87 protein-coding genes, 1 tRNA gene and 1 pseudogene (1 of these 89 only partly in view) are annotated in these 92,051 nt (G+C 57.4%); 51 read left to right on the forward strand and 38 right to left on the reverse strand.

Features of this window, described 5'->3' with window-relative positions:
• Window positions 1–65 carry the start of an HTH-type transcriptional regulator UlaR gene (ulaR, locus tag N6P30_RS12805; protein WP_023293445.1) on the reverse strand. It extends 691 nt beyond the left edge of the window, so only the first 65 of its 756 coding nucleotides appear in the window; it begins with the start codon at window positions 63–65; its stop codon lies off the left edge, out of view.
• Between the two features lie 109 nt (window positions 66–174).
• On the reverse strand, window positions 175–1,239 hold the full coding sequence (ulaG, locus tag N6P30_RS12810) for an L-ascorbate 6-phosphate lactonase (RefSeq protein WP_006810379.1): 1,065 nt from the start codon (window positions 1,237–1,239) through the stop codon (window positions 175–177).
• A 359-nt stretch (window positions 1,240–1,598) separates the two neighbouring features.
• Here ulaG and ulaA point away from each other — a divergent pair, with 359 nt between their 5' ends.
• The 6 genes from ulaA to N6P30_RS12840 are packed head-to-tail and all read left to right on the forward strand — an operon-like array spanning window position 1,599 to window position 6,006.
• Complete coding sequence (gene ulaA, locus N6P30_RS12815; protein ID WP_023293444.1) at window positions 1,599–2,999, forward strand: PTS ascorbate transporter subunit IIC; 1,401 nt, start codon at window positions 1,599–1,601, stop codon at window positions 2,997–2,999.
• A 12-nt stretch (window positions 3,000–3,011) separates the two neighbouring features.
• Window positions 3,012–3,317: a PTS ascorbate transporter subunit IIB gene (gene ulaB, locus N6P30_RS12820; RefSeq protein ID WP_003856022.1), complete on the forward strand. Its 306-nt coding sequence runs from the start codon at window positions 3,012–3,014 to the stop codon at window positions 3,315–3,317.
• A 9-nt stretch (window positions 3,318–3,326) separates the two neighbouring features.
• Window positions 3,327–3,794, forward strand: a complete 468-nt coding sequence (gene ulaC / locus N6P30_RS12825; protein WP_003856024.1) for a PTS ascorbate transporter subunit IIA — start codon at window positions 3,327–3,329, stop codon at window positions 3,792–3,794.
• Between the two features lie 12 nt (window positions 3,795–3,806).
• Window positions 3,807–4,457: a 3-keto-L-gulonate-6-phosphate decarboxylase UlaD gene (gene ulaD / locus N6P30_RS12830; protein WP_008502901.1), complete on the forward strand. Its 651-nt coding sequence runs from the start codon at window positions 3,807–3,809 to the stop codon at window positions 4,455–4,457.
• A 9-nt stretch (window positions 4,458–4,466) separates the two neighbouring features.
• Window positions 4,467–5,327, forward strand: coding sequence for an L-ribulose-5-phosphate 3-epimerase (locus N6P30_RS12835; RefSeq protein WP_023293443.1), 861 nt, complete (start codon window positions 4,467–4,469; stop codon window positions 5,325–5,327).
• A complete protein-coding gene (locus N6P30_RS12840) occupies window positions 5,320–6,006 on the forward strand; it encodes an L-ribulose-5-phosphate 4-epimerase (protein ID WP_008502899.1) in 687 nt (228 codons plus the stop codon). The genes N6P30_RS12835 and N6P30_RS12840 overlap by 8 nt, the downstream gene beginning before the upstream one ends.
• Before the next feature lie 140 nt (window positions 6,007–6,146).
• Here N6P30_RS12840 and yjfY read toward each other — a convergent pair whose 3' ends face one another.
• The gene (gene yjfY, locus N6P30_RS12845; RefSeq protein WP_008502898.1) at window positions 6,147–6,422 is read right to left on the reverse strand and encodes a DUF1471 family protein YjfY; all 276 of its coding nucleotides are present in this window, start codon (window positions 6,420–6,422) and stop codon (window positions 6,147–6,149) included.
• Between the two features lie 340 nt (window positions 6,423–6,762).
• Here yjfY and rpsF point away from each other — a divergent pair, with 340 nt between their 5' ends.
• The 4 genes from rpsF to rplI are packed head-to-tail and all read left to right on the forward strand — an operon-like array spanning window position 6,763 to window position 8,202.
• Entirely contained in the window at window positions 6,763–7,158 is a 396-nt protein-coding gene (rpsF, locus tag N6P30_RS12850) for a 30S ribosomal protein S6 (RefSeq protein ID WP_008502896.1), read from the forward strand.
• A gap of 6 nt (window positions 7,159–7,164) precedes the next feature.
• Complete coding sequence (gene priB, locus N6P30_RS12855) at window positions 7,165–7,479, forward strand: primosomal replication protein N (RefSeq protein ID WP_008502895.1); 315 nt, start codon at window positions 7,165–7,167, stop codon at window positions 7,477–7,479.
• A 4-nt stretch (window positions 7,480–7,483) separates the two neighbouring features.
• The gene (gene rpsR / locus N6P30_RS12860) at window positions 7,484–7,711 is read left to right on the forward strand and encodes a 30S ribosomal protein S18 (protein WP_000135199.1); all 228 of its coding nucleotides are present in this window, start codon (window positions 7,484–7,486) and stop codon (window positions 7,709–7,711) included.
• Between the two features lie 41 nt (window positions 7,712–7,752).
• Window positions 7,753–8,202 carry a 50S ribosomal protein L9 gene (gene rplI, locus N6P30_RS12865; protein ID WP_008502894.1) on the forward strand — a complete coding sequence of 150 codons (450 nt, stop codon included), beginning with the start codon at window positions 7,753–7,755 and terminating at the stop codon, window positions 8,200–8,202.
• 68 nt (window positions 8,203–8,270) lie between these two features.
• Here the strand turns inward: rplI and N6P30_RS12870 are convergent, their stop codons facing one another.
• Entirely contained in the window at window positions 8,271–8,915 is a 645-nt protein-coding gene (locus N6P30_RS12870; RefSeq protein WP_008502893.1) for an OapA family protein, read from the reverse strand.
• A gap of 233 nt (window positions 8,916–9,148) precedes the next feature.
• Here N6P30_RS12870 and fklB point away from each other — a divergent pair, with 233 nt between their 5' ends.
• Together fklB and cycA are read left to right on the forward strand one after the other, a co-directional pair.
• A complete protein-coding gene (gene fklB / locus N6P30_RS12875) occupies window positions 9,149–9,769 on the forward strand; it encodes an FKBP-type peptidyl-prolyl cis-trans isomerase (protein ID WP_008502892.1) in 621 nt (206 codons plus the stop codon).
• Between the two features lie 312 nt (window positions 9,770–10,081).
• Complete coding sequence (gene cycA, locus N6P30_RS12880; RefSeq protein ID WP_008502891.1) at window positions 10,082–11,491, forward strand: D-serine/D-alanine/glycine transporter; 1,410 nt, start codon at window positions 10,082–10,084, stop codon at window positions 11,489–11,491.
• An 86-nt stretch (window positions 11,492–11,577) separates the two neighbouring features.
• On the opposite strand, the gene ytfE is transcribed toward cycA, so the two are convergent.
• Window positions 11,578–12,240: an iron-sulfur cluster repair protein YtfE gene (gene ytfE, locus N6P30_RS12885; RefSeq protein WP_008502890.1), complete on the reverse strand. Its 663-nt coding sequence runs from the start codon at window positions 12,238–12,240 to the stop codon at window positions 11,578–11,580.
• Window positions 12,241–12,484: 244 nt separating this feature from the next.
• Here ytfE and N6P30_RS12890 point away from each other — a divergent pair, with 244 nt between their 5' ends.
• Window positions 12,485–14,134: a methyl-accepting chemotaxis protein gene (locus tag N6P30_RS12890; protein WP_023293442.1), complete on the forward strand. Its 1,650-nt coding sequence runs from the start codon at window positions 12,485–12,487 to the stop codon at window positions 14,132–14,134.
• 87 nt (window positions 14,135–14,221) lie between these two features.
• Here the strand turns inward: N6P30_RS12890 and N6P30_RS12895 are convergent, their stop codons facing one another.
• From N6P30_RS12895 to N6P30_RS12905, 3 genes are all read right to left on the reverse strand, one after another.
• Window positions 14,222–15,187: a DMT family transporter gene (locus N6P30_RS12895; RefSeq protein ID WP_260629948.1), complete on the reverse strand. Its 966-nt coding sequence runs from the start codon at window positions 15,185–15,187 to the stop codon at window positions 14,222–14,224.
• 75 nt (window positions 15,188–15,262) lie between these two features.
• Window positions 15,263–16,087 carry an AraC family transcriptional regulator gene (locus N6P30_RS12900; RefSeq protein ID WP_023293440.1) on the reverse strand — a complete coding sequence of 275 codons (825 nt, stop codon included), beginning with the start codon at window positions 16,085–16,087 and terminating at the stop codon, window positions 15,263–15,265.
• Between the two features lie 81 nt (window positions 16,088–16,168).
• Window positions 16,169–17,017: an SDR family oxidoreductase gene (locus tag N6P30_RS12905; RefSeq protein ID WP_023293439.1), complete on the reverse strand. Its 849-nt coding sequence runs from the start codon at window positions 17,015–17,017 to the stop codon at window positions 16,169–16,171.
• 84 nt (window positions 17,018–17,101) lie between these two features.
• Here N6P30_RS12905 and N6P30_RS12910 point away from each other — a divergent pair, with 84 nt between their 5' ends.
• Window positions 17,102–17,488, forward strand: coding sequence for a winged helix-turn-helix transcriptional regulator (locus tag N6P30_RS12910; protein ID WP_008502885.1), 387 nt, complete (start codon window positions 17,102–17,104; stop codon window positions 17,486–17,488).
• 91 nt (window positions 17,489–17,579) lie between these two features.
• On the opposite strand, the gene N6P30_RS12915 is transcribed toward N6P30_RS12910, so the two are convergent.
• Entirely contained in the window at window positions 17,580–19,523 is a 1,944-nt protein-coding gene (locus N6P30_RS12915; protein ID WP_023293438.1) for a bifunctional 2',3'-cyclic-nucleotide 2'-phosphodiesterase/3'-nucleotidase, read from the reverse strand.
• Between the two features lie 190 nt (window positions 19,524–19,713).
• Between N6P30_RS12915 and cysQ the strand changes: the two genes are divergently transcribed.
• Window positions 19,714–20,454: a 3'(2'),5'-bisphosphate nucleotidase CysQ gene (cysQ, locus tag N6P30_RS12920; protein WP_008501432.1), complete on the forward strand. Its 741-nt coding sequence runs from the start codon at window positions 19,714–19,716 to the stop codon at window positions 20,452–20,454.
• On the opposite strand, the gene N6P30_RS12925 is transcribed toward cysQ, so the two are convergent.
• Window positions 20,448–21,005, reverse strand: coding sequence for a YtfJ family protein (locus tag N6P30_RS12925; RefSeq protein ID WP_023293437.1), 558 nt, complete (start codon window positions 21,003–21,005; stop codon window positions 20,448–20,450). The two genes, cysQ and N6P30_RS12925, sit on opposite strands and share 7 nt — an antisense overlap.
• A 324-nt stretch (window positions 21,006–21,329) precedes the next feature.
• On the opposite strand from N6P30_RS12925, the gene N6P30_RS12930 reads away from it, so the two are divergent.
• A complete protein-coding gene (locus N6P30_RS12930; protein WP_008501430.1) occupies window positions 21,330–21,536 on the forward strand; it encodes a DUF1107 domain-containing protein in 207 nt (68 codons plus the stop codon).
• 70 nt (window positions 21,537–21,606) lie between these two features.
• On the opposite strand, the gene N6P30_RS12935 is transcribed toward N6P30_RS12930, so the two are convergent.
• Window positions 21,607–22,944, reverse strand: a complete 1,338-nt coding sequence (locus tag N6P30_RS12935) for a hemolysin family protein (RefSeq protein WP_008501429.1) — start codon at window positions 22,942–22,944, stop codon at window positions 21,607–21,609.
• A 211-nt stretch (window positions 22,945–23,155) separates the two neighbouring features.
• Window positions 23,156–23,797: a peptide-methionine (S)-S-oxide reductase MsrA gene (gene msrA / locus N6P30_RS12940; protein WP_008501428.1), complete on the reverse strand. Its 642-nt coding sequence runs from the start codon at window positions 23,795–23,797 to the stop codon at window positions 23,156–23,158.
• A gap of 224 nt (window positions 23,798–24,021) precedes the next feature.
• On the opposite strand from msrA, the gene tamA reads away from it, so the two are divergent.
• The 3 genes from tamA to N6P30_RS12955 are packed head-to-tail and all read left to right on the forward strand — an operon-like array spanning window position 24,022 to window position 29,875.
• Window positions 24,022–25,755 carry an autotransporter assembly complex protein TamA gene (tamA, locus tag N6P30_RS12945; protein WP_023293436.1) on the forward strand — a complete coding sequence of 578 codons (1,734 nt, stop codon included), beginning with the start codon at window positions 24,022–24,024 and terminating at the stop codon, window positions 25,753–25,755.
• Window positions 25,752–29,528: an autotransporter assembly complex protein TamB gene (gene tamB, locus N6P30_RS12950; RefSeq protein WP_023293435.1), complete on the forward strand. Its 3,777-nt coding sequence runs from the start codon at window positions 25,752–25,754 to the stop codon at window positions 29,526–29,528. The genes tamA and tamB overlap by 4 nt, the downstream gene beginning before the upstream one ends.
• A 2-nt stretch (window positions 29,529–29,530) precedes the next feature.
• The gene (locus tag N6P30_RS12955) at window positions 29,531–29,875 is read left to right on the forward strand and encodes a gamma-glutamylcyclotransferase (RefSeq protein WP_008501424.1); all 345 of its coding nucleotides are present in this window, start codon (window positions 29,531–29,533) and stop codon (window positions 29,873–29,875) included.
• Between the two features lie 54 nt (window positions 29,876–29,929).
• Here N6P30_RS12955 and ppa read toward each other — a convergent pair whose 3' ends face one another.
• Window positions 29,930–30,460 carry an inorganic diphosphatase gene (gene ppa, locus N6P30_RS12960; RefSeq protein ID WP_008501423.1) on the reverse strand — a complete coding sequence of 177 codons (531 nt, stop codon included), beginning with the start codon at window positions 30,458–30,460 and terminating at the stop codon, window positions 29,930–29,932.
• Between the two features lie 309 nt (window positions 30,461–30,769).
• Here ppa and ytfQ point away from each other — a divergent pair, with 309 nt between their 5' ends.
• The 5 genes from ytfQ to N6P30_RS12985 all read left to right on the forward strand — a co-directional run bounded on the left by ytfQ (window position 30,770) and on the right by N6P30_RS12985 (window position 37,014).
• Entirely contained in the window at window positions 30,770–31,726 is a 957-nt protein-coding gene (ytfQ, locus tag N6P30_RS12965) for a galactofuranose ABC transporter substrate-binding protein YtfQ (RefSeq protein WP_021240696.1), read from the forward strand.
• A 105-nt stretch (window positions 31,727–31,831) separates the two neighbouring features.
• Window positions 31,832–33,334: a galactofuranose ABC transporter, ATP-binding protein YtfR gene (gene ytfR, locus N6P30_RS12970; RefSeq protein WP_008501421.1), complete on the forward strand. Its 1,503-nt coding sequence runs from the start codon at window positions 31,832–31,834 to the stop codon at window positions 33,332–33,334.
• Window positions 33,335–33,344: 10 nt separating this feature from the next.
• Window positions 33,345–34,370 carry a galactofuranose ABC transporter, ATP-binding protein YtfT gene (gene ytfT, locus N6P30_RS12975; protein ID WP_021240695.1) on the forward strand — a complete coding sequence of 342 codons (1,026 nt, stop codon included), beginning with the start codon at window positions 33,345–33,347 and terminating at the stop codon, window positions 34,368–34,370.
• Complete coding sequence (gene yjfF / locus N6P30_RS12980) at window positions 34,357–35,358, forward strand: galactofuranose ABC transporter, permease protein YjfF (protein WP_023293434.1); 1,002 nt, start codon at window positions 34,357–34,359, stop codon at window positions 35,356–35,358. The genes ytfT and yjfF overlap by 14 nt, the downstream gene beginning before the upstream one ends.
• A gap of 84 nt (window positions 35,359–35,442) precedes the next feature.
• Window positions 35,443–37,014: a methyl-accepting chemotaxis protein gene (locus N6P30_RS12985; protein ID WP_021240693.1), complete on the forward strand. Its 1,572-nt coding sequence runs from the start codon at window positions 35,443–35,445 to the stop codon at window positions 37,012–37,014.
• On the opposite strand, the gene N6P30_RS12990 is transcribed toward N6P30_RS12985, so the two are convergent.
• Window positions 36,986–37,342: a LysR family transcriptional regulator gene (locus N6P30_RS12990; protein ID WP_008501417.1), complete on the reverse strand. Its 357-nt coding sequence runs from the start codon at window positions 37,340–37,342 to the stop codon at window positions 36,986–36,988. The two genes, N6P30_RS12985 and N6P30_RS12990, sit on opposite strands and share 29 nt — an antisense overlap.
• A gap of 150 nt (window positions 37,343–37,492) precedes the next feature.
• Window positions 37,493–38,491: a class 1 fructose-bisphosphatase gene (gene fbp, locus N6P30_RS12995; protein WP_008501416.1), complete on the reverse strand. Its 999-nt coding sequence runs from the start codon at window positions 38,489–38,491 to the stop codon at window positions 37,493–37,495.
• Window positions 38,492–38,688: 197 nt separating this feature from the next.
• Between fbp and mpl the strand changes: the two genes are divergently transcribed.
• On the forward strand, window positions 38,689–40,068 hold the full coding sequence (gene mpl, locus N6P30_RS13000) for a UDP-N-acetylmuramate:L-alanyl-gamma-D-glutamyl-meso-diaminopimelate ligase (RefSeq protein WP_023293433.1): 1,380 nt from the start codon (window positions 38,689–38,691) through the stop codon (window positions 40,066–40,068).
• Between the two features lie 77 nt (window positions 40,069–40,145).
• Here the strand turns inward: mpl and yjgA are convergent, their stop codons facing one another.
• A complete protein-coding gene (gene yjgA / locus N6P30_RS13005) occupies window positions 40,146–40,697 on the reverse strand; it encodes a ribosome biogenesis factor YjgA (protein WP_008501414.1) in 552 nt (183 codons plus the stop codon).
• 95 nt (window positions 40,698–40,792) lie between these two features.
• Here yjgA and pmbA point away from each other — a divergent pair, with 95 nt between their 5' ends.
• The 13 genes from pmbA to N6P30_RS13070 all read left to right on the forward strand — a co-directional run bounded on the left by pmbA (window position 40,793) and on the right by N6P30_RS13070 (window position 51,782).
• Window positions 40,793–42,145: a metalloprotease PmbA gene (gene pmbA / locus N6P30_RS13010; protein WP_008501413.1), complete on the forward strand. Its 1,353-nt coding sequence runs from the start codon at window positions 40,793–40,795 to the stop codon at window positions 42,143–42,145.
• 38 nt (window positions 42,146–42,183) lie between these two features.
• Window positions 42,184–42,570 carry a cytochrome b562 gene (cybC, locus tag N6P30_RS13015; RefSeq protein WP_008501412.1) on the forward strand — a complete coding sequence of 129 codons (387 nt, stop codon included), beginning with the start codon at window positions 42,184–42,186 and terminating at the stop codon, window positions 42,568–42,570.
• Window positions 42,571–42,887: 317 nt separating this feature from the next.
• On the forward strand, window positions 42,888–43,226 hold the full coding sequence (locus tag N6P30_RS13020) for a glycine dehydrogenase (RefSeq protein WP_102000678.1): 339 nt from the start codon (window positions 42,888–42,890) through the stop codon (window positions 43,224–43,226).
• Window positions 43,227–43,236: 10 nt separating this feature from the next.
• Window positions 43,237–43,599: an SFCGS family glycine-rich protein gene (locus N6P30_RS13025; protein WP_023293430.1), complete on the forward strand. Its 363-nt coding sequence runs from the start codon at window positions 43,237–43,239 to the stop codon at window positions 43,597–43,599.
• Window positions 43,600–43,601: 2 nt separating this feature from the next.
• Window positions 43,602–43,901, forward strand: coding sequence for a DUF4312 family protein (locus tag N6P30_RS13030; protein WP_006810338.1), 300 nt, complete (start codon window positions 43,602–43,604; stop codon window positions 43,899–43,901).
• Window positions 43,902–43,923: 22 nt separating this feature from the next.
• The gene (locus N6P30_RS13035; RefSeq protein WP_008501408.1) at window positions 43,924–44,700 is read left to right on the forward strand and encodes a DUF4311 domain-containing protein; all 777 of its coding nucleotides are present in this window, start codon (window positions 43,924–43,926) and stop codon (window positions 44,698–44,700) included.
• Window positions 44,701–44,713: 13 nt separating this feature from the next.
• The gene (locus N6P30_RS13040; RefSeq protein WP_008501407.1) at window positions 44,714–45,355 is read left to right on the forward strand and encodes a DUF4310 family protein; all 642 of its coding nucleotides are present in this window, start codon (window positions 44,714–44,716) and stop codon (window positions 45,353–45,355) included.
• 42 nt (window positions 45,356–45,397) lie between these two features.
• The gene (locus tag N6P30_RS13045; RefSeq protein ID WP_023293428.1) at window positions 45,398–46,531 is read left to right on the forward strand and encodes an amidohydrolase/deacetylase family metallohydrolase; all 1,134 of its coding nucleotides are present in this window, start codon (window positions 45,398–45,400) and stop codon (window positions 46,529–46,531) included.
• Window positions 46,515–47,633: a DgaE family pyridoxal phosphate-dependent ammonia lyase gene (locus N6P30_RS13050; RefSeq protein WP_023293427.1), complete on the forward strand. Its 1,119-nt coding sequence runs from the start codon at window positions 46,515–46,517 to the stop codon at window positions 47,631–47,633. Before N6P30_RS13045 ends, N6P30_RS13050 begins: the two co-directional genes overlap by 17 nt.
• Complete coding sequence (gene dagF / locus N6P30_RS13055; RefSeq protein ID WP_023293426.1) at window positions 47,630–48,370, forward strand: 2-dehydro-3-deoxy-phosphogluconate aldolase; 741 nt, start codon at window positions 47,630–47,632, stop codon at window positions 48,368–48,370. The genes N6P30_RS13050 and dagF overlap by 4 nt, the downstream gene beginning before the upstream one ends.
• 25 nt (window positions 48,371–48,395) lie before the next feature.
• Window positions 48,396–49,532 carry a lactonase family protein gene (locus tag N6P30_RS13060; protein ID WP_023293425.1) on the forward strand — a complete coding sequence of 379 codons (1,137 nt, stop codon included), beginning with the start codon at window positions 48,396–48,398 and terminating at the stop codon, window positions 49,530–49,532.
• 19 nt (window positions 49,533–49,551) lie between these two features.
• The gene (locus N6P30_RS13065) at window positions 49,552–51,462 is read left to right on the forward strand and encodes a BglG family transcription antiterminator (protein ID WP_023293424.1); all 1,911 of its coding nucleotides are present in this window, start codon (window positions 49,552–49,554) and stop codon (window positions 51,460–51,462) included.
• A gap of 77 nt (window positions 51,463–51,539) precedes the next feature.
• Window positions 51,540–51,782, forward strand: coding sequence for a type II toxin-antitoxin system RelB/DinJ family antitoxin (locus N6P30_RS13070; RefSeq protein WP_008501400.1), 243 nt, complete (start codon window positions 51,540–51,542; stop codon window positions 51,780–51,782).
• Window positions 51,783–51,879: 97 nt separating this feature from the next.
• Here N6P30_RS13070 and nrdG read toward each other — a convergent pair whose 3' ends face one another.
• The 5 genes from nrdG to N6P30_RS13095 form a co-directional block, all read right to left on the reverse strand.
• Window positions 51,880–52,344, reverse strand: a complete 465-nt coding sequence (gene nrdG / locus N6P30_RS13075; RefSeq protein WP_023293423.1) for an anaerobic ribonucleoside-triphosphate reductase-activating protein — start codon at window positions 52,342–52,344, stop codon at window positions 51,880–51,882.
• 105 nt (window positions 52,345–52,449) lie between these two features.
• Entirely contained in the window at window positions 52,450–54,588 is a 2,139-nt protein-coding gene (gene nrdD, locus N6P30_RS13080; protein WP_023293422.1) for an anaerobic ribonucleoside-triphosphate reductase, read from the reverse strand.
• 369 nt (window positions 54,589–54,957) lie between these two features.
• On the reverse strand, window positions 54,958–55,530 hold the full coding sequence (locus tag N6P30_RS13085; RefSeq protein ID WP_023293421.1) for a fructose PTS transporter subunit IIA: 573 nt from the start codon (window positions 55,528–55,530) through the stop codon (window positions 54,958–54,960).
• 1 nt (window position 55,531) lies between these two features.
• On the reverse strand, window positions 55,532–58,129 hold the full coding sequence (locus tag N6P30_RS13090; protein ID WP_023293420.1) for a glycoside hydrolase family 38 C-terminal domain-containing protein: 2,598 nt from the start codon (window positions 58,127–58,129) through the stop codon (window positions 55,532–55,534).
• A 10-nt stretch (window positions 58,130–58,139) separates the two neighbouring features.
• The gene (locus tag N6P30_RS13095; protein ID WP_071788870.1) at window positions 58,140–59,537 is read right to left on the reverse strand and encodes a PTS fructose transporter subunit IIC; all 1,398 of its coding nucleotides are present in this window, start codon (window positions 59,535–59,537) and stop codon (window positions 58,140–58,142) included.
• 179 nt (window positions 59,538–59,716) lie between these two features.
• Here N6P30_RS13095 and N6P30_RS13100 point away from each other — a divergent pair, with 179 nt between their 5' ends.
• Window positions 59,717–60,376 (forward strand): MurR/RpiR family transcriptional regulator, encoded by a 660-nt coding sequence (locus N6P30_RS13100; RefSeq protein WP_023293418.1) that lies wholly within the window; start codon window positions 59,717–59,719, stop codon window positions 60,374–60,376.
• Between the two features lie 8 nt (window positions 60,377–60,384).
• Here the strand turns inward: N6P30_RS13100 and N6P30_RS13105 are convergent, their stop codons facing one another.
• The 4 genes from N6P30_RS13105 to treR form a co-directional block, all read right to left on the reverse strand.
• Entirely contained in the window at window positions 60,385–61,131 is a 747-nt protein-coding gene (locus tag N6P30_RS13105; protein ID WP_023293417.1) for an oligogalacturonate-specific porin KdgM family protein, read from the reverse strand.
• A 135-nt stretch (window positions 61,132–61,266) separates the two neighbouring features.
• Complete coding sequence (gene treC / locus N6P30_RS13110) at window positions 61,267–62,922, reverse strand: alpha,alpha-phosphotrehalase (protein ID WP_023293416.1); 1,656 nt, start codon at window positions 62,920–62,922, stop codon at window positions 61,267–61,269.
• Window positions 62,923–62,973: 51 nt separating this feature from the next.
• Window positions 62,974–64,392, reverse strand: coding sequence for a PTS trehalose transporter subunit IIBC (gene treB, locus N6P30_RS13115; RefSeq protein ID WP_023293415.1), 1,419 nt, complete (start codon window positions 64,390–64,392; stop codon window positions 62,974–62,976).
• Window positions 64,393–64,521: 129 nt separating this feature from the next.
• Window positions 64,522–65,469 carry a trehalose operon repressor TreR gene (gene treR / locus N6P30_RS13120; protein WP_021240675.1) on the reverse strand — a complete coding sequence of 316 codons (948 nt, stop codon included), beginning with the start codon at window positions 65,467–65,469 and terminating at the stop codon, window positions 64,522–64,524.
• A gap of 391 nt (window positions 65,470–65,860) precedes the next feature.
• Here treR and mgtA point away from each other — a divergent pair, with 391 nt between their 5' ends.
• On the forward strand, window positions 65,861–68,569 hold the full coding sequence (gene mgtA / locus N6P30_RS13125; RefSeq protein WP_023293414.1) for a magnesium-translocating P-type ATPase: 2,709 nt from the start codon (window positions 65,861–65,863) through the stop codon (window positions 68,567–68,569).
• 202 nt (window positions 68,570–68,771) lie between these two features.
• Window positions 68,772–71,156, forward strand: a complete 2,385-nt coding sequence (locus N6P30_RS13130; protein WP_023293413.1) for a beta-N-acetylhexosaminidase — start codon at window positions 68,772–68,774, stop codon at window positions 71,154–71,156.
• Between the two features lie 51 nt (window positions 71,157–71,207).
• Here the strand turns inward: N6P30_RS13130 and ridA are convergent, their stop codons facing one another.
• From ridA to N6P30_RS13150, 4 genes are all read right to left on the reverse strand, one after another.
• Window positions 71,208–71,594 carry a 2-iminobutanoate/2-iminopropanoate deaminase gene (ridA, locus tag N6P30_RS13135; protein ID WP_008501391.1) on the reverse strand — a complete coding sequence of 129 codons (387 nt, stop codon included), beginning with the start codon at window positions 71,592–71,594 and terminating at the stop codon, window positions 71,208–71,210.
• Window positions 71,595–71,667: 73 nt separating this feature from the next.
• A complete protein-coding gene (pyrI, locus tag N6P30_RS13140; RefSeq protein ID WP_023293412.1) occupies window positions 71,668–72,129 on the reverse strand; it encodes an aspartate carbamoyltransferase regulatory subunit in 462 nt (153 codons plus the stop codon).
• 12 nt (window positions 72,130–72,141) lie between these two features.
• The gene (gene pyrB, locus N6P30_RS13145) at window positions 72,142–73,074 is read right to left on the reverse strand and encodes an aspartate carbamoyltransferase (RefSeq protein WP_008501389.1); all 933 of its coding nucleotides are present in this window, start codon (window positions 73,072–73,074) and stop codon (window positions 72,142–72,144) included.
• Window positions 73,075–73,108: 34 nt separating this feature from the next.
• On the reverse strand, window positions 73,109–73,213 hold the full coding sequence (locus N6P30_RS13150) for a pyrBI operon leader peptide (protein WP_022646880.1): 105 nt from the start codon (window positions 73,211–73,213) through the stop codon (window positions 73,109–73,111).
• Between N6P30_RS13150 and N6P30_RS13155 the strand changes: the two are divergent.
• Window positions 73,193–73,310, forward strand: a pseudogene (locus N6P30_RS13155) (hypothetical protein). The gene N6P30_RS13150 and the pseudogene N6P30_RS13155 sit on opposite strands and share 21 nt — an antisense overlap.
• A 3-nt stretch (window positions 73,311–73,313) precedes the next feature.
• Here N6P30_RS13155 and N6P30_RS13160 read toward each other — a convergent pair.
• The 5 genes from N6P30_RS13160 to arcA all read right to left on the reverse strand — a co-directional run bounded on the left by N6P30_RS13160 (window position 73,314) and on the right by arcA (window position 78,498).
• Window positions 73,314–73,793, reverse strand: coding sequence for an arginine repressor (locus N6P30_RS13160; protein WP_025912003.1), 480 nt, complete (start codon window positions 73,791–73,793; stop codon window positions 73,314–73,316).
• 80 nt (window positions 73,794–73,873) lie between these two features.
• The gene (locus N6P30_RS13165) at window positions 73,874–75,277 is read right to left on the reverse strand and encodes a YfcC family protein (protein WP_023293411.1); all 1,404 of its coding nucleotides are present in this window, start codon (window positions 75,275–75,277) and stop codon (window positions 73,874–73,876) included.
• 47 nt (window positions 75,278–75,324) lie between these two features.
• Window positions 75,325–76,329, reverse strand: a complete 1,005-nt coding sequence (argF, locus tag N6P30_RS13170) for an ornithine carbamoyltransferase (protein WP_008501386.1) — start codon at window positions 76,327–76,329, stop codon at window positions 75,325–75,327.
• Between the two features lie 26 nt (window positions 76,330–76,355).
• On the reverse strand, window positions 76,356–77,267 hold the full coding sequence (gene arcC, locus N6P30_RS13175; protein ID WP_023293410.1) for a carbamate kinase: 912 nt from the start codon (window positions 77,265–77,267) through the stop codon (window positions 76,356–76,358).
• Window positions 77,268–77,277: 10 nt separating this feature from the next.
• On the reverse strand, window positions 77,278–78,498 hold the full coding sequence (gene arcA / locus N6P30_RS13180; RefSeq protein ID WP_023293409.1) for an arginine deiminase: 1,221 nt from the start codon (window positions 78,496–78,498) through the stop codon (window positions 77,278–77,280).
• A gap of 675 nt (window positions 78,499–79,173) precedes the next feature.
• Here arcA and N6P30_RS13185 point away from each other — a divergent pair.
• From N6P30_RS13185 to N6P30_RS13205, 5 genes are all read left to right on the forward strand, one after another.
• Window positions 79,174–79,626, forward strand: a complete 453-nt coding sequence (locus N6P30_RS13185) for a YhcH/YjgK/YiaL family protein (RefSeq protein ID WP_023293408.1) — start codon at window positions 79,174–79,176, stop codon at window positions 79,624–79,626.
• 244 nt (window positions 79,627–79,870) lie between these two features.
• Window positions 79,871–80,779 (forward strand): 2-keto-3-deoxygluconate aldolase, encoded by a 909-nt coding sequence (gene yagE, locus N6P30_RS13190; protein ID WP_023293407.1) that lies wholly within the window; start codon window positions 79,871–79,873, stop codon window positions 80,777–80,779.
• Between the two features lie 14 nt (window positions 80,780–80,793).
• Window positions 80,794–82,761: a xylonate dehydratase YagF gene (gene yagF / locus N6P30_RS13195; protein ID WP_023293406.1), complete on the forward strand. Its 1,968-nt coding sequence runs from the start codon at window positions 80,794–80,796 to the stop codon at window positions 82,759–82,761.
• Window positions 82,762–82,987: 226 nt separating this feature from the next.
• Complete coding sequence (locus N6P30_RS13200) at window positions 82,988–84,370, forward strand: MFS transporter (protein ID WP_023293405.1); 1,383 nt, start codon at window positions 82,988–82,990, stop codon at window positions 84,368–84,370.
• Between the two features lie 11 nt (window positions 84,371–84,381).
• Window positions 84,382–85,992: a glycoside hydrolase family 43 protein gene (locus tag N6P30_RS13205; RefSeq protein WP_023293404.1), complete on the forward strand. Its 1,611-nt coding sequence runs from the start codon at window positions 84,382–84,384 to the stop codon at window positions 85,990–85,992.
• Between the two features lie 4 nt (window positions 85,993–85,996).
• On the opposite strand, the gene xynR is transcribed toward N6P30_RS13205, so the two are convergent.
• From xynR to argL, 3 genes are all read right to left on the reverse strand, one after another.
• Window positions 85,997–86,755 carry a DNA-binding transcriptional repressor XynR gene (gene xynR / locus N6P30_RS13210; RefSeq protein WP_023293403.1) on the reverse strand — a complete coding sequence of 253 codons (759 nt, stop codon included), beginning with the start codon at window positions 86,753–86,755 and terminating at the stop codon, window positions 85,997–85,999.
• Window positions 86,756–86,946: 191 nt separating this feature from the next.
• Window positions 86,947–87,951, reverse strand: coding sequence for an ornithine carbamoyltransferase (gene argF / locus N6P30_RS13215; RefSeq protein ID WP_023293402.1), 1,005 nt, complete (start codon window positions 87,949–87,951; stop codon window positions 86,947–86,949).
• The gene (gene argL, locus N6P30_RS13220; RefSeq protein WP_213014347.1) at window positions 87,921–88,016 is read right to left on the reverse strand and encodes a putative translational regulatory protein ArgL; all 96 of its coding nucleotides are present in this window, start codon (window positions 88,014–88,016) and stop codon (window positions 87,921–87,923) included. The genes argF (N6P30_RS13215) and argL overlap by 31 nt, the downstream gene beginning before the upstream one ends.
• Window positions 88,017–88,115: 99 nt before the next feature.
• Between argL and rraB the strand changes: the two genes are divergently transcribed.
• From rraB to N6P30_RS13240, 4 genes are all read left to right on the forward strand, one after another.
• Window positions 88,116–88,541, forward strand: coding sequence for a ribonuclease E inhibitor RraB (rraB, locus tag N6P30_RS13225; protein ID WP_008501374.1), 426 nt, complete (start codon window positions 88,116–88,118; stop codon window positions 88,539–88,541).
• 46 nt (window positions 88,542–88,587) lie between these two features.
• Window positions 88,588–89,346 (forward strand): tRNA isopentenyl-2-thiomethyl-A-37 hydroxylase MiaE, encoded by a 759-nt coding sequence (gene miaE, locus N6P30_RS13230; protein WP_023293401.1) that lies wholly within the window; start codon window positions 88,588–88,590, stop codon window positions 89,344–89,346.
• A gap of 30 nt (window positions 89,347–89,376) precedes the next feature.
• Entirely contained in the window at window positions 89,377–90,099 is a 723-nt protein-coding gene (locus tag N6P30_RS13235) for a hypothetical protein (RefSeq protein WP_023293400.1), read from the forward strand.
• Window positions 90,100–90,205: 106 nt separating this feature from the next.
• A tRNA-Leu gene (locus tag N6P30_RS13240) sits at window positions 90,206–90,290 on the forward strand.
• A 513-nt stretch (window positions 90,291–90,803) separates the two neighbouring features.
• Here N6P30_RS13240 and N6P30_RS13245 read toward each other — a convergent pair.
• On the reverse strand, window positions 90,804–91,718 hold the full coding sequence (locus N6P30_RS13245) for a hypothetical protein (RefSeq protein ID WP_058673240.1): 915 nt from the start codon (window positions 91,716–91,718) through the stop codon (window positions 90,804–90,806).
• Window positions 91,719–92,051: the final 333 nt, after the last annotated feature.

Below are 92,051 nucleotides of genomic sequence, written 5' to 3' on the forward strand. Positions count from 1 at the left end.
ACGGTGATAAACCCTGTTTGCGCCAGGAGTTCCAGTAAAATTTGATGCCGTTGCGCTTCCGTCATGAGCTATTCCGATAAGAATTGATTTGAAAAGATGATATTTGAAATAGCGTGAAATTACTAAAATAAATATGAAATCGCCAGACACAAGTCTGGCGATGTGGCCTCGGAATCAGAGGAAGGACTTAAACGGCAGGTCAGGCTCAATGGTGAAGCAATCATCGAAACCACGCGGGTAGTGGTACTCAAGATTGTCTTTGTCCAGCGGCCAGGTGAACTTGCCGCCTACCTGCCAGATAAATGGCTTGAAGCCGTACTTCAGGCGGTCTTTTTTCATCTCCCACAACACGCGAATTTCCTGCGGATCGGCCTGGAAGTTTGACCAGATATCGTGGTGGAACGGAATAACGACTTTGGTGTTCAGCGCTTCCGCCATGCGCAGCATGTCGGCGCTGGTCATTTTATCCGTAATACCGCGCGGGTTCTCGCCGTAGGAGCCCAGGGCCACGTCAATCTGATGCTCGTTACCGTGCTTAGCGTAGTAGTTGGAGTAGTGGGAGTCACCGCTGTGATACAGGGAGCCGCCCGGCGTTTTGAACAGGTAGTTCACCGCACGCTCGTCCATGCCGTCTGGCAGTACACCTGCCGCTTTTTGATCGGCCGGCAGCGTAATCAGAGCGGTACGGTCAAAGGCATCAAGAGCATGGATTTCAATGTCTTTGATTTTCACCACGTCGCCCGGTTTCATCACGATGCAGCGCTCTTTCGGCACACCCCAGCCAATCCAGAGATCCACGCAGGTCTGCGGCCCGATAAACGGCACATCGTCCGCGCAGTTTTGCATCACCGCTGCCGCCACGTTTACATCAATATGGTCGTTGTGATCGTGGGTAGAGAGTACGGCATCGATCTGACGAATGGCAAAAGGATCAAGCACAAACGGTGTAGTACGCAGGTTCGGCTGGAGTTTTTCAACGCCGGCCATACGCTGCATCTGGTGGCCTTTTTTCATCAGCGGGTTACCGTGGCTCTGTTTGCCGGTGCCGCACCAGAAATCGACGCAGATATTGGCGCCACCTTCTGATTTCAGCCAGATCCCGGTGCAGCCCAGCCACCACATTGCAAACGTGCCAGGAGCAACCTGTTCCTGTTCGATTTCTTCGTTCAGCCAGCTACCCCACTCCGGAAAGGTGCTCAGAATCCATGATTCACGGGTGATGGTTTTCACTTTACTCATCGTTTTGACTCCTGGTTTTAATCAAAAGTAATCACATTGTGATTCGTTGTGATTAATGCTGGCACCATTTTACGCGCTTTGCAATAGCGAAAATGCGGAATTTTATCTGCTCAACGTCACAGACTCTCTGCTTGTTACTTGTTAGATTATCGCATGATAAACATTAATTTCATGAATTATAAGGACTAATTTATTTCATTTGTGCGGTAGTGAAAATCATTACTAACTGAAGGGAAATAAATTGCGTGATGCGTCACAAATAATCAAATTCAATCTTGTGGTGATTATTTGTGATTAATAGAGTGATGGCACCAACCGCACAGGGATTGCCCCTCGTGTTCTCATTTCTGGAGAGAGTTATGGAGATCCTCTACAACGTCTTTACCGTTTTCTTTAATCAGGTAATGACCAACGCCCCGCTGTTGCTGGGTATCGTGACGTGCCTGGGATATATCCTGCTGCGTAAAAGCGTCAGCGTGATTATTAAAGGCACCATCAAAACCATTATCGGTTTCATGCTGTTGCAGGCGGGGTCGGGCATACTGACCAGCACGTTTAAGCCAGTCGTTGCCAAAATGTCGGAAGTGTATGGCATTAATGGGGCTATCTCTGATACCTACGCCTCAATGATGACGACCATCGATCGTATGGGCGATGCCTATAGCTGGGTAGGTTACGCCGTTCTGCTCGCGCTGGCGCTGAACATTATCTATGTTCTGCTGCGCCGCATTACCGGTATTCGCACCATCATGCTCACCGGGCACATTATGTTCCAGCAGGCGGGGCTGATTGCGGTTTCTCTCTACATCTTCGGTTACCCAATGTGGACCACGATTATCTGCACCGCGGTGCTGGTCTCGCTCTACTGGGGTATCACCTCCAACATGATGTACAAGCCAACCCAGATAGTGACCGACGGTTGCGGTTTTTCCATCGGTCACCAGCAACAGTTTGCTGCCTGGATTGCTTACAAAGTTGCGCCGTACCTGGGTAAAAAAGAAGAGAGTGTTGAAGACCTTAAGCTGCCTGGCTGGCTGAATATCTTCCATGACAACATCGTGTCGACCGCGATTGTGATGACCCTCTTTTTCGGCGCCATTCTGCTCTCCTTCGGTATTGATGTGGTGCAGGCGATGGCGGGGAAAACCCACTGGACGGTTTACATCCTGCAGACCGGTTTCTCTTTCGCCGTGGCTATTTTCATCATTACTCAGGGCGTGCGTATGTTCGTCGCCGAACTGTCTGAAGCTTTCAACGGTATCTCTCAGCGCCTGATTCCTGGCGCGGTACTGGCCATCGACTGTGCCGCTATCTATAGCTTCGCGCCAAACGCGGTGGTCTGGGGCTTTATGTGGGGCACCATCGGCCAGCTGATTGCGGTGGGCATCCTGGTCGGCTGCGGCTCCTCAATCCTGATTATTCCGGGCTTTATCCCGATGTTCTTCTCCAACGCCACCATCGGCGTATTCGCTAACCACTTCGGCGGCTGGCGCGCGGCGCTCAAGATCTGCCTGGTAATGGGCATGGTTGAAATCTTTGGCTGCGTGTGGGCGGTCAAGCTCACCGGTATGAGCGCCTGGATGGGCATGGCGGACTGGTCAATTCTGGCACCGCCGATGATGCAGGGTTTTGCCTCCATCGGACTGATCTTTATGGCCATCATCATCCTGATTGCTCTGGCTTATATGTTCTTCGCTGGCCGTTCGCTGCGAGCTGAAGAAGATGCGGAAAAACAAACAGCAGAAGTGTCTGCTCATTAAGGAGTTTCGATTATGACCGTACGTATCCTGGCTGTGTGTGGTAATGGGCAAGGCAGCTCCATGATCATGAAGATGAAAGTGGACCAGTTTTTAACCCAGTCCAACATCGACCACACGGTGAACAGCTGCGCAGTGGGTGAATACAAAAGTGAGCTGAACGGCGCGGACATCATCATCGCCTCTACTCATATCGCCGGCGAAATTAGTGTGTCGGGTAATAAATATGTGGTGGGCGTACGCAACATGCTGTCGCCTGCGGATTTCGGACCAAAACTGCTGGAAGTGATCAAAGAACACTTCCCACAAGACGTGAAGTAAGGACGCCATATGAAACTACGTGATTCGCTGGCAGAGAATAACTCCATCCTTTTACAGGCCGAAGCCAGTACCTGGCAGGAAGCGGTGAAGCTGAGTGTGGATCTGCTGGTTAAGGCTGACGTTGTCGAGCCGCGTTACTACCAGGCGATTCTGGATGGCGTGGCGCAGCATGGCCCTTACTTTGTGATTGCGCCAGGCCTGGCGATGCCGCATGGCCGCCCGGAAGAGGGCGTCAAGAAAACCGGCTTCGCGCTGGTGACGCTGAAAACGCCGCTGGTGTTTAACCACGAAGATAACGACCCGGTCGACATCCTTATCACTATGGCGGCTGTCGATGCCAATACCCACCAGGAGGTGGGCATCATGCAGATCGTCAATCTGTTTGATGACGAAGCCAATTTTGACCGTTTACGCGCCTGCCGCACCGCGCAGGACGTGCTGGATTTAATTGATAACGCCACTGCGGCGGCCGTTTAAGAGGAATTGAATATGTCATTACCCATGTTGCAAGTTGCGCTGGATAACCAAACGCTGTCTCACGCTTACGAAACCACCCGCCTGATTGCGGAAGAAGTGGACATCATTGAAGTGGGCACCATTCTGTGCGTGGGCGAAGGCGTTCGTGCGGTTCGTGACCTGAAAGCGCTCTATCCGCATAAAATCGTGCTGGCGGATGCCAAAATCGCCGACGCAGGCAAAATCCTCTCCCGCATGTGCTTCGAAGCCAACGCCGACTGGGTCACCGTGATCTGCTGTGCGGATATCAACACCGCCAAAGGCGCGCTGGACGTGGCAAAAGAGTTTAATGGCGACGTGCAGATTGAGCTGACCGGCTTCTGGACCTGGGAGCAGGCGCAAGAATGGCGTGACGCAGGCATTCAGCAGGTGGTGTATCACCGCAGCCGTGATGCGCAGGCCGCAGGTGTGGCGTGGGGCGAGGCGGATATCAGCGCCATCAAACGTCTGGCCGATATGGGCTTCAAAGTGACCGTCACTGGCGGTCTGGCGCTGGAAGATCTGCCGCTGTTCAAGGGCATTCCGATTCACGTCTTTATTGCCGGTCGCAGCATTCGTGATGCGGCGTCCCCGGTGGAAGCGGCGCGTCAGTTCAAACGCTCAATCGCTCAGCTTTGGGGCTAAGGAGCGGGTATGTTGTCAAAACAGGTCCCGCTTGGCATCTATGAAAAGGCACTCCCTGCGGGGGAGTGCTGGCAGGAGCGGTTACAGCTGGCGAAGCAGCTGGGTTTCGATTTTGTCGAAATGTCGGTGGATGAGACGGACGAGCGTCTTGCTCGCCTCGACTGGAGCCGCGAACAGCGCCTGGCACTGGTAAGCGCCATCGCGGAAACGGGCGTGCGCGTGCCGTCCATGTGCCTGAGCGCTCACCGTCGTTTTCCGCTCGGCAGCGAAGATGATGCCGTGCGCGCGCAGGGGCTGGAGATCATGCGTAAAGCCATCCGCTTTGCGCAGGACGTCGGTATCCGCGTGATCCAGCTGGCGGGTTATGACGTTTACTATCAGGAAGCCAACGATGAAACGCGCCGTCGTTTCCGTGATGGTCTGAAAGAGAGCGTTGAGATGGCCAGCCGTGCGCAGGTCACGCTGGCAATGGAGATCATGGATTACCCGCTGATGAACTCCATCAGTAAGGCGCTGGGCTACGCGCACTATCTGAACAACCCGTGGTTCCAGCTTTATCCCGATATCGGCAACCTGTCGGCATGGGATAACGACGTGCAGATGGAGCTGCAGGCAGGCATAGGGCATATCGTGGCGGTGCACGTCAAAGATACCCGTCCTGGCGTGTTTAAAAACGTACCGTTCGGCACCGGGGTGGTGGATTTCGAACGGTGCTTCGAGACGCTCAAGCAGACAGGCTATTGCGGGCCTTACCTGATTGAGATGTGGAGCGAAACGTCGGACAACCCTGCTGCGGAAGTAGCAAAGGCGCGGGACTGGGTGCGCGAGCGTATGGCGCGCGCGGGATTACTGGAGGCTGAACATGCTTAAGCTGAAACAGCAGGTCTTTGAAGCCAACATGGATCTGCCCCGCTATGGCCTGGTCACCTTCACCTGGGGTAACGTCAGCGCTATCGATCGCGAGCAGGGGCTGATCGTGATTAAGCCGAGCGGTGTGGCGTATGACACCATGAAAGCTGACGATATGGTGGTGGTCGATCTTGAAGGAAACGTCGTTGACGGTAAATGGCGTCCTTCTTCGGACACTGCGACCCATCTGGCGCTGTATCGGCGTTATCCGTCCCTTGGCGGTGTGGTGCATACTCACTCCACGCACGCGACCGCCTGGGCACAGGCGGGGCTGGCGATTCCGGCGCTGGGCACGACACATGCGGACTACTTCTTTGGCGACATCCCCTGCACGCGCGCATTAACGCAGGATGAAGTGGAAGGAGAGTACGAGCTCAACACCGGAAAGGTGATTATCGACACGCTGGGAGAATGCGAGCCGCTGCATACGCCGGGGATTGTGGTGTATCAGCACGGCCCGTTCGCCTGGGGAAAAGATGCCCACGACGCCGTCCATAATGCGGTCGTCATGGAGGAAGTGGCACGTATGGCGTGGATTGCCCGCGGCATTAACCCACGGCTTCAGGGCATTGATGATTACCTGATGAACAAGCATTTCATGCGCAAGCATGGCCCGAATGCCTATTACGGGCAGAAGTGAATAAGTGCTCTGGAATACCGAAAAACAGTTGTAACCGGTGGTATTCCGGAGCCATTCACAAAAAAAGCCCCCGGGCAGGGGGCAACGTCAACTATGGCTATGTTCTCGTTGTTGGCTTTCCTGGTGCTAGCGTTAAGGCGTTATCGGTAAATATCTGCACTGGCGTGCATATTGCCGTTGCTGCCGGGCTCACGGATTAACATCACGTGGTAATAAGTTGCGCCCTGGGCGTCGGTCTCTTCATTTAGTGCCTGATCTGCTTCGCTTTCGGTGGCGAAATTATGATTAATATAGATTACGCCTAAGCTGTGCACATCATCCATGTTTCTGGCCTGTCGGCTGTCTATCTTGATGGCTGCCATCGCGTTTGCACTGAGCAAAAGCGCCGCCATTATGGCTAATGCGATTTTTTTCATGATATGCGCTCCACGACTGCGTGCTGTGAGAGGGGGATGCTCCTTCTTCTGTTTCGGTTATCTCTGATTAAAGTGTAATCACTCCTCCGGCGGGGATGCGTGACCATTTCTGATGCAGTTGTTCAAAAAAACACCGCTTACGGATGTGAGTAATTTTAAATCACCCACTTAGACCCGCTTCGCGCTTTGTGCGAATTATTTGTGCAATCAGCTTGAGTTTCCAGGGGCGCGCAAGTATTATGACGCGTCAATTTTTCAGCCGACCTTTAACACGTTCCTTGCCTCCCCGGGCCTCGGCTGACCCAGACAGGAGGCTGAATAATCCGTAAGGAGCAATTCGATGCGTCATTACGAAATCGTTTTTATGGTCCATCCTGACCAGAGCGAACAGGTTCCGGGTATGATCGAGCGCTACACTGGTGCAATCACTGCAGCAGCGGGCACGATCCACCGTCTGGAAGACTGGGGCCGCCGTCAGCTGGCTTATCCGATCAACAAACTGCACAAAGCACACTACGTTCTGATGAACGTTGAAGCACCGCAGGAAGTGATCGATGAGCTGGAAACTAACTTCCGCTTCAACGATGCCGTTATCCGCAGCATGGTTATGCGTACCAAAAACGCAGTGACCGAAGCATCTCCGATGGTTAAAGCGAAAGACGAGCGCCGTGAGCGTCGCGATGATTTCGCAAACGAAACCGCAGATGATTCTGATGCTGGGGATTCTGAAGAGTAATTTCTGATGACCAACCGTCTGGCGTTGTCCGGCATCGTATGCAGGGCTCCCCTTCGAAAGGTCAGTCCATCAGGAATTCCGCATTGCCAGTTCGTGCTTGAGCATCGTTCTGTGCAAGAGGAAGCCGGGTTTCACCGGCAGGCGTGGTGCCAAATGCCCGTTATTATTAGCGGACACGAAAACCAGGCCATTACTCACAGTTTAACGGTCGGTAGTGCAGTAATCGTTCAGGGGTTCATCTCTTGCCACAAGGCAAAGAACGGTCTGAGCAAAATGGTTCTGCATGCCGAGCAGATTGATTTGATAGATTCTGGAGACTAGCCATATGGCACGTTATTTCCGTCGTCGCAAGTTCTGCCGTTTCACCGCGGAAGGCGTTCAAGAGATCGACTATAAAGATATCGCAACGCTGAAAAACTACATCACCGAAAGCGGTAAGATTGTCCCAAGCCGTATCACCGGTACTCGTGCAAAATATCAGCGTCAGCTGGCTCGCGCTATCAAACGCGCTCGCTACCTGTCCCTGCTGCCGTACACTGATCGTCATCAGTAATCGGGCACGGTCCATTAATACGACTTTAAGAGGATAAGGTAATGCAAGTTATTCTGCTTGATAAAGTAGCAAACCTGGGCAGCCTGGGTGATCAGGTAAACGTTAAAGCGGGTTACGCTCGTAACTTCCTGGTTCCACAGGGTAAAGCTGTTCCAGCTACCAAGAAAAACGTAGAGTTTTTCGAAGCACGTCGCGCTGAACTGGAAGCCAAACTGGCTGACGTTCTGGCGGCTGCTAACGCTCGCGCTGAAGCAATCAACGCACTGGGCACCGTTACCATCGCGTCCAAAGCTGGCGACGAAGGTAAACTGTTCGGTTCCATCGGTACCCGCGATATCGCTGATGCAGTTTCTGCAGCAGGCGTTAAAGTGGCTAAGAGCGAAGTTCGTCTGCCGAACGGCGTTCTGCGTACCACTGGTGAGCACGAAGTTGACTTCCAGGTTCACAGCGAAGTGTTCGCTAAACTGGTTGTTAACGTTGTAGCTGAGTAATTTTTTACTCTGCTCACGTTGAAACGCCGGCCTTGTGCCGGCGTTTTGCTTTTTACAGAACCCCGCCCTTAACGTACCCTGATAAAGCTGCCGTCTGTCTGGCGGGTAAACAGCACCTGTTGTCCATTTCCGGTATCAATCGTTAATCCTGTCACCACCCCGCTGGCATTCTGGCGAATTTGCACCATCTGGCCATTCTGCAGGTTACTGAGCGGTTTACCCGCGCCTTCCACCTTCGCCATGGCATACACGTCTGTCGGCGGCAGGTTGTGGTCACGGAACAGCTGCGCCAGCGTTTTACCCGGCTCTACGCGATAGGAACGCCACTGTTGCTCAATGCCGGTGGGCTGTTGGGTCTGAGGCTGAGACGGGGCGGCGGCCTGTTCCTGTGGCTGTTCGTCCTGAATCGGCTCTGGCTCAACCGGCGCGACCTGACCCGGATCGTTAGACGGGGTAACGAGCTGCGTCTGCATCGGCTGTGCGTCAGGCTGCGGTCGCGTTTGCGACTGAAGGTCCAGCTGAGCATTGCGGGTGACGGGGGCAGTATCAACATCATCGCCACCGGAAGGAAGCAGGAAGCCCACAATCACCATCAGCGCACCAATGATGATCCCTCTGCGATGCAGAGGAGGCAGCGGATCCATGATGCGAAAATTGTCCGGCGCCTGCCAGATTTTCGCCAGGGTAGGTTTCAGTTCAAATCGCCCGGGCATGGCACTCCTCCTGCTCCGCGTATTTTTTATCCTGTGCCCCGAAGTATAGTTTGCTAACTGCCTGAACGGCGTAGTAAACCCGACATCCGTGACATCAGTTCGGGATTAATCCTGGTTCTCTCTATTGTTTCTGTTTCGTCGCGGTTTGTCACCTTAACTTCAGACAAAGTTTTACCCATAAGGGCATGGCTGATATGCTGCCCGCTACTTTAAATGTGATGGAAGGAAAACCCATGACCACCCCGACTTTTGACACTATCGAAGCGCAGGCAAGTTACGGTATCGGCTTGCAGGTAGGACAGCAGCTGAGCGAATCCGGCCTGGAAGGTCTGTTACCTGAAGCGCTGGTGGCGGGTATCGCTGACGCGCTGGAAGGCAAACAGCCTGCCGTTCCGGTTGACGTTGTGCACCGTGCGCTGCGTGAAATCCACGAGCGTGCTGACGCCGTGCGTCGCGCGCGCTTTGAAGAGATGGCCGCCGAAGGTGTGAAATATCTGGAAGAGAACCGTGAGCGTGAAGGCGTGAACAGCACCGAGTCTGGTCTGCAGTTCCGCGTGATCAATCAGGGCGATGGCGCAATCCCGGCGCGTACCGACCACGTTCGCGTACACTACACCGGTAAGCTGATCGACGGTACCGTCTTCGACAGCTCCGTCGCGCGCGGCGAACCGGCTGAGTTCCCGGTGAATGGCGTTATCGCGGGCTGGATCGAAGCGCTGACCCTGATGCCAGTCGGTTCCAAATGGGAACTGACTATCCCGCACAACCTGGCTTACGGCGAGCGCGGCGCTGGCGCGTCCATCCCGCCATTCAGCACTCTGGTCTTTGAAGTCGAGCTGCTGGAAATTCTGTAATCGACTTTTCTTATTTCCTCTCCCCGGTTGGGGAGGGGAAAATAGCGTGAAAACCTATAGTTAAGTCGGAATCAATATTTTATCTTGCAAACGAAACTGTTGCGTGTATTTTTGTGAGCTGTTTCGCGCTGCATGAGTGATATGACACTCACTTTCAACATATTATTAACATAATATCTAAATCATAGTATTCATCCCGCCGATTCTTACCTAATATCGATTAGCCCTAACAAGGGAACGTCATTTTTTTGACGTATTTAAAGGCCAGAAGAGCCTTAACAACACAGACAGGCATAAACAGGAAAATATCACATGGTAGATCAGGTCAAAGTCGTCGCCGACGAAGAGGCGTCGTCTGAACAGTCGCTACGGCGCAATCTCACAAACCGTCATATTCAGCTCATTGCTATTGGGGGTGCCATCGGTACCGGGCTGTTTATGGGGTCAGGCAAAACCATCAGTCTCGCCGGACCGTCAATCATATTCGTTTATATGATTATCGGTTTTATGCTGTTCTTCGTGATGCGTGCAATGGGTGAACTGCTGCTCTCGAACCTCGAATACAAATCCTTCAGCGACTTCGCTTCAGACCTGCTCGGGCCATGGGCGGGCTATTTCACCGGCTGGACCTACTGGTTCTGCTGGGTCGTGACCGGTATGGCGGACGTCGTGGCGATAACCGCCTATGCGCAGTTCTGGTTCCCCGGGCTGTCGGACTGGGTGGCCTCGCTGGCGGTTATTGTTCTGCTGCTGAGCCTGAACCTCGCCACCGTTAAAATGTTCGGTGAGATGGAGTTCTGGTTCGCGATGATCAAAATCGTGGCCATCGTTGGGCTCATCGTGGTGGGCCTGGTGATGGTGCTCACCCACTTCCAGTCACCAACCGGCGTTCAGGCGTCGTTTACCCATCTGTGGAATGATGGAGGCTGGTTCCCGAAAGGTATCAGCGGCTTCTTTGCCGGCTTCCAGATTGCGGTGTTCGCGTTTGTAGGGATTGAGCTTGTCGGAACGACCGCTGCGGAAACCAAAGATCCGGAGAAGTCTCTCCCGCGCGCCATCAACTCCATTCCGGTGCGTATCATCATGTTCTACGTCTTCGCGCTGATCATCATTATGTCCGTGACGCCGTGGAGCTCGGTGGTGCCAAGCAAGAGCCCGTTCGTTGAGCTGTTCGTGCTGGTGGGGCTGCCTGCGGCGGCGAGCCTGATTAACTTCGTGGTGCTGACCTCAGCGGCGTCTTCCGCGAACAGCGGCGTGTTCTCAACCAGCCGTATGCTGTTTGGTCTGGCGCAGGAAGGCGTGGCGCCGAGCGCGTTCGCCAAGCTGTCTAAGCGTGCGGTACCTGCGAAAGGGCTGACCTTCTCCTGCATGTGCCTGCTGGGCGGCGTGGTGATGCTCTACGTAAACCCAAGCGTGATTGGCGCGTTCACCATGATCACCACGGTCTCAGCGATCCTGTTTATGTTCGTCTGGACCATCATCCTCTGTTCCTATCTGGTGTACCGCAAACAGCGCCCACACCTGCATGAAAAATCGATCTACAAGATGCCGCTGGGCAAGCTGATGTGCTGGGTGTGCATGGCGTTCTTCGTCTTCGTGCTGGTTCTGCTGACGCTGGAAGATGATACCCGTCAGGCGCTGATCGTCACGCCGCTGTGGTTTATCGCGCTGGGGCTGGGCTGGATGTTTATCGGTAAGAAACGGATGGCTGGCATGCGTTAAGCATGTTGCCGGGTGGCGCTGACGCTTACCCGGCCTACGTTCGAGGACGTTGCAGGCCCGGTAAGCGCTAGCGCCACCGGGCTTTTTTATTCCCCCGCTAATGCCCGCGGGAACAGAACGTTGTTCTCAAGGCTGATGTGTTCCATCAGGTCGTCAATCATCTCGTTAATGCCGTTGTACATCGCTTTCCACGTTGTGCACGCTTCTGGCGGCGGCGTGACGTTGTGGGTGGTGTGTTTGATCACTTCCAGCAGTTCGCCCGCGTCATCATGCTCGCTTTCCATCACGCTGATGGGCCCCATCGCCTGGCTTCCCATTCCCTGTTTAATCATCGGGAAGAGGATCTGCTCTTCTTTCATCATGTGGCTGGAAAGCTCTTCGTGCAGCAGGGTCAGGTATTTCGCCAGACCGCGCGGTACGGAAGGTTTGTCGGCATGAACGCGCTCGACTTTGGTCGCCTGCAGGATCAACTCCGGCAGCTGTTCACGGTGACGGTCATGGTAACGCACGATGATGTGGTCGATGATTTCTGCGAGCGGAGCGGTTCGCCAGTCTTTGTCGACGGGCTGCTCGGCCAGCTTCGCCAGCTCGGCTTCAATCACCTCAACGTTCAGCTCTTTGCGTAAGGCCGCCCGTGCCAGGGTTTGCTTACCGCCGCAGCAGTAGTCCATATCGTATTTGCGAAACAGCGCAGAAGCGCGAGGAATGGAGAGCGCCAGCTCGCCCAGGGGTTGGTCGCGAAAGGCCATAGCAGTTACCTCATCATCAATAATATAAGATGCATATTAAATGCATCTTATAGGCGACGCTATAACCCTTTAGAGGAACGGGTAAAAGTGAGATGCAGATCACAAAAAAATATCCGATTTAACTCTCTGAATGGGTTCAGGAAAGTGGTTTCGAAACTTTTTAAAGGTGGAGAAACAGTAAACAACCCGCTGCACCTGCCGATATATCCACGTCAGACAAACCTGCATATAACAAAGGCAACGCATGTTTAAACGTATAAAAGTCATTACCCTTCTGATTTCGGTGCTGCTTGTGCTCGGCATCATGCAAGTGATTTCCGCCGGTATCTTTATCAACGCCCTGAATAACGATAAAGACAACTTTACCGTGTCGCAGCTCTCCAGCAAGAACGTGGCGGAGTTTACCGATGCGTGGATCAGTCTGAACCAGGCGCGCGTCACCCTGAACCGCGGGATGCTGCGCCTGCAAAGCAGCATGGCCTCGCAAATTAACGGCGGTCAGCTGAATGAGCTGGTGACCACGGCGAAAAATCTGCTGACTGAAGCCCAGGTTCATTACGATAAATACTATGCCTTGCCGAATACGCCAGGCCTGGATGAGAACCTGACCAACCAACTCGAAGAGCAGTACCGCATTTACTCTGCAACGCTGACGCAAATGAATGTTCTGCTGAGCCAGGGCAATCTGGAAGATATGTTCAAGCAGAATGCTGAACAAAAACAGAATGCGATGCAGACGGTTTATCGTGAATGGCGTGAAGCGCAGGCCGCGCTCACGGATAAAGGCATTCAGGATAACGAAAGTGATTACAAACGCATCCTGTGGATCCTCTCTGCGGTCATGCTGCTGGTGATCGTGGTGATTATCTCCAGCTGGATTGCGATGCGCCGCGTGCTGCTGCTGCCGCTGGAAGAGGTGATCAACCATATTCGCGCCATTGCGGCAGGCGATCTCACCCAGCCGATTCAGGCCGACGGTAAAAATGAAATGGCCATCCTGGCGCGTAACGTGCAGGAGATGCAAACTTCGCTGGCGAACACCGTGGGCGTGGTGCGTGAAGGCGCAGATACCATTTATACCGGTGCAGGCGAAATCTCCGCTGGCAGTAACGACCTCTCTTCCCGTACCGAGCAGCAGGCCGCGTCTCTGGAAGAGACGGCAGCCAGCATGGAACAGCTGACGGCGACCGTGAAGCAGAACGCCGATAACGCGCGTCAGGCTTCCCGTCTGGCGCTGGATGCCTCCTCCACGGCGAAGAAGGGCGGTAACGTGGTGGAAGGCGTCGTGCGGACGATGGACGAAATCGCCACCAGTTCCAGCAAAATCGCGCAAATTACCAACGTGATCGACGGGATTGCCTTCCAGACGAATATTCTGGCGCTGAACGCGGCGGTGGAAGCGGCCCGTGCAGGCGAGCAGGGCCGTGGTTTTGCGGTGGTGGCAGGGGAAGTGCGTACCCTTGCCCAGCGCAGCGCTCAGGCGGCGAAAGAGATCAAAGCGCTGATCGATGACTCCGGCGAACGCGTGAACGCGGGCTCGCAGCTGGTTAACGAAGCCGGGGCCACGATGGCAGAGATCGTCAATGCGGTCACCCGCGTCACCGACATTATGGGCGAAATTGCCTCGGCCTCTGACGAGCAGAGCCGCGGTATCGACCAGGTGGGCCAGGCGGTAGCCGAGATGGACCGCGTGACCCAGCAGAACGCCTCACTGGTGGAGGAGTCTGCGGCCGCGGCGGCGGCGCTGGAAGATCAGGCTGCACGCCTGAACGAAGCGGTGGCGGTGTTCAAAATTACCCGCAACCAGGCGGTCAAAGCGGCGCCGGTAAAAACCTATGTGCCAAAAGCGCAGCCTGTCGCGGCGGCGTCTGAAGCAAACTGGGAAACGTTTTAACATCATGCCGGGTGGCGCTGGCGCTTACCCGGCCTACGAAACGGCTCCTTGTAGGCCGGGTAAGGCGGAGCCGCCACCCGGCAAATATCACACCTCCGACGCCGGAACGACCCTCGGTTTTTCCGGCTTCGCTCTCACCGCCATCACTACCCCCACAACCAGCAGAACGATCCCGCAGGCTGTGAACAGCGGCGGCACGCTCTGGCGCATGAGGAATGTATAAAGCAGTCCGGCCAGGGTTTCGAAGACAATCAGCGGCCCTAAGATCACCGTCGGCAGCTTCTGGCTGGCAATGTTCCAGCACAGCGCGCCCACCCATGAGCACAGCACCGCGATCGCAACCATCAGGCCAATGAACACCCACGGTCTTGGCCCGAAGGGCTGGGCGAAGTCCGGCTGCTGATGGCCCAGCCAGAGGCATGCGCCGAGATACCCCACGACGGATACGGGCAGCGTGACCAGCGCCTGCGCCGTCGCCCACATCATCGGGTGCTTGTCCGGGTTCTCACGCAGCCAGCGCGCGTTGCGCAGGGCATACCATGCCCAGCACGCCACGGAAATGAACGCCAGCAGAATGCCAGAACCGTACCGCCACAGGTCAACGTCCACCTGCCCATGACGCAGCTCGGCAATATTGACGCATATCAGCCCCAGGGCGGTGCATACCAGCGCCGGGGCCATTTTTGACCACGCCAGTTTACCATCGCGCTGGCTGTAGAGCAGGTTAGCAAAGACGGGGATGACGACCGGCAGCGTGCCGATAATCATGGTCGATACCGGCGCACCGGTACGCTGAATGGCACTCGCGAGGCAAACGTAATAGATAAGATTGCCCATCATGGTCAGCGCCAGTGCGGTCCCCCAGTCCTGACGGCTGAGCTGGCGCAAGCGCGCGCGTCCCAGCCACGCCAGGGGCAGGACAATCAGCCCCAGCGCCAGATAACGTCCGGTCGACTGTAATATTGCCGGATACTCGGGCACGATCAGCGGGCCGACAAAAATCAGTCCCCACATCATCCCGGCCAGCAGGGCATACAACACTCCACTAATCATTTTTCCATCCACAGGTATTTACGCTGTCGTCAGTGTAGGAGGGGCGAATGCGCGCGTATTGTATGAGATTGCGCATTAGCGCCGGGTGACCTGCTTCTGGTAGCGCACGGGCGTAATGCCGTAGCGGTGGGTAAACGCGCGGGTCAGATGTGACTGATCGGTCAGCCCGGTTGCGGCGGCAACCTCTGCGGCGGGCATGCCGTGGGTGAGAAACGCTTTGGCGCGCCAGAGTCGAATGGCCATCAGCATCTGATGCGGCGTCACGTGAAAATGGGCTTTGAACTGGCGCTGGAAATGATACGGGCTGAGCGAGACGACGCTGGCCAGCTCGTCCAGCGTCAGAGCGCGCATATAGTTGTCGTGCAGGTACTCGCGTACCCGTTCGAAGCGGTGCGCGCCTTCCTGGAGCCGTGGCGCGTGGTGGGCAAACGGCTGGAAGGTCTCAATCAGATCCAGCAGTAAACCTTTTTGCGCAAGCGGATCGTCCGTGTGCCACAAGCCGTAAATAAGCCTGCCGATTTGCTGTGAGCGTAACGGATCATGACGGGTCACGTCGCTGAACCACCAGTGTCGGAGGCCGGTCACCTCTTCCAGCAGATCGGGTTCGATATAGACCATCCGGTAGCGCCAGCCGCCCTCGGTGGCGGATTCGCCGGTGTGGATCTCGTCCGGGTTCATGGTAACGACGGATTTCTCCGCCGCGAGATGCTGGCTGCCGCGATAGCGAAAGCGTTCGGCACCGGTTTCAATCGTGCCGATGCCGAAGGCTTCATGGGTGTGAGGCTCAAAGGCGTAGTCAGAAATATGCGCGTGATACAGCTCCAGGCCCGGCAGCTGCGCCAGATGGCGAAAGCGCGCGCTGTCTCTTTCATCATTAAACTGTTCCGGTACGCCTTGCACGGTGAGCCTCCTCGTGGGTCATCTTTTCATTATCAAAGATGACCCGAGGGGATGCCACAAAAAATAACCAGCCCGTAACCATTACAGGATGGCTTTGATGCTCTCCGCCAGCGTAGTGGTTGGGCGCCCGATCAGTTTGCTCAGCGTATGGCTGTCGTCAAAGAGCCCGCCTTTGGAGGCCCCGATATCGGAGTCCGCCAGCATATCGGCCAGCCCGGCAGGCAGGCCGACGCTCTTCAGCGCGGCAGCAAACTCCGCTTCGCTGAGATTCTGGTAGGTGACCGGCTTTCCGCTCTGTTTGCTCAGTTCAGCCGCCAGTTCGCTCAGCGTCCAGCCGTGGTCGCCCGCCAGTTCATACACCTTGCCCGCATGGCCCTCTTCAGCAATCACTTTCGCTGCCGCCGCGGCATAGTCTGCGCGGGTGGCAGAGGCAATTTTGCCTTCGCCTGCCGCACCAATAAACACGCCGTGTTCCAGCGCAGGCGGCGCGCTCGCCAGATAGTTTTCGGTATACCAGCCGTTGCGCAGCAGGGCATAAGGAATGCCTGACGCCGCCAGCGCTTTTTCAGTGGCAACGTGTTCAACGTGCAGACCGAGCGGCGAGGTATCCGCATGCAGCAGGCTGGTGTAGGCGATAAATTTCACCCCTGCCGCTTTGGCGGCGTTAATCACGTTCTGGTGCTGGGCCGCGCGCTGGCCGACTTCGCTGGACGAGATCAGCAGCAGCTTATCCACGCCGTTCAGCGCGGCGGTGAATGCGGCTTCATCCGTGTAGTCCGCCTGACGAACCACAATTCCCTGCTGGCTTAAGGCTTCAGCTTTTGCCGGGTTACGTACGATAGCCACAATCTGGTTAGCCGGTACGGTGTTCAACAGCTGTTCGATAACGAGATGGCCAAGCTGGCCGGTGGCGCCGGTAATCGCGATCATGATGAATCTCCTTCGTGTTTGTCTGGTGTTGTGGCACACTAGCACCATAGCTAACTTTTAGTAAGTACGTACAAAAAGGTAAGTATGAAAACAACGATACCGACGCTCAGCGAACAATTGCGCGATGGCAATCTCTTCGCGGAACAGTGCCCTTCACGAGAGGTGCTCAAACACGTTACCAGCCGCTGGGGGGTACTGATTCTGCTGGCGCTGCGCCAGGGAACGCATCGCTTTAGCGATCTGCGCCGTAAAATGGGCGGGGTGAGCGAAAAGATGCTGTCCCAGTCGCTTCAGGCGCTGGAGCAGGACGGGTTTGTCGATCGCGTATCGTACCCGGTTGTGCCGCCGCACGTAGAGTATAGCCTGACCCCGATGGGGATCGAGGTCAGCGAGAAAGTCGCCGCGCTGGCGGACTGGATTGAGGTGAATACGCCGAAGGTGATGGCGAATCGGGACGATCGCGCGGCGTAAAAGCCGGGTGGCGGCTTCGCCTTACCCGGCCTACCCATAATCTTCCATCCCGTAGGCCGGGTAAGCGAAGCGCCACCCGGCACAATCGCCGCTACTTACTTAAATCCAGGTGATAAATCGCGAACCCAATATCATCCGTCGCGACCTGTTTCATCGGATACTGCGCCTTCTCCTTAATAAACGCGGCTGCCTTCTCGGACGGTGACGTTTCAAAGCGGATATCCAGCGGCGTATCGCTGTGGATCGGCGCCAGACGCCAGTTGTTATCCACCGCCGGATGAATTTCGCCGGCCTTTTTCGACTCGGCGCTGATCCACGCCGCCAGCACAGAGCGGTTCTCGTCCGGCGAGGCAAAGGCGATGTGTCCATCTCCCGTACCGGCAAACTTACCGCCGTAGGCACGGTAGTTATTGGTCACCACCAGGAAAGTGGCATTCGGGTCGATCGCCTTGCCGTTGAAGGTCAGGTTTTTAATGCGCTCCGCCTGCGGGTTGATCGCCTGACACTCGCCGTCATATTTCGCCGGCTGGGTGACGTCAATCTGGTAGTTCACGCCGTCGATCACGTCGAAGTTGTAGGTGCGGAAGCCGTCCCAGTTAATCAGCGACTGCGGCTTGCTGCTGTGTGGGTCAATCTGGTTAAACTGTCCGGCAGAACACTCCAGCCACTCTTTTACCTCTTTCCCGGTGGCTTTAACCACCACCAGCGTATTCGGGTAGAGATAGAGATCGGCGGCATTACGGAAGGTGAGCTGGCCCTTTTCGACCTCCACATAGCTTGCCGGGTCATTCTTACGTCCGCCCACTTTGAATGGCGCTGCGGCGGAGAGTACCGGCAGTTTCGCCAGATCCGGATCGCCCTGCACAAAATGTTCGGCATAGGCTTTCTGCGCCATGTTGACGACCTGAACGGTCGGATCGTCCTGCACCAGCGCCAGGAAGCTGTACATGCTGTCGGCGGATTTGCCGATCGGCTTGCTGACGAATTCGCGCGTGGCGTCGTGATCGTGCTTCAGCACGTCGACCAGTTTTTTATCTTCCGCCGCCAGCGATTTTTTCGCCGCCGCGTCGTAAATTGGGCGCGCTTCGGCTTTTGACTGCGTGACCTTCCAGCGGCCGCCGTCGTTATTCAGCACCAGATCCACCACGCCAAGATGGTCGCCCCACATGCCCGGCATCACCGACGGCACGCCGTTAAGCGTCCCTTTCTCAATATCCGCCCCTTTAATGCTGGCAAAGTCTTTGCCCGGGAAGACCGCGTGGGCGTGGCCGAACAGGATTGCATCAACGCCCGGAATCTCACTCAGGTAGTAAACGGAGTTTTCTGCCATGGCCTGGTATGGATCGGCGGAGAGGCCGGAATGGGCGACAACGACCACCAGATCGGCGCCTTTCTCACGCATTTCCGGCACGTATTTACGCGCGGTTTCGGTGATGTCGTTAACGGTCACCTTACCGTCGAGGTTGGCCTTATCCCACGTCATGATCTGCGGCGGGACAAAACCGATATAGCCGATTTTCAGCGTCTGTTTTTTCCCGTCCTGATCGACAACCTCAGTCTCTTTAATCAGGTAAGGCGTAAAAAGCGGCTTTTGGGTCTTAACGTCGATGATATTGGCGTTAACGTACGGGAATTTTGCACCTGCCAGGGCATCATGCAGGTATGTCAGACCGTAGTTGAATTCATGGTTGCCGAGGTTACCGACGGTATAGTCCAGGGTGTTCATCGCTTTATAAACAGGATGGATCTCGCCTTTTTTCAGCCCCCTGGTCGCCATGTAGTCCCCGAGAGGACTGCCCTGAATCAGATCGCCGTTATCGACCAGCACGCTATTTTTCACTTCGCCGCGTGCGGCATTGATCAAACTCGCCGTGCGTACCAGTCCGAATTTTTCCGTCGGGGTATCTTTGTAGTAATCGAAATCCATCATGTTGCTGTGCAGATCGGTCGTTTCCAGAATACGTAAATCGACCGTCGCTGCCTGCACGCTCGCCGCAATCAGCGTCGCCAGGAGCGTTGCGCTAAACTTAATCATCAGAAGAGTCCTTTTTTCGATCCAGGCCACAAAAGAGTATGTATCTATAACGTGTTGCTTACATAAATGTGAATCCTGACAGAAAAAAGCAACCTGAAACCGGAATTGCTTCACAGATAGCGGAATTGTTCACATTACGATATAACTAAAACAAAGAGTTAACCTCACTGCGTTAACAAAGAGGTGGAAAATGCTAGATAAAATTTGTCAGCTCGCACGGGATGCGGGGGATGCCATCATGCAGGTGTATGACGGTAGTAAACCCATGGAGGTTGTCAGCAAAGCGGACGACTCTCCGGTCACGGCGGCAGATATCGCGGCGCATAAGGTGATCCTGAAAGGGTTACAGGCCTTAACGCCGGACATCCCCGTCCTGTCAGAAGAAGCGCCGCAAAGCTGGGAAGAGCGCCAGCACTGGCAGCGCTACTGGCTGGTGGACCCCCTGGACGGGACAAAAGAGTTCATCAAGCGCAACGGTGAATTCACCGTCAATATCGCCCTGATTGAGAAGGGTAAAGCGGTGCTGGGCGTGGTCTACGCGCCGGTGATGAAGGTGATGTACAGCGCTGCGGAAGGGAAGGCGTGGAAAGAAGAGTGCGGCGTGCGCAAGCAGATCCAGGTGCGCGACGCGCGTCCGCCGCTGGTGGTGATTAGCCGCTCGCACAGCGACAGCGAGCTGCAGGAGTATCTGCAGCAGCTGGGTGAACACCAGACCACCTCGATTGGCTCATCGCTGAAATTCTGCCTGGTGGCGGAAGGACAGGCGCAGCTCTATCCCCGCTTTGGGCCGACGAACGTCTGGGATACCGCCGCCGGGCATGCCGTTGCCGCGGCCGCCGGGGCGCACGTTCATGACTGGCAGGGCAAGCCGCTGGACTACACCCCGCGCGAATCCTTCCTCAATCCCGGCTTCCGCGTCTCTCTTTATTGAGCCAGCAGCTTATGCAGCAGGTCGACAACCTGCTGCACCTCTTCCTGGGTCAGCGCCCCGTCTTTCACCCACTGTACGCGGCCGTTCTTATCCAGCACGACAATCGCAGAGCTCTCTTCCTCCAGCTGCCAGGCCTTACGGGTGACGCCGTTGCTGTCGACGATAAACTGCGACCACGGATAGAGCTTTTTATTGCTCTCAAGGCTTGAGCGCACAAACATCCCGGAGCCCGGAATGGCGTCATCGGTATTCACGATCGTGGTGGTCTGGTAACGATCGTGTGGGAATTTTGCCGCCTTGATCGCCTCCACCAGGTTGGCATTTTTCTCTTTTGCAGATGTACGACCGGCAATATGTTGTACAACTCTCACTTTGCCCGCGAGCTGCGCGCTATTCCAGGCTTTATAGCTAAACTTATCATTGTCGAGAATCAATTCTCCCCGGTCAGCAACGCCGACTGGCGGTACACGTTGTCCTTTTTCAATGTTGTGAGCACTCGCCCACAGGGGCAGCAGCAGGCAGGCTGCTGCAAGGATATTACGTAGGGTCATGGCGTTTCCTTATTGTTTGCAGGTGATCCGACCACTTGGTCATGCATTTTTAATGATAAGTGCGATCAATGTGGTTTTCCCGCAATCCTGATGCCACTTTGCGGGTGAACGCACATATCCATGAAAAAACGACGGCTTATACTGCGCTCAGTCACGCTTTGCAAAGATTATTCTGAATAATTGTAATCAAACGGTAAATAAACTTATGCACACTGGGTAACACCGTAGTTCTGGTCTATAGTCATTGGGCATTAAAATTTGCGCTCAGGACAGTCGGGCCGATTGTGGCACCGCAAGAGCGTATGATTCGCAGGAGATACAAGAATGAAAATTTTCCAACGCTACAACCCGCTTCAGGTGGCGAAGTACGTGAAGATCCTGTTCCGTGGACGGTTGTATATCAAGGATGTTGGCGCTTTTGAGTTTGATAAGGGCAAAATCCTTGTCCCAAAAGTGAAGGACAAACAGCACCTGTCTGTGATGTCCGAAGTCAACCGTCAGGTTATGCGTCTGCAAACTGAGATGGCTTAACCAACGTGCTATGCAGCAGTAAAAAAACGGCTCCCGATGGGAGCCGTTGATGTTTGTGGGGGCAGGAACCTTACGCCGACACCTTCTCTTCCGCATCCGGCAGCTTCGGCACCAGTACGGTCGGTTTGTTGTCGATGCGCGTCACCAGCAGCTGGTCGATGCGGTAGTTATCAATATCCACCACCTCAAACTTGTAGCCGGAGAACTTCACCGAGTCGGTACGTTTCGGGATCTTACGCAGCATAAACATCATAAAGCCGCCGATGGTCTCGTAGTTTCCGGACTGCGGGAACTCGTCGATATCCAGCACGCGCATCACGTCTTCAATTGGCGTGCCGCCATCAATCAGCCATGAATTATCGTCACGCTGAACAATCTGCTCTTCCAGCCCCTGGCCTACCAGGTCGCCCATCAGCGTGGTCATGACGTCGTTGAGGGTGATAATACCCACCACCAGCGCGTATTCGTTCATGATCACCGCGAAGTCTTCCCCGGCGGTTTTGAAGCTTTCCAGCGCTTCGGAGAGCGTCAGGGTGTCCGGCACAATCAGGGTATTGCGGATTTGCACGCCGCTGTTCAGCGCCAGGCTCTGGTTCGCCAGCACGCGGTTCAGCAGGTCTTTGGAGTCGACGTAACCGATGATGTGGTCAATATCTTCATTACAGACCAGGAACTTGGAGTGCGGATGCTGCGCCACTTTGTTCTTCAGGCTCTGCTCATCTTCGTGTAAATCGAACCAGATAATGCTTTCACGGCCCGTCATGGAAGAGGGCACGGTACGGGATTCCAGTTCGAATACGTTCTCAATCAGCTCGTGTTCCTGCTTGCGCAGCACCCCGGCCAGCGCGCCGGCTTCCACGACCGCATAAATGTCGTCAGAGGTGATGTCGTCTTTACGCACCATCGGCAGCTTAAAGATGCGGAAAATGACGTTTGCCAGGCCGTTGAAGAACCACACCAGCGGGCGGAACACAAACAGGCAGAAGCGCATCGGGTTGATGATACGCAAAGCCACGGCTTCTGGCGCAATCATACCGATGCGTTTCGGGGTCAGGTCGGCGAAGAGGATGAACAGCCCGGTCACCAGCGAGAAGGAGAGGATAAAGCTCAGCTGTTCGGCCAGTTCGGCGGACATGTACTGCGCAAAGAGGCTATAAAACGCCGGGGAAAATGCCGCATCGCCCACGATACCGCCCAGGATAGCCACCGCGTTCAGACCAATTTGCACCACGGTAAAGAACGTACCGGGGTTTTCCTGCATTTTGAGAATGCGAGAGGCGTTGATGTTGCCCTCGTCGGCGAGCAGCTTCAGTTTGATTTTACGGGACGCGGCCAGCGAGATCTCGGATATCGAGAAAAATGCACTGACGGCAATCAGACAAAGTATTACTAAAATACTGTTTAACATAGTTTATCCGGCTTCTCGCCAGATCCTCAGAAGGGGAGTTGATACCATTTGTGTGGAAACACATTGAACATCAGCTCGTAGCGTTGAGCCGATTATTTCAGCGGCTAGTATAGCGTAAAGAGATGTAAATCTGCCAGAGGTCACATTTTTACATAAAACAGACCGGACAGCGGGTGCTGTCCGGTACGGGCGACGATCTAACGGCTGATAATCAGGCCAGCTGTGGCGGCAGGCAGACGCCGATACCTCCGATTCCGCAGTAGCCGTACGGGTTTTTATGCAGATACTGCTGGTGATCGTCCTCGGCGTAGTAGAACGGTTTCGCGGTGGTGATTTCCGTCGTCACCTCGCGCGTATCGCCCGCTTCACGCATGGCCTGCTGGAAACGCTCAAGGCTGGCGCGCGCGGCGGCATCCTGCTCAGGGGTGAGCGGATAGATAGCCGAGCGGTACTGCGTGCCGTGGTCGTTGCCCTGACGCATGCCCTGCGCCGGGTCGTGGTTTTCCCAGAAGACCTGAAGGAGCTGTTCGTAGCTGATTACCGTCGGGTCGTACACTACGCGTACCGCTTCCGCATGGCCGGTTTCGCCGGAGCAGACTTCGCGGTAGGTTGGATTCGGCGTGTAACCGCCCGTGTAGCCGGCTGCCGTGCTGTAAACGCCAGGCAGCTGCCAGAAGAGGCGCTCAACGCCCCAGAAGCAGCCCATAGCGAACAGGGCGATTTCCATGCCATCAGGAACGTTAGTCATGGAATGGCCATTGACGGCGTGTAAAGTCGCCACAGGCATAGGGGTGTTGCGTCCCGGTAATGCATCAGCTTGTGAAACCAGATGCTTTTTGTCGAATAAACTCACGGTGGGGCCTCCCGGGGTGCGATGTTTCGGTTAAGGTTGTCACGGCGCGTTTAATTGAACACAATAAATGCGCTGAATGAGTCTAGATTTAATCATAAGAAATATTTGGGTGTTACACCCATTTTCAACCCGATATTCGGGTTTTTGGCCAACAGGCCGTATTTTGCCGCGGAGCGGCACTTCATTTGCTTCCAGGGTGGAAACAGGGATATTCAGGAGAAAACGTGACAAAAATCCGCCAGTTATGTTTAGTCAGTCTGTTGCTGACAAGCGGGATTGCCAGCGCGGCGAATGTCCGTTTGCAGGTTGAGGGGTTATCCGGGGCGCTACAAAAAAACGTGCGTGCGCAGCTATCGACCATCCAGAGTGATGAGGTGACGCCGGACCGGCGTTTCCGCGCGCGCGTCGATGATGCCATCCGTGAAGGACTAAAAGCGCTGGGGTATTACGAACCCACCATTGATTTCGATCTCCGCCCGCCCCCAAAGAAGGGGCGCCAGGTGCTTATTGCCCGCGTTTCGCCGGGCGAGCCGGTGCTGATTGGCGGCACCAACGTCATCCTGCGCGGCGGGGCGCGTACCGACCGGGATTACCTGGACCTGCTCAGCACGCGGCCGAAAATCGGCACCGTGCTCAACCACGGTGACTACGACCACTTCCAAAAAGAGCTGACCAGCGTTTCCCTGCGTAAGGGCTACTTTGACAGCCAGTTCAATAAAAGCCAGCTGGGCATTGCGCTGGCGCGACGTCAGGCCTTCTGGGATATCGACTACGACAGCGGAGAACGCTACCGCTTTGGCGACGTGACGTTCGAAGGGTCGCAAATTCGTGAAGAGTACCTGCAAAACCTCGTGCCCTTTAAAAAAGGGGATTACTACCAGTCGAGCGACCTGGGAGAGCTGAACCGACGGCTCTCAGCCACCGGCTGGTTTAACTCCGTGGTTGTCGCCCCTGAATTTGATAAGTCTCGCAAAACCAAGGTGTTGCCGCTGCACGGCGTTGTTTCGCCGCGCACCGAGAACACCATAGAAACCGGTGTGGGCTATTCGACGGACGTTGGCCCGCGCGTGAAGGCCACCTGGAAAAAGCCGTGGATGAACTCCTACGGCCATAGCCTGACCACCAGCGCCAGCATTTCCGCCCCGGAACAGCAGCTCGATTTCAGCTATAAAATGCCGCTGCTGAAAAATCCGCTTGAGCAATATTACCTGGTTCAGGGGGGCTTTAAGCGCACCGACCTGAACGATACCGAGTCCGATTCCACCACGCTTGCCGTGTCGCGTTACTGGGATCTCTCCAGCGGCTGGCAGCGCGCCATCAACCTGCGCTGGAGCCTGGATCACTTTACCCAGGCCAACGTCACCAACACCACCATGCTGCTCTATCCTGGGGTGATGATCAGCCGCACCCGCTCGCGCGGCGGCCTGATGCCGACCTGGGGCGATTCCCAGCGTTACTCTATCGATTACTCCAACACCATGTGGGGTTCCGACGTGGATTTCTCGGTGATTCAGGCGCAGAACGTCTGGATCCGCACGCTGTATGACAAACACCGCTTTGTGGTGCGCGGCAACCTCGGCTGGATTGAAACCGGCGACTTCGACAAGGTCCCGCCGGACCTGCGCTTCTTCGCCGGGGGCGATCGCAGCATCCGTGGCTATAAATACAAATCCATCGCGCCTAAGGACGATGACGGCAAGCTGATCGGTGCCTCTAAGCTGGCTACCGGCTCGCTGGAGTACCAGTACAACGTAAGCGGAAAATGGTGGGGCGCCATGTTCGTCGACGGCGGCGAAGCGGTGAGCGATATCCGCCGCAGCGATTTTAAAACCGGCGCGGGCGTCGGCGTACGCTGGCAGTCACCCGTCGGGCCCATCAAGCTCGATTTCGCCGTGCCGGTGGGCGACAAAGAAGAACACGGATTACAGTTTTACATCGGTCTGGGGCCTGAATTATGAGTTTATGGAAGAAGATAAGCCTCGGGGTGCTGATTTTTATCGTGCTGCTGCTCGGTACGGTGGCGTTTCTGGTAGGAACGACGACCGGGCTGCATCTGCTGTTTAACGCCGCGAACCGCTGGGTGCCGGGGCTGGAGATTGGCCAGGTGACGGGCGGCTGGCGCGACCTGCGCCTGAAGAACATCCGCTATGAGCAGCCGGGCGTGGCGGTGAACGCCGGGGAGTTTCACCTGGCGGTGAAGCTGGGCTGTCTGCGTGACAGCAAGCTCTGCGTCAACGATTTGTCGCTAAAAGACGTCAACGTGGCGATAGATTCGAAGAAAATGCCGAAGTCTGCGCCGGTAGAGGAAGAGGACAGCGGTCCGCTGAATCTCTCCACGCCGTACCCGATCGCGCTTTATCGGGTGGCGCTTGATAACGTCAATGTCAAAATCGACGACACCACCGTGTCCGTGATGGATTTCAGCTCTGGCCTGCGCTGGCAGGAGAAAAACCTCACCCTGACGCCAACCACCCTGCAGGGCTTGCTGATCGCGCTGCCGAAAGTGGCCGACGTGGCGCAGGAAGAGATCGTCGAGCCGAAGATCCAGAACCCGCAGCCGGAAGAGAAGCCGCTGGGCGAAACGCTGAAAGACCTCTTCTCGAAGCCTGTCCTGCCGGAAATGACCGATGTGCATCTGCCGCTGAACCTCAATATTGAAGAGTTCAAAGGCGAGCAGCTGCGCCTGACCGGCGATACCGACCTGACGGTCTATAACATGCTGCTGAAAGTCAGCAGCATTGACGGCAATATGAAGCTCGACGCGCTGGATATCGACACCAATCAGGGCTCGGTGAACGCGTCAGGCAACGCCCTGCTGCGCGACAACTGGCCGGTGGATATCACGCTGAATAGCGCCCTGAACATTGACCCGCTCAAAGGCGAGAAGGTGAAGGTCAAAGTGGGCGGGGCGCTGCGCGAGAAGCTGGATGTCGGGGTCAATCTCTCCGGCCCGGTAGACATGGTCCTGCGTGCGCAAACCCAGCTGGCGGAAGCCGGGCTGCCGCTCAATCTTGAGGTGGTCAGCAAGCAGCTTTACTGGCCATTCACCGGCGAAAAACAGTACCAGGCCGATGACCTGAAGCTGAAGCTGAGCGGCAAGATGACCGACTATACGCTCTCGTTCCGCACCGCAGTGAAGGGGCAGGGCGTGCCGCCCGCGAACATCACCCTGGATGCGAAGGGCAACGAACAGCAGGTTAACCTCGACAAGCTGACCGTCGCGGCGCTGGAAGGCAAAACCGAGTTGACCGCGCTGCTCGACTGGCAGCAGGCGATCAGCTGGCGCGGCGAGCTGAAGCTGACGGGCATTAACACCGCCAAAGAGGTGCCGGACTGGCCGTCGAAGCTGGATGGCCTGATCAAAACCCGCGGCAGCCTGTACGGCGGCACGTGGCAGATGGACGTGCCGGAGATCAAGCTCACCGGGAACGTGAAGCAGAACAAGGTAAACGTTGAAGGCTCGGTGAAAGGCAACAGCTACCTGCAGTGGGTAATCCCGGGTCTGCACGTGGCGCTGGGCCGCAACACGGCGGATATCAAAGGCGAGCTGGGGGTGAAAGATCTCAATCTGGACGCCACCATCGACGCGCCGAATCTGGATAACGCCCTGCCGGGCCTGGGCGGTACGGCGAAGGGGCTCCTGAAGGTGCGCGGCACGGTAGACGCGCCGCAGCTGCTGGCGGACATTACCGCCAATAACCTGCGCTTGCAGGCGCTGAGCGTTGCCCGCGTTCGCGTGGAAGGGGATGTGAAATCCACTGACCAGATCGGCGGAAACCTGAATCTGCGCGTGGAGCGCATTTCTCAGCCGGACGTCAACATTAACCTGGTGACCCTGGACGCCAAAGGGAACGAAAAGCAGCACGATCTCCAGCTGCGCGTGCAGGGCGAGCCGGTCTCCGGCCAGCTTCACCTGACCGGCAGTTTCGACCGCAAAGAGGAGCGCTGGAAAGGGACGCTGGATAACACCCGTTTCAACACGCCGGTCGGGCCGCTGGCGCTGTCGCGCGCCATCGCGCTGGACTACCGCAACGCCGAGCAGAAGATCAGCATTGGGCCGCACTGCTGGACCAACCCGAATGCGGAACTGTGCGTGCCGCAGACCATCGACGCGGGCGCGGAAGGACGCGCGCAGATCAACCTCAACCGCTTCGATCTGGCGATGCTGAAACCGTTTATGCCGGATACTACCCAGGCCAGCGGCGTCTTCAGCGGAAAAGCCGATTTCGCCTGGGACACCACCAAAGAGGGGCTGCCGCAGGGTAGCGTCACGCTGTCCGGGCGTAACGTGAAGGTGACGCAGGAGGTGAATGACGCGCCGCTGCCGGTGGCCTTCGACACCCTGAACCTGAGCGCAGATCTGCATAACAACCGTGCGGAGCTGGGCTGGCTGATTCGTCTCACCAATAACGGTCAGTTTGACGGCAAGGTTCAAATTACCGACCCACAGGGACGGCGAAATCTGGGCGGCAACGTCACTATCCGCAACTTCAACCTGGCGATGGTGAACCCGATTTTCGCACGCGGGGAAAAAGCCGAGGGCATGGTAAATGCCAACCTGCGCCTGGCGGGCAATGCGCAAAGCCCACAGCTGTTCGGCCAGCTGCGCCTCAGCGGCGTGGATATTGACGGCAACTTTATGCCGTTTGACATGCAGCCCAGCCAGATCGCGATGAGCTTCAACGGCATGAGCTCGACGCTGAGCGGATCGGTACTGACGCAGCAGGGGCAAATCAATCTGAGCGGCGACGCGGACTGGAGCCAGCTCGACAACTGGCGCGCCCGTATTGCCGCGAAGGGCAGTAAGGTGCGCATCACCGTACCGCCGATGGTGCGACTGGACGTCTCGCCTGATGTGGTCTTTGAAGCCACGCCAAGCCTCTTCACGCTTGACGGTCGCGTCGACGTGCCGTGGGCGCGCATCGTGGTTCACGACGTGCCGGAAAGTGCGGTTGGCGTCTCAAGTGATGAAGTTATGCTCAATGAAAATCTGAAACCGGTCGAACAGAAGAGCGCGGGCATACCGATTAATAGTAACCTTATCGTGCACGTGGGGAATAACGTGCGGTTGGATGCGTTTGGGCTGAAGGCGAGGCTTACGGGCGACCTGAAGGTGGCGCAGGATAAACAAGGGCTTGGCCTGAACGGGCAGATCAATATCCCTGAAGGGCGATTCCACGCCTATGGTCAGGATCTGATTGTCCGTAAAGGCGAGCTGCTGTTCTCCGGTCCACCGGATCAACCCTTGCTGAACATTGAAGCGATTCGTAACCCGGAAGCGACGGAAAACGACGTCATTGCCGGGGTACGCGTCACCGGTTCCGCCGACGAACCGAAGGCGGAGATCTTCTCTGACCCGGCGATGTCCCAGCAGGAAGCCCTCTCTTACCTGCTGCGTGGTCAAGGTCTCGACAGCGGTCAGAGCGACAGCGCGGCGATGACTTCGATGTTAGTGGGGCTGGGGGTTGCACAAAGTGGGCAGGTTGTGGGTAAAATCGGCGAGACGTTCGGCGTAAGCAATCTGGCGCTGGACACCCAGGGCGTGGGTGACTCCTCGCAGGTGGTGGTCAGCGGCTATGTACTGCCGGGTCTGCAGGTAAAATATGGTGTGGGGATCTTTGACTCACTGGCAACACTCACGTTACGCTATCGCCTGATGCCTAAGCTATATCTGGAAGCAGTGTCCGGCGTAGACCAGGCACTTGATCTGCTCTATCAGTTTGAGTTTTAGCAATGCGAATATTTGTCTACGGCAGTTTACGAACCAGGCAAGGCAACAGTCACTGGATGACCAATGCCCAGCTACTGGGGAATTACAATATCGAGAACTACCAGTTGTACAGCCTGGGCCACTATCCAGGCGCGGTTCCGGGCGAAGGAACAGTACAGGGTGAAGTTTATCGTATTGATAACGCGACGCTTGCCGAACTTGATGCCTTGCGCACCAGGGGCGGTGAATACGCACGCCAGTTGATCCAGACGCCGTACGGAAGCGCGTGGATGTATGTCTACCAGCGTCCAGTCGACGGGTTAACGCGGATCGTAAGCGGTAACTGGTTAGACAGAGACCAGTACTGAAAAACGACAACGCCACCGTAAGGTGGCGTTGTTTTTTGTGTCTGGCAGTAAGAATTACTTCTTAGCAGCGCGTTCGAAAGAGGCGATGATTTCCGCTTTCGCTGCTTCTGCGTTGTCCCAGCCGTCAACTTTAACCCACTTGCCTTTTTCGAGGTCTTTGTAGTGCTCGAAGAAGTGAGTGATCTGCGCTTTCAGCAGCTCTGGCAGGTCGTTCACATCTTTGATGTGATCGTATTCTTTGCTCAGCTTGGTGTGCGGTACCGCAACCAGCTTCGCATCTTCACCGGATTCGTCGGTCATTTTCAGCACGCCAACGGGACGGCAGCGAATCACTGCGCCTGGCTGTAGTGGGTATGGCGTTGGGACCAGCACGTCAACCGGGTCACCGTCCAGAGACAGGGTGTGGTTGATGTAACCGTAGTTGCACGGATAGAACATCGCGGTAGACATGAAGCGGTCTACGAACAGGGCGCCGCTCTCTTTGTCCACTTCGTATTTGATCGGATCTGCGTTAGCCGGGATTTCGATAACTACGTAGATGTCTTCTGGCAGTTCTTTACCCGCTGGGACGTTGAGTAAGCTCATGTCGGTGTCCTTTAAAATGGATGGTAAACAAGTGGCAGGTATTATAGCCAACTCGCGCTGAATGTCTCCGCCTGTTTTCGCCTTCTCTCCACGTTCTTCCCACTTTTCAGACCGATTCCATGACAGAAAAATCCATAAACTCAGCCGCATTTTTCATGGAGAAATGAAAGCGATTACAAACTTGTGATTAACGTTTTATTCACTTTTCTGAAGTGTGATGTAACGCAATTCGTTACATATTTCATGGGCTATAGTCATTCCGCAGAACATCTTTTAACCAACAATAACTCACCCTACGAGGACGTTCATATGTGGAAGCGCTTACTCCTTGTCACAGCAGTTTCGGCAGCCATGTCGTCTATGGCGATGGCCGCTCCCTTAACCGTAGGTTTTTCGCAGGTCGGCTCTGAATCTGGCTGGCGAGCGGCAGAAACCAACGTGGCGAAAAGCGAAGCTCAGAAACGCGGCATTACCCTGAAAATCGCCGATGGTCAGCAAAAACAAGAGAATCAGATCAAAGCCGTACGCTCCTTTATCGCCCAGGGCGTGGATGCCATCTTTATTGCACCCGTCGTGGCGACCGGCTGGGAACCCGTCCTGAAGGAAGCGAAAGACGCTGAAATCCCGGTCTTCCTGCTCGATCGTTCCATCGACGTCAAAGACAAATCTCTCTATATGACCACCGTGACGGCCAACAACGTGCTGGAAGGGCAGCTAATTGGCGACTGGCTGATAAAACAGGTCGACGGCAAGCCGTGTAACGTTGTTGAACTGCAGGGCACCGTCGGGGCGAGCGTGGCCATCGACCGTAAAAAAGGCTTTGCTGAAGCCATCGCGAAAGCGCCAAACATCAAGATTATCCGCTCTCAGTCCGGCGACTTTACCCGCAGCAAAGGTAAAGAGGTGATGGAGAGCTTCATTAAGGCTGAAAACAACGGCAAGAACATCTGCATGGTTTACGCCCACAACGATGACATGGCGATCGGCGCGATTCAGGCAATTAAAGAAGCGGGCCTGAAGCCGGGCAAAGATATCCTCACCGGCTCTATCGACGGCGTGCCTGATATCTACAAAGCGATGATCGACGGCGAAGCCAACGCCAGCGTGGAGCTGACGCCAAACATGGCCGGCCCGGCATTCGACGCGCTGGAGAAATTCAAGAAAGACGGCACGATGCCGGAGAAAGTGACGGTCACCAAATCCACGCTCTACCTGCCTGACACGGCGAAAGAAGAGTTAGAGAAGAAGAAAAATATGGGCTACTAAGCCTGTCTGAACATGCCGGGTGACGCTGCGCTTACCCGGCCTACGATACGCTCTTTTGTAGGCCGGATAAGCGTAGCGCCATCCGGCTTGATGCAGGGGGAAACCATGACCACTGAACAACACCAGGAAATCCTCCGCACAGAGGGCTTGAGTAAATTCTTCCCCGGCGTAAAGGCGCTGGATAACGTTGATTTCAGCCTGCGGCGCGGGGAGATCATGGCGCTGCTGGGGGAAAACGGCGCGGGAAAATCGACGCTGATTAAATCTCTGACCGGCGTTTATCACGCCGACCGTGGCACCATCTGGCTGGAAGGTAACGCCATTTCGCCAAAAAACACCGCCCATGCCCAGCAGTTGGGGATCGGGACGGTATACCAGGAAGTGAACCTGCTGCCGAATATGTCGGTGGCGGATAACCTGTTTATTGGCCGTGAGCCACGACGCTTTGGCCTGCTGCGCCGTAAAGAGATGGAGGCGCGGGCGACAAAGCTGATGGAATCCTACGGCTTCTCTCTCGACGTTCGCGAGCCGCTGAACCGCTTTTCCGTGGCGATGCAGCAGATCGTCGCCATTTGCCGCGCGATCGATCTCTCGGCAAAGGTGCTGATCCTCGACGAACCCACCGCCAGCCTCGATACCCAGGAGGTGGAAATGCTCTTTACCCTGATGCGCCAGCTGCGCGATCAGGGCGTCAGCCTGATCTTCGTCACCCACTTCCTCGATCAGGTGTACGAGGTGAGCGATCGCATTACGGTGCTGCGCAACGGCAGCTTTGTCGGCTGCCGTGAAACCCGCGAGCTGCCGCAGATCGAGCTGGTCAAAATGATGCTGGGCCGCGAGCTGGAGACCAACGCCCTTCAGCGCGCGGGCCGCACGCTGCTGAGCGAGAAGCCGGTCGCCGCGTTCAGCGATTACGGTAAAAAAGGGGTCATCTCGCCGTTTAACCTTGAGGTGCGGCCGGGCGAAATTGTCGGGCTGGCGGGTCTGCTGGGCTCGGGGCGTACCGAGACCGCCGAGGTGATCTTCGGGATCAAGCCCGCCGACAGCGGCAGCGCGCTGATCAAGGGCAAACCGCAAACCCTGCGATCGCCGCATCAGGCCTCCTGCCTGGGGGTGGGTTTCTGCCCGGAAGACAGGAAAACGGACGGCATTATTGCCGCCGCCTCGGTGCGGGAAAATATCATTCTGGCGCTTCAGGCGCAGCGCGGCTGGCTGCGGCCGATCCCACGCAAAGAGCAGAACGCCATTGCTGAGCGCTTTATCCGCCAGCTCGGCATCCGCACCCCGAGCGCGGAACAGCCCATCGAGTTCCTCTCCGGTGGTAACCAGCAGAAAGTGCTGCTCTCCCGCTGGTTGCTGACCAAACCCCAGTTCCTGATCCTCGACGAACCGACCCGCGGCATTGACGTAGGGGCGCACGCCGAAATTATCCGGCTTATCGAAACCCTGTGCGCAGACGGTCTGGCCCTGCTGGTCATTTCGTCCGAGCTGGAAGAGCTGGTGGGCTATGCCGATCGCGTCATCATCATGCGCGATCGTAAACAGGTGGCAGAGATCCCGCTGGATAAGCTGTCCGTTCCGGCGATCATGAATGCCATCGCGGCGTAAGGAGTGAATCGTGATGTCCCGTTCGCTTTCGCAAACCGGTGAGTCAAAGCGCCGCTTCAGCTGGCCGACCGGCACGCCGCAAATCGCGGCGCTGCTGGTGGTGCTGCTGGTAGATAGCCTTGTCGCACCGCATTTCTTCCAGATTATTGTTCAGGATGGCCGCCTGTTTGGCAGCCCGATAGACATTTTAAACCGCGCCGCGCCCGTGGCGCTGCTGGCCATCGGGATGACGCTGGTCATCGCCACCGGCGGGATTGATCTCTCCGTCGGCGCGGTGATGGCTATCGCCGGGGCCACGGCAGCCTCCATGACCGTGGCCGGGCATAGCCTGCCGGTGGTCCTGCTTGCAGCCTTAGGCACTGGCGTGCTGGCCGGATTATGGAACGGCATTCTGGTGGCGGTGCTGAAAATCCAGCCCTTTGTCGCCACGCTCATTTTAATGGTGGCCGGGCGCGGCGTCGCGCAGCTAATTACCTCCGGACAGATTGTCACCTTTAACTCGCCGAGCCTGGCGTGGCTCGGCAGCGGCAACCTTCTGTTCTTCCCGACGCCGGTGATGATTGCCCTGGTGACGCTAGTGGTGTTCTGGCTTTTCACCCGCAAAACGGCGCTGGGCATGTTCATTGAGGCCGTCGGGATCAACATCCGCGCCGCGCGCAACGCCGGGGTTAACACGCGGCTGATGGTGATGCTGACCTACGTGCTGAGCGGTATTTGCGCCGCCATCGCCGGCGTGATCGTCGCGGCGGATATTCGCGGAGCCGATGCCAACAACGCCGGGCTCTGGCTGGAGCTGGATGCGATCCTGGCGGTGGTCATCGGCGGCGGGTCGCTGATGGGCGGGCGCTTTAACCTGCTGCTCTCGGCGATCGGCGCGCTGATCATTCAGGGCATGAACACCGGGATCCTGCTTTCGGGATTCCAGCCGGAACTCAACCAGGTGGTGAAAGCGGTGGTCGTGCTCTGCGTGCTGATCGTCCAGTCGCCGCGCTTTGTCAGCATCATTAAGGGGATCCGTGGCCATGATAAAACGTAATTTGCCGCTAATGATCACGCTGGGCGTGTTTGTGCTGGGCTATCTCTACTGCCTGACCCAGTTCCCGGGGTTTGCCTCGACGCGCGTGATCTGCAATATCCTGACCGATAACGCCTTTTTAGGCATCATCGCAGTCGGCATGACCTTTGTGATCCTCTCCGGCGGGATCGACCTCTCCGTCGGCTCGGTGATCGCGTTTACGGGCGTGTTCCTCGCGAAAGCGATCGGCTTCTGGGGCATCTCTCCGCTGGTGGCGTTTCCGCTGGTGCTGGCGATGGGCTGTGCGTTTGGCGCCTTTATGGGGCTGCTGATCGACGCGTTAAAAATTCCGGCATTTATCATTACCCTCGCGGGGATGTTCTTCCTGCGCGGGGTGAGCTACCTGGTGTCGGAAGAGTCGATTCCCATTAACCATCCGGTGTACGACACGCTCTCCAGCCTTGCGTGGAAAATCCCCGGCGGCGGCCGCCTGAGCGCGATGGGGCTGCTGATGCTGGGCGTGGTAGTGATTGGCATCTTCCTCGCCCACCGCACCCGGTTTGGCAATCAGGTTTACGCCATTGGCGGCAACGCCACGTCGGCCAACCTGATGGGGATCTCGACCCGCAGCACCACCATCCGCATCTATATGCTCTCGACCGGCCTGGCGACGCTGGCGGGGATCGTCTTCTCGGTGTATACCCAGGCGGGCTATGCCCTTGCAGGCGTTGGCGTGGAGCTGGATGCGATTGCTTCTGTGGTCATCGGCGGTACGCTGCTCAGCGGCGGCGTGGGGACGGTGCTGGGGACGCTGTTCGGCGTGGCGATTCAGGGGCTGATCCAGACCTATATCAACTTTGACGGCACGCTCAGCTCGTGGTGGACGAAGATCGCCATCGGCATTCTGCTGTTTATTTTTATTGCCCTGCAGCGCGGCCTGACGGTGCTCTGGGAGAACCGTCAAAGCTCGCCTGTTACCCGCGTGAACACATCGGTAACAGAGCGATAACATGCTGAAAGTCTAAACATTTTCCGGTAGCGGCCGATACTCTTTTTTTATGCCCAGAAATATCTCGCTACCGGAAATAATATCATGCTGAAAACGCTATCGATTCGTACCGGCTTGCTCTCTTTACTGGCCGTTATGACCCTTCTGCTGCTGATTGTCAGCGGCATTGGCATTTATGCCCTCACACAGAGTTCTTCTTCGCTGCAGCGCATTAATCACCTTCAGGGTGAGCAGATGGTGCAGCTTAATTCAGGCTATACGCTGATCCTGCGCGCGCGCAATGAAGCGGGACAGGCCGTCCGCATGATGGAAATCGGCATGCTGGACGATGCGGCCAGCGCGGTAAAAAACATCAATCAGGAAGTCGCCCTGGCCCAGAAAACGCTGAAGGGCGTGATCGACGGCGGCGTGGCTGACGAGCAGGGGCAGCAGCTGCTCGATAAAGTGGCAGCCAGCCTGGCGGCGTATAACCAGCAGGGGATCAACCCGATGCTGAAAACCCTCAATGACCAGAGCGCGGACGGGTATTACGACCTGCTGGAGAAGACGCTGATCCCGCTGGCGTCAGCGTTTGATAACGACATGCAGGCGTTTCAGAAATGGAGCGAAGCGCGAGGTCAGGCGGAAGTGAGTGCCGTGCAGGCGAGCAAAACCCGCGTCCTGATCCTGATTATCGTCGCCGCGCTGCTGACGGCGGGCATTATCGTGCTGGCCTGGCTGGCGCTGCGCCATATGCTGCTCAAGCCGCTCTCGGCGTCGATTGCTCAGCTGGAGAACGTGGCGGCGGGCGATTTAACCCATACGCTGGCCGCGCCCGCGAGCCAGGAGTTTAACCGCCTTAACGCGGTCATTGAGGAGATGCGTCAGTCGCTGATGAACTCGGTTCTGCGGGTACGCGATGCCAGCGCGCAGATTGACACCGGCAGCCGCGAGCTGACGCTGGGGAACCGGGATCTCGCCGAGCGAACGGAATCCACCGCCACGTCGCTGGAGCAGACGGCGGCCAGCATGGAACAGATCACCGCCACGGTGAAGCTCAACGCCGATAACGCCGAGCAGGCGCACCAGCTGGCGAAGTCGGTCTCCGACACGGCCGATCACGGCAGCGAAATGGTCTGCTACGTGATTGAAAAAATGCGCGATATCTCCGGCAGCTCGGCGCGCATCGCCGACATCCTGAGCGTGATCGACGGCATTGCCTTCCAGACCAATATCCTGGCGCTTAACGCCTCCGTAGAGGCGGCGCGCGCGGGCGAGCAGGGGCGCGGGTTTGCCGTCGTCGCGGGCGAGGTGCGAAACCTGGCCAGCCGCAGCGCCGACGCGGCGAAAGAGATTCGTTCTCTTATCAGTGATTCGCAAACCCACGTTAACGAGGGCAGCGAGCTGGCCCAGCAGGCGGGCGAAACGATGGATGAGATCGCAACAGAAGTGCTGCGCATGACCAAACTGATGCGTGAGATTGCGACCGCGTCTCAGGAGCAGAGCCGCGGCATTGAGCAGGTGAATATTGCGGTAAACCAGATGGACGAAACCGCGCAGCAGAATGCGGCGCTGGTGCAGCAATCCTCTGCCGCGACCCGCTCCCTTGAGGAGCAGTCGCGTCAGCTGATGGAAGCCATGTCATCATTCAAAGTGACGACTCAGAACGCGGCATAATATTACCCAGCCCCGGTACGTTCTGTGCCGGGGTTTTATTCCTTCCGGAATTAAGCGCCCCGATATTATCGTGAATTTCGCCCATTAATATTTCCAGCGAGCTGGTTAAGGCTAATGCTTTTTCAGTCGGCTCAAGATATAAGCCTTTGCGGAGAAATAACGGCTCATCAAAGAGTTGATTAAAACGCTTTAATGCCAGACTCACCGCAGGGCGTGACATCTCCAGACGCAAAGAGGCCTTTGCCATGCTGCCGCAGCGGACGATTTCAATAAATACAGGGATAAGATTTAAATCAATGCCGGTATTAGCACGGGAATAATTTTTCATTGCGTTTCTGCTCCACGAAATATCTGTCAAACTGTTATGGAAATAATGCAGGAGCAATGGCGAATATTAAAGCGTGTTTTTTATAAACACTTATACGGTAAAATATATAAATGAACAGGGGAGCCGGATCGGCTCCCCTGAAGAGAGGGATTACGCGTCCGGGTACTCGCGGATAAAGCGTTCAACGTCTTCAACCATGTGGTTGTTGCCGACGAAGAACGAACGGCGCTGGTGAAGGCTTTCCGGCACGATCTCCAGAATACGCTCTTTACCGTCGCTCGCCTTACCACCCGCCTGTTCGGCCAGGAACGCCATCGGGTTGCATTCGTACAGCAGACGCAGCTTCCCGTCCGGGTGGCTGGCGGTGCTTGGGTAGAGGTAAATGCCGCCTTTCAGCAGGTTACGGTGGAAATCCGCGACCAGAGAGCCAATATAGCGGGACGTGTACGGGCGCTGCGTCGCTTTATCTTCTTCCTGGCAGAATTTGATGTACTTCTTCACGCCGTTCGGGAAGCGGATGTAGTTACCTTCGTTAATGGAGTAGGTATTGCCCTTCTCCGGGAAGCGCATGCGTTCCTGGCTCAGACAGAAAACGCCCAGGGAAGGATCGTACGTAAAGGCGTGAACCCCGCAACCGGTGGTGTAGACCAGCATGGTGGAGGAGCCATAGACGACGTAACCGGCAGCAACCTGATTAATGCCCGGCTGCAGGAAATCTTCTTCGGTCACCGGCGTGCCAACAGGCGTGACGCGGCGGTAGATAGAGAAAATGGTACCGACAGAAACGTTAACGTCGATGTTGGAGGAGCCGTCGAGCGGATCCATCAGAACAACGTATTTCGCGTGTTCACACCCTTCGAAAACAACAATTTCATCTTCTTCTTCGGAGGCGATACCCGCAACGATGTCGCGCGCGCGCAGTGCAGCTTTCAGTTTTTCATTTGCGAACAGATCGAGTTTCTGTTGAACCTCGCCCTGAACGTTCTCGGCACCGCTGGCACCCAGGATATCGACCAGACCGGCCTTGTTGATATCACGGTGGATGATCTTAGCGCCCAGCTTTATTGCCGACAGCAAAGCAGTGAGTTCACCGGTAGCATGAGAGAACTCGTGCTGCTTTTCGACAATAAATTCACCTAACGTTTTCATAACACTTTCCCTGCATCTTTGTGAGTAGAGCGATTGTATGTTCACTAAAACGACTAAAGCCCAACAATCTTAACAAATATTCAAATAGTAGCGCAGAGGTGAATCGCGCCAGCAACATACGGATTTACCTGAAATGCGTTTCACAGCCGCTAACATGTGAGTAAAATGTGCGCCACATTAAAGAAGGATAGTGACGTATGCGCATTCATATATTGGGGATTTGTGGCACTTTCATGGGCGGACTGGCAATGCTGGCGCGCTCGCTGGGCCATGAGGTGACAGGTTCGGACGCCAATGTGTATCCGCCAATGAGCACACTTCTGGAGAAACAGGGCATCTCTCTTATTCAGGGCTACGATGCCAGCCAGCTGGATCCCGAGCCGGACCTGGTGATTATTGGCAACGCCATGACCCGCGGCAATCCGTGCGTTGAGGCGGTACTGGAACGCAATATTCCGTTCATGTCCGGCCCGCAGTGGCTGCATGACTTCGTCCTGCGCGACCGCTGGGTGGTTGCCGTTGCCGGTACCCACGGCAAAACGACCACCGCGGGCATGGCGACCTGGATCCTCGAAGCCTGCGGCTACAAGCCGGGCTTCGTCATCGGCGGCGTACCGGGTAATTTCGACGTCTCTGCGCGTCTGGGAGACAGCCCGTTCTTTGTGATCGAAGCCGACGAGTATGACTGCGCGTTCTTCGACAAGCGCTCCAAGTTCGTGCACTACTGCCCGCGCACGCTGATCCTCAACAACCTTGAGTTTGACCACGCGGATATTTTTGACGACCTGAAAGCCATTCAGAAACAGTTCCACCACCTGGTGCGCATCGTTCCGGGCCAGGGCCGCATCATCCTGCCGGAAAACGACATCAACCTGAAGCAGACCCTGGCGATGGGCTGCTGGAGCGAGCAGGAGCTGGTGGGCGAGCAGGGCCACTGGCAGGCGAAGAAACTCAACGCCGATGCCTCCGAGTGGGAAGTGCTGCTCGACGGCGAAAAAGTGGGCGAGGTGAAGTGGGGCCTGGTGGGCGAACACAACATGCACAACGGCCTGATGGCGATTGCGGCAGCGCGTCACGTGGGCGTTCAGCCTGCGGATGCGGCGAATGCGCTGGGTTCGTTTATCAATGCCCGCCGCCGTCTGGAGCTGCGCGGTGAAGCCCACGGCGTCACCGTGTATGACGATTTCGCGCACCACCCAACGGCCATTCTGGCGACGCTTGCCGCCCTGCGTGGCAAAGTTGGCGGTACCGCGCGCATTCTGGCGGTGCTGGAACCGCGCTCGAACACCATGAAGATGGGCATCTGCAAAGACGATCTCGCGCCGTCGTTAGGACGTGCCGATGAAGTCTTCCTGCTGCAGCCGCAGCATATTCCGTGGCAGGTGGCGGAAGTGGCCGATGCCTGCATTCAGCCTGCGCACTGGAGCGCGGATGTGGATGTGCTCGCGGATATGGTGGTGAAAGCCGCTCAGCCCGGCGACCATATTCTGGTGATGAGCAACGGCGGTTTCGGTGGGATCCATCAGAAGCTGCTGGACGGTCTGGCGAAGAAAGCGGAAGCGGCCGCCGAGGCGTAAAAAAAAGCCCGGTGGCGCTAGCGCTTACCGGGCCTACGTTCTTTTCCCCCTCGCCCCTCCGGGGTGAGGGGAACGGATTACTCTTCGTTCTCAGACAGCTCGCGCAGATACTGGAAAATCAGGCGCGCAGACTTCGGCGGCTTATTCCCTTCTTTCTCTTTCTTCGCGTTGCGGATCAAGGAACGCAGCTGCTGGCGGTCGGCATCCGGCCACAGGTTCAGCACTTCCGGTACGGCGTCATCACCCTGTTCAATCAGACGATCGCGGATCTGCTCCAGCTTGTGGAACAGCGCAACCTGCTGGTTGTGGCGGTTTTTCAGCTTGTCCAGCGCCTGGCGGATCGGATCGACGTCGCGCTGACGCAGCATTTTCCCGATAAGCTGAAGCTGGCGACGACGGCCTTCTTTTTTGATTTTCTGTGCCAGTTCAATGGCATCGCGCAGATCCTGGTCGAGCGGGATCTTATCCAGCGCGTTTTTACCCAGTTCTACCATTTCCGCGCCAAGCTGTTTTAACTCTTCGGCGTCACGTTTAATTTCACTTTTACTGACCCAGATGATCTCATCATCTTCGTCTTCGATGTCATCACCGGGAACGTCGTCGAGCCAGTCTTCGGGCTGCTTAGTCATGTCAGGCTCCTTAAAAAAAGAGGCTAATGTTACCAGTTAAGACGCGCACTGAAAAACGGTTCTCTGTTAGACTTCAGTTAACTCTCTCTTACAGTATGGCATTTGCGATGAAAGTAACCTCACAAGTTGAAGCGCAGCGTAAGATTCTGGAAGAAGCCGTCTCCACCGCGCTGATGCTTGCTTCAGAAAAATCAGATGGCGCCGAAGTGGCGGTCAGCAAAACCACCGGCATTAGCGTGAGCACCCGCTATGGCGAAGTGGAGAATGTTGAATTCAACAGCGACGGCGCGCTGGGTATCACGGTATATCACCAGAATCGCAAAGGCAGTGCGTCATCCACCGATCTCAGTCCGGATGCCATCGCCCGTACGGTGCAGGCCGCGCTGGATATCGCCCGTTATACCTCGCCGGATCCTTACGCCGGCGTGGCGGATAAAGATCTGCTGGCGTTTGACGCGCCGGATCTCGACCTGTTCCATCCGGCGGAAGTGACGCCGGACGAAGCGATTGAGCTGGCCGCCCGCGCCGAGCAGGCGTCCCTGCAGGCCGACAAGCGCATCACCAATACCGAAGGCGGCAGCTTTAACAGCCACTACGGCATCAAAGTCTTCGGCAACAGCCACGGCATGCTGCAGGGCTACTGCTCTACCCGCCACTCGCTCTCCAGCTGCGTCATCGCCGAAGAGAACGGTGACATGGAGCGCGACTACGCCTACACCATTGGCCGCGCGCTGGGGGATTTGCAGTCTCCTGAGTGGGTGGGTAAAGAGTGCGCCGAACGCACGCTGTCTCGCCTGTCGCCGCGTAAACTCTCCACCATGAAAGCCCCGGTGATTTTTGCCAACGAAGTGGCGACCGGCCTGTTTGGCCATCTGGTGGGCGCTATCGCGGGCGGCTCCGTTTACCGTAAATCGACCTTCCTGCTCGACTCGCTGGGCAAGCAGATCCTGCCGGAATGGCTCACCATCGAAGAGCATCCGCACCTGCTGAAAGGCCTGGCCTCCACGCCGTTCGACAGCGAAGGCGTGCGCACGGAGCGTCGTGACATCGTGAAAGACGGCATTCTGACCCAGTGGCTTCTGACCAACTACTCCGCGCGCAAGCTGGGGCTGAAAAGCACCGGGCACGCGGGCGGCATTCACAACTGGCGCATTGCCGGGCAGGGCCTCAACTTTGAGCAGATGCTGAAAGAGATGGGCACCGGTCTGGTGGTGACCGAGCTGATGGGTCAGGGCGTCAGCGGCATCACCGGCGATTACTCTCGCGGCGCGGCGGGCTTCTGGGTTGAAAACGGCGAAATCCAGTATCCGGTGAGCGAAATTACCATCGCTGGCAATCTGAAGGATATGTGGCGCAATATCGTTACGGTCGGTAACGATATTGAAACACGCAGCAATATACAGTGTGGTTCTGTATTACTCCCGGAAATGAAAATCGCCGGACAATAGAGATAGCGTTTTGTTAATAATAAAAAAGGAAGTGAGCAATGCGTAAACATCTGTTAGCGATCGTCGCGGCTTCAACGTTGGTTCTTGGCTCTTCTGCGTTTGCTGCCGATCTTGAAGACGACATGGGCATCCTCGGGCAAAACCTGAAGGTGGTGCAGAAAACCGACAATGCGGCGGAAATGAAAGACGCGCTGACCAAAATGCGTGAAGCGGCGCTGGACGCACAAAAAGCGACGCCTCCTAAACTGGAAAGCAAAGCGGCAGACAGTGCAGAGATGAAAGACTACCGCCACGGCTTTGACGTGCTGGTCGGCCAGATCGACGGCGCGCTGAAGCTCGCTAACGAAGGCAAAGTGAAGGAAGCCCAGGCGGCGGCCGAGCAGTTTGTGACGACCCGTAATACGTATCACAAGAAATACCGTTAACCGATCGCGCATCTGACAAACAACCAGCGGGGGCCAGTGGCCCCCGTTTTTTTTTGCGCAGTAATAAGTAAACCCTATCGCCATCACATTTTTGCGTCACCACGCCTGAACGTTTTCGTTTCCCCGGCGCGCGTTTTGCCGCTGGAATACGTGATATTAATCACGCAAATGCCGTGATTAATCCAGATTCACCGTATTTATGTGGCACAGATCACTGCTGCGGCTCTCCTTTCCACTTCGAAGTGGAAAACAACTCGCTACAAACAATTCCCCCCCAACGTTAGTTTTATTCCAGAGCCATTAACGGGGTAAGACCAGTGATTAACGGAGCGGTAATGAACGACGTTGGGGAACAGGCAGAGCAAACAGAACAGCTCGCGAACACCATGCTGCAGCAGGTTTATTCCCTGCTGGCCCGGAACAACATCATCCCCAATGCGGTACAGGAGCAGATGCTTACTTCCCACGTGCGCGCCATGGCGCACCGGTTCGTGACCGGCGAGCCGCTGCCGGAGGTTGAAGCAGAGCTGTTTGACGAAATTTCACCGGATTCAATGCGGCTTGCCCGTGAAGTGGTAGCGCAGTTTGGCAACCTTCCTGATGAAGAAGCCTGGCTACTCTCCGTTCACTTTGAAGTCGCGAAAGACAACCTTTAAGGAGCAACACATGGAACAGATTACAGTCGTGATTGGCGATCGCCTGGGTAAAGGTCAGAAAGTGGCGGCCGGTGTGGAAAAAGCAGGTGGACGCGCGGTTGTCGTACCGGGTATGGCGGCAGACATGAAGCTCGGCGACGTAATGAAAGCGGAAAACGCCACCTTCGGCATCTCCTTCTGCGGCAGCGGCGGCGCGGGTGCCATCACCGCCCAGACCAAATATGGCTACAAGGCCAAATACGGCATGCGTTCCGTGGAAGAGGGCGTGACCGCCATCAACGAAGGCTGCAACGTGCTGGGCTTTGGCTTTATGGATAAAGAAGAGCTGGGCGAGCGTCTGGTACAGGCGTGGCAGAAAAAATACGGCGCATAAGCATGAAAGAACAGTTCACAACCACGGTGAGAGTGAAGGGGAAGGGCGACGCCAAAGCGCGCGCCTTTGCCGACGCGCTCAACCACGTTCAGGCCGCGGTGATGAAAGCCTCACCGCATATCTTACTGCGTATTGAGCCACAGGATGTGCAGGTTGTACAGGCGCAAGAAGCGGTGCGAAAAGAAGCGTTTCTGTTCTTCTTTCTGCGCCGGGAAAGACGCACCTACAGCGTGGAGCTGGATGTGACCGTCAACGTGACCGCCATCAATCTCGACCAGGTGGATTTCGTCACGCAACGCTGATTATTCATAAAAGGGCAGACTGATGTTCTTAATTATATTAATAAAATCGCTCATCATCGGCGGCCTGGTAGGCGTCGGTGTCGGGGCCGGGGCTGCACGCATGTTTCATGCGCCTACCACTCAGGGTATGGGCGCGTTTCGTACGTTGGGGGAACTGAACTCCTGCGAAGGGGATCCGGCGTCCCACTTCTCCTTTGGGTTAGGCTTCTTCTTTAACGCCTGGGCCTCTTCCGTGGCCGCAGGGGCTTTCACACAGGACGTTGACCACCGCATCATCCCGAACTGGGGGGCTGCCGCACTGATGATCAAAAACCGTAACGTCGGCGAAACGCTGCACGATCCGCGCAAAATGGCGATTGCCTGCGGCGTGATCGGCATGATCGTCGTGACCTTCCTTAACCTGACCGCCTCCTCCGTGCCCGCTGCGCTTCAGGTCACCGCCGTGAAGGTGCTGGTGCCTGCCGCGAACCTGCTGGTCAACACCGTGATGCCGGTGATCTTCTGGCTGGCGGCCATCGACGCGGGTAAAAAATCGGGCTTCTGGGCCACCATCTTTGGCGGCGCGGCGCAGCTGATTATGGGCAACGCCGTACCGGGCCTGGTGCTGGGGATCCTGATCGGTAAAGGCGTGGAAGAGAGCGGCTGGAACCACGTTACCAAAGTGATGATGGCGGCGATCGTTCTGCTCTTCGTGCTGAGCGGCTTCTTCCGCGGCTTCGACATGAAGATGATCGAATCCTTCCATCTGACCGTGCCGAACTGGCTCGACATGATCCACAACTCGCTCAGCGGTAAATAACAGGAGCCTCGACATGGAACAGAATAAAGGTTTTTGGTATGCCGACTGGTCGTTCCCTATCTTCGTTGGCCTGCTCTCCTCCGGCGTGTTTGCCGGGACGCACATGTACTACCTCTACGGCATCGGCGCGTTTAACGAAGTGGCCTTCGTGGCGATGCTGAAAGCGGGAATTGACACCGGCGTTTACGGCGCGGTGGCGGCGTTCGGCGCAAGCTTCCTGTTCGCCCGTATTATCGAAGGGTCGCTGGTCGGTATTCTCGACATCGGCGGGGCGATCCAGACCGGCGTGGGCCTCGGGGTTCCGGCGCTGCTGCTGGGCGCGGGGATCATGTTCCCGGTGACCAACTTCATTGCCGCGCTGATCACCGGCCTGGTGATTGGCCTTGCGATTGGCTACGTCATCATCCTGGCGCGTAAGTTCACCATCAACCAGAGCAACTCCACCTACGGCGCAGACGTGATGATGGGCGCGGGCAACGCTTCCGGCCGCTTCCTCGGACCGTTGATTATCCTCAGCGCCATGACCGCCTCCATTCCGATTGGCGTGGGTTCTCTGCTGGGTGCGCTGCTGTTCTACATCTGGCAGAAGCCCATTACCGGTGGCGCTATCCTCGGCGCAATGATTCTGGGCTGGCTGTTCCCGGTTGCCCTTTAATACCCGCGGGCGCTCCGGCGCCCGCCTTTTCAGGAGATCCTCATGTTTGATTTACTCCTGCGCCGTGCGCGCCTCGCCGACGATACCCTGACCGATATCGCCATTCAGGACGGGAAGATCGCCGCGACGGGCGACATAGACGCTCCCGCCCGCAAAACGGTGGAGCTAAACGGTGACGTGTTCGTCAGCGCAGGCTGGATTGACTCCCACGTACACTGCTACCCGAACTCCCCGATTTACCACGACGAGCCGGACAGCGTGGGCGTTGCCACTGGCGTCACCACCGTGGTGGACGCGGGCAGCACCGGGGCCGACGACGTGGACGATTTCTACGCGATTACCCGCAAGGCCTCCACCGAGGTCTTTGCCCTGCTGAACATCTCCCGCGTGGGGCTGATTGCCCAGAACGAGCTGGCCAACATGGCCAATATTGACGCCGACGCGGTGAAAGAGGTGGTGAAACGCCATCCTGATTTTATCGTCGGCCTGAAGGCGCGCATGAGCAGCAGCGTGGTCGGTGACAACGGCATCACGCCGCTGGCGCGCGCCAAAGCCATTCAGAAAGAGAACGGCGACCTGCCGCTGATGGTGCACATTGGCAACAACCCGCCGAACCTCGACGAAATTGCCGAGCTGCTGAGCTCTGGCGACATCATCACCCACTGCTACAACGGCAAGCCTAACCGCATTCTGACGCCCTCCGGCGAGCTGCGCGCCTCCATTACGTCTGCGCTGAAGCGCGGCGTGCGTCTGGACGTCGGCCACGGCACGGCGAGCTTCAGCTTTGAGGTGGCAAAACGCGCCATCGCGATGGGCATTCTGCCGCACACCATCAGCTCGGATATCTACTGCCGCAACCGCATCAACGGCCCGGTGTGCTCGCTGGCAAGCGTGATGTCGAAATTCCTCGCCATCGGCATGTCATTGCCGCAGGTGATTGACTGCGTCACGGCGAACGCCGCCGACGGCCTGCGCCTGACGCGTAAAGGCCGCATTCAGCCGGGTCTCGACGCCGACCTGACGCTGTTCACCCTTAAACGTCAGCCGACGGTGCTGACGGATGCCGAAAACGACAGCCTGCAGGCTGAACACATACTGGTGCCGCTTGCCGCGATCCGCGCGGGCAAGGGCTACATGACTGAACAAGGGAGCACGGAACATGCCTTCGATTTATGAGAAGTACCGCTTAAAGCAGGTTATCAACACCTCTGGCCGCATGACGGCGCTGGGCGTCTCCACGCCGCGCCCGGAGGTGGTGCAGGCGGCGATGGACGGCATGAATCACTATTTCGAGATGAAGGATCTGGTCAATAAAACCGGGGAATACATCGCGAAGCTGCTGGACGTGGAAGGGGCGACGGTGGTCTCCTGCGCGTCGGCGGGCATTGCCCAGTCCGTGGCCGCGGTGCTGGTGAAAGACGGCGACTGGCTGCTGGAAAACCTGCACGTCACCCCGATTGAGAACAACGAGATCGTCCTGCCGAAAGGCCACAACGTGAACTTTGGCGCGCCGGTGGGCACCATGGTGGCGCTGGGTGGCGGCAGGCTGGTGGAAGCGGGCTACGCCAACGAATGTTCCGCCGATCAGCTGGCGGCGGCGATTACCCCGCGCACGGCGGCGATCATGTACATCAAATCTCACCACTGCGTGCAGAAAAGCATGCTCAGCGTCGAGCAGGCGGCGGTTGTCGCACGTAAACACGACTTGCCGCTCATCGTCGATGCCGCGGCGGAAGAAGATCTGCACGCGTACTACCGCGCCGGCGCGGACCTGGTGATCTACAGCGGCGCGAAGGCGATCGAAGGCCCCACCAGCGGGCTGGTGATCGGCAAGACCCAGTACGTTGAGTGGGTGAAGCGCCAGACGGCGGGGATTGGCCGCGCCATGAAGGTGGGTAAAGAGGGCATTCTTGGCCTGACCTGCGCCATCGAACACTATCTGACGGCCACCAAAGAGAGCGGTGCCGAGATGGTGGCGAAAATGACGCCGTTTATCGAGGCGCTCAACACCCTGAACGGTGTGACCGCGCGCGTGGTCTGGGACAGCGCCGGACGCGACATCGCCCGCACCGAGATTAAGTTTGACGAAGCCACCACCGGCGTCGGCACGGGGGACCTGGTGGCGAAGCTCAAGCAGGGCGAGTACGCCATTTACTTCCGTGGCTACAAGGCCAACGAAGGGATTATCGAGGCGGACGTGCGCAGCGTAAACGCTGACCAGCTGAACATTGTGTACCGCCGCATTAGTGAAGTATTAGGACAGGAGAAAAACGCATGAAACTGACCCCCAACTTTTACCGTGACCGCGTCTGTCTGAACGTGCTGGCTGGCTCAAAGGCCAACGCCAGCGCCATCTACGAGGCGGCGGAAGGCCACGTGCTGGTGGGCGTGCTCTCCAAAAATTACCCGGACGTGGCGAGCGCGGTCGCTGATATGCGCGAATACGCGAAGCTGATTGATAACGCGCTCTCCGTTGGCCTGGGCGCGGGCGATCCGAACCAGTCGGCGATGGTGAGCGAGATCTCCCGCCAGGTGCAGCCGCAGCACGTTAACCAGGTCTTTACCGGCGTGGCCACCAGCCGCGCGCTGCTGGGGCAAAATGACTCCGTGGTCAACGGTCTGGTCTCTCCGACCGGTACCGTCGGGATGGTCAAAATCTCCACCGGCCCGCTGAGCAGCGCAGCTATGGGCGGCATTGTGCCGGTGGAAACGGCGATTGCCCTGCTGAAAGATTTCGGCGGCAGCTCTATCAAATACTTCCCGATGGGCGGCCTGAAGTGCCGTGACGAGTACAAAGCGGTAGCGGAAGCCTGCGCCCGTCACGACTTCTGGCTGGAGCCGACCGGAGGTATCGATCTGGAAAACTATGAGGAGATCCTGCAGATCGCCCTCGACGCGGGCGTGAGCAAAATCATCCCGCATATCTACAGCTCGATTATCGACAAAGCCAGCGGTGATACGCGTCCGGAAGATGTGCGTACCCTGCTGGCGATGACGAAGAAGCTGGTGAAGTAGAACTCACACCTATACAGGAGCCACCATGCACACCCGTACCTTGCTTGTCGCTTCACTCTCAATGTTCGCCACCGCCGCTGTCGCCCAGACGCAATATGCCTGGGTGGGTACCTATAATCCGAACGGTGAAGGGTTGTACCGTTTTACTGTTAACCCGCAAACCGGCGCGCTGAACGATAAAACGCTGGTGAGCAAACTGCCCAATGCGGCGCAGCTGACCCTTTCACAGGACGGCAAAACGCTGTATCTGGCAAGCGAAGTGGAGCAGGGCGTGGTGCAGGCGCTGCGCGTCGGCGATAACGGTGAGCTGAGCGAGCTCAGTCAGGTGGCCTCCGGCGGTGCCGGGCCGGTGTATCTCTCCCTGACGCCGAACGGCCAGCATCTGCTGGTGGCGAACTATGTCAGCGGAACCGTCGCGGTGCTGCCCGTTAACGCAGACGGCAGCCTGGGTGACGCCACGGACACACATCAGGATCAAGGCGAACCGGGCGCGGCGAAGCCGGAAGCTGCCGTTGAGGGCAGTTTCGCGATCAGCGATCATAACGGCCCCCATGCGCATATGATCGCCGCCGATCCGAGCGGGAAATACGTGTTTTCCACCGATCTGGGGCTGGATCGCATCTACCAATACCGCTTTGACGATCGGACAGGAAAGCTGACGCCGAACGATCCGCCGTTTATCAGCGCCTCCTCGAAAGGCGCCGGGCCGCGCCACTTTGTCTTTACGCCGAAGGGCGATGCCCTGTGGCTGATTAACGAAGAGGCGTCTACGCTCACCCGGTATACCGTGAATACCAACGGCACCCTGAAAGAGGGTAAAACGGTTTCTGCCCTGCCGGAAGGCTACAAAGGCACCAGCTTTGCTGCCGGGCTCGCATTAAGCGCCGACGGTAAGCAGCTGTATGTGGCTAACCGTTTGCATAACAGCATCGGGCACTTTACCGTAACGGCGGAGGGCACGCTGACGCATCAGGACGATGTGTGGACGCGCGGTGACTACCCGCGCACCCTGACGCTCGATAAACAGGGGCGCTGGCTGTACGTCATGAACCAGCGCAGCGACAACATTACCCGTTTCCGCGTGGCGCAGGACGGGAAATTGAGCTTTGAGCCAGGCTATACCCCGGTCTGCAGCCCATCCCAGATGGTCATTTCACCTTAAGCCGTAAGAGGACAACGACGTGCGATTTCCGAACCAACGTTTGGCGCAACTTTTCGACCTGTTGCAAAACGAGACGCTGCCGCAGGACGAGCTGGCGCAGCGGCTGTCGGTCTCCACGCGAACTGTCCGTGCGGACATCACCGCCCTGAACGCGCTGCTGGCCAGCCACGGCGCGCAGTTCATCCTGAGCCGGGGCAACGGCTACCAGCTCAAAATTGAGGATGCCGAGCGCTATCAGCAGCTTCAGGCATCCCACCCGCGCGCGCTGCGTATCCCGCGGACCGGGCCGGAGCGCGTGCATTATCTGGTGGTGCGTTTTCTGACCTCGGCGTTTTCGCTTAAGCTGGAGGATCTGGCGGACGAGTGGTTCGTCAGCCGCGCCACGCTGCAAAGCGATATGGCGGAGGTGCGCGAGTGGTTTCATCGCTACAACCTGACGCTGGAAACCCGTCCGCGCCACGGCATGAAGCTGTTTGGCAGCGAGATGTCGACCCGCGCCTGCCTGACCGATCTGCTCTGGGAGCTGGCGCAGCAGGACAGCCTGAACCCGCTGGTAACCGACGTGGCGCTCAATGCGGGCGTGGCGGAGCAGATGGTGCCGGTGCTGCACGACGCCTTGACCCGTCACCACATTCGCCTGACCGATGAAGGCGAGCTGTTCCTGCGCCTGTACTGCGCGGTGTCGGTACGTCGCATCAGCGAAGGTTACCCGCTGCCGGAATTCCATGCCGAAGACGTGGAAGAGAACGTGCGCGAGGCGGCGAAGGATATCGCGGTGACCATCCAGCAGCTGGCGGGCAAGGCGCTTTCGCCGTCGGAGGAGAGCTGGCTGTGCGTGCACATTGCGGCGCGGCAGATTCAGGAGATCGCGCCCAGCGCCATTAACGCTGACGACGACGAGGCGCTGGTCAACTACATCCTGCGCTATATCAACACTCACTATAACTACAACCTGCTCAGCGACGCGCAGCTGCACGCGGACCTGCTCACGCACATCAAAACCATGATCACCCGCGTGCGGTATCAAATCATGATCCCCAATCCGCTGCTGGATAACATCAAGCAGCACTACCCGATGGCGTGGGACATGACGCTGGCGGCGGTGTCGAGCTGGGGCAAATACACGCCGTATGTGATCAGCGAAAACGAAATTGGCTTCCTGGTGCTGCATATTGGCGTCGGGCTTGAGCGCCACTACAACATCGGCTACCAGCGTCAGCCGCGCGTGCTGCTGGTATGCGACGCCGGTAATGCCATGGTGCGCATGATTGAGGCGGTACTGCAGCGTAAATACCCGCAGATTGAGGTGACGCGCACGCTCACCCTGCGCGAGTACGAGCTGGCGGAAACCATTAGCGAAGACTTTGTGATCGCGACCGCCCGCGTCAGCGAAAAGTCGAAACCGGTGGTGATGATCGCCCCGTTCCCGACCGACTACCAGTTAGAGCAGATTGGCAAACTGGTGCTGGTGGACCGCACCCGCCCGTGGATGCTGGATAAATACTTCGACGCGGCCCATTTCCGCATTATCGACAAGCCTATCGATCAGCAGACGCTGTTCCGCGAGCTGTGTGAACAGCTTGAGGCCGAAGGCTTTGTTGGCGCGGAGTTTCTGGATTCGGTTGTTGAACGTGAAGCTATTGTCAGCACCATGCTCGGCGACGGCATCGCGCTGCCGCACTCCCTCGGCCTGCTGGCGCAGAAAACGGTGGTCTACACCGTGCTCGCCCCGCACGGCGTGCAGTGGGGCGACGAAACCGCGCACGTTATCTTCCTGCTCGCCATCAGCAAAAGCGAGTACGAAGAGGCGATGGCGATTTACGATATTTTCGTCACTTTCCTGCGCGAGCGGGCGATGTCACGGCTCTGTAGCTGCGGGGATTTCGCCGGGTTTAAGGCGGTGGCGATGGAGAGTTTGAGTCGTTTTTGAGAGGCGTTATCCAGAATTCGATGTAATGCGAATGTAATGCTAAACTGCATTACACATTCGATTTTTCTGGAGGCATAATGGCCACGCTAAACGTCCGTCTGGATGACAAACTCAAAAACGAGGCTTATGCCGTGCTGGAAAAACTCAATATTACCCCAACGGAAGCGGTGCGATTGCTGTTTCAGTACGTTGCTGAAACGGGGCGCATGCCGGTGAAAACGGTCACCATCAGCGACAGCGAAGATGCGCTGATACAGACAGTCCGGGAGCGACTGGCTAATCCGCAAAAGGGAATAAAGGTTAGTCTGGATGACTTATGAGTTTGAGTTTGAGTTTGCCTGAGGGCGTTATAATGAGTGATACAGAAAAAGAGAAAAATCAGCCGTTTATCATGACGCAAACAAACGGCTCTAACGCTCACCGCAAATGATGCACAACCTGGTTGCTGCTGCCGCGCCAGATGAGCGCCGGGTCTTTTAAATCCTGCACGAACTTGCCGTCGACCAGCACGTTAATCAGATCCACGACTTCCATCTGCTGCGCATTCAGTTCATCCAGCTTGTAGCCCGTCCAGACCCAGATATCTTTTCCCGGACATTCTGCGCGAATGCGCTCCACCAGCTTCAACATATCCGGCACGTTTTGCGGGTGCAGGGGATCGCCGCCGGAGAGTGAAATCCCCTGGCGTTTGATGCGCGTGTCGTTCAGGTCGTTGATGATTTTATCTTCCATCTCCGCGGTGAACGGCATGCCGGAATTGAGTCGCCAGGTGCTTTTGTTGTAGCAGCCGGGGCATTCGTGGACGCAGCCTGAAACAAACAGGGTGCAGCGGGTGCCGGGGCCGTTGACGATGTCGACGGGGTAGTACTGGTGATAGTTCATTGCGAATAACCACGCCGGGTGGCGCTGCGCTTACCCGGCCTACAAAAGAGAGCGGTCCGTAGGCCCGGTAAGCGCAGCGCCACCGGGCATTAACGTGGCAGCGGATTAACCGATCTGCCCATTTCCCAGATGCTTCACGCGGCGCTTCACTTCTTCCTGTTTGCCAGCGTTAAACGGACGGGCGTCCGGGCTGCCGAGATAGCCGCATACGCGACGGGTCACGGAGACGCGAGCCGCATCGTGGTTGCCGCATTTCGGGCAGGTGAAGCCTTTACTGGTACATTCGAACTCACCGGTGAAGCCGCACTCGTAACACTCATCAATTGGCGTGTTGGTCCCGTAATACGGCACGTGCTGGTAGCTATAGTCCCACACGTCCTCCAGCGCCTTCAGGTTGTGCTGAATGTTCGGGTACTCGCCGTAGCAGATGAAGCCGCCGCTGGCGATCGGCGGATAGGCCGCTTCGAAGTCGATCTTGTCGTATGGGTTCACCTTTTTCTCGACGTCGAGGTGGAAGCTGTTGGTGTAGTACCCTTTATCGGTCACGCCTTCCACAATCCCGAATTCGGCGGTGTCCAGACGGCAGAAGCGGTCGCACAGGTTCTCGCTTGGGGTGCTGTACAGGCTGAAACCGTAGCCGGTTTCCTCTTTCCACTGGTCTACCGCGTCGCGCAGGCGCTGAACGATGGCGATGCCTTTCTCACGCAGGGCTTCGCTGTCGTACATGTGCGTGTCGCCAAACAGGGCGTTGATGGTCTCGTGGATGCCGATGTAGCCCAGCGAAATCGACGCGCGGCCGTTTTTGAAGATCTCGGATACGTCATCGTCCGCCTTCAGGCGCACGCCGCAGGCCCCTTCCATATAGAGGATCGGCGCCACGCGGGCTTTGACCCCTTCGAGGCGCGCAATACGGGTCATCAGCGCCTTACGCGCCAGCTGCAGGCGCTCATCCAGCAGTTTCCAGAATTCAGCTTCATTGCCTTTGGCCTCCAGCGCGATGCGCGGCAGGTTGAGGCTGATCACGCCCAGGTTGTTACGCCCGTCGTGGATCTGCTCGCCGTTTTCATCCTCGTAGACGCCGAGGAAGCTGCGGCAGCCCATTGGCGTTTTAAACGAACCGGTGACTTTGACGACCTGATCGTAGTTCAGGATGTCCGGGTACATGCGCTTGCTCGCGCACTCCAGCGCCAGCTGTTTGATGTCGTAGTTCGGGTCGCCAAACTTGTGGTTCAGGCCGTCGCGAATCGCGAACACCAGTTTCGGGAACACGGCGGTTTTACGGTTTTTGCCGAGGCCGGAAATACGGTTGCGCAGGATCGACTGCTGAATCAGGCGTGATTCCCAGCTGGTGCCCAGCCCAAAGCCGAAGGTTACAAACGGCGTCTGGCCGTTGGCGGTGTGCAGCGTGTTCACCTCATATTCCAGCGACTGGAAGGCGTCGTAGCACTCTTTCTCGGTACGGGAATGCGCATAGCCGTCCGCGTCCGGAATCTGCCACTCTTCGGCGGTTTTACGGTGCTTGTTGAAGCTCGCCGTCACGAACGGGGCCAGCACTTCGTCAATGCGGTTAATGGTGGTGCCGCCGTAAATATGGCTGGCGACCTGAGCGATGATCTGCGCCGTGACCGCGGTAGCCGTGGAGATCGACTTAGGCGGTTCAATCTCCGCGTTACCCATTTTAAAGCCGTGGGTCAGCATGCCTTTCAGATCGATCAGCATGCAGTTGAACATCGGGAAGAACGGCGAATAGTCGAGATCGTGGTAGTGGATCTCGCCGCGCTCGTGCGCCGAGACCACGTCGCGCGGCAGCAGATGCTGACGGGCATAGTGTTTGGCGACGATACCGGCCAGCAGGTCGCGCTGGGTGGGGATCACTTTACTGTCTTTATTGGCGTTTTCATTGAGCAGGGCGGAGTTGGTCTGCTCCACCAGGCCACGGATCTCCTGGTTCAGGCGACCGCGCTTCTCGCGCTGCACGTCACGATCGTGGCGGTACTCAATGTAGGCGCGCGCCAGCTGCTTGTAAGGCCCCGCCATCAGCTGGTTTTCAACCGCGGTCTGGATCTCGTTGATATCGACCTGGCTGCGTTCAGTCATCTGGCTGCTAACGACTTCTGCGACGGTGGCGCAGTAATCTGCGTCATCGACTCCCGCTGCTTTAGCTGCACGCAGAATGGCTTCCTGGATGCGCTCTGATTTAAACGGCACTTTACAGCCATCACGTTTCATCACATGCGGTGTCATGATCACTCCATTTTTAAAAACAGGTTATCCACAGAGGTGGAGAAGTATTCACCGGACGCATTTCCCGCCAGGCCAAAGACTTCCCGCGTTCCCAGCTCGTGTTATCCACAATTCCGGCCAGCGTAAGCGCCGTCTTGTTGTTGGAATAGTAGACGATAAATACAAGATGTTGGGTCGGCGTGCATTTTAAGTGCTACATATAGTGATTTGCATCAAACATGTTTGCGATTTATTTGATGCAGAACAAAGTAAAAAGACGAGAGTACAAACGACGGGCGCTTCAGCGATTGTAAAGGCGGGCGAGAAAAATCTGATTAATTATTCAACAAAAACAAGCGCTCAGCACGGTGTGTGCTAAGCGCTGTTCATTTAACTCCCCCCGCAGATCCAGCTCAGTCCCGCCTGCAAAAAGGCTGCGGTTGCGATACTGCCCAGCACCGCCGGGATGAGAAAGGAGCGTTCAGGAGCATCGTCCTGTTTTTGTGGTTCTTCAGCACTCAGCGCGGACATCGCCTCTTCCCGGGTGCGCGCCGCCAGCAGTCGCTCACGCACCCGATCTTCCGTCAATAAACAGGTCAGCGTCGTCAGCAGCTGCATATGGGTACTCCCTGCTTCCGCGGGCGGAATGGCGAGCAGGAAAACCATTCTCACCTCTTCATCACCGTCCAGCCCCGGCCAGCGTATCGGGTCATCGAAGAGGGCCAGACAAAACGCCGCCTGCTGCACCGCCTCGGTTTTACCGTGCGGGACGGCGAGCGCTTCACCCAGCGCGGTAGGACCTTCACTTTCGCGTTGTAACACGCTCTGGATGAACGTTTCTTCATCACTGATGATTTTTTGCCTGGCGAGCGGTTCGGCGAGCCAGCGTATTAGCGCTTCAGGCGAACGGTGCGGCGGGTTGATAAAAACCAGATCGGGATGCGTCAATGCAAGCAGGTTCATATTAAGCCTCCATTAAAAAATCGCAGGTCGCGAAAGGGGGAATAGCCATTACCGGCTGCACCGGCTCTTCCAGATAGTTGATCTGACGAAACCCCTCCAGGCTTGCCGGGACGGGAACGGGCTCCGTGCCGGCGTTAAACACGCGAACGACCGTACCCTGCGACTGCTGCGCATGGGGCAAGGCAGAGAGGATGAGCGGCTCCGGCAGGTACAATAATGAGAATTCTGCCGGAAGCCTGCGGTCGGGCAGACGCAACGAAAAGCGCTCAAGACGGTGATCGAGCGTGTGCAGCGTTTGCCGTTGATAGGTGAAGGGCTGTCCCGCTGTCTGATTTTCCAGCTGGCGAAGCGTGAGGTGATCGGCGCTATCGGCCAGCGCGACGGTGAAGGAGAAGCGCAACGGTTTCAGCAACTGGGCATCGGGGGTCTCGACCACCGTATTATTGATGCCGGATGCCCGGCCCGGTCGCCAGTCGAGATCGCTGCGTCCCAGCACGCCCGTTGATTTAAACAGCGTCAGGGCAACCGTAGCCGGTGCGTCGCCGATTATCTGAAACTCCTTCATGCCGCGGCTATTCACCACCAGCGCTTTGCCCGCTTGTGCGACAGCGATGATTCCCTCGCTGGTTTCGATATCCACGGGCATTTCGCGATAGTGTTCCTGCCACTCTTCAGCGTGAGACCCCGTTTCGCGCTCGATTATCGCGAAGGGCTGCGAGGCGATTGCGTGGCGGGTGTGAATATCGCTGTTAATCAGCAAACGTAGCCGGTGATCGCAGTGGCTGTTTTCCAGCGAGCTGTCCACATACAGGTTCGGATCGTCATCGCGTAATTCACACGCCAGACGAAGGGATAACGGCGTTCGGGCATTTTCTTGACGGTCTGCGAGATCCGGCGGAAGAAGCAGGGTGGCTTCCACAATCAGCTTTTCGACAAGCGGCGTTTTCAGGCAGTCGACGAGCGTGAACTGGTCGCACCGCGTCGGCGTGTCGCCCGCAAGCGGTGAGAAATCGTAGCTGTCGCCCGCATCCGCGCAGTCTTCGAGAGTAAAGAAAGAGGGAATGCATCTGCCGCTGCGTTTGTCGTGCAGGGTGAGCGTTCCGGCGTCCAGCGTTAATCGATAATGCGCATTCTCTATCTCGCTGCCCTTTGTCTGTTCCTGCTGCTGGAAAGGCGCCGGGTCATCGTTAACGTTAACGCTGAGATAGCCGACCGGCGGCAGAACCGGTGTCTTCACAGCAACGTGCCAGCGATAATAGGGAGGAAGGGGCGTTTCACATTCGCCTTCAGCGCTAAGGGAGATCGCCGTTCCGCCGGGCAGAATGTCTCTTTTCAGGACGTCGAAAGAGATGGGCTGCCCCTGATATGTCAGGGCGATATTATCAGCACGGCTATACAGGGTGGTTATCACTACGCGCTGCGTTGGGGTGCCCAGCGGGTTGAAAATCAGCAGGTCATTTTCCTGAGCGCAGGCGGCGACCAGGGTTTTTACCACCAGGTTCCACAGGCTGTGGCACAGCTGTTCGGTTTGCTCCAGCCGATGCAGTATGTCGCGGTTGGTGGTATCGCTATTACAGCCGCCGATAGAGTCGTGGGCATGGCTTCGCAACAGCTTCTTCCAGAGCGTATCGACCACAGAGAGGTTGACCGCAATCCCCTGATGGCGAGCCATAGCGATTGTCGGCTCCAGCTGCCGCAGGATGAACTGCTCCACCTCATCATTTTTCTTTTTTATGTCGTAGCGCACGGAGCCGATCGTTTTATGGATGCGGGTGTAGCGCGGCGATTTCAGCTCCCCTTCCCAGCCTTCAAACTGTTCACGCTGCGCGCGCAGAATGTCGACGTAGCGCTCCAGCGAACTGATAACGTATCGATCCCCATCGGGAGAGCGTGCGCTGGCGACCTGCAGAATTTCCGGCAGCGCCGGGTCGATGCAGACCTGATCGCCGCCGCAGGGGAGGAGCAGGTCGTTTATCCCGGCCCGTGAACGCAGGAGATTGACCATCGGGAAGATTTTTCCCTGCAGATGGCTCGCGTCTGAACGCATGTTTTTAGCTGCGCCATAACCGAATGCCATCGCGCAGGCGATAACGGTCGCCCCAGACGGCGCGCGCCAGAGGAACTGGCTGCTTTTCGCTTGTCTGTCGTGATCGATGCCGCGCCAGAAGACGATATTGTCGATATTGCAGCCCTGCAAAATGGTGGGCATCTGAGCATTGTGGCCAAAGGTGTCCGGAAGGTACCCGACCTGCATAGCATGCCCCAGCGCGCGGGCGGCGAAAATGCCGTACTTGAGATTGCGAATAATGGATTCGCCATGCACGTTGTAGGTGTCCGTCTGGGTATACCATGGCCCCACAAAGATTCTTTTCTCTTTGACGAGGGTTTCCAGCCTGGCGCGATAATCGGGATTGATGGCGAGAAAGTCCTCCACTACCGCCATCTGTCCGTCAAGGTGATAGCAGCTGTAAGCGGGGTCCAGCTCCAGCGTGTCGATGACATCCGCAAAGTTATAGGATGCCAGCACCATGCTGTCCTGACGGGTGAAATACCACTCCTGATCCCAGTGCGTATGGGCAATGACGTGGATCTGATTCATGACGTTCCCCTTACCTGGCGTTCTTTGGGCTGACATAGAGCACGCCCAGGGCGCAAATCAGTGCGCCAATAAAGACGCTCGCCAGGTAGCCCACCACATTGGTTGCCAGCGGCCAGCCCCAGATGGCAGGCAGAGGCAGCGTCTGCTTCACGCCAAGTGCAATGGCGATTAGCGTGCCGGCAACGGCACCGGTCATGAACACCGGGATCAGACGTGGGTTTTTCAGGATGAACGGGATCGCGCCTTCGGAGATCCCAATCACGCCCAGCAGCAACGAGGTACTCCCGACGGTTTTCTCTTCCCGGCTGAAGACATCCGGTAGTCCAAAGCGGCCGTTGAGAAACGCCGCAAAGCCGACGCCAATAGAGGGGATCACGATGGAGAGTTCGCGGGCGGTGAGATCAAACGTTTCGCTCATGCCATTCAGGCCGAGCGCGACCGAGCCTGCCGCCTTGTTGACCGGACCGCCCAGGTCGAACGCGGTGCCCGCGGCGATCATCGCGGAATAGAATCCGCGCCCGGTGTCACCTGCCGAGGTAAAAAAGACCACCATCAGCTGGTTAAGCGAGCCAAAAATCGGGTTGATCAGGTATTCCATGACCATCACCAGCGTAATGCCGGTGATCAGCGGGACGATCAGCATGGTCTTAATGGTGGTGAGCTGCTGGCGGACGTGAATGGAATCATTCAGCCAGCGCACCAGATAGCCTACAAAGAAGCCGATGCCAATCGCGCCAAAGAAGCCGGACGGCATAAAGCCTTCGATATCGAAGAAGCGCTTGTAGACCTCGTCTGACATGATGCCGCCGATAAGCCCGGGGATCAGCGCCGGTTTGCCGGCAATGGAAAATGCCAGATACATAGCGAAAACCGGATACATGAACTTGATGGTCATAAAGCCCACTTTATCCAGCACGCTGAACGGCGAATGTTCGATGTTAATAAACTGGCCGGTAATTTTAGCCGTCGCCATCATCAGCCCGCCCATGACCACCACCGGCAGCATATAGCTGATGGCTGCCATGATATGGCCGATAAAAATCTGGTAAGCCGAACGCTGTAGATCGTCTTCATGTACGACAGTGGTGATGCTTTTTTCCATGGCCAGCGCCTGACGCAGATAGCGATCGGTATGCTTGATCAGCTCTTGCGTACGGGTCTGAAGGTGAGGAATGTTTTCAAAGCGCTCGGCATCCTGAATGGGGACGTCGGTTGCCAGAATAATGGCCGTGGCGGAGGCGATGTCCTGCTTCGTTAAGCGGTTTTTAACGCCGTCGCTGCCCTGCGTTTCGACCTTTACCTCGATATTGTGCTCTTTAGCCCATGTAGTAATTTTATTCGCCGCCATAAAGGTGTGCGCAATGCCTGTCGGGCAGGCCGTCACCGCGACAACTTTTCGTTTCGTCATTGTCATAATTCCCTGGATGTGAAAACAGGGAAAGTATAAAGAGAACCTAAACCGGTTTTTAATGTTTGCTAATACTAATTACGTATCGTGATACGCGTAAATGCAATGTGTGAAGCGTCTTCCAGAGACTATTTTTTCGTTGTGTTAATATCATGTCGGGATTAAACAGGGCGTAATTTATGAATTCATTCCAGGGAAGTGAACGTTTGATATTTGAATACATTCAGCATCACGCGTGTAATATTTCTAATATATCGGCAAAAGAGATTGCCCGTGATACCTTTACGACGACAACTTCCGTTAATCGTGTGTGTAAAAAAATGGGCTATAAAAGTTATACCGAGCTTCGGTATCGTTTTTTGCGCGATCATTTTACACCCGCACCTGTAGAGCCTGACGTAGGGCCGCAGGCGGACGATATTGTGGCGGAGGTGTCCGGGTTGCTTACCCATTCCAGCCATATCTATCTGTACGCACGGGGAGCCTCGCTCACCAGCCTCAATTACCTGTCGCGATTTTTATCGCTGGCGAGCCTGCCGCACCTTATTTTGAATGACATGCACCAGCTGACACGGGTATCGAAGGGGACGCTGGTGCTGATCAGTAAATCCGGGGAGACGCAGTCGCTGATTGAAATGGCGCGTAACGCGTTGCGCAAAGGGTTAAAGATTATTGCGATTACTCGCGAGGGATCGACACTGGCGGCGATCTCATCGCTATGCTGGCCGTTACCGATCGACATTAACGCGGTATCGCTGTATCAGCGGGAAGGGCAGCTTGAACTGTTAAGCGCCGTGGACCGTATCGGCTGCAGGCTGCTGCAGCACGATACGGTGTAGTCAGACCGTCAGAGCTGCTTCACTATCCCCAGACGTACGGCATAATCATTTTCATGACTGCCATCGGCAGTGATGTAGGTTTTATCCAGTGAAACCAGCTCGACGTAAGGCGTCCAGCCATCGTCGAGCTTGTAGTTGAACGCAACGGTATGCTCCCAGTAGGTGTCATCCCCGGTTCCCTGATCGACATCATCCTGCCAGCGGAAGCGCGGGTTGTAGGACATACCGAATTTGCCAATGTTATACGCGAACCAAATGTCGAACTGGTGTGACTGGCGGCGGGTGTAGCCGCTGCCGTCTACTTCTTTGTCGCTGTGTGCGTCATTGACGGTGTTATAACGGTAACGGGCGGAGAGGTTCAGACCGTTATCGAACGCTTTCCAGCCCTGAATAAAAGGGCGGTAATGGGTATTGCTGGCGGTGAAAACCGTCACCATGCCAGGCGCAACGGCGAAGCCATTACCCAGATCGAAGCGCCAGCGCGTTTCAATCTCCTGTGCAGCTTCCGTTAACCCTTTGTCATCGGGATTATATCGGTCGGTATCACCAAAAAAGGTATCGTTGTGGTTTTGTGCGGCTTCAACGGAGAAGTAAAAACCGTTATTTGCCTGATGCATGACCTTAATACGTGAATCATTTACGTCTGAGCGCGTATTATGGCCAAATCGAAGGTCGACGGATGTATTTCCGCACCATCCCTGCGTGCTTAATAATAATGCGCTAATACACGTTGCTTTAATAATTGTCTTTTTCATCATATCCTGCCGAGGTTATTTAATTGGCAGGGCTATTTTTATTTTTGGCACAGCGTGATGTAAAAGTTATCGTCGTACATTTAGCGTATCGCTAAACATAAAAAAGGAGATACAGCATGCTGTATCTCCTGGTATTTATTCCTGCACCCACCAGATGGCTTCAAACGGGCGCAATAGCCGCGCATTGGGGCGGGAGGGAACGTCATCATAGTTGCCGAGAGCGACCCGCCACGCGCCCTGTACCGGGTCCGGCTGCCACTGCTGGCGTTCCCGGCTCAGGTTCGCCACCACCATCAGCGTCTGCCCCTGCCACTGGCGGCGATAGCACCACAGGGAAGGGTGTTCCGGCAGGAGATCCTCATAATCTCCCCACGTCAGCACCGGGAGGGTTTTGCGCAGGCGAATCAGCGACTGATAGGTGTAGAACACCGAATCCGCATCGTCCAGCGCCGCGCGGGCGTTCACGGTTTCGTAGTTATCGCAGACCCCAATCCACGGCTCGCCCTCGGTAAAGCCCGCATTGTGCGACGCGTCCCACTGCATTGGGGTTCGCCCGTTGTCGCGGGACTTGCTCGCCAGAATCGCCAGTAATTCATCCGGCTCGCGGCCGCTGGCGCGCAGTTCGGCGAATATGTTCAGACTTTCCACGTCGCGGTAATCGGTGATGCGGCTGAAGTGCGGGTTGGTCATGCCAAGCTCTTCACCCTGATAGATATACGGCGTGCCCTGCATCCCGTGCAGCACCATGCCGAGCATTTTCGCGGCGTGAACCCGGTATTCTCCTTCGTCACCGAAGCGCGACACGATGCGCGGCTGATCGTGGTTACACCAGAACAGCGCATTCCAGGCTTTGTTGTGCATCCCCTGCTGCCAGTGGCGGAAGAGGGTTTTCAGCGCCACGAAGTCCGGCTTCGCCAGCGTCCACTTTTCGCCGCCCGGGTAGTCCACCTTCAGATGATGGAAGTTAAAGGTCATCGACAGCTCGCGCCCGTCGAGAGAAGCATACTGCTGGCAGTTCTCCAGCGAGGTCGAGGACATCTCGCCTACCGTCATCAGGTTGCGCGGGGTAAAGACGTCGCGGCTCATCTCCTGCAGATATTCATGGATGCGCGGCCCGTCAGTGTAGAAGCGGCGACCGTCACCCGTCTCGTCATTCGGGAAATCCTGATCTTTCGAAATCAGGTTAATGACATCCAGACGCAGGCCGTCGACGCCGCGATCGGCCCAGAACTCGCACACCTTTTTCAGCTCGGCGCGCACGGCCGGATTCTCCCAGTTGAGATCCGCCTGCTCCGGGGCGAACAGGTGCAGGTAATACTGTTCGCTCTCCGCGTGCCAGCGCCAGGCGTTGCCGCCAAACTTGGAGCGCCAGTTGTTGGGCAACTGCTCCGGCGTGCCGTCTCGCCAGATGTAGAACTGGCGGTACGGGCTCGCTTTGTTCAGCGACTCGCGGAACCAGGCGTGCTGCGTGGAGGTGTGGTTAAACACCATGTCCAGCACGATGCGAATGCCGCGCGCGTGCGCCTCAGCGACCAGCTCGTCGAAATCATCCAGCGTGCCGTAGGCCGGATCGATGGCGGTGTAGTTCGCCACGTCGTAGCCGTTGTCCACCTGCGGAGAGATATAAAACGGCGTCAGCCAGATGGCGTCAATGCCGAGGGTTTTAAGATAGTCCAGACGCTGCGTCACGCCGCGTAAATCGCCGGTGCCGCTGCCGGTGGTGTCCTGGAAGCTCTTGGGATAGATCTGATAGATAACGCCGTTCTGCCACCAGTGAGGAAGGGTATTCATAATGCGTTCCTGCAAATGCGAAGGGGCGCAACTGCGCCCCGAAAGGTGAAGTTAAACAATCTGTAGCGAGCCCTGACGGAACTTACGCTGGTAAACCACGGTGGTCAGCGCCATTGGGACGATAATGGCGATGGCCATTGCCAGGGCAAACACCTGCCAGTAAGCGGGCTGGATGGAGAGGATGCCCGGCAGGCCGCCGACGCCAATCCCGTTCGCCATCACGCCGTTCAGTCCACACACCAGGCCTGCCAGACCGGAACCGATCATCGCGCAGAGCATCGGGAAGCGGTATTTCAGGTTGATACCGTACATTGCCGGTTCGGTGACGCCGAGGTAGGCGGAGATGGCCGCCGGAACGGAGATCTCGCGTTCGTTGTGCTTGCGGCTGACGATAATGATGCCGGTCACCGCGGACGCCTGGGCAATGTTAGACAGGGCGATAATCGGCCAGACCGGCGTGCCGCCGAGGCTCTGGATCATCTGCATATCAATCGCCAGCGTGGTCTGGTGCACGCCGGTGATCACCAGCGGGGCGTACAGGAAGCCAAACAGCGCGGCGCCAATCGGGGCGAAGCTGCCGGTCATCAGGTGACGCACCGCGAAGGCCACGCCGTCGCCAATCATGCGGCCAAACGGACCGATAAAGGCATGCGCCAGGAAGACCGCCAGAATCAGCGAGCACACCGGCACCACCACCAGATAAAGGTAATCCGGCACGATGCGTTTCAGTCGGGTTTCAATAAAGCCCAGCGCCAGGCCCGCCAGCAGGGCCGGAATGACCTGCGCCTGATAGCCCACTTTGGCGATGGTAAACAGGCCAAAGTTCCAAACCTCCGGCACCTGTTGACCAAGTAAGTAAGCGTTCATTAACTGCGGAGAGACCAACGTGACGCCGAGTACAATACCGAGGATCGGCGTACCGCCCATCTTGCGCACTGCGGACCAGCAAATCCCGACCGGCAGATAGAAGAAGATCGCTTCGCCAATCAGCCACAGGAAGTCGTACACGGTTTTCAGCGCCGGGTACATCTGCGCCAGGGTCTTGCCGTCGCTCATCGGCACGTCGCCGATGACGTTACGGAAGCCTAAAATCAGGCCTCCGCTGATCAGCGCCGGCAGCAGCGGGAAGAAGATCTCCGCGAAGTGGGAAATCAGCTGCTCGTGCCACTTCATATTCTGGCGCGCAGCCTTCTTGGCCTGCTCTTTATCCGCCGCGCTGTGCCCGGTGGTCGCCAGCAGAGCCTGATAGTAATCGCCCACTTCAGTACCAATCACCACCTGGAACTGACCGGCGTTGGTGAAGCAGCCTTTTACCATGGAAAGCTCTTCAATCGCCTTCGGGTTCGCTTTGGCCGGATCGTTCAGAACGAAGCGCAGGCGGGTAATGCAATGGCTAACGGTTGCGATGTTTTCGCGGCCGCCGACCAGGACGATCAGCTGATCAATATCTGCTTGTTTGACTTTACTCATCATGAAACCTCATGACAGATGGTGAGGGGGTGTAATGACCTGAGCGCAAGCCTACTCCTTCAGCGTGACGGCGAAAATGGGAACGTTCCCGAAATCGGGCGAAGATCACAATAAACCGATTGGTGGGGGTTATGAAAGGTGGGCAGGAATAACGATCTGACGCGGCTCTGCGCGCCCGTTGATCTGCTCGATCAGCTGCGCGGCGGCCTGTCTGCCGGACTCAGCGTAGCCCGGATCGACGGTGATGATCTCCGGGTGCAAAAACTTCATCAGCGGCGTGCTGCCGACGCTCGCCACCTGCAGACCGTCGATACGCTGCTCCTGCAGATATTTACTCGCGCCCAGCGCCAGCGTATCCGTGGCGCACACCAGCGCGGTGGTCTGCGGCGTCAGGACGCTGGCGACCTGCTCGTAGCCCTGCTTCATGCCCAGCCCCGGCAGGGAGGCCACGGCGGAGAGGTTGTGCTTTTTGCAAAACGCCAGATAGGCCTCATGGCGTCGCTTGCCGGTGGTAACGTCCGCGTGCGGTACGCCGAGGAAGCTGATGTGGCGATGACCTTCGTCAAACAGGCGCTGCATCAGGGTGATAATCGCGCCCTCGTCGTCATAGCAGACGGAGGCAAAACCGTGGGCATCGCGCGCCAGCAGCACCAGCGACGGCTGCCAGGGTTTCAGCATCTCGTCTTTGATGCCGGTAAAGCCGAACAGCACCACGCCGTCAATGTTGCGCCGCTGAAGCATCCCCAGATGCTCTTCCACCAGCTGGGGCGAGAACTGGCTCTCCATCATGATCGGGTCATATCCCTGCTCGTAGAAGGCGGGCAGCATGGTCTGCACGGCGAGGTTTTCAGACAGAGAATCCAGACGCGAGACAATGATGGCGACCACTTTGTCACTCTGCCCGCGCATGGCGCGCGCGGAGCGGGAAGGGGAAAAGCCGTGCTGATTCATGACCGCCTCAACGCGCTCGCGGGTGCGTTCGCTGACGCCGCTTTCGTTGTTCAGCACGCGTGAGACGGTCGATTTCCCCACGCCGCTTAAACGCGCGATGTCTTTAATCGTAAGGCGGTTCTGCATGCTGTATTCCCTGTAACAACGACAATGTAATGAATTGAGCCTAATGCTATAGCGCGATTTCGCTATGGGCTAAATCTGGTTTACGTTCGGTTTATTTGCAGGGGGGTATAATACCGCCCGAATCATCAAAAAGGGTACGCTTAAATCCTTATACTGCGCGGCGACACCCTACTTTTTACTTACCGGAGGCTTCATGGATCCCGATCCCACACCTCTCCTGAACGGGAGAATGCGTTCTTTCCGGTAAGCCAGCCTGTTGCTGACTCACCGGTGATGTGAGGCAGCAGCGTTCCAAACGTTCCTGCTTGAAAAATTGAGTGCCTCTCAGGTACGGCTTTGCCACGCCTGAAGGAAATGCTGCGTCCGCCTTTGCGGATGCGGAGGAATGACGATGTTTAAAAATATCACCCGGCAGCTGCAGGCCCTGCTGAGCCGCCACCTGCCACACCGTCTTGTTCAGCGCGACCCGCTGCCAAACGCCAAAAACATGGCGGGGGCGGCGATCCCCGCGTCCCTGACCGAACGCTGCCTGAACGTGGCGGCGATGGATGAAAACGAAGTCTGGCGCGCCTTTGGCGGGCACCCGGAAGGGCTGAATGCGGCAGAAGTGGAAAAAATCCGCGCCGTGCATGGCGATAACCTCATTCCGGCGCAGAAGCCGTCTCCGTGGTGGGTGCATCTGTGGCTCTGCTACCGCAACCCGTTCAACCTGCTGCTGACCGTGCTCGGCCTCATCTCCTACGCGACGGAAGATCTGTTTGCCGCAGGGGTGATTGCCCTGATGGTGGGCATCTCCACGCTGCTGAACTTTATTCAGGAGTCCCGCTCCACCAAAGCGGCGGACGCCCTGAAGGCGATGGTCAGCAACACCGCGACCGTCTCGCGCGTGATCAACGATCTCGGCGAAAACGCCTGGGTGGAATTGCCTATTGACCAGCTGGTGCCGGGCGATCTGGTGAAGCTGGCCGCGGGGGACATGATCCCGGCGGATTTACGCATCATCCAGGCGCGCGATCTGTTTGTGGCGCAGGCTTCCCTGACCGGCGAATCCCTGCCCGTTGAGAAGGTGGCGCGCAGCCGCGACCCGCAGCAGATGAACCCGCTCGAGTGCGACACCCTGTGCTTTATGGGGACCACGGTCGTCAGCGGCACCGCGCAGGCGATTGTCACCGCCACCGGGGGCAACACCTGGTTTGGTCAGCTTGCCGGGCGCGTCAGCGAGCAGGAAAGCGAGCCGAATGCCTTCCAGAAAGGGATTGGCCGCGTCAGCATGCTGCTGATCCGCTTTATGATGGTGATGACGCCGATCGTGCTGCTGATCAACGGCTACACCAAAGGCGACTGGTGGGAAGCGGCGCTGTTTGCGCTCTCCGTGGCCGTCGGCTTAACGCCGGAAATGCTGCCGATGATTGTGACCTCTACGCTGGCGCGCGGGGCGGTGAAGCTCTCTAAACAGAAGGTGATCGTCAAACACCTCGACGCCATTCAGAACTTTGGCGCGATGGACATTCTCTGCACCGATAAAACCGGCACTCTGACGCAGGACAAAATCGTGCTGGAGAACCACACCGATATCTCCGGCAAAACCAGCGAGCGCGTGCTGCACAGCGCGTGGCTGAACAGCCATTACCAGACCGGGCTGAAAAACCTGCTCGACGTCGCCGTGCTGGAAGGCGTGGACGAGGAGGCCGCCCGTACGCTCTCCGGCCGCTGGCAGAAGGTGGATGAGATCCCGTTCGACTTTGAGCGCCGCCGTATGTCGGTGGTGGTGAGCGAGCAGCCGAACGTGCATCAGCTGATCTGCAAAGGGGCGCTGCAGGAGATCCTCAACGTGTCGACGCAGGTGCGCTATAACGGCGACATCGTGCCGCTGGACGACACCATGCTGCGCCGCATCAAGCGCGTCACCGACAACCTGAACCGTCAGGGGCTGCGCGTGGTGGCGGTGGCGAGCAAGTTCCTGCCCGCGCGTGAGGGGGACTATCAGCGTATCGACGAATCCGATCTGATCCTCGAGGGCTACATCGCCTTCCTCGATCCGCCGAAAGAGACCACCGCCCCGGCGCTGAAGGCGCTGAAGGCGAGCGGTATTACCGTGAAAATCCTCACCGGCGACAGCGAGCTGGTGGCGGCCAAAGTGTGCCACGAGGTGGGGCTGGACGCGGGCGACGTGGTGGTGGGGAGCGATATTGAACATCTCTCTGATGACGAACTGGCGAAGCTTGCCCAGCGCACCACGCTGTTTGCCCGCCTGACGCCGATGCACAAAGAGCGCATCGTCACCCTGCTTAAGCGAGAAGGGCACGTGGTGGGCTTCATGGGCGACGGCATCAACGATGCGCCCGCCCTGCGTGCGGCGGATATCGGTATCTCCGTAGACGGGGCGGTCGATATTGCCCGCGAAGCGGCGGATATCATTCTGCTGGAAAAGAGCCTGATGGTGCTGGAGGAGGGCGTGATCGAAGGGCGCCGTACCTTTGCCAATATGCTCAAGTACATCAAGATGACCGCCAGCTCCAACTTCGGTAACGTCTTCAGCGTGCTGGTGGCGAGCGCGTTTCTGCCGTTCCTGCCGATGCTGCCGCTGCACCTGCTGATCCAGAACCTGATGTACGACGTGTCTCAGGTGGCGATCCCGTTTGATAACGTGGACGACGAGCAGATCCAGAAGCCGCAGCACTGGAACCCGGCAGATCTTGGGCGCTTTATGCTGTTCTTTGGCCCGATCAGCTCCATCTTCGACATCCTGACCTTCTGCCTGATGTGGTTTGTGTTCCACGCCAACACCCCGGAACACCAGACGCTGTTCCAGTCCGGCTGGTTCGTGGTAGGTCTGCTGTCCCAGACGCTGATTGTGCATATGATCCGCACGCGCCGCATTCCGTTTATCCAGAGCCGTGCCGCGTGGCCGCTGATTATGATGACGGGGATTGTGATGGCGCTCGGCATCGCGCTGCCGTTCTCACTGCTGGCAAGCTACCTGCAGCTGCAGGCGCTGCCGCTGAGCTACTTCCCGTGGCTGGTGGCGATCCTCGCCGGTTATATGGTGCTGACCCAGATGGTGAAAGGGTTCTATGCGCGTCGGTATGGGTGGCAGTAAGTTATGTTTGCCGGGTGGCGGCTTCGCCTTACCCGGCCTACTCCCGAAACGTAGGCCCGGTAAGCGCAGCGCCACCGGGCAATAGCTTTCCTCCCAAATTCAACAACCTGTGATCTCCGTCGGCGCATTCGCTTGACGACAAAATGAGCGCATGTTAACAGAATGTTTTGCCTTTATTTGGCCCGTCAGATAAGGAACATTCATGTTACGGTACAGTCTCTTAACCGCCGGGCTGATGCTCGGCGCCTCTGCCTTTGCCGCCCCGGCAGGGGATCTCCCCTTAATGCCCTGGCCTGCGAAGGTCGAACGCCCGACCACCCAGGGCGCACTGGTGCTCAGCAACAACGTTTCTGTAAGCGTCAGCGGGGACGATCTCGGTGACGCCGTCAACCGACTGCGCCAGCGCATCGCCCTGCAAACCGGCTGGACGCTGCAGCCTCAGGCTGAAAATCCAGACAAACCAACTATCCGCATCGCCATCGCTAAAAAGGTGAAGCCGCAGCCGCTGCCGGACAGCGATGAAACCTATAAGCTCACGGTGGACGCCAACGGCGTCGATATCTCCGCCAACACCCGCTTCGGTGCCTTGCGCGCCATGGAAACCCTGCTCCAGCTGATGCAGAACGGGGCGGAAAATACCTCTCTGCCGTGGGTTACCATTGAAGATTCGCCGCGTTTCCCCTGGCGCGGGCTGCTGCTCGATTCGGCACGCCACTTTCTCCCGCTGCCGGATATCAAACGCCAGATCGACGGCATGGCCGCGGCGAAGCTCAACGTGCTGCACTGGCATTTGACCGACGACCAGGGCTGGCGCTTCAGCTCGAAGCGTTATCCAAAATTAACCCAGCTTGCCAGCGACGGGCTGTTCTACACGCCTGAGCAGATGCGTGAGGTGGTGCGTTACGCCGCCGAGCGCGGCATTCGCGTGGTGCCGGAGATCGACATGCCGGGCCACGCCTCGGCGATTGCCGTGGCCTACCCGGAGCTAATGAGCGCGCCGGGGCCGTACGCCATGGAACGCCACTGGGGCGTGCTGAAGCCGGTGCTGGATCCGACAAAAGACGCAACTTACGCTTTTGCCGACGCGATGGTCAGCGAACTGGCGGCGATCTTCCCCGATCCGTATCTGCACATCGGCGGTGACGAGGTGGACGACAGCCAGTGGAAAGCGAATCCGGCCATCCAGCAGTTTATGCGCGACAACAGGCTGGCGGACAGCCACGCGCTGCAGGCGTACTTCAACCGCAGGCTGGAAACGATCCTCGAGAAGCATCACCGCCAGATGGTCGGCTGGGATGAGATCTACCATCCCGATCTGCCGAAAAGCATTCTGATCCAGTCCTGGCAGGGCCAGGACGCGCTGGGGCAGGTGGCGCAGAACGGCTACAAGGGCATTCTGTCGACCGGCTTTTATCTCGACCAGCCCCAGTCCACCGCCTATCACTACCGCAACGAGATCGTCCCGCAGGGGTTAAACGGCGTGGACGTGATAGCGGACACCGACAGCGCCCAGAGCTGGGCCTTCTCCATGCCGCGCCTGAAGGGCAAGCCGGTGGAGGGGAGCTTCACGCTGGTGAAAGGGGATGCCGGCTGGCGCGGGTTTATTGATTTTGCCGGGAAATCCCGCCGCGCGGTGCAGGATATTGAATGGCGGGATGACAATCAGGTGACCTTCACCGTCGATACCTGGATGGGCGAAACGCGCCCGGTTGTCACCGTTGATAACGACAAACTCTCCGGTTATTTCCTCGTCGGGAATACGCGCTATCCGATTAGCGGCACGCGTCTGGACGACGTGCCGAAAGGCGTTCCGCCCGTCGTGCCGGACGTGGCGAACCAGTCCAACCTGCTCGGCGGCGAAGCGGCGCTGTGGGCGGAAAACGTGGTGGCGCCGGTGCTGGATATTCGCCTGTGGCCACGTACGTTTGCGGTGGCGGAGCGGCTCTGGTCCGCGCAGGACGTCAACGACGTCGACAACATGTACACCCGCCTGCAGGCGATGGACAGCTGGTCGACGGTGTCGGTCGGGCTGCAGCAGCATACCCAGCAGCAGGTGCAGTTCACGCGCCTCGCCGGTAATGCCGACACCCTGCCGCTGCAGGTCCTCGCACAGGCGATTGAACCGGCTCAGTATTACACCCGCCAGCACCTGAAGTTCCAGGCCGGAAACTACCATCAGTTCGAGCCGCTCAACCGCTTTGCTGATGCGCTGAACGCCGAAAGCACCACCGTGCGCCAGATGCACAAGTGGGCGGACCGTCTGGTGAGCGATGCGGAAGACACGGAAAGCGCCGACGCCCTGCGCCACGTCTTTAACCGCTGGCAGAGCAACACCAGCGACGCGCTGGCCTTAAGCGAAAACAGCTATCAGCTGAAGGCGATGAAGCCGGTGATCCAGGAGGTGGATAAGCTGGCGTCGATTGGCCTGCGGCTCACCGACCTGGTGGCGCGTCAGGGCACGCTGGATGACAAAGAGATCGCCTCGATTCAGAGCGAGCTGGATAACGCGGCGAAGGTGCAGGACGAAGTGGTGATTGCGGCGGTGTACCCGCTGGAGACGCTGCTGCGCGCCACGCGGAATCAGTAGCAAGCAACAAAAAAGGCAGCCTGGGCTGCCTTTTTTCATCGCCAAAGCGAATTAGCGACGAACGGCAATCGCTTCGATTTCAATTTTCACGTCTTTTGGCAGACGCGCCACTTCCACGCAGGAGCGCGCCGGGAAGGTGGCGTTATGCTCGGTGAAGAACGCTTCGTAGGTGGCGTTAACGGTCGCGAAATCGTTCAGATCCTTCACGAACACGGTGGTTTTCACGATATCACCCACTTTCAGGCCGGCAGATTCCACGATAGCCTGCACGTTTTCCAGCGACTGACGCGCCTGCGCCGCGACATCTTCCGGCACCGCGCCGGTTTTTGGGTTTACGGGGATCTGACCTGAAGTGATGATCATGCTGCCCAGATCAACGCCCTGAACGTAAGGGCCGATAGCGGCTGGTGCATTTTCCGTCGCGAGTACTTTGCTCATGTTTTCTCCAGAATTACAGCGTTAAGAATGTTCCCGGCCATTATAACAGCCGGGATTTCATTACCAACCTCAATTAGTTGGCCAGCACCACATAATGAGAAAACTCTTTTTCGCAGTATTTGCATTTGAGTGCGATGTCATTCGCGCGCTTTTTCACTGCGAAACTGGAGGAAACCGGCTCAGCGTGACTGATGCAGTTGCTGTTCGGGCAGACCAGCACGCTTGCGATACGTTCTGGTAGGCTCGGGCGGGATTTGCCGACCACTTCGTACTCGTCGATGCGGTTGACGGTGGCGTCCGGCGCGTACAGCGACAGCTGGTTAACCTGCTCGTCGGTCAGGAAGGTGTTCTCGATTTTGATCAGGTCTTTGCGGCCCATCTCGCCCGACGGCAGGTTCAGGCCGATGGTGATGCGCTGGTCAGTTTCGGTCAGTTTGAACAGCGTCAGCAGCTTAAAGCCCACCTGCGCAGGGATATGGTCAATCACGGTGCCACGCTTGATGGCTTCAACCTGGAGTTTGTTATCGTGTGTCATGGTCGTCTCCCCTTACAGAGCTAATTCGCGATTCAGAACCAGTGCCAGTAACGCCTGGCGAGCGAAGATGCCGTTCCCGGCCTGCTGGAAGTACCAGGCGTGCGGCGTTTTATCCACGTCTGTGGTGATCTCATCGATGCGCGGCAGCGGATGCAGCACCTTCATGTTGTCGCGCGCGCCTTCCAGGTCGCTGGCGCGCAGCACGAACTGCGCCTTCACGTTGGCGTATTCGGACGGATCCAGACGCTCTTTCTGCACGCGGGTCATGTACAGAATATCCACGTGGCTCATCACCTCTTCGATGCTGGCATGCAGGCTCCACGCAATGCCTTTCTCGTCCAGCATGTCGAGAATGTACTGCGGCATCGCCAGCGCCTCCGGGGCAATGAAGTAGAAGCGGTTGCCGTTAAATTTCGCCAGCGCCTGGGTCAGGGAGTGGACGGTGCGGCCATACTTCAGGTCGCCAACCATGGCGATATTCAGGTTCTCAAGCTTGCCCTGCGTCTCCTGAATGGTGAACAGATCCAGCAGCGTCTGCGTTGGGTGCTGGTTGGCACCGTCACCGGCGTTCAGCACCGGAATGCCGCCGGAAAACTCGGTTGCCAGGCGCGCCGCGCCCTCCTGCGGGTGACGCATCACAATCGCGTCGACGTAGGTGCTGATCACTGAAATGGTATCCGCCAGGGTCTCGCCTTTTTTACCCAGCGACGTGTTGCTGCTGTCAGAGAAGCCCACCACGCTCGCGCCCAGGCGGTGCATGGAGGTCTCAAAGGAGAGGCGGGTGCGGGTCGAGGCTTCAAAGAAGCAGCTCGCAATCACCTTGTGCTTCAGCAGCTCCGGTTGCGGATTGGCCTTCAGTTTTGCCGCGGTTTCCAGAACCAGTTCCAGCTCTTCGCGGCTGAGGTCGTTTATGGAAATGATGTGTTTTTGATAAAGCGGATTCATGTTTATCTCCTGACGCCGGGCAAAAAAAAGCCCCTCAAATGAGGGGCTCTGGGAATAGGTTTAGCAACGGGAAGAAAAACGGCAGGCCAGCGTCTGATTTCAGACGCGGTAAGACGTTATGTCGTACACGCTTGACCATGCTTCCTCCCGGCAAATTGTCGGGCATTATACGCAGCTCGCTTTTCTGATCAAGCGATTTAATGCACGCTTTACTCAATGCAAACGGTTCTTTGTGAATATTAATGCGTTCTGAGTAAATAATTAATTTGCTTATGCACCAGCGCGGTGCGCTTTACCACCCGGGGGGCGACCCAGACAATACTGCTGCCGGCCACCACGCCTAAAATTTCCGGAAGCTGGTGATAATCCAGAATACGCGCCACCGCGCGGCCATATCCGGCGACGGTATGGACAAGGATAAACTCGCTATTATGCTCAACGCTGACCACCATTTCCGAAACGGTACGCGCGGCGTCGGGGGCAGGGCGCAGTTGAGGATTCAACGAATAAATCTTTAGCCCTTTGGCATTTCGAATTTTTATGACTCCGAGCAACTTCAGCAATCGCGAAACGGTCGACTGGCTTATGCTGTCAAACCCTCTCTCCTGCAGGTCGCGGCGAATCTCTTCCTGCGAAAGGTAACTCTTTTCGGCGATCAAACGCTGGCACACCGTGAGCTGCAGCTGTTCTTTGGGAGAGTACTCTTCGTAATCCATCATGTTTCCCATATCAGTTCCCGAAATAACCGGTGACACCGCACCGATCCGTAGGCCGGATAAGCGCAGCGCCATCCGGCAAATTACAACAACGCCCCCAGACTTAACGCCACCATAATCACCACCGTCAGGATCGCCAGCAGCGGCGCCACCCATTTCAGGTAGCGCACGTAAGGTACCCGGGCGATAGCCAGCCCGCCCATGACCACCGCAGAGGTCGGCGTGACGAGGTTAACGATGCCGGAGGCCGACTGGTAAGCCGTAACCACCAGGTCGCGGTTGACGTTAGCGAAATCAGCAAGCGGCGCCATGATCGGCATCGTCAGAACGGCTAGGCCGGATGAAGAAGGCACAAGAAACGACAGCACGACTTCCAGCCAGTACATCACGTTGATAAACGCTACCGTGGACAACCCGCTGACCAGCCCTTCCGCGCTGTGCAAAATGGTGTGGGTAATCATGCCCTTATCCATGATGACTACGATACCGCGCGCGATGCCGATAATCAGCGCGACGCCCAGCAAATCTCGCGCGCCGTTGATAAACGTCGACGTCAGCTCCTCTTCGCTCATGCGGGCAATCAGGCCGACGATGATCGCGCTGGCGAGAAACACCGCTGAAATCTCCGCCATCCACCAGCCCAGCACCGCCACGCCGTAAATCATCACCGCGAAGGCCAGAGCGAAAATCACCAGGATGATTTTGCGCACCGGGGTGAATTCCAGGGACTGTTCGCCCTTGCTGCCGAGGAAATGGGCGAGGTTCTCCTCCTGCTTGTCTGCAACGATGGACTGCGAGGGGTCCTTACGCACCTTGCGGGCGTAGCGCATGACCCACGCCACGCAGATGATCCAGCCGATGACCAGCAGCGCCACGCGCAGGGCGATGCCGTTGGTGAAGGGGATCCCGGCGGCGTTGGCGGCGATCACCGTGGCAAACGGGTTAATGGTGGAGCCGAGGGTGCCGATCCCCGCCCCGAGCAGCACGGTAGAGGTGGCGACAACCGGATCGAACCGCGCGGCCAGCATCACCGGCACCAGTAAGGTATAGAAGGGCAGTGACTCTTCGGCCATACCGTAAATCGTGCCGCCTGCGGCAAACAGCGCCATCAGGATCGGGATCATCCACTCCTCGCGTCCGCGCAGTCGGGTGGTCACACGCTCGATCCCGGCGTCAATCGCCCCGGTTTTGGTGACGATCCCGAGGAATCCCCCGATGATCAGAATAAACAGCGCCACGTCGATCGCCCCGGCCTGGCCGGATTCCGGATCGTACAGCCCGGCAATCGGCGCCATCAGCACCGAAACCAGCCCCTGCGGATGCGCCGCGACGTGCGCGTAGGTGCCTGCAACGGGGACGTCTTTGCCGAGCGCCTCGTTCATTGCCATATGGTACTGCCCGGCCGGGACAATCCACGTCAGCACGGCCACGACGGCAATCAGAAAAAAGAGAATGGTGTAAGCGGAGGGAAACTTGAACTTGCCCATGATGTTCTCCTTAAACCCGGCGCACCCCGCGGCGCGCCGGGCGGTGATTAGTCGCCGAGTGTCGCCACCATGACCGCTTTAATGGTGTGCATGCGGTTCTCTGCTTCGTCGAAGACGATGGAGTTCGGTGATTCGAAGACCTCTTCCGTCACCTCCAGCCCCTTCAGCCCGTACGCCATCTCGATCTCGCGGCCCACCTTAGTGTGCTCGTTGTGGAACGCGGGCAGGCAGTGCATGAATTTGACGTTCGGGTTGCCGGTGGCCTTCATCACCTGCGCGTTAATCTGATACGGCTTCATCAGGCTGACGCGCTCGGCCCAGGCTTCCTTCGGCTCGCCCATAGAGACCCACACGTCGGTGTAGAGGAAATCGGTCCCCTGCACGCCTTCTTCCACGTCGTCGGTGAGGGTGATGCGCGCGCCCGTCTCTTTCGCAATGGCGCGGCACTGCTCAACCAGTCCCGCTTCCGGCCAGAAGGATTTCGGCGCCACGAGGCGGATATCCATCCCCATCTTGGCCGCGCCGACCATCAGGGAGTTGCCCATGTTGTTGCGCGCGTCGCCGAGATAGGCAAAGCTCAGCTCAGGCAGGGTTTTGCCCGGGGAGTGCTCCAGCATGGTCATCAGGTCGGCGAGAATTTGGGTCGGGTGGAACTCGTCGGTCAGGCCGTTCCATACCGGCACGCCCGCGTACTCGCCCAGCTCTTCGACGATGGCCTGGCCGTAGCCGCGGTATTCGATGCCGTCGTACATGCGGCCCAGCACGCGGGCGGTGTCTTTCATCGACTCTTTATGGCCAATCTGCGAGCCGCTTGGGCCGAGATAGGTCACCTGCGCGCCCTGGTCGAACGCGCCCACTTCGAAGGCGCAGCGGGTGCGGGTGGAGGTTTTTTCAAAGATCAGGGCGATGTTTTTCCCGACCAGGGTTTGCTTCTCGCGCCCGGCTTTTTTGGCGGCCTTGAGCTCGATGGCGAGGTCGATCAGGTACTGGATCTCCGCCGGGGTGTAGTCCAGCAGTTTGAGGAAGTTGCGGTTTTTCAGGTTGATGGTCATGGCTAAATCCTTTTTAAAATGAGTGTTCAGTTACGAATCAACGTGCCTTTCTCGCCCGCGAGGATCTCCGCGCCGTCGGCCAGCGCGCCGATCCCGGCTATCCCATTGCAGGCTTCAACGAACTCGCGGCAGGCGGCCACCTTCGGCCCCATCGAGCCGGCGTCGAACTGCATGCCCCTGAGCAGTTCCGGCGTCACCTGCGCCAGCGGACGCTGGGTTGGTTTGCCCCAGTCGAGGTACACCGCGTCGGCATCGGTCAGGATCAGCAGGGCATCGGCTTCGATCTGGCGCGCCAGCAGGGCGGCGGAGAGGTCTTTATCGATTACCGCCTCGATCCCGCGATAGCCGTTGGCCTGTTCCACCACCGGCACCCCGCCGCCGCCGTTGCAGATCACCAGATGGTCGCGCTGGATCAGCGCCGTGATGGCGTCGCTCTCGACGATGCGCTTCGGCTGCGGCGACGGCACCACGCGGCGGACGTAGCTGCCGTCGGCCTTAAACACCCAGCCTTTCTCCGCGGCCAGCGTTTTTGCCTGGGCTTCGCTGTACACCGGGCCGATGTATTTGGTCGGGTTACTGAAGGCCGGGTCGGCGGCGTCCACTTCTACCTGGGTGAGCAGAACGCTCACCTCCCGCTGCGGCAGGCTGTTTTTCAGCGCCTGCTGGAGCATGTAGCCGATCATTCCCTGGCTTTCGGCGCCAAGAACGTCCAGCGGGTAGGGCGTGACTTTGTCGTAGGCGCTGTTCTGCAGCGCCAGCAGTCCGACCTGCGGGCCGTTGCCGTGCACCAGCACCACGCGCCACTGCGCCGTTAAGCCGGCGATGGTGCGGGCGGCCTGCTCGATGTTCTGGCGCTGGATCTCCGCTTCCAGCGGCTCGCCGCGCTTGAGCAGCGCGTTGCCGCCCAGGGCCACAACCAGAGTGGGTTTTCGTTCCATGATGGCTCCTTTATATTCCGTCGCGTTCCAGCGGGCAGCTCATGCAGCGCGCGCCGCCGCGGCCGCGTCCGAGTTCGTCGCCCGGGATAGGCAGCACGGTGATACCCGCTTTGTCGTATTTCTCGTTGGTCCAGACGTTGCGCTCGTAGCCGATCACCACGCCGGGGCGGATGGTCAGGACGTTATTGGCGTCGTTCCACTGCTCGCGTTCGGCCTCAAAGGCGTCGCCGCCGGTGGTGATCAGGCGTACCTGGTTAATGCCGAGGGCTTTCTCGATGGCGTGCAGCAGGTCGGTTTCCTGCGTGCGCAGCAGGCCGCCGCGTCCGTCCGGGGTGAGCGTCCAGCACTGGGCGTCTTTGCGCACCACTTCCGGGTAGACGGAGAAGGTATCCACGTCGATGTGGGTCATGACGGTGTCGAGGTGCATGCAGGAGCGGTGTTTGGGCAGCTCAACGGCAATCACGCGCTCGGCCTGGCGGTGTTTGAACAGGCTGTTGGCGAGGAACTCCACGCCCTGCGGGGTGGTGCGTTCAGACATGCCGATCAATACCGCACCGCGGCCAATGACTAATACGTCGCCGCCTTCTAAAGTGGCGTGGTCGTAATTAATATTCTCGTCGCCGAAATACTTAATAAAATCGCCGTCGGCGAACGCCGGGTGCCAGCGATATATTGCCCGCAGGTTATTGGTTTCACGCTGACGGGCCGGTTTGGCCATTGGGTTAATAGAGACGCCGTTATAGATCCAGCAGGAGGTATCGCGGGTAAATAAATGGTTCGGCAGTGGCTTCATAATAAAATCATTCGCCGTGTGGGTATCCACCACCATATTTTTAATGGCTGCCGGAATTTCACCGTAGGTTAATCCGCCGCTTAATCTGCGCGCCAGTTCCCGGTGCGGCATATCCGCCAGCCAGCCGCGTACGTCGCCAGCAAAGGTTGGGCCGAGGCGGTAGTCAGAGATTTGCGTCTCCAGCAGCCAGGCTTTAGCCTCAGCGATATCAAGGGTTTGTGTCAGCAGGTCGGTCAGCAGCAGGACTTCCACCCCCTGCTCACGCAGCGTGTTGGCGAAAATGTCATGATCCTCACCCGCCCGCTCAACCGAGAGCACGTCATCGAAAAGCAGCTCCTGACAGTTTGATGGCGTTAAGCGTTTCAGACTTAAATTTGGGCGGTGCAGCATAACGCTACGCAATTGACCAATTTCAGAACCGACGTAATGCTTTTCCATAATTATTCCTTTAACTGTTTTTCAGAATAAAAAGGGCATGCGCCATGTCATGTATTTAATTGCATGGCGGCTAAGCTCAATTGATTTCGTGGTTCATACTAGGCAGTTAAATAATCCGTATTGTGATATTGCTCACGCGAAAATGGATATTAAGCGGTTTGTTTTCATTTGCATGATTCGCATCAGATAATGATTAATTGGCTATTCTGGCGAGGTGAATAGCTAAGCACTATCCGTTGTCATTATTTGCAGTTGTTAGTGTTTTGTAGAATTTAATGCTTTGAAATATTTTGTTAAGTCATTGATTTTAATTGTTTTTAAAGGCGGCAGGGAATGGCTATGCAATATTGCTAATTAACTATTTTTGGCTTAAGGAAAATCAATAAATATTTATTGAATTTAATAGCAAATTATCAAAGTGATAAAATGTGAAGCTGTAGCGAGTTTTGTTGTTAAGGCATGACGATCAGTAAGTTAGCGCAAGGCCGTGATAACGAAGAACTGAAGATATGCATAATGACTGCATAAATGCCTGCGAGGGCTTAACAGCAAATTAACACCATTCCCGATAAACATGCGTTCGCGCAAATCCCGCCTAAAAAGGGCTGGTATGGCAGCCAGGATTCTCGTATAAAAGATAAAAATGAAACGTTGTTTTATATCGAGGGTTTTCTGATGATTATCGGCAACATCCACCATCTGCAGTCCTGGCTGCCTGACGATCTGCGTCAGGCCATCGAGCATGTTAAAGCCCACGTCACCGACGCGACGCCGCTCGGGAAGCACGACGTCAACGGCAACAGCCTGTTTTATCTGGTCTCCGAAGACACGACCCAGCCGTTCGCCGAGCGTCGCGCCGAGTACCACGCGCGCTATCTGGATATTCAGATCGTGATGAAGGGTCAGGAAGGGATGACCTTCAGCACCCTGCCGCCCGGCACGCCGGACACCGACTGGCTGGCGGATAAAGACATCGCCTTCCTGCCGGAAGGCGGGCAGGAGAAAACCGTGGTGCTGAGCGAAGGGGATTTTGTGGTGTTCTGGCCGGGTGAGGTGCATAAGCCGCTGTGCGCGGTGGGGGCACCTGCTAAGGTCAGGAAAGTGGTGGTGAAGATGCTTGTAGAGTAACCCTTACCCCTCACCCTAACCCTCTCCCCACAGGGGAGAGGGGACTGCTCCGAGCCGTCTTTTCCCCCTCGCCCCATTGGGGAGAGGGCCGGGGTGAGGGGGACAATATGTGATCCAGCTTAAATTTCCCGCACTCCCTCTCCATCTCTCATTTACCTGCGCTTTTCCTGCGTCATAGTATGATCGTTAATTTATCGAACGATGTTCTATAATGTAGAACAAAATGATTCAGCAAGGAGATCTCATGCCGCAGTCCGCGTTGTTTACGGGAATCATTCCCCCTGTCTCCACCATTTTTACCGCCGACGGCCAGCTCGATAAGCCGGGCACCGCCGCGCTGATCGACGATCTCATCAAAGCAGGCGTTGACGGCCTGTTCTTCCTGGGCAGCGGCGGCGAGTTTTCCCAGCTCGGCGCCGAAGAGCGTAAAACCATTGCCCAATTTGCTATCGATCATGTCGATCGTCGCGTACCGGTCCTGATCGGCACTGGCGGCACCAACGCCCGGGAAACCATTGCGCTCAGCCAGCACGCGCAGCAGGCGGGGGCGGACGGCATCGTGGTGATCAACCCTTACTACTGGAAAGTGTCGGAAGCGAACCTGATCCGCTATTTCGAGCAGGTGGCGGACAGCGTCACGCTGCCGGTGATGCTCTATAACTTCCCGGCGCTGACCGGGCAGGATCTGACCCCGGCGCTGGTGAAAACCCTGGCCGATTCGCGCAGCAACATCGTCGGCATCAAAGACACCATCGACTCCGTCGCCCACCTGCGCAGCATGATCCACACCGTTAAAGGTGCCCATCCGCACTTCACGGTGCTGTGCGGCTACGACGATCATCTCTTTAATACCCTGCTGCTCGGCGGCGACGGGGCGATTTCGGCCAGCGGCAACTTTGCCCCGCAGGTGTCGGTGAATCTTCTGAAAGCCTGGCGGGATAAAGACGTGGCGAAAGCGGCTGAGTATCATCAGACCCTGCTGCAAATTCCGCAGATGTATCAGCTGGATACGCCGTTTGTGAACGTCATTAAAGAGGCGATCGTGCTCTGCGGCCGCCCGATTTCCACGCACGTGCTGCCGCCCGCCTCGCCGCTGGACGAGCCGCGCAAGGCGCAGCTGAAAACCCTGCTGCAACAGCTCAAGCTCTGCTGAGCCGGACGATAACCATGACCATCGAGAAGATTTTCACCCCGCAGGACGAGGCGTTTTATGCCGTCATCACCCACGCGGCGGGGCCGCAGGGCGCGCTGCCGCTGACCCCGCAGATGCTGATGGAATCCCCCAGCGGCAACCTGTTCGGCATGACGCAGAACGCCGGGATGGGCTGGGATGCCAACAAGCTGACCGGCAAAGAGGTGCTAATTATCGGCACCCAGGGCGGCATCCGCGCCGGGGACGGACGCCCGGTCGCGCTGGGCTACCACACCGGCCACTGGGAGATCGGCATGCAGATGCAGGCGGCGGCGAAGGAGATCACCCGCAACGGCGGGATCCCGTTTGCGGCCTTCGTCAGCGATCCGTGCGACGGGCGCTCGCAGGGCACGCACGGCATGTTCGACTCCCTGCCGTACCGTAACGACGCGGCGATCGTGTTTCGCCGCCTGATCCGTTCCCTCCCGACGCGCCGGGCGGTGATTGGCGTCGCCACCTGTGATAAAGGGCTGCCCGCCACCATGATTGCCCTGGCTTCGATGCACGACCTGCCGACCATTCTGGTGCCGGGCGGGGCGACGCTGCCGCCGACCGTGGGGGAAGACGCGGGCAAGGTGCAGACCATCGGCGCGCGCTTCGCCAACCACGAACTCTCCCTGCAGGAGGCCGCCGAGCTGGGCTGTCGCGCCTGCGCCTCGCCGGGCGGCGGGTGTCAGTTCCTCGGCACGGCGGGTACCTCGCAGGTGGTTGCGGAAGCGCTGGGCCTTGCGCTGCCGCACTCCGCGCTGGCGCCGTCCGGGCAGGCGGTGTGGCTGGAAATTGCCCGCCAGTCGGCGCGGGCGGTGAGCGAACTGGATAACCGCGGCATCACCACGCGCGATATCCTCACCGACAAAGCCATCGAAAACGCGATGGTGATCCACGCGGCGTTCGGCGGCTCGACGAATTTACTGCTGCACATCCCGGCCATCGCCCACGCGGCGGGCTGCACTATTCCGGAGGTTGAACACTGGACGCGCGTCAACCGCAGGGTGCCGCGCCTGGTCAGCGTGCTGCCCAACGGCCCGGACTATCACCCGACCGTGCGCGCCTTCCTCGCGGGCGGCGTGCCGGAGGTGATGCTCCACCTGCGCGATCTCGGCCTTCTGCATCTGGACGCCATGACCGTGACCGGCCAGACGGTGGGCGAGAACCTCGACTGGTGGCAGGCGTCCGAGCGTCGTGAGCGCTTCCGCCAGTGCCTGCGCGAGCAGGACGGCGTGGATCCGGATGACGTGATCCTGCCGCCGGAGAAGGCAAAAGCGAAAGGGCTGACCTCAACGGTTTGCTTCCCGACGGGCAACATCGCGCCGGAAGGCTCGGTGATCAAGGCCACGGCGATCGACCCGTCGGTCGTCGGTGAAGATGGCGTTTACCGCCACACCGGCCGGGCGCGGGTGTTTGTCTCGGAAGCGCAGGCGATCAAGGCCATCAAGCGGGAAGAGATTAAGCAGGGCGATATCATGGTGGTGATCGGCGGCGGGCCGTCCGGCACCGGCATGGAAGAGACCTACCAGCTCACCTCCGCGCTGAAGCATATCTCGTGGGGCAAGACGGTGTCGTTAATCACCGATGCGCGCTTCTCGGGCGTGTCGACAGGCGCCTGCTTCGGCCACGTGTCGCCGGAGGCGCTGGCGGGCGGGCCGATTGGCAAGCTGCGCGATAACGACATCATTGAGATTGCCGTGGATCGCCTGACCCTGACGGGCAGCGTCAACTTTATCGGCACCGCGGATAACCCGCTGACGCCGGAGGAGGGGGCACGCGAGCTGGCAATGCGGCAGACGCACCCGGACCTGCACGCCCACGACTTTTTGCCGGACGACACCCGCCTGTGGGCAGCATTACAGTCGGTCAGCGGCGGCACCTGGAAAGGCTGTATTTATGACACCGATAAAATTATTGAGGTAATTAACGCCGGTAAAAAAGCGCTCGGACTTTAATTATTTTTCATGCGATTGTCGTCTACGGAATATATTTCGTGGACGGCTTTTGCCTGTCTTTATTTTATCAGTTTAAACAATAAGTTGTGATATATCGTTGGTGTCACAAAAGCAAAATAACGTAATTCAGAAATAAGATATGACCATTGCTGGTTAATTGAACAGCTCATTACACTCCATTAACACGATGTTGTAATTCAGCACACTACATAAGGGTGTAATTCTGATGACGCAATTAACCATGAAAGACAAAATTGGCTACGGGCTGGGTGACACCGCCTGTGGCTTCGTCTGGCAGGCTACCATGTTCCTGCTGGCCTATTTCTACACCGACGTCTTCGGCCTGTCGGCGGGCATTATGGGGACGCTGTTTTTAATCTCCCGCGTGCTCGACGCCGTGACCGACCCGCTGATGGGGCTGCTGGTCGACCGCACCCGCACGCGGCACGGCCAGTTCCGCCCGTTCCTGCTATGGGGCGCCATCCCGTTTGGCATCGTCTGCGTGCTGACCTTCTACACGCCGGACTTCTCCGCGCAGGGCAAAATCATCTACGCCTGCGTGACCTACATTCTTCTGACCCTGGTCTACACCTTCGTTAACGTGCCCTACTGCGCCATGCCCGGCGTCATCACCGCCGACCCGAAAGAGCGTCACGCCCTGCAGTCCTGGCGCTTCTTCCTGGCGGCGGCGGGCTCGCTCGCCATCAGCGGCATTGCCCTGCCGCTGGTGAGCATCATCGGCAAGGGGGACGAGCAGGTGGGCTATTTCGGCGCCATGTGCGTGCTGGGCCTGACCGGCGTGGTGCTGCTCTACGTCTGCTTCTTCACCACCAAAGAGCGCTACACCTTTGAGGTGCAGCCGGGCTCGTCGGTGGCGAAAGATCTCAAGCTTCTGCTCGGCAACGGCCAGTGGCGGATCATGTGCGCGTTCAAGATGATGGCGACCTGTTCCAACGTGGTGCGCGGCGGGGCGACGCTCTACTTCGTCAAATACGTGATGGATCACCCGGAGATGGCGACCCAGTTTTTACTCTACGGCAGCCTCGCCACCATGTTTGGCTCGCTCTGCTCCTCCCGCCTGCTGGGGCGCTTCGACCGCGTCACCGCCTTCAAGTGGATCATCGTCGCCTACTCGCTGATCAGCCTGCTGATTTTCGTCACCCCGGCCGAGCATATCGCGCTGATCTTCGCCCTCAACATCCTGTTCCTGTTCGTCTTTAACACCACCACGCCGCTGCAGTGGCTGATGGCCTCTGACGTGGTGGATTACGAGGAGAGTCGCAGCGGGCGCCGCCTCGACGGGCTGGTGTTCTCCACCTACCTGTTCAGCCTGAAGATTGGCCTGGCGATTGGCGGGGCGGTGGTAGGCTGGATCCTGGCGTACGTGAACTACTCCGCCAGCAGCAGCGTGCAGCCGGTAGAGGTGCTGACCACCATCAAAATCCTGTTCTGCGTGGTGCCGGTGGTGCTCTACGCGGGCATGTTCATCATGCTGTCGTTCTACAAGCTCACTGACGCCCGCGTGGAGGCCATCAGCCAGCAGCTGATCAAGCACCGCGCGGCGCAGGGCGAGGCCGTTCCCGACGCTGCGACAGCCGCATCCCATTAACCGGAGGCACTATGCAAATCACTAACCCTATTCTGACCGGCTTCAACCCGGACCCGTCCCTGTGCCGCCAGGGCGAGGACTACTACATCGCCACTTCGACCTTCGAGTGGTTCCCGGGCGTGCGCATCTATCACTCCCGTGACCTGAAAAACTGGTCGCTGGTCAGCACCCCGCTGGACCGCGTGTCGATGCTGGACATGAAGGGCAACCCGGATTCCGGCGGCATCTGGGCGCCGTGCCTGAGCTATGCTGACGGCAAATTCTGGCTGTTCTACACCGACGTAAAGATTGTCGACTCGCCGTGGAAAAATGGCCGCAACTTCCTGGTCACCGCGCCGTCCATCGAAGGGCCGTGGAGCGAGCCGATCCCGATGGGCAACGGCGGGTTTGATCCGTCCCTGTTCCACGACGACGATGGCCGCAAGTACTACCTCTACCGTCCGTGGGGGCCGCGCCACCACAGCAACCCGCACAACACCATCGTGATGCAGGCGTTTGACCCGCAGACCGGCACCCTCTCGCCCGAGCGCAAAACCTTGTTTACCGGCACGCCGCTCTGCTACACCGAGGGGGCGCACCTTTATCGGCACGCGGGATGGTACTACCTGATGGTGGCCGAAGGGGGCACCAGCTACGAGCACGCCGTCGTGGTGCTGCGTTCCAAAAATATCGACGGGCCGTACGAGCTGCACCCGGACGTGACGATGATGACCAGCTGGCACCTGCCGGAGAACCCGCTGCAGAAGAGCGGCCACGGCTCGCTGCTGCAGACCCACACCGGGGAGTGGTACATGGCCTACCTCACCAGCCGCCCGCTGCGCCTGCCCGGCGTGCCGCTGCTGGCCTCCGGCGGACGAGGCTACTGTCCGCTGGGGCGCGAGACCGGTATCGCCCGCATTGAATGGCGCGACGGCTGGCCGTACGTGGAAGGGGGCAAGCACGCGCAGCTGACCGTGAAAGGCCCGCAGGTGGCGGAACAGCCTGCATCCGTTCAGGGCAACTGGCGGGAGGACTTTGACGGCAGCACGCTTGACCCGGAACTGCAGACCCTGCGCATCCCGTTCGACGACACTCTCGGCTCACTCACCGCACGCCCCGGCTATTTACGGCTCTACGGCAACGACTCGCTCAACTCCACCTTCACCCAGTCGACCGTGGCGCGCCGCTGGCAGCACTTCGCTTTCCGCTCAGAAACGCGGATGCAGTTCTCGCCGGTTCACTTCCAGCAAAGCGCCGGACTGACCTGCTACTACAACAGTAAAAACTGGAGCTACTGCTTTGTGGACTACGAGGAGGGGCAGGGGAGAACCATCAAGGTTATTCAGCTCGACCACAACGTGCCGTCATGGCCGCTGCACGAGCAGCCGATTCCGGTGCCGGAGAGTGCCGAGAGCGTCTGGCTGCGGGTGGACGTGGATACGCTGGTCTACCGCTACAGCTACTCGTTTGATGGCGAGACGTGGCACACCGTGCCGGTGACGTATGAGGCGTGGAAGCTGTCGGACGACTACATTGGCGGGCGCGGCTTCTTTACCGGCGCGTTTGTGGGGCTGCACTGCGAAGACATCAGCGGCGACGGCTGCCACGCGGACTTCGACTACTTCACCTACGAGCCGGTTTAACGGCTCAGGCCGGGTAGCCCAGCGCGCGTGAAAGCTGGAGCCCGGCCTGCTGAAGCTGCTCGCGGAAACCAGCCAGCTCTGCGTCGTCCACGCGGGAGGTCAGCGTCGACAGGCTCAGGGCGGCAATCACGCGGGATTCATGGTTCCACACCGGCACCGCCACGCAGCGCACGCCCTGCTCGTTCTCTTCGCTATCCAGGGCATAGCCCTGCTCGCGGGTCTGCGCCAGGGCGCTCATTAAGGCTTCGCGAGAGGAGAGAGTAGCGGGCGTAAAGGTGGTGTACTGATAGCCCTCCAGCAGAGCGTTCAGCTCGGCCTCGCCCAGCCAGGCAATCAACACCTTGCCGATGGCGGTGGCGTGAACCGGCAGGCGGCGGCCGATGCGCGAATAGGCGATGGCGGCCAGCTTGCCTTCAATCTTCTCGATATAAACCCCTTCACGCCCGTCCAGGATCCCCAGATGGGTGGTCTGCCCGGTCCGCTGGGACAGCTCCGTCAGCCAGCCTTTCGCCTTCTGGCGAATATCGATGGAGCCCACGACAAAATGGCCGCGCTCGACCAGCTTCATGCCGAGGCGATACTTACCGTTTTCCGGGTTCTGATCGATATAGCCATGCAGCTGCAGGGTTTTCAGCAGCGAGTGGAGGGTACTCTTGCTCAGCCCCATCAGTTTGCTGATGTCGGTGATCTTAAGCTCGGTGGCCTGCTCGTTGAACAGGTCGAGGATCTGCAACGCACGTTCAACAGACTGAATAATCGGCATAATGCTGGTATGTCCACGCTGGAATTAAGGCGAAAACGTACCTTTTTCGGGGTGAAAAATCAATGAAATGGAGCTGGCCTGATTCGCCCGGCGGCGCTACGCTTGCACGGGCCTACGGGTTGTGTAGGCCGGGTAAGCGCAGCGCCACCCGGCAAGAAGAGCGCACCGAATCAATAAAGTGGGAGAAAGGATCACTCTCCAAGCGTCGCCACCATCACCGCCTTAATCGTATGCATCCGGTTTTCCGCTTGGTCGAACACGATGCTCGCCGCCGACTCAAACACCTCGTCCGTCACTTCCATCCCGCCGTGCAGGTCGAACTCTTTCGCCATCTGCTTGCCGAGCGTGGTCTGGTCGTCATGGAACGCCGGCAGACAGTGCAGGAACTTCACGTCCGGGTTGCCGCTCAGCGCCATCATCTGCGCGTTCACCTGATACCCGCGCAGCAGCGCAATCCGCTCCGCCCACTTCTCTTTGGCTTCGCCCATCGACACCCACACGTCGGTATAGATGAAGTCCGCGCCCTTCACGCCCGCCGCCACATCTTCCGTCAGGGTGATTTTGCCGCCGTGCTTCTCCGCCAGCGCGCTGCATTCTGCCACCAGGCTCTCTTCCGGCCAGCAGGCTTTCGGGGCCACCAGACGCAGATCCAGCCCGGTCAGCGCCGCCGCTTCCAGCATCGAGTTGCCCATGTTGTTGCGCGCGTCGCCCGCGTAAACCAGCGTCATCTCGTTAAACGCCTTGCCCGGCAGGTGCTCCTGCATGGTCAGCAGGTCCGCCAGCAGCTGCGTCGGGTGGAACTCGTTGGTCAGCCCGTTCCACACCGGCACGCCCGCATACTGCGCCAGCGTTTCGACCACTTCCTGGCCGTGGCCGCGATACTGAATGCCGTCGTACATCCGCCCGAGCACGCGCGCGGTATCCTTAATTGACTCTTTATGCCCAATCTGGCTGCCGCTCGGCCCTAAATAGGTAACGCGCGCGCCCTGGTCAAATGCGGCAACTTCGAAAGAGCAACGGGTACGAGTCGAGTCTTTTTCGAAGATGAGCGCGATGTTTTTACCGGTAAGCTTTTGTACTTCCTTGCCATTTTTTTTATCGGCTTTGAGCTGTGCGGCAAGGGTCAGCAGAGAAGTGAACTGTGCAGGGGTAAAGTCGAGCAATTTCAGAAAGTGTTTCTTGTACAGATCAGACATTTTATCCTCACATGGCGAACGCCACTTATTGAATTAAAATTCACTTTATATGTGTAATTATTCATTTGCAACCCCGTTTCACAAATCTTTCCAACAAAGGTGGAGGCAAACCCGTCCGTGTGTGAAAATAGAAGTATCTGCCGCACTTTAAAGAGGATTGAGCCATGGCAAACCCGGAATTACTGGAAGAGCAACGCGAAGAGACGCGTCTGATTATTGAAGAGCTGCTGGAAGACGGTAGCGATCCGGACGCGCTGTACACCATCGAGCACCATTTCTCTGCGGATGATTTCGACGCGCTGGAAAAAATGGCGGTGGAAGCTTTTAAACTGGGTTACGAAGTGACTGAGCCGGAAGAGCTGGAAGTGGAAGAGGGCGACACTGTCATCTGCTGCGACATCCTGAGCGAAGGCGCGCTGAAGGCGGAGCTGATCGACGCGCAGGTAGAACAGCTGATGAACCTGGCCGAGAAGTTTGACGTGGAGTACGACGGCTGGGGAACCTACTTCGAAGATCCGAACGGTGAAGACGGCGAAGAAGGCGACGACGAAGATTACGTCGACGAAGACGACGACGGCGTGCGTCACTAAGCGTTTCAGGCGGTGGCGCGCGCCACCGCTTTTTCAAGGCAGAACCATGGATTACCCGCAGATACTCGCCCCCGTACTCAACTTCCTCCAGTGCCCGACCCCGCAAGCATGGATTGATAAAGCCCGCGACCCGGCGAACCTGCCGCTGCTGCTCACCGACCACATGGTGTGCGAGCTCAAGGCCGCCCAGACCGCGCTGCTGCTGGTGCGTAAATACGTCGCCGACGAAAGCGGTGCCGACGCGCTGCTCGACTGGCTCAAACCCTACGAACAGTTCACCTTCCGCGACGGCCCGGAGCCGGACTTCATCGCCCTGCATAAGCAGATCGGCAAAAGCGTGATGCCCAAAACCGACGACCCGTGGGGCCAGGCGCTCATCGACAGCATGGTGCTGCTGATTAAAGAGGAGCTGCACCATTTCTGGCAGGTGCGCGAGGCGATGCTGGCCCGCGACATTCCGTATGTCAAAATCACCGCCAGCCGCTACGCCAAAGGGATGCTGAAGGAAGTGCGCACTCACGAACCGCTGACGCTGATCGACAAGCTCATCTGCGGCGCCTACATCGAAGCCCGCTCCTGCGAACGCTTCGCCGCGCTGGCCCCGTTCCTCGACGACGACCTGCAGAAGTTCTATCTCTCGCTGCTGCGCTCGGAAGCGCGCCACTATCAGGACTACCTGACGCTGGCCCAGCAGGTGAGCGACGACGATATCTCACCGCGCATAAAGCTTTTTGGCGAAATTGAAGCCACACTTATCTCGACACCGGACAACGAGTTTCGCTTCCACAGCGGCGTGCCGGTGTAAACCGGCATAACTCAAGGATAAGGATGCGAGATGAATAAAACGTGGACCCGTATTGTGATTGTCGTCATCGCGGCTGCCGCCGTGGCGTTCTGGGTGTTTTTCGACAGGCAGCGCGCACCGGAACGGCAGATGGATTCCGCCCTTAACGAGATGCCCGCCTGGCAGGTGATTAAGGAGCAGGAGCCCGCGCTGCATCAGCGCATCCTCGACCAGATGGCCGCCCTGCAAAAAGCGGGCGAGCCGGAGCAGCAGATTATCGACACCATCCAGCCGCAGATCCTGCATCTGCAGATGACGCGCCTGCAGAACGCCCCGGACGCCAACGTGGTGAACTACATGACCATCAATATGGAGCAGACCGCCGCCATCCAGAAGGTGAGCGACGACGCCTGCTTCCGCTTCCTCTACCCGATGGTGAAGGGCGGCGTGAACCCGATGCGCATGCTGGATAAAGACCTGATGGCGCGGCGCATGCAGGCCGACGCGGACATGATGCGCGCGGCCTACGGCAAAAACCACCACACCGTGACCCAAGCCGAGCGCGAGGCGGCTGTCGAGGACGTGCGGCCGATTATGAAGGCGCTTGCCGATAAGTACGGCGAGGACATCCAGCTGCTGCAGATGCCGGAGAAGGCGGCGGGCAAAGAGAAGCTCTCCTGCGATATGGTGCAGGAGATGTGGGCCAAGGTGCTGGCGCTGCCGGAGCAGAAGGCGGCGAGGGTGATTCGACTGGCGGTGTCTGAGCTGGAGTGACAAAGGGCGCTGGTTTTTTGGGCACTTAGCGCGGGTTTAGCGCGTCGTCGCTTGCATGGCGGCGCGCGACAGGTATAATCCACAACGTTTCCGCATCCCCTTCAGTGCCGAAGTGGCGAAATCGGTAGACGCAGTTGATTCAAAATCAACCGTAGAAATACGTGCCGGTTCGAGTCCGGCCTTCGGCACCAAGTCACTAAATTCCTTACAATACAGCTAGTTAGACGATTAAATCTGTCTCTTTTGCCTGTAAGAAATGCTCTGTTATGTCCCTTGAAAAAGCCGCTGTGGTTGATAGTGGTAATTGGGATGTTAACTCATAGCGGCGTGTCGTTCCAAGCGTCAAACACGTACTGACTCAACTTGAAAGCTATGACGTAGCCACCGTCTCTAAACAATCCCAAAAACTTTTAGTGAAGCGCATTTTAGCCCGATGCCCCCGTTCTGTCGCCGTCGCGAGACGCCGCAGGGGATAAACAGGTTTATGGTGGTCACGGTACTTGCAGACCATATGCAAGCTCTGCCAGCGGTTCGGCCTCGCTCCCCTTGGGTACATGGTCATCCTGATAAGCCTCACTAACTGACATAACTGTGATGTAGTCGCCAGAGGCTCCGCTTGTTGTCTTACCACCAACGGGGCTTTATGGATTCTATTGCGGTATGTTTGAAAGTGCGCGGGGGTTCATTCCCGCGCGTCCGGCGCTTTATGGTAAGTATTTAAGTATTTCTGCTGCCCAGTTTACACGGTGGATGACACGGGCATGGTGCAAGTTTCCGTCTAGTATTTCGGCTTTAGTTAGCTGGGATAACTGCTGCCAATTATTGTTAAGTATATAAGTTGCGTTATTACATTGTGAGCTTTCTAGCACGTAAATGTTATGGCCTGTGAACCCAAATATCACGTAGCCTTGGAACCCAGCTTGCCCAACCGCTACGAAATCTGGTTTTTTACTATTGATAAGTTCAAGTCTGCCTTCAACAACAGCGGTATTGCCCTTTCCCCTGATCTTAATAGCTGAAAGGATTTTTGAACCGATAGTACTCCAAGGCTGTTGACCCTGAGGCAGGAGGCTCCAGTTTAGTTTTATAGATTTACTTTTAACGATGGTATTAAGTTGGTCGTCAACAGTTTCGCACAACCCAAAAAGCTCTAAAAAAAGATTAATGCAGTGAGCCACTAACTCTTTGTTGTTAGCTGTCAAACTTAGCTTTGGAGAGATGATCAACTTCTCCCCTTGCAGATTCTCTACAATCTTTAACTCTATGCTTGGTGGAGGGGTGAGGATTCTCTTGTAGCGCTTATACTCAATTTCACGAGTGTCAGTAACTTCTTGAGTTGCGCCCCCTCCGATCCATTGCTTTCTAGTCCATGAAATTTGTCTGTATGCAGTTTCTTTAGGTGCTGTTTTGTCAGGTACTGATTTGCCATTAGCATTGAATCTGGTTATTGGCCCTAAAATTTTGGGGAGGACTTCTTCACCTAAAGCTCTTTGACTTGAGAAACCAATAGAGTCCGTTTTCCCCGCATCTGGCAAAGAATGTGCAATGTAGATATCACGGCCATCAAAGTTAGGTATGTAATTATCAATATTTCGAATACGCTTTTTCTGAATAAGCATGGATCGTTCCTTTTGATTTTATCTTACTGTTTACATAACCAACCAAGCCGGGCACAATCGAGCCGTTAGAAACGATAGTGAGGCTAACAATCGTTATGAGTTTGCAGACTCATGGCGGTCATGCTTCATAGACCGGATTCACGCAGGTGACTCCGGTTTTTTTTATGCCCATCATTTATACATGGGCACAACATATAGGGTGTGTTAATAAGATTACCCCCTACATGTTCAGCATTTTAGTTAGGATTCTTTGCAGTACAAGGGTTGATTTTGAGGTTAAATTGAGGTTGTCAAAGGGAAATTTCGACCAACCCTACGTGCCGTAAGGCTTAG

Source organism: Enterobacter sp. PL1, assembly GCF_945957325.1.
GTDB classification, from domain to species: domain Bacteria; phylum Pseudomonadota; class Gammaproteobacteria; order Enterobacterales; family Enterobacteriaceae; genus Enterobacter; species Enterobacter roggenkampii.

Excerpts from the sequence above, each read along its gene's own strand:
- ulaG (WP_006810379.1), bottom strand. The coding sequence starts at position 1,239 with ATGAGTAAAGTGAAAACCATCACCCGTGAATCATGGATTCTGAGCACC.
- ulaA (WP_023293444.1), top strand. The coding sequence starts at position 1,599 with ATGGAGATCCTCTACAACGTCTTTACCGTTTTCTTTAATCAGGTAATG.
- ulaB (WP_003856022.1), top strand. The coding sequence starts at position 3,012 with ATGACCGTACGTATCCTGGCTGTGTGTGGTAATGGGCAAGGCAGCTCC.
- ulaC (WP_003856024.1), top strand. The coding sequence starts at position 3,327 with ATGAAACTACGTGATTCGCTGGCAGAGAATAACTCCATCCTTTTACAG.
- ulaD (WP_008502901.1), top strand. The coding sequence starts at position 3,807 with ATGTCATTACCCATGTTGCAAGTTGCGCTGGATAACCAAACGCTGTCT.
- N6P30_RS12835 (WP_023293443.1), top strand. The coding sequence starts at position 4,467 with ATGTTGTCAAAACAGGTCCCGCTTGGCATCTATGAAAAGGCACTCCCT.
- N6P30_RS12840 (WP_008502899.1), top strand. The coding sequence starts at position 5,320 with ATGCTTAAGCTGAAACAGCAGGTCTTTGAAGCCAACATGGATCTGCCC.
- yjfY (WP_008502898.1), bottom strand. The coding sequence starts at position 6,422 with ATGAAAAAAATCGCATTAGCCATAATGGCGGCGCTTTTGCTCAGTGCA.
- rpsF (WP_008502896.1), top strand. The coding sequence starts at position 6,763 with ATGCGTCATTACGAAATCGTTTTTATGGTCCATCCTGACCAGAGCGAA.
- priB (WP_008502895.1), top strand. The coding sequence starts at position 7,165 with ATGACCAACCGTCTGGCGTTGTCCGGCATCGTATGCAGGGCTCCCCTT.
- rpsR (WP_000135199.1), top strand. The coding sequence starts at position 7,484 with ATGGCACGTTATTTCCGTCGTCGCAAGTTCTGCCGTTTCACCGCGGAA.
- rplI (WP_008502894.1), top strand. The coding sequence starts at position 7,753 with ATGCAAGTTATTCTGCTTGATAAAGTAGCAAACCTGGGCAGCCTGGGT.
- N6P30_RS12870 (WP_008502893.1), bottom strand. The coding sequence starts at position 8,915 with ATGCCCGGGCGATTTGAACTGAAACCTACCCTGGCGAAAATCTGGCAG.
- fklB (WP_008502892.1), top strand. The coding sequence starts at position 9,149 with ATGACCACCCCGACTTTTGACACTATCGAAGCGCAGGCAAGTTACGGT.
- cycA (WP_008502891.1), top strand. The coding sequence starts at position 10,082 with ATGGTAGATCAGGTCAAAGTCGTCGCCGACGAAGAGGCGTCGTCTGAA.
- ytfE (WP_008502890.1), bottom strand. The coding sequence starts at position 12,240 with ATGGCCTTTCGCGACCAACCCCTGGGCGAGCTGGCGCTCTCCATTCCT.
- N6P30_RS12890 (WP_023293442.1), top strand. The coding sequence starts at position 12,485 with ATGTTTAAACGTATAAAAGTCATTACCCTTCTGATTTCGGTGCTGCTT.
- N6P30_RS12895 (WP_260629948.1), bottom strand. The coding sequence starts at position 15,187 with ATGATTAGTGGAGTGTTGTATGCCCTGCTGGCCGGGATGATGTGGGGA.
- N6P30_RS12905 (WP_023293439.1), bottom strand. The coding sequence starts at position 17,017 with ATGATCGCGATTACCGGCGCCACCGGCCAGCTTGGCCATCTCGTTATC.
- N6P30_RS12910 (WP_008502885.1), top strand. The coding sequence starts at position 17,102 with ATGAAAACAACGATACCGACGCTCAGCGAACAATTGCGCGATGGCAAT.
- N6P30_RS12915 (WP_023293438.1), bottom strand. The coding sequence starts at position 19,523 with ATGATTAAGTTTAGCGCAACGCTCCTGGCGACGCTGATTGCGGCGAGC.
- cysQ (WP_008501432.1), top strand. The coding sequence starts at position 19,714 with ATGCTAGATAAAATTTGTCAGCTCGCACGGGATGCGGGGGATGCCATC.
- N6P30_RS12925 (WP_023293437.1), bottom strand. The coding sequence starts at position 21,005 with ATGACCCTACGTAATATCCTTGCAGCAGCCTGCCTGCTGCTGCCCCTG.
- N6P30_RS12930 (WP_008501430.1), top strand. The coding sequence starts at position 21,330 with ATGAAAATTTTCCAACGCTACAACCCGCTTCAGGTGGCGAAGTACGTG.
- N6P30_RS12935 (WP_008501429.1), bottom strand. The coding sequence starts at position 22,944 with ATGTTAAACAGTATTTTAGTAATACTTTGTCTGATTGCCGTCAGTGCA.
- tamB (WP_023293435.1), top strand. The coding sequence starts at position 25,752 with ATGAGTTTATGGAAGAAGATAAGCCTCGGGGTGCTGATTTTTATCGTG.
- N6P30_RS12955 (WP_008501424.1), top strand. The coding sequence starts at position 29,531 with ATGCGAATATTTGTCTACGGCAGTTTACGAACCAGGCAAGGCAACAGT.
- ppa (WP_008501423.1), bottom strand. The coding sequence starts at position 30,460 with ATGAGCTTACTCAACGTCCCAGCGGGTAAAGAACTGCCAGAAGACATC.
- ytfQ (WP_021240696.1), top strand. The coding sequence starts at position 30,770 with ATGTGGAAGCGCTTACTCCTTGTCACAGCAGTTTCGGCAGCCATGTCG.
- ytfR (WP_008501421.1), top strand. The coding sequence starts at position 31,832 with ATGACCACTGAACAACACCAGGAAATCCTCCGCACAGAGGGCTTGAGT.
- yjfF (WP_023293434.1), top strand. The coding sequence starts at position 34,357 with ATGATAAAACGTAATTTGCCGCTAATGATCACGCTGGGCGTGTTTGTG.
- N6P30_RS12985 (WP_021240693.1), top strand. The coding sequence starts at position 35,443 with ATGCTGAAAACGCTATCGATTCGTACCGGCTTGCTCTCTTTACTGGCC.
- N6P30_RS12990 (WP_008501417.1), bottom strand. The coding sequence starts at position 37,342 with ATGAAAAATTATTCCCGTGCTAATACCGGCATTGATTTAAATCTTATC.
- fbp (WP_008501416.1), bottom strand. The coding sequence starts at position 38,491 with ATGAAAACGTTAGGTGAATTTATTGTCGAAAAGCAGCACGAGTTCTCT.
- mpl (WP_023293433.1), top strand. The coding sequence starts at position 38,689 with ATGCGCATTCATATATTGGGGATTTGTGGCACTTTCATGGGCGGACTG.
- yjgA (WP_008501414.1), bottom strand. The coding sequence starts at position 40,697 with ATGACTAAGCAGCCCGAAGACTGGCTCGACGACGTTCCCGGTGATGAC.
- pmbA (WP_008501413.1), top strand. The coding sequence starts at position 40,793 with ATGGCATTTGCGATGAAAGTAACCTCACAAGTTGAAGCGCAGCGTAAG.
- cybC (WP_008501412.1), top strand. The coding sequence starts at position 42,184 with ATGCGTAAACATCTGTTAGCGATCGTCGCGGCTTCAACGTTGGTTCTT.
- N6P30_RS13025 (WP_023293430.1), top strand. The coding sequence starts at position 43,237 with ATGGAACAGATTACAGTCGTGATTGGCGATCGCCTGGGTAAAGGTCAG.
- N6P30_RS13030 (WP_006810338.1), top strand. The coding sequence starts at position 43,602 with ATGAAAGAACAGTTCACAACCACGGTGAGAGTGAAGGGGAAGGGCGAC.
- N6P30_RS13035 (WP_008501408.1), top strand. The coding sequence starts at position 43,924 with ATGTTCTTAATTATATTAATAAAATCGCTCATCATCGGCGGCCTGGTA.
- N6P30_RS13040 (WP_008501407.1), top strand. The coding sequence starts at position 44,714 with ATGGAACAGAATAAAGGTTTTTGGTATGCCGACTGGTCGTTCCCTATC.
- N6P30_RS13045 (WP_023293428.1), top strand. The coding sequence starts at position 45,398 with ATGTTTGATTTACTCCTGCGCCGTGCGCGCCTCGCCGACGATACCCTG.
- N6P30_RS13050 (WP_023293427.1), top strand. The coding sequence starts at position 46,515 with ATGCCTTCGATTTATGAGAAGTACCGCTTAAAGCAGGTTATCAACACC.
- dagF (WP_023293426.1), top strand. The coding sequence starts at position 47,630 with ATGAAACTGACCCCCAACTTTTACCGTGACCGCGTCTGTCTGAACGTG.
- N6P30_RS13060 (WP_023293425.1), top strand. The coding sequence starts at position 48,396 with ATGCACACCCGTACCTTGCTTGTCGCTTCACTCTCAATGTTCGCCACC.
- N6P30_RS13070 (WP_008501400.1), top strand. The coding sequence starts at position 51,540 with ATGGCCACGCTAAACGTCCGTCTGGATGACAAACTCAAAAACGAGGCT.
- nrdG (WP_023293423.1), bottom strand. The coding sequence starts at position 52,344 with ATGAACTATCACCAGTACTACCCCGTCGACATCGTCAACGGCCCCGGC.
- nrdD (WP_023293422.1), bottom strand. The coding sequence starts at position 54,588 with ATGACACCGCATGTGATGAAACGTGATGGCTGTAAAGTGCCGTTTAAA.
- N6P30_RS13085 (WP_023293421.1), bottom strand. The coding sequence starts at position 55,530 with ATGAACCTGCTTGCATTGACGCATCCCGATCTGGTTTTTATCAACCCG.
- N6P30_RS13090 (WP_023293420.1), bottom strand. The coding sequence starts at position 58,129 with ATGAATCAGATCCACGTCATTGCCCATACGCACTGGGATCAGGAGTGG.
- N6P30_RS13095 (WP_071788870.1), bottom strand. The coding sequence starts at position 59,537 with ATGACGAAACGAAAAGTTGTCGCGGTGACGGCCTGCCCGACAGGCATT.
- N6P30_RS13100 (WP_023293418.1), top strand. The coding sequence starts at position 59,717 with ATGAATTCATTCCAGGGAAGTGAACGTTTGATATTTGAATACATTCAG.
- N6P30_RS13105 (WP_023293417.1), bottom strand. The coding sequence starts at position 61,131 with ATGAAAAAGACAATTATTAAAGCAACGTGTATTAGCGCATTATTATTA.
- treC (WP_023293416.1), bottom strand. The coding sequence starts at position 62,922 with ATGAATACCCTTCCTCACTGGTGGCAGAACGGCGTTATCTATCAGATC.
- treB (WP_023293415.1), bottom strand. The coding sequence starts at position 64,392 with ATGAGTAAAGTCAAACAAGCAGATATTGATCAGCTGATCGTCCTGGTC.
- treR (WP_021240675.1), bottom strand. The coding sequence starts at position 65,469 with ATGCAGAACCGCCTTACGATTAAAGACATCGCGCGTTTAAGCGGCGTG.
- mgtA (WP_023293414.1), top strand. The coding sequence starts at position 65,861 with ATGTTTAAAAATATCACCCGGCAGCTGCAGGCCCTGCTGAGCCGCCAC.
- N6P30_RS13130 (WP_023293413.1), top strand. The coding sequence starts at position 68,772 with ATGTTACGGTACAGTCTCTTAACCGCCGGGCTGATGCTCGGCGCCTCT.
- ridA (WP_008501391.1), bottom strand. The coding sequence starts at position 71,594 with ATGAGCAAAGTACTCGCGACGGAAAATGCACCAGCCGCTATCGGCCCT.
- pyrI (WP_023293412.1), bottom strand. The coding sequence starts at position 72,129 with ATGACACACGATAACAAACTCCAGGTTGAAGCCATCAAGCGTGGCACC.
- pyrB (WP_008501389.1), bottom strand. The coding sequence starts at position 73,074 with ATGAATCCGCTTTATCAAAAACACATCATTTCCATAAACGACCTCAGC.
- N6P30_RS13150 (WP_022646880.1), bottom strand. The coding sequence starts at position 73,213 with ATGGTCAAGCGTGTACGACATAACGTCTTACCGCGTCTGAAATCAGAC.
- N6P30_RS13160 (WP_025912003.1), bottom strand. The coding sequence starts at position 73,793 with ATGATGGATTACGAAGAGTACTCTCCCAAAGAACAGCTGCAGCTCACG.
- N6P30_RS13165 (WP_023293411.1), bottom strand. The coding sequence starts at position 75,277 with ATGGGCAAGTTCAAGTTTCCCTCCGCTTACACCATTCTCTTTTTTCTG.
- argF (WP_008501386.1), bottom strand. The coding sequence starts at position 76,329 with ATGACCATCAACCTGAAAAACCGCAACTTCCTCAAACTGCTGGACTAC.
- arcC (WP_023293410.1), bottom strand. The coding sequence starts at position 77,267 with ATGGAACGAAAACCCACTCTGGTTGTGGCCCTGGGCGGCAACGCGCTG.
- arcA (WP_023293409.1), bottom strand. The coding sequence starts at position 78,498 with ATGGAAAAGCATTACGTCGGTTCTGAAATTGGTCAATTGCGTAGCGTT.
- N6P30_RS13185 (WP_023293408.1), top strand. The coding sequence starts at position 79,174 with ATGATTATCGGCAACATCCACCATCTGCAGTCCTGGCTGCCTGACGAT.
- yagE (WP_023293407.1), top strand. The coding sequence starts at position 79,871 with ATGCCGCAGTCCGCGTTGTTTACGGGAATCATTCCCCCTGTCTCCACC.
- yagF (WP_023293406.1), top strand. The coding sequence starts at position 80,794 with ATGACCATCGAGAAGATTTTCACCCCGCAGGACGAGGCGTTTTATGCC.
- N6P30_RS13200 (WP_023293405.1), top strand. The coding sequence starts at position 82,988 with ATGACGCAATTAACCATGAAAGACAAAATTGGCTACGGGCTGGGTGAC.
- N6P30_RS13205 (WP_023293404.1), top strand. The coding sequence starts at position 84,382 with ATGCAAATCACTAACCCTATTCTGACCGGCTTCAACCCGGACCCGTCC.
- xynR (WP_023293403.1), bottom strand. The coding sequence starts at position 86,755 with ATGCCGATTATTCAGTCTGTTGAACGTGCGTTGCAGATCCTCGACCTG.
- argF (WP_023293402.1), bottom strand. The coding sequence starts at position 87,951 with ATGTCTGATCTGTACAAGAAACACTTTCTGAAATTGCTCGACTTTACC.
- argL (WP_213014347.1), bottom strand. The coding sequence starts at position 88,016 with ATGAATAATTACACATATAAAGTGAATTTTAATTCAATAAGTGGCGTT.
- rraB (WP_008501374.1), top strand. The coding sequence starts at position 88,116 with ATGGCAAACCCGGAATTACTGGAAGAGCAACGCGAAGAGACGCGTCTG.
- miaE (WP_023293401.1), top strand. The coding sequence starts at position 88,588 with ATGGATTACCCGCAGATACTCGCCCCCGTACTCAACTTCCTCCAGTGC.
- N6P30_RS13235 (WP_023293400.1), top strand. The coding sequence starts at position 89,377 with ATGAATAAAACGTGGACCCGTATTGTGATTGTCGTCATCGCGGCTGCC.
- N6P30_RS13245 (WP_058673240.1), bottom strand. The coding sequence starts at position 91,718 with ATGCTTATTCAGAAAAAGCGTATTCGAAATATTGATAATTACATACCT.